This is a genomic window from Plantactinospora sp. WMMC1484, assembly GCF_049315195.1.
Classification (GTDB): Bacteria; Actinomycetota; Actinomycetes; order Mycobacteriales; family Micromonosporaceae; genus Plantactinospora.
In genome coordinates, this window is the sequence record NZ_CP186055.1 from 2,752,632 (window position 1) to 2,867,253 (window position 114,622).

At 70.5% G+C, this 114,622-nt stretch carries 100 protein-coding genes, 2 tRNA genes, 3 rRNA genes, 3 pseudogenes and 1 riboswitch (2 of these 109 only partly in view); of the genes and pseudogenes, 46 read left to right on the top strand and 62 right to left on the bottom strand.

What is annotated here, in order from left to right:
- Positions 1–136, bottom strand: the 5' portion of a protein-coding gene (gene pepN, locus ACN28C_RS12210) for an aminopeptidase N (RefSeq protein WP_422774638.1). It extends 2,459 nt beyond the left edge of the window; the window shows 136 of its 2,595 coding nt (coding positions 1–136); its start codon is at positions 134–136; its stop codon lies off the left edge, out of view.
- A 220-nt stretch (positions 137–356) separates the two neighbouring features.
- On the opposite strand from pepN, the gene ACN28C_RS12215 reads away from it, so the two are divergent.
- The 3 genes from ACN28C_RS12215 (at position 357) to ACN28C_RS12225 (ending at position 3,022) form a co-directional block, all read left to right on the top strand.
- A complete protein-coding gene (locus tag ACN28C_RS12215) occupies positions 357–986 on the top strand; it encodes a disulfide bond formation protein DsbA (protein WP_422773594.1) in 630 nt (209 codons plus the stop codon).
- Positions 987–1,159: 173 nt separating this feature from the next.
- Entirely contained in the window at positions 1,160–2,482 is a 1,323-nt protein-coding gene (locus ACN28C_RS12220; RefSeq protein WP_422773595.1) for a DUF1015 family protein, read from the top strand.
- 63 nt (positions 2,483–2,545) lie between these two features.
- A complete protein-coding gene (locus ACN28C_RS12225; RefSeq protein ID WP_422773596.1) occupies positions 2,546–3,022 on the top strand; it encodes a ribose-5-phosphate isomerase in 477 nt (158 codons plus the stop codon).
- Between the two features lie 58 nt (positions 3,023–3,080).
- Here the strand turns inward: ACN28C_RS12225 and ACN28C_RS12230 are convergent, their stop codons facing one another.
- Both ACN28C_RS12230 and ACN28C_RS12235 read right to left on the bottom strand, forming a co-directional pair.
- Positions 3,081–3,383 (bottom strand): hypothetical protein, encoded by a 303-nt coding sequence (locus ACN28C_RS12230; RefSeq protein ID WP_422773597.1) that lies wholly within the window; start codon positions 3,381–3,383, stop codon positions 3,081–3,083.
- Positions 3,384–3,601: 218 nt separating this feature from the next.
- The gene (locus ACN28C_RS12235; RefSeq protein WP_422773598.1) at positions 3,602–4,891 is read right to left on the bottom strand and encodes a GNAT family N-acetyltransferase; all 1,290 of its coding nucleotides are present in this window, start codon (positions 4,889–4,891) and stop codon (positions 3,602–3,604) included.
- 108 nt (positions 4,892–4,999) lie between these two features.
- On the opposite strand from ACN28C_RS12235, the gene ACN28C_RS12240 reads away from it, so the two are divergent.
- The gene (locus ACN28C_RS12240; protein WP_422773599.1) at positions 5,000–5,548 is read left to right on the top strand and encodes a hypothetical protein; all 549 of its coding nucleotides are present in this window, start codon (positions 5,000–5,002) and stop codon (positions 5,546–5,548) included.
- Positions 5,549–5,653: 105 nt separating this feature from the next.
- Complete coding sequence (locus ACN28C_RS12245) at positions 5,654–6,775, top strand: glycosyltransferase family 2 protein (RefSeq protein ID WP_422773600.1); 1,122 nt, start codon at positions 5,654–5,656, stop codon at positions 6,773–6,775.
- A gap of 24 nt (positions 6,776–6,799) precedes the next feature.
- Here the strand turns inward: ACN28C_RS12245 and ACN28C_RS12250 are convergent, their stop codons facing one another.
- Positions 6,800–7,600, bottom strand: coding sequence for a polysaccharide deacetylase family protein (locus tag ACN28C_RS12250; RefSeq protein WP_422773601.1), 801 nt, complete (start codon positions 7,598–7,600; stop codon positions 6,800–6,802).
- Between the two features lie 239 nt (positions 7,601–7,839).
- On the opposite strand from ACN28C_RS12250, the gene ACN28C_RS12255 reads away from it, so the two are divergent.
- The 7 genes and pseudogenes from ACN28C_RS12255 (at position 7,840) to ACN28C_RS12285 (ending at position 15,646) form a co-directional block, all read left to right on the top strand.
- Complete coding sequence (locus tag ACN28C_RS12255; RefSeq protein ID WP_422773602.1) at positions 7,840–8,868, top strand: SDR family oxidoreductase; 1,029 nt, start codon at positions 7,840–7,842, stop codon at positions 8,866–8,868.
- 249 nt (positions 8,869–9,117) lie between these two features.
- Positions 9,118–9,251: riboswitch (cyclic di-AMP (ydaO/yuaA leader) on the top strand.
- 3 nt (positions 9,252–9,254) lie between these two features.
- Entirely contained in the window at positions 9,255–10,268 is a 1,014-nt protein-coding gene (locus ACN28C_RS12260; RefSeq protein WP_422773603.1) for a coiled-coil domain-containing protein, read from the top strand.
- 126 nt (positions 10,269–10,394) lie between these two features.
- Positions 10,395–10,922 carry an O-acetyl-ADP-ribose deacetylase gene (locus tag ACN28C_RS12265; RefSeq protein WP_422773604.1) on the top strand — a complete coding sequence of 176 codons (528 nt, stop codon included), beginning with the start codon at positions 10,395–10,397 and terminating at the stop codon, positions 10,920–10,922.
- Positions 10,923–11,238: 316 nt separating this feature from the next.
- The gene (locus ACN28C_RS12270; RefSeq protein WP_422773605.1) at positions 11,239–12,690 is read left to right on the top strand and encodes an RICIN domain-containing protein; all 1,452 of its coding nucleotides are present in this window, start codon (positions 11,239–11,241) and stop codon (positions 12,688–12,690) included.
- Between the two features lie 139 nt (positions 12,691–12,829).
- Positions 12,830–13,129, top strand: a pseudogene (locus ACN28C_RS12275) (response regulator transcription factor); the annotation flags it as partial.
- Positions 13,130–13,200: 71 nt separating this feature from the next.
- On the top strand, positions 13,201–14,127 hold the full coding sequence (locus tag ACN28C_RS12280) for an SMP-30/gluconolactonase/LRE family protein (RefSeq protein WP_422773606.1): 927 nt from the start codon (positions 13,201–13,203) through the stop codon (positions 14,125–14,127).
- 178 nt (positions 14,128–14,305) lie between these two features.
- Positions 14,306–15,646 carry an ABC transporter substrate-binding protein gene (locus ACN28C_RS12285; protein ID WP_422773607.1) on the top strand — a complete coding sequence of 447 codons (1,341 nt, stop codon included), beginning with the start codon at positions 14,306–14,308 and terminating at the stop codon, positions 15,644–15,646.
- A gap of 114 nt (positions 15,647–15,760) precedes the next feature.
- On the opposite strand, the gene ACN28C_RS12290 is transcribed toward ACN28C_RS12285, so the two are convergent.
- The 5 genes from ACN28C_RS12290 to ACN28C_RS12310 all read right to left on the bottom strand — a co-directional run bounded on the left by ACN28C_RS12290 (position 15,761) and on the right by ACN28C_RS12310 (position 21,173).
- Positions 15,761–16,231, bottom strand: coding sequence for an ATP-binding protein (locus tag ACN28C_RS12290; RefSeq protein ID WP_422773608.1), 471 nt, complete (start codon positions 16,229–16,231; stop codon positions 15,761–15,763).
- Positions 16,232–16,370: 139 nt separating this feature from the next.
- The gene (locus ACN28C_RS12295; RefSeq protein ID WP_422773609.1) at positions 16,371–17,711 is read right to left on the bottom strand and encodes a hypothetical protein; all 1,341 of its coding nucleotides are present in this window, start codon (positions 17,709–17,711) and stop codon (positions 16,371–16,373) included.
- A 39-nt stretch (positions 17,712–17,750) separates the two neighbouring features.
- Positions 17,751–19,388, bottom strand: a complete 1,638-nt coding sequence (locus ACN28C_RS12300; protein WP_422773610.1) for a S8 family peptidase — start codon at positions 19,386–19,388, stop codon at positions 17,751–17,753.
- 80 nt (positions 19,389–19,468) lie between these two features.
- Positions 19,469–20,200, bottom strand: a complete 732-nt coding sequence (locus ACN28C_RS12305) for a hypothetical protein (protein WP_422773611.1) — start codon at positions 20,198–20,200, stop codon at positions 19,469–19,471.
- Positions 20,193–21,173 (bottom strand): acetylxylan esterase, encoded by a 981-nt coding sequence (locus tag ACN28C_RS12310; protein ID WP_422773612.1) that lies wholly within the window; start codon positions 21,171–21,173, stop codon positions 20,193–20,195. The genes ACN28C_RS12305 and ACN28C_RS12310 overlap by 8 nt, the downstream gene beginning before the upstream one ends.
- A 261-nt stretch (positions 21,174–21,434) precedes the next feature.
- Between ACN28C_RS12310 and ACN28C_RS12315 the strand changes: the two genes are divergently transcribed.
- The 5 genes from ACN28C_RS12315 to ACN28C_RS12335 are packed head-to-tail and all read left to right on the top strand — an operon-like array spanning position 21,435 to position 23,702.
- Positions 21,435–21,854: a hypothetical protein gene (locus ACN28C_RS12315; RefSeq protein WP_422773613.1), complete on the top strand. Its 420-nt coding sequence runs from the start codon at positions 21,435–21,437 to the stop codon at positions 21,852–21,854.
- Positions 21,851–22,189: a hypothetical protein gene (locus tag ACN28C_RS12320; protein ID WP_422773614.1), complete on the top strand. Its 339-nt coding sequence runs from the start codon at positions 21,851–21,853 to the stop codon at positions 22,187–22,189. Before ACN28C_RS12315 ends, ACN28C_RS12320 begins: the two co-directional genes overlap by 4 nt.
- Positions 22,190–22,198: 9 nt before the next feature.
- Positions 22,199–22,681, top strand: coding sequence for a hypothetical protein (locus ACN28C_RS12325; RefSeq protein WP_422773615.1), 483 nt, complete (start codon positions 22,199–22,201; stop codon positions 22,679–22,681).
- Positions 22,674–23,117, top strand: coding sequence for an HNH/ENDO VII family nuclease (locus tag ACN28C_RS12330; RefSeq protein ID WP_422773616.1), 444 nt, complete (start codon positions 22,674–22,676; stop codon positions 23,115–23,117). The genes ACN28C_RS12325 and ACN28C_RS12330 overlap by 8 nt, the downstream gene beginning before the upstream one ends.
- Positions 23,118–23,120: 3 nt before the next feature.
- Positions 23,121–23,702, top strand: coding sequence for a suppressor of fused domain protein (locus ACN28C_RS12335; RefSeq protein ID WP_422773617.1), 582 nt, complete (start codon positions 23,121–23,123; stop codon positions 23,700–23,702).
- Positions 23,703–23,740: 38 nt separating this feature from the next.
- On the opposite strand, the gene ACN28C_RS12340 is transcribed toward ACN28C_RS12335, so the two are convergent.
- Positions 23,741–24,202, bottom strand: a complete 462-nt coding sequence (locus tag ACN28C_RS12340) for a GNAT family N-acetyltransferase (protein WP_421494800.1) — start codon at positions 24,200–24,202, stop codon at positions 23,741–23,743.
- Between the two features lie 138 nt (positions 24,203–24,340).
- Entirely contained in the window at positions 24,341–25,048 is a 708-nt protein-coding gene (locus ACN28C_RS12345; RefSeq protein WP_421494799.1) for a GTP cyclohydrolase II, read from the bottom strand.
- Positions 25,049–25,273: 225 nt separating this feature from the next.
- Here ACN28C_RS12345 and ACN28C_RS12350 point away from each other — a divergent pair, with 225 nt between their 5' ends.
- On the top strand, positions 25,274–25,966 hold the full coding sequence (locus ACN28C_RS12350) for a RibD family protein (RefSeq protein ID WP_422773618.1): 693 nt from the start codon (positions 25,274–25,276) through the stop codon (positions 25,964–25,966).
- A 68-nt stretch (positions 25,967–26,034) separates the two neighbouring features.
- On the opposite strand, the gene ACN28C_RS12355 is transcribed toward ACN28C_RS12350, so the two are convergent.
- The 5 genes from ACN28C_RS12355 to ACN28C_RS12375 all read right to left on the bottom strand — a co-directional run bounded on the left by ACN28C_RS12355 (position 26,035) and on the right by ACN28C_RS12375 (position 30,851).
- Positions 26,035–27,066 (bottom strand): lysylphosphatidylglycerol synthase transmembrane domain-containing protein, encoded by a 1,032-nt coding sequence (locus tag ACN28C_RS12355; protein WP_422773619.1) that lies wholly within the window; start codon positions 27,064–27,066, stop codon positions 26,035–26,037.
- 112 nt (positions 27,067–27,178) lie between these two features.
- On the bottom strand, positions 27,179–28,198 hold the full coding sequence (locus ACN28C_RS12360) for a class I SAM-dependent methyltransferase (protein ID WP_422773620.1): 1,020 nt from the start codon (positions 28,196–28,198) through the stop codon (positions 27,179–27,181).
- Positions 28,195–29,382: a glycosyltransferase family 4 protein gene (locus ACN28C_RS12365; RefSeq protein WP_422773621.1), complete on the bottom strand. Its 1,188-nt coding sequence runs from the start codon at positions 29,380–29,382 to the stop codon at positions 28,195–28,197. The genes ACN28C_RS12360 and ACN28C_RS12365 overlap by 4 nt, the downstream gene beginning before the upstream one ends.
- A gap of 41 nt (positions 29,383–29,423) precedes the next feature.
- Positions 29,424–29,822 carry a 6-pyruvoyl trahydropterin synthase family protein gene (locus ACN28C_RS12370; protein ID WP_421494794.1) on the bottom strand — a complete coding sequence of 133 codons (399 nt, stop codon included), beginning with the start codon at positions 29,820–29,822 and terminating at the stop codon, positions 29,424–29,426.
- Positions 29,823–29,864: 42 nt separating this feature from the next.
- Positions 29,865–30,851, bottom strand: coding sequence for a zinc-dependent alcohol dehydrogenase (locus ACN28C_RS12375; RefSeq protein ID WP_422773622.1), 987 nt, complete (start codon positions 30,849–30,851; stop codon positions 29,865–29,867).
- A 191-nt stretch (positions 30,852–31,042) separates the two neighbouring features.
- Between ACN28C_RS12375 and ACN28C_RS12380 the strand changes: the two genes are divergently transcribed.
- Positions 31,043–31,798, top strand: coding sequence for a CDP-alcohol phosphatidyltransferase family protein (locus tag ACN28C_RS12380; RefSeq protein WP_422773623.1), 756 nt, complete (start codon positions 31,043–31,045; stop codon positions 31,796–31,798).
- A gap of 37 nt (positions 31,799–31,835) precedes the next feature.
- On the opposite strand, the gene ACN28C_RS12385 is transcribed toward ACN28C_RS12380, so the two are convergent.
- The 8 genes from ACN28C_RS12385 to ACN28C_RS12420 form a co-directional block, all read right to left on the bottom strand.
- Positions 31,836–32,618: a hypothetical protein gene (locus tag ACN28C_RS12385; RefSeq protein WP_422773624.1), complete on the bottom strand. Its 783-nt coding sequence runs from the start codon at positions 32,616–32,618 to the stop codon at positions 31,836–31,838.
- Positions 32,619–32,726: 108 nt separating this feature from the next.
- Entirely contained in the window at positions 32,727–34,880 is a 2,154-nt protein-coding gene (locus ACN28C_RS12390; protein WP_422773625.1) for an Hsp70 family protein, read from the bottom strand.
- Positions 34,881–35,005: 125 nt separating this feature from the next.
- Positions 35,006–36,559 (bottom strand): SpoIIE family protein phosphatase, encoded by a 1,554-nt coding sequence (locus tag ACN28C_RS12395; protein WP_422773626.1) that lies wholly within the window; start codon positions 36,557–36,559, stop codon positions 35,006–35,008.
- Positions 36,556–37,986, bottom strand: coding sequence for a sensor histidine kinase (locus ACN28C_RS12400; RefSeq protein WP_422773627.1), 1,431 nt, complete (start codon positions 37,984–37,986; stop codon positions 36,556–36,558). Before ACN28C_RS12400 ends, ACN28C_RS12395 begins: the two co-directional genes overlap by 4 nt.
- 13 nt (positions 37,987–37,999) lie before the next feature.
- Entirely contained in the window at positions 38,000–39,028 is a 1,029-nt protein-coding gene (locus ACN28C_RS12405; protein WP_422773628.1) for a SpoIIE family protein phosphatase, read from the bottom strand.
- Complete coding sequence (locus tag ACN28C_RS12410) at positions 39,010–39,435, bottom strand: ATP-binding protein (RefSeq protein ID WP_422773629.1); 426 nt, start codon at positions 39,433–39,435, stop codon at positions 39,010–39,012. The genes ACN28C_RS12405 and ACN28C_RS12410 overlap by 19 nt, the downstream gene beginning before the upstream one ends.
- Positions 39,432–39,899, bottom strand: coding sequence for an STAS domain-containing protein (locus ACN28C_RS12415; protein ID WP_422773630.1), 468 nt, complete (start codon positions 39,897–39,899; stop codon positions 39,432–39,434). The genes ACN28C_RS12410 and ACN28C_RS12415 overlap by 4 nt, the downstream gene beginning before the upstream one ends.
- Positions 39,899–40,780: an STAS domain-containing protein gene (locus tag ACN28C_RS12420; RefSeq protein ID WP_422773631.1), complete on the bottom strand. Its 882-nt coding sequence runs from the start codon at positions 40,778–40,780 to the stop codon at positions 39,899–39,901. Before ACN28C_RS12420 ends, ACN28C_RS12415 begins: the two co-directional genes overlap by 1 nt.
- Before the next feature lie 305 nt (positions 40,781–41,085).
- Between ACN28C_RS12420 and ACN28C_RS12425 the strand changes: the two genes are divergently transcribed.
- Complete coding sequence (locus tag ACN28C_RS12425) at positions 41,086–41,988, top strand: hypothetical protein (RefSeq protein WP_422773632.1); 903 nt, start codon at positions 41,086–41,088, stop codon at positions 41,986–41,988.
- A gap of 44 nt (positions 41,989–42,032) precedes the next feature.
- On the opposite strand, the gene ACN28C_RS12430 is transcribed toward ACN28C_RS12425, so the two are convergent.
- On the bottom strand, positions 42,033–44,972 hold the full coding sequence (locus tag ACN28C_RS12430) for an AfsR/SARP family transcriptional regulator (RefSeq protein WP_422773633.1): 2,940 nt from the start codon (positions 44,970–44,972) through the stop codon (positions 42,033–42,035).
- 168 nt (positions 44,973–45,140) lie between these two features.
- Positions 45,141–45,614 carry an Lrp/AsnC family transcriptional regulator gene (locus tag ACN28C_RS12435; RefSeq protein WP_421494769.1) on the bottom strand — a complete coding sequence of 158 codons (474 nt, stop codon included), beginning with the start codon at positions 45,612–45,614 and terminating at the stop codon, positions 45,141–45,143.
- Positions 45,615–45,726: 112 nt separating this feature from the next.
- On the opposite strand from ACN28C_RS12435, the gene ACN28C_RS12440 reads away from it, so the two are divergent.
- Both ACN28C_RS12440 and ACN28C_RS12445 read left to right on the top strand, forming a co-directional pair.
- Complete coding sequence (locus ACN28C_RS12440) at positions 45,727–46,974, top strand: APC family permease (RefSeq protein WP_422773634.1); 1,248 nt, start codon at positions 45,727–45,729, stop codon at positions 46,972–46,974.
- A 53-nt stretch (positions 46,975–47,027) separates the two neighbouring features.
- Complete coding sequence (locus ACN28C_RS12445) at positions 47,028–47,594, top strand: nitroreductase family deazaflavin-dependent oxidoreductase (RefSeq protein ID WP_422773635.1); 567 nt, start codon at positions 47,028–47,030, stop codon at positions 47,592–47,594.
- A 40-nt stretch (positions 47,595–47,634) separates the two neighbouring features.
- Here ACN28C_RS12445 and ACN28C_RS12450 read toward each other — a convergent pair whose 3' ends face one another.
- The 9 genes from ACN28C_RS12450 to ACN28C_RS12490 all read right to left on the bottom strand — a co-directional run bounded on the left by ACN28C_RS12450 (position 47,635) and on the right by ACN28C_RS12490 (position 57,635).
- Positions 47,635–49,059 carry an NADH-quinone oxidoreductase subunit N gene (locus ACN28C_RS12450; RefSeq protein WP_422773636.1) on the bottom strand — a complete coding sequence of 475 codons (1,425 nt, stop codon included), beginning with the start codon at positions 49,057–49,059 and terminating at the stop codon, positions 47,635–47,637.
- Positions 49,056–50,600, bottom strand: a complete 1,545-nt coding sequence (locus ACN28C_RS12455) for a complex I subunit 4 family protein (protein WP_422773637.1) — start codon at positions 50,598–50,600, stop codon at positions 49,056–49,058. Before ACN28C_RS12455 ends, ACN28C_RS12450 begins: the two co-directional genes overlap by 4 nt.
- Before the next feature lie 3 nt (positions 50,601–50,603).
- On the bottom strand, positions 50,604–52,691 hold the full coding sequence (locus tag ACN28C_RS12460; protein WP_422773638.1) for an NADH-quinone oxidoreductase subunit L: 2,088 nt from the start codon (positions 52,689–52,691) through the stop codon (positions 50,604–50,606).
- Positions 52,692–52,713: 22 nt separating this feature from the next.
- Positions 52,714–53,016: an NADH-quinone oxidoreductase subunit NuoK gene (nuoK, locus tag ACN28C_RS12465; protein ID WP_421497422.1), complete on the bottom strand. Its 303-nt coding sequence runs from the start codon at positions 53,014–53,016 to the stop codon at positions 52,714–52,716.
- The gene (locus ACN28C_RS12470; RefSeq protein ID WP_422773639.1) at positions 53,013–53,591 is read right to left on the bottom strand and encodes an NADH-quinone oxidoreductase subunit J; all 579 of its coding nucleotides are present in this window, start codon (positions 53,589–53,591) and stop codon (positions 53,013–53,015) included. The genes nuoK and ACN28C_RS12470 overlap by 4 nt, the downstream gene beginning before the upstream one ends.
- Positions 53,588–54,529, bottom strand: coding sequence for an NADH-quinone oxidoreductase subunit H (locus ACN28C_RS12475; RefSeq protein WP_422773640.1), 942 nt, complete (start codon positions 54,527–54,529; stop codon positions 53,588–53,590). The genes ACN28C_RS12470 and ACN28C_RS12475 overlap by 4 nt, the downstream gene beginning before the upstream one ends.
- Positions 54,522–55,652: a hypothetical protein gene (locus ACN28C_RS12480; RefSeq protein ID WP_422773641.1), complete on the bottom strand. Its 1,131-nt coding sequence runs from the start codon at positions 55,650–55,652 to the stop codon at positions 54,522–54,524. Before ACN28C_RS12480 ends, ACN28C_RS12475 begins: the two co-directional genes overlap by 8 nt.
- A complete protein-coding gene (locus ACN28C_RS12485; RefSeq protein ID WP_422773642.1) occupies positions 55,643–55,993 on the bottom strand; it encodes an NADH-quinone oxidoreductase subunit A in 351 nt (116 codons plus the stop codon). Before ACN28C_RS12485 ends, ACN28C_RS12480 begins: the two co-directional genes overlap by 10 nt.
- A 109-nt stretch (positions 55,994–56,102) precedes the next feature.
- Positions 56,103–57,635 (bottom strand): MFS transporter, encoded by a 1,533-nt coding sequence (locus tag ACN28C_RS12490; RefSeq protein WP_422773643.1) that lies wholly within the window; start codon positions 57,633–57,635, stop codon positions 56,103–56,105.
- A 251-nt stretch (positions 57,636–57,886) separates the two neighbouring features.
- Here ACN28C_RS12490 and ACN28C_RS12495 point away from each other — a divergent pair, with 251 nt between their 5' ends.
- The gene (locus ACN28C_RS12495; RefSeq protein WP_422774639.1) at positions 57,887–59,977 is read left to right on the top strand and encodes a catalase; all 2,091 of its coding nucleotides are present in this window, start codon (positions 57,887–57,889) and stop codon (positions 59,975–59,977) included.
- 299 nt (positions 59,978–60,276) lie between these two features.
- On the opposite strand, the pseudogene ACN28C_RS12500 reads toward ACN28C_RS12495, so the two are convergent.
- From ACN28C_RS12500 to ACN28C_RS12510, 3 genes and pseudogenes are all read right to left on the bottom strand, one after another.
- Positions 60,277–61,191: pseudogene (locus tag ACN28C_RS12500) on the bottom strand (DNA topoisomerase IB); the annotation flags it as partial.
- Positions 61,192–61,218: 27 nt separating this feature from the next.
- A complete protein-coding gene (locus ACN28C_RS12505; protein ID WP_422773644.1) occupies positions 61,219–61,827 on the bottom strand; it encodes a flavodoxin family protein in 609 nt (202 codons plus the stop codon).
- 238 nt (positions 61,828–62,065) lie between these two features.
- Positions 62,066–62,482, bottom strand: coding sequence for a CBS domain-containing protein (locus ACN28C_RS12510; protein ID WP_422773645.1), 417 nt, complete (start codon positions 62,480–62,482; stop codon positions 62,066–62,068).
- 172 nt (positions 62,483–62,654) lie between these two features.
- On the opposite strand from ACN28C_RS12510, the gene ACN28C_RS12515 reads away from it, so the two are divergent.
- Positions 62,655–63,839, top strand: a complete 1,185-nt coding sequence (locus ACN28C_RS12515) for a zinc-dependent alcohol dehydrogenase (protein WP_422773646.1) — start codon at positions 62,655–62,657, stop codon at positions 63,837–63,839.
- A gap of 100 nt (positions 63,840–63,939) precedes the next feature.
- Entirely contained in the window at positions 63,940–64,740 is an 801-nt protein-coding gene (locus ACN28C_RS12520; RefSeq protein WP_422773647.1) for an SDR family NAD(P)-dependent oxidoreductase, read from the top strand.
- 25 nt (positions 64,741–64,765) lie between these two features.
- Here ACN28C_RS12520 and ACN28C_RS12525 read toward each other — a convergent pair whose 3' ends face one another.
- From ACN28C_RS12525 to ACN28C_RS12540, 4 genes and pseudogenes are all read right to left on the bottom strand, one after another.
- Positions 64,766–65,320 carry a hypothetical protein gene (locus ACN28C_RS12525; RefSeq protein ID WP_422773648.1) on the bottom strand — a complete coding sequence of 185 codons (555 nt, stop codon included), beginning with the start codon at positions 65,318–65,320 and terminating at the stop codon, positions 64,766–64,768.
- Positions 65,321–65,398: 78 nt separating this feature from the next.
- Positions 65,399–66,118, bottom strand: coding sequence for a YqjF family protein (locus ACN28C_RS12530; RefSeq protein ID WP_422773649.1), 720 nt, complete (start codon positions 66,116–66,118; stop codon positions 65,399–65,401).
- A 110-nt stretch (positions 66,119–66,228) separates the two neighbouring features.
- Positions 66,229–67,365, bottom strand: a pseudogene (locus tag ACN28C_RS12535) (RNA polymerase sigma factor); the annotation flags it as partial.
- A gap of 53 nt (positions 67,366–67,418) precedes the next feature.
- Positions 67,419–67,826 carry a YciI family protein gene (locus ACN28C_RS12540; RefSeq protein ID WP_421494754.1) on the bottom strand — a complete coding sequence of 136 codons (408 nt, stop codon included), beginning with the start codon at positions 67,824–67,826 and terminating at the stop codon, positions 67,419–67,421.
- Positions 67,827–68,065: 239 nt separating this feature from the next.
- Between ACN28C_RS12540 and ACN28C_RS12545 the strand changes: the two genes are divergently transcribed.
- Positions 68,066–68,139: transfer RNA gene (locus ACN28C_RS12545), tRNA-Gly, on the top strand.
- Between the two features lie 90 nt (positions 68,140–68,229).
- Here ACN28C_RS12545 and ACN28C_RS12550 read toward each other — a convergent pair.
- The 10 genes from ACN28C_RS12550 to ACN28C_RS12595 all read right to left on the bottom strand — a co-directional run bounded on the left by ACN28C_RS12550 (position 68,230) and on the right by ACN28C_RS12595 (position 76,258).
- Positions 68,230–69,432: a tyrosine-type recombinase/integrase gene (locus tag ACN28C_RS12550; RefSeq protein WP_422773650.1), complete on the bottom strand. Its 1,203-nt coding sequence runs from the start codon at positions 69,430–69,432 to the stop codon at positions 68,230–68,232.
- Positions 69,432–69,650, bottom strand: a complete 219-nt coding sequence (locus ACN28C_RS12555; RefSeq protein WP_422773651.1) for a helix-turn-helix domain-containing protein — start codon at positions 69,648–69,650, stop codon at positions 69,432–69,434. Before ACN28C_RS12555 ends, ACN28C_RS12550 begins: the two co-directional genes overlap by 1 nt.
- Positions 69,651–69,669: 19 nt before the next feature.
- Positions 69,670–71,412, bottom strand: coding sequence for a replication initiator (locus ACN28C_RS12560; RefSeq protein WP_422773652.1), 1,743 nt, complete (start codon positions 71,410–71,412; stop codon positions 69,670–69,672).
- 89 nt (positions 71,413–71,501) lie between these two features.
- Complete coding sequence (locus ACN28C_RS12565) at positions 71,502–72,320, bottom strand: DUF2637 domain-containing protein (RefSeq protein WP_422773653.1); 819 nt, start codon at positions 72,318–72,320, stop codon at positions 71,502–71,504.
- A complete protein-coding gene (locus tag ACN28C_RS12570; protein WP_422773654.1) occupies positions 72,317–73,747 on the bottom strand; it encodes an FtsK/SpoIIIE domain-containing protein in 1,431 nt (476 codons plus the stop codon). The genes ACN28C_RS12565 and ACN28C_RS12570 overlap by 4 nt, the downstream gene beginning before the upstream one ends.
- Positions 73,738–74,010: a hypothetical protein gene (locus ACN28C_RS12575; RefSeq protein ID WP_422773655.1), complete on the bottom strand. Its 273-nt coding sequence runs from the start codon at positions 74,008–74,010 to the stop codon at positions 73,738–73,740. Before ACN28C_RS12575 ends, ACN28C_RS12570 begins: the two co-directional genes overlap by 10 nt.
- Positions 74,010–74,291: a hypothetical protein gene (locus ACN28C_RS12580; RefSeq protein ID WP_422773656.1), complete on the bottom strand. Its 282-nt coding sequence runs from the start codon at positions 74,289–74,291 to the stop codon at positions 74,010–74,012. Before ACN28C_RS12580 ends, ACN28C_RS12575 begins: the two co-directional genes overlap by 1 nt.
- Before the next feature lie 95 nt (positions 74,292–74,386).
- Positions 74,387–74,800 (bottom strand): hypothetical protein, encoded by a 414-nt coding sequence (locus ACN28C_RS12585; protein ID WP_422773657.1) that lies wholly within the window; start codon positions 74,798–74,800, stop codon positions 74,387–74,389.
- 128 nt (positions 74,801–74,928) lie between these two features.
- Positions 74,929–75,654, bottom strand: a complete 726-nt coding sequence (locus ACN28C_RS12590; RefSeq protein WP_422773658.1) for a GntR family transcriptional regulator — start codon at positions 75,652–75,654, stop codon at positions 74,929–74,931.
- A 349-nt stretch (positions 75,655–76,003) separates the two neighbouring features.
- Positions 76,004–76,258, bottom strand: a complete 255-nt coding sequence (locus ACN28C_RS12595) for a hypothetical protein (RefSeq protein ID WP_422773659.1) — start codon at positions 76,256–76,258, stop codon at positions 76,004–76,006.
- Positions 76,259–76,911: 653 nt separating this feature from the next.
- Here ACN28C_RS12595 and ACN28C_RS12600 point away from each other — a divergent pair.
- The 3 genes from ACN28C_RS12600 to ACN28C_RS12610 all read left to right on the top strand — a co-directional run bounded on the left by ACN28C_RS12600 (position 76,912) and on the right by ACN28C_RS12610 (position 81,579).
- Positions 76,912–78,132 (top strand): helix-turn-helix domain-containing protein, encoded by a 1,221-nt coding sequence (locus tag ACN28C_RS12600; RefSeq protein ID WP_422773660.1) that lies wholly within the window; start codon positions 76,912–76,914, stop codon positions 78,130–78,132.
- 24 nt (positions 78,133–78,156) lie between these two features.
- On the top strand, positions 78,157–78,630 hold the full coding sequence (locus ACN28C_RS12605) for an NUDIX domain-containing protein (protein ID WP_422773661.1): 474 nt from the start codon (positions 78,157–78,159) through the stop codon (positions 78,628–78,630).
- Between the two features lie 912 nt (positions 78,631–79,542).
- The gene (locus ACN28C_RS12610) at positions 79,543–81,579 is read left to right on the top strand and encodes a hypothetical protein (RefSeq protein WP_422773662.1); all 2,037 of its coding nucleotides are present in this window, start codon (positions 79,543–79,545) and stop codon (positions 81,577–81,579) included.
- A gap of 1,013 nt (positions 81,580–82,592) precedes the next feature.
- Here ACN28C_RS12610 and ACN28C_RS12615 read toward each other — a convergent pair.
- From ACN28C_RS12615 to ACN28C_RS12630, 4 genes are all read right to left on the bottom strand, one after another.
- On the bottom strand, positions 82,593–83,936 hold the full coding sequence (locus ACN28C_RS12615; RefSeq protein ID WP_422773663.1) for a DNA methyltransferase: 1,344 nt from the start codon (positions 83,934–83,936) through the stop codon (positions 82,593–82,595).
- A 120-nt stretch (positions 83,937–84,056) separates the two neighbouring features.
- A complete protein-coding gene (locus tag ACN28C_RS12620) occupies positions 84,057–85,367 on the bottom strand; it encodes a protein kinase domain-containing protein (RefSeq protein ID WP_422773664.1) in 1,311 nt (436 codons plus the stop codon).
- A gap of 719 nt (positions 85,368–86,086) precedes the next feature.
- Positions 86,087–86,449: a hypothetical protein gene (locus tag ACN28C_RS12625; protein WP_422773665.1), complete on the bottom strand. Its 363-nt coding sequence runs from the start codon at positions 86,447–86,449 to the stop codon at positions 86,087–86,089.
- A gap of 924 nt (positions 86,450–87,373) precedes the next feature.
- Positions 87,374–87,943 (bottom strand): TetR/AcrR family transcriptional regulator, encoded by a 570-nt coding sequence (locus ACN28C_RS12630; protein WP_422773666.1) that lies wholly within the window; start codon positions 87,941–87,943, stop codon positions 87,374–87,376.
- Between the two features lie 125 nt (positions 87,944–88,068).
- On the opposite strand from ACN28C_RS12630, the gene ACN28C_RS12635 reads away from it, so the two are divergent.
- From ACN28C_RS12635 to ACN28C_RS12650, 4 genes are all read left to right on the top strand, one after another.
- A complete protein-coding gene (locus ACN28C_RS12635) occupies positions 88,069–88,485 on the top strand; it encodes a nuclear transport factor 2 family protein (RefSeq protein ID WP_422773667.1) in 417 nt (138 codons plus the stop codon).
- Between the two features lie 46 nt (positions 88,486–88,531).
- Entirely contained in the window at positions 88,532–89,281 is a 750-nt protein-coding gene (locus tag ACN28C_RS12640; protein ID WP_422773668.1) for a siderophore-interacting protein, read from the top strand.
- Between the two features lie 795 nt (positions 89,282–90,076).
- On the top strand, positions 90,077–90,778 hold the full coding sequence (locus tag ACN28C_RS12645; protein WP_422773669.1) for a SanA/YdcF family protein: 702 nt from the start codon (positions 90,077–90,079) through the stop codon (positions 90,776–90,778).
- 370 nt (positions 90,779–91,148) lie between these two features.
- Positions 91,149–92,222 carry a GIY-YIG nuclease family protein gene (locus tag ACN28C_RS12650; RefSeq protein WP_422773670.1) on the top strand — a complete coding sequence of 358 codons (1,074 nt, stop codon included), beginning with the start codon at positions 91,149–91,151 and terminating at the stop codon, positions 92,220–92,222.
- Positions 92,223–92,529: 307 nt separating this feature from the next.
- On the opposite strand, the gene ACN28C_RS12655 is transcribed toward ACN28C_RS12650, so the two are convergent.
- Positions 92,530–93,129 carry a TetR/AcrR family transcriptional regulator gene (locus ACN28C_RS12655; protein WP_422773671.1) on the bottom strand — a complete coding sequence of 200 codons (600 nt, stop codon included), beginning with the start codon at positions 93,127–93,129 and terminating at the stop codon, positions 92,530–92,532.
- Positions 93,130–93,278: 149 nt separating this feature from the next.
- Between ACN28C_RS12655 and ACN28C_RS12660 the strand changes: the two genes are divergently transcribed.
- Positions 93,279–93,950 (top strand): NADPH-dependent F420 reductase, encoded by a 672-nt coding sequence (locus ACN28C_RS12660; protein ID WP_422773672.1) that lies wholly within the window; start codon positions 93,279–93,281, stop codon positions 93,948–93,950.
- A 253-nt stretch (positions 93,951–94,203) separates the two neighbouring features.
- Here ACN28C_RS12660 and ACN28C_RS12665 read toward each other — a convergent pair whose 3' ends face one another.
- On the bottom strand, positions 94,204–95,496 hold the full coding sequence (locus ACN28C_RS12665; RefSeq protein ID WP_422773673.1) for a serpin family protein: 1,293 nt from the start codon (positions 95,494–95,496) through the stop codon (positions 94,204–94,206).
- A gap of 251 nt (positions 95,497–95,747) precedes the next feature.
- Here ACN28C_RS12665 and ACN28C_RS12670 point away from each other — a divergent pair.
- The 6 genes from ACN28C_RS12670 (at position 95,748) to ACN28C_RS12695 (ending at position 101,176) form a co-directional block, all read left to right on the top strand.
- Positions 95,748–95,821 (top strand) — tRNA-Pro (locus ACN28C_RS12670).
- 144 nt (positions 95,822–95,965) lie between these two features.
- A complete protein-coding gene (gene tig, locus ACN28C_RS12675) occupies positions 95,966–97,318 on the top strand; it encodes a trigger factor (RefSeq protein WP_422773674.1) in 1,353 nt (450 codons plus the stop codon).
- A 134-nt stretch (positions 97,319–97,452) separates the two neighbouring features.
- Complete coding sequence (locus tag ACN28C_RS12680; RefSeq protein ID WP_421494731.1) at positions 97,453–98,097, top strand: ATP-dependent Clp protease proteolytic subunit; 645 nt, start codon at positions 97,453–97,455, stop codon at positions 98,095–98,097.
- 16 nt (positions 98,098–98,113) lie between these two features.
- A complete protein-coding gene (locus ACN28C_RS12685) occupies positions 98,114–98,806 on the top strand; it encodes an ATP-dependent Clp protease proteolytic subunit (protein ID WP_421494730.1) in 693 nt (230 codons plus the stop codon).
- A 218-nt stretch (positions 98,807–99,024) separates the two neighbouring features.
- Complete coding sequence (clpX, locus tag ACN28C_RS12690; protein ID WP_421494729.1) at positions 99,025–100,317, top strand: ATP-dependent Clp protease ATP-binding subunit ClpX; 1,293 nt, start codon at positions 99,025–99,027, stop codon at positions 100,315–100,317.
- Positions 100,318–100,378: 61 nt separating this feature from the next.
- On the top strand, positions 100,379–101,176 hold the full coding sequence (locus tag ACN28C_RS12695) for a carbon-nitrogen hydrolase family protein (protein ID WP_422773675.1): 798 nt from the start codon (positions 100,379–100,381) through the stop codon (positions 101,174–101,176).
- 134 nt (positions 101,177–101,310) lie between these two features.
- Here the strand turns inward: ACN28C_RS12695 and ACN28C_RS12700 are convergent, their stop codons facing one another.
- Positions 101,311–101,535, bottom strand: coding sequence for a hypothetical protein (locus tag ACN28C_RS12700; protein WP_422773676.1), 225 nt, complete (start codon positions 101,533–101,535; stop codon positions 101,311–101,313).
- Between the two features lie 600 nt (positions 101,536–102,135).
- Here ACN28C_RS12700 and ACN28C_RS12705 point away from each other — a divergent pair.
- From ACN28C_RS12705 to rrf, 3 genes are all read left to right on the top strand, one after another.
- Positions 102,136–103,652, top strand: a 16S ribosomal RNA gene (locus ACN28C_RS12705).
- 362 nt (positions 103,653–104,014) lie between these two features.
- Positions 104,015–107,137, top strand: a 23S ribosomal RNA gene (locus ACN28C_RS12710).
- A 92-nt stretch (positions 107,138–107,229) separates the two neighbouring features.
- A 5S ribosomal RNA gene (gene rrf / locus ACN28C_RS12715) occupies positions 107,230–107,346 on the top strand.
- Together the 16S, 23S and 5S rRNA genes form the textbook arrangement of a ribosomal RNA operon.
- 109 nt (positions 107,347–107,455) lie before the next feature.
- Here the strand turns inward: rrf and ACN28C_RS12720 are convergent.
- Positions 107,456–108,244 (bottom strand): hypothetical protein, encoded by a 789-nt coding sequence (locus tag ACN28C_RS12720; protein ID WP_422773677.1) that lies wholly within the window; start codon positions 108,242–108,244, stop codon positions 107,456–107,458.
- A gap of 67 nt (positions 108,245–108,311) precedes the next feature.
- Here ACN28C_RS12720 and ACN28C_RS12725 point away from each other — a divergent pair, with 67 nt between their 5' ends.
- From ACN28C_RS12725 to ACN28C_RS12735, 3 genes are all read left to right on the top strand, one after another.
- Positions 108,312–110,969 carry a valine--tRNA ligase gene (locus ACN28C_RS12725; protein ID WP_422773678.1) on the top strand — a complete coding sequence of 886 codons (2,658 nt, stop codon included), beginning with the start codon at positions 108,312–108,314 and terminating at the stop codon, positions 110,967–110,969.
- 146 nt (positions 110,970–111,115) lie between these two features.
- Positions 111,116–112,387 (top strand): bifunctional folylpolyglutamate synthase/dihydrofolate synthase, encoded by a 1,272-nt coding sequence (locus tag ACN28C_RS12730; RefSeq protein ID WP_422774640.1) that lies wholly within the window; start codon positions 111,116–111,118, stop codon positions 112,385–112,387.
- Positions 112,384–112,899 (top strand): DUF4233 domain-containing protein, encoded by a 516-nt coding sequence (locus tag ACN28C_RS12735; RefSeq protein ID WP_422773679.1) that lies wholly within the window; start codon positions 112,384–112,386, stop codon positions 112,897–112,899. Before ACN28C_RS12730 ends, ACN28C_RS12735 begins: the two co-directional genes overlap by 4 nt.
- Before the next feature lie 31 nt (positions 112,900–112,930).
- Here the strand turns inward: ACN28C_RS12735 and ACN28C_RS12740 are convergent, their stop codons facing one another.
- Together ACN28C_RS12740 and ACN28C_RS12745 are read right to left on the bottom strand one after the other, a co-directional pair.
- On the bottom strand, positions 112,931–114,541 hold the full coding sequence (locus ACN28C_RS12740; protein ID WP_422773680.1) for a VOC family protein: 1,611 nt from the start codon (positions 114,539–114,541) through the stop codon (positions 112,931–112,933).
- 64 nt (positions 114,542–114,605) lie between these two features.
- Positions 114,606–114,622: the 3' end of a hypothetical protein gene (locus tag ACN28C_RS12745; protein ID WP_422773681.1), read on the bottom strand. It continues 745 nt past the right edge of the window; the window shows 17 of its 762 coding nt (coding positions 746–762); its start codon lies off the right edge, out of view — the gene reads right to left on this strand; the stop codon is at positions 114,606–114,608.

Below are 114,622 nucleotides of genomic sequence, written 5' to 3' on the forward strand. Positions count from 1 at the left end.
GGACCTCGGTTGTCGAACGGAAGGTGCGGCTCTGCGCGCCCTGCCCCGCAGACGACAGGTCCAGGCGGATGTCGTAGCCGGTGACGTCGAGCAGGCGGCCCCGCTCGGTGGCCTCGACCTGGGTCAGGTTACGCACTCCTGGCACGTGAATCTCCATCCATCTTCCCGCTGGCTGTCCCCGTTGACAGCGTCAAGCCATCCCCACGGCTCGACGTCGAGTGTTTCATGCCGGCGGTCCGGGCACCGGTGCTCCACATCACGGTCTCACCCCCACTGTCAACAAGCGGCCGCCGGGGTGAAGATCTGTAGTGGTGCCGCAAATTTCGACCTCATCCGACGGTGAAGGGAGCCGCGCCTTGTCCGAGCGCGCGTCCGTTGACATGTTCTTCGACCCGGTCTGCCCGTGGGCCTGGATCACCTCGCGGTGGCTGCTGGAGGTGGAACGGGTCCGTCCGGTCGACATCCGGTTCCGGGTGATGAGCCTCGCCGTGCTCAACGCGGGCCGGGACGGGCTCCCCGAGGATTACCGGGAGGGCCTGAAAAGCACCTGGGCCCCGGTCCGGATCTGCATCGCGGTCGAGCAGCTGTACGGCTCCGAGGCCGTCGGCAGGCTCTACACCGCGCTCGGCAACCGGATCCACATCGACAGGGAGGAGCGGGGACCGGAGCTGTACCGGGCGGCGCTGGTCGACGCCGGCCTGGACCCGGCACTGGCCGATGTCGCCGGCTCCACCGAGTACGACGAGGCGCTGCGCGCCAGTCACGACGCCGGCATGAAGCCGGTGGGTCAGGACGTGGGCACGCCGGTGATCCACGCCCCCGGCCCGGTGTCCGGAGAGACGGTCGCGTTCTTCGGCCCGGTGATCACCCCGGCCCCGAAGGGGGAGGCGGCCGGCCGGCTCTGGGACGGCGTACTGCTGGTCGCCGGCACTCCCGGCTTCTACGAGTTGAAGCGGACCCGCAACGAGCGGCCGAGCTTCGGCTGAGGTCGGGCTTCGGCTGAGGCCGGGCTTCGGCTGAGCGGCCGAATGCAGGACGCAGGGGCGTCCCGGGCGGCGACGGCGGCACGGCGGCGTGTCGCCGGCCGGGACGCCCACGGGGTGGACAGGGTCGGGGTGTCCGTACGCCGGTTCCGCCGCCGCCGGTAGCGTTCCGACGCATGACGGTCGTGCATCCGATCACCCGAGCCTGGGTCACCACTGGCGGCACCGGCGCACAGAACTACGACGAGTTCGCCGACGACGCCGAGATCACGGCGATCATCCGGGACAATCCATCCAGCGCACTCGCGATCGAGATGCCGCACCGGGCGCCGGAGAGCCTCGGGAGGTCGTTCACGGACGCCCTGCCCGACGCCGTGGCCCGGCTGGCGCGGGCGCGGGCCGACGGCAGCTACACCCCGGCCGAGCAGGTCGTGGTGCTCTACCGGATCACCGCGCCGGGTGAGGAGCCCGGCTACGGGATGTTCGCGATGGTCGACACCGACCAGATCTCCACCAGCGCCGACGAGCCCGGACTGGTGATCCGCAACGAGGACGTCTTCATCGCCAAGGTGCGGGAGCGGGTGGCGCTGGCCGAGGCGACCGGCCACCTCCTCTCGCCGGTGCTGCTGCTTCAGACCGGCAACCGGTCCGGCGGCTTGGCCGGAGCTGACGGTGCCGGCGGGAGCGGCGCACCGGGTGAGGGTGCCGGTGGAAGCGGTGCCGAACCGGGGCGCAACGCCGGCGAGGCGCTGCACCGGGCGCTCGCCGAGGCCACCGACGTGGCCGGCGCGCCCGCCGCGACCGACACCGACCAGGCGGGACGCACCCACGCGATCTGGCTGCTCGGGCCGGGAGCGCGCCAGAGCGAGCTGCTGGCGCTCGCCGGTGCCGGCGAGCTGGTCGTCGCCGACGGCAACCACCGCAGCCTGGCCGCACAGACCGGCGGGCTGCCCCGGTTTCTCGCCGTGGTCACCACCCCCGCCTCAGTGGCGATCCAGCCCTACAACCGGCTGGTCAGCGAGCTGACCAGTACCCCGGAGGAGCTGGTCGACCGGCTCCGCGCGGCCGGGGCCCGGGTCGAGCCGGTGCCGGGCCCGGCGGCGGTGCCGGCCGCAGGCGGCACGATCCAGCTCTACGCGGCCGGCACGACCTACGCGGTCACCCTCCCCGCCGGCTCCGGCGGCGCGGTGGAGAACCTCGACCACGCGCTCGTCGAGCGGGTGCTGCTGCGGGACGCGCTGGGGTTCGACCCCGGCGACAAGCGGATCACGTACGTCGGCGGCGACTACCCGGCGAGCTGGCTGGTCGGCGAGGTCGACGAGGGCCGGGCGGAGTTGGCGATCCTGATCGCTCCGGTGACGGTGCAGGACTTCGTCGCCGTCAACCTGGCCCGGCAGAAGATGCCCCGCAAGAGCACCTGGTTCACCCCGAAGGCCCGGGCCGGGCTGGTCCTGGCCGAGCTGGACCCGGGTACCCCGGAGCGAGGGCTCCCGCTGTGACCCGTACGGCGCCCGCCCGTGCCTGCGCGCGGGCCGCCGTGGCGGGCTGAGAGACTGCCCGGTATGCGCGTCTATCTGGGATCCGACCACGCCGGCTACGAACTCAAGGTGCACCTGGCCAACCACCTTGCCAAGCAGGGCTACGAACTGGTCGACGTCGGGCCGTTCCTCTTCGATCCGGACGACGACTACCCGGTCTTCTGCCTGCACAGCGGCGCGCGGGTGGTGGCCGACCCGGGCAGCCTCGGCGTGGTGATCGGCGGCTCGGGCAACGGCGAGCAGATCGCCGCCAACAAGGTCGTCGGGGTGCGCGCCGCGCTCGCCTGGAACGTCGAGACCGCCCAGCTCGCCCGGGAGCACAACGATGCGAACGTGGTCGCGGTCGGCGCCCGTCAGCACACCCTGGACGAGGCGACGGGGATCGTGGAGGCATTCCTCACCACGCCGTTCTCCGGCAACGAGCGGCACGCCCGGCGGATCGGGCAGGTCGCCGAGTACGAACGCTCGGGCGCGCTGCCGGCACTGCCTGCCGCGTCGTAGCGGCGCTCTGCCGCAGTGTCTTGACGGCGCTCTGCCGGCGTCGCGGTCGAGCGGGCGCTCAGCGCCCGCCGCGCGGCAGTTCGTCGCGGGGCACCCAGTTACGCCGGATCAGCACCAGCCGTTCGGCCGCCTCGGCGAGATCGGCGTCGGTCGGCCGGGCCGCGTCCCGGGCGCGCATCGCCGCGGCGACGCTCACCTGGGAGGCACCCGAGCCGATCAACCCACGGAGGCCGCGTTCGGCATCCCGGTCCTCCCCGGACGTGCCCGGGTCGGCGCCGCGCCGCGCCTCGCCGGCCTGGCCGCCGGGACCGCCCGACGGGTCGTGTCGCAGTCGCCGCCGTCGGCGCTCCGGGTCGGTCACGGCGCCTCCTCACTGCGCTCGGCCATGCGCCCGACCCTACTCCGCACCGCTCGCCGGGTTCCGGCCGTGGCGCGAGCCTGCCGCCGGTCGCCGTCCGGCGCGCGGCTTCCGGCTCAAGGCGCGCGGCTTCCGGCTCAAGGCGCGCGGCTTCCGGCTCAAGGCGCGCGGCTTCCGGCTCAAGGCGCGCGGCTTCCGGCTCAAGGCGCGCGGCTTCCGGCTCAGAAGATCGCAAGACCGACGGGCGCGCGGTGCCAGCCGAACGCGGCGGACGTCCGGGCCAGGGCGTCGGGGTGGAGTTCCCGGACGCGGCCCGCCATGCCCAGTGCCGCCAGGGACGGGCCGCCGAGGTAGGCAGCACCGAGATCGCGTATGTCACAGGCCAACTCGACGGGGTCGTCGGTACGCCGGCACCGGGCCGTCCCGCCGGCAACCGTCAACCGCCACCGTCCCGCGTTCTCCGGCAGCAGCGGGTCGCTGACCTCCAGCACGACGTCGACATCGGCGGCGTACTTACGGGCGGCGAGCGCCGCCGGCAGGTCGACGACCCGGATCCAGAGCCCGGGCGCGAGCACGGCGCCGAGCTGGCGCGGTTCGTCGACCAGGTGCTGCAACGGCTCGTCGACGGCGGCGAGGGGATAGGAGAGGTGCCGGGTCAGGTCGATGTTGAGCAGGAACCGCCACAGCGTCGCGTACGCCGCCGGGTCGGCGGCCACCAGCTCGTCGAGGGTCACCGCCGCCCTCGGTCCGCGCTCGTCCCAGTCGGCGCGGCTGTGCCAGAGGGCGTAGCCGACCGGTCCGTCAGCCGTCTCGGCGAGTACGGCGAGCCGGGGCGTGGCACCGCCGGATCGTGCGGTGCCGCCCTCGGCCAGAACGAACCGCCACCACGGATCGGGCCGGCTGGACCAGCCCGGCCGCTCGGGGCGGAGCCGGTCCCAGAGGGCGGCCAGGACGGGCTGCAGGGCGACCGGGTCGCCGGTGCGGAGCGTGATCGGCGGCGCGCCGGCGGGTCCGGTGCCGGGAGGGGCCTGCCCGGTGCCGTCGGGCTCGACCAGGCGCAGCTCGGCGGTGCGGACGTCGAGCTGCAACCGCTGCGACGCCTGCCCGTAGCCGAACCGGGGATAGATCGGCCCCTCGCTGGCCCAGAGCACTGCGACCGGCTCGTCCCCGGCGGCCAGGATGTCGCGCAACTGTCGCCGCATCAGCCGGCTGAGCAGTCCCTGCCGCCGATGGGTGGCCGCCACCGCGACCCGGGTGACGTGCGCCGCCGGCACCACCGCGCCCGGCACGGTCAGCTCCCGGGTGAACGCCGCCGCGTGCGCCACCACGGCCTCCCCGGAGCGGACCAGCAGGGAGCGGTGGGGCTCGCTGACGGCCCGGGTCGCCTCCGCCACCGCCGGATCGTCGGGGAAACTGTGGAAGGCGGTGTTCAGCAGCGCGGCGATGCCGTCCCAGTCGGCTGCGGTGCCGACCTCTACCGGCGGCGATGACGGGGATCCGGTGTCGGTCACCGCCCCTGTCTAGTCGATCGCCGGTGCCTCGGCGAGCGGTTTAACCGGCTGGCTACCCTCGGAACCGGAACGGGTTCCGGGCCCGCGCGATGGGGAGGACGAGGACAGATGGCAGACCAGACGCAACCGTGGGCCGAGCGGACCGTCGAGATGCCGCCCGACGCGCAACACCCCGGTACGCCGCCGCCGGTGCCCGAGGGCTTCCGGCGGGGCGTGGCGCAGGTCGGGGTGCCCCGGTCGCGTACCGGGCCGGAGGCACCGCACGAGCCGACCGGCACCGGATGGCCGGCGGTCGAGCCGGAGCGGGAGCAGCTCCCGCCGGGCTACCACTGGCGGCAGCTCCGCATCGGGCGCCGCTGGAGCGTGATGGGTGGCCTCTTCGCCTTCGTCTGCTGGGGCATCTGGGCAATCTCGGCGCGGGGCGACCTGACGAGCCCGGTGGTCACCTTCGTGCTGACCCTCTTCGTCGCGGTCGGCCTCTTCGCGTTGGCCCGGCTGGTCGGGCGGGTGATCTGGGAGCGGCAGTTCGGCCGGATCCGCCGCAGCGCCCGAGGGGCGCACCTGGTGACCGGGCTGTTCCTGACCGGGGTCGGGGTGGCGTACCTGCGCCAGACGGAATGGGTGGTCGACCTCTGGAACTGGCTGGCGGGGCTCTGAGCGAGCGACAAGTCACAATTTGGTCACTCGGTAGTTACCGTATGCGTGTCATTGATTACTGGGCGCTATATTCGGGCTCCGTCCTCCCCCCGGAGGTTGCCCGCGGTGACTCTGCTCAGCGTGATCGTTCCGGTGTACCAGGTACGGGAATACCTGGCCGACTGCCTGGACTCCGTTCTCGGCCAGTCCTTCCGTGATCTGGAGCTGGTGGCGGTGGACGACGCCTCCACCGACGGCTGCGCCGCGGTCCTGGCCCGGTACGCCGCCCGCGACCCTCGCCTGGTGGTGGTCACCCTCGGCCGGAACCAGGGGCTCGGTGCGGCCCGCAACACCGGCCTGGCCCGGGCCACCGGCGAGTACGTGTGGTTCGTCGACGGCGACGACTGGCTGCCGGAGGGGAGCCTCGCCGCCGTCGCCGAGCGGCTCACCCGGGCCCGGCCGGACCTGCTGGTCACCGCCTACACCCGGCACTACCCGGGCGGCCGGGCCCGGCACCTGTCGCTCGCCCAGGTCGGGGCCGGCCGCCCGGCACCGGAGACGTTCACCCTGCGGGAGCGGCCCGCCCTGCTCTCGGTGCTGCACATCACCTGCAACAAGGTGATCCGGCGCCGGTTCCTCGTCGACCTGGACCTGCCCTTCCGTCCGGGCTGGTACGAGGACGTCTCGTTCAGTTTCCCGCTGATGCTCGCCGCCGAGCGGATCACGCTGCTGGACCGTTGCTGCTACGCGTACCGGCAGCGTTCGGAGGGGGCGATCACCGCCACGGTCAGTGGCCGGCACTTCGAGGTCTTCGCGCACTGGGACCGGGTCCTGGCCGGCCTGGACGCCGATCCGGAGGTGCCGGCCGACCTGCGTCACCTGATCTTCCAGCGGATGATCTGGCACCTGTTGCAGGTCCTCGGGCATCCCCGCCGGGTGCCGCCGGAGCGGCGTCGGGAGTTCTTCGCCGAGATCGTCACCCGGTACCGGGCGCACCTGCCGCCGGCCGGCTACCAGCCGCCGGGTGGCACGCTCGGGGTCAAGCACCGGCTGCTCGGTCGCGGCGCCTACGGGCTGTTCGCCGCGCTCCAGGTCGCCCGTCGGGCACATCTCGGTGTGGTCGCCCGGGTCCGGCATCCGCTGGCCGGGGCACACCCCGCCGCCGGCTCGCCCGGCCCGGCGCCGACCGTGCCCGGAAGCCGGGCCGCCGGTACGGTCTCCGGCGAGCTGACCGACCGGCCGGGCTGACCGCGAGCCTGGCGGGCCGGTTCGTCAGCGGGCAGTTGTCCGGACCGGATGGACCGGTCGCCGTCGCGCCGCAGCCGGCCCGGGTAGGCCGGGTCCGGGTCGGCGGTATCCGGGCCGGCCGTGTTCGCCGAGCGGGCCGACCTGCCAACCCTGGTGCAGGCACTCGTCGAGCAGGTACGGCAGCGCGGCGAGACTGGCCCGCCAGGCACCGGGCGCCGAGGTGCAGTCGGAGTCGTGCAGCAACACCGTGCCGCCTCCGCCCAGCCCGTCCAGCAGGGTGTCGAGCACCGAGGCGCAGGTCGCCGACCGGGTCCAGTCCCTTCCCCAGCAGGTCCAGAGCACCGGGGTCAGATCCAGCCGGCGGGCGGCGATCAGCGCGGCGGCGCTGAGCACCCCGTACGGCGGGCGGAAGAACCGGGGAACCCGGCCGGTCACCGCGCCGATCAGCTCGTGGGTCCGCGCCAGGTCGCGGTAGGTGGCGCGCGGGCCGCGCAGCAGGAGGTTCCGGTGCCCCCAGCCGTGCACCGCCACCTCGTGCCCGGCGGCGGCGAGATCCAGGCCGAGTTCCGGCGCGCGGGCCAACATGGAGCCGAGCAGGAAGAACGTCGCGCGGATCCGGTGCGCGGCCAGGGCCTCGACGAAGAGTGGGGTGGAGACCGGGTCGGGGCCGTCGTCGAAGGTGAGCGCGACGTGGCCGGGGGAGCCGCGCCCGCTCAGCCGGGGAAAGAACCGCAACCGTACGCCGGGCAGCACCGTCACCGCCGGCACGACCTGGGCGGCCAGCGCGGCACCGACGGTCGTCGCCGGTACCGTGCTGGCACGCACTCGTTCCTCCACCCGCCACACCATCGCGGCTGCGGTTACCCGGGCGCCCGGCGTTCATCCTCACCCGGACGGGTGGCCCCGCTCGTCCGCCGATCCGCTGTCCGAGTTCCGCCGATCCGCTGTCCGAGTCTGGTGCCGCAGGTCGTCGGCCGAGGTTTGTCGGAGCCCGGGCCTGGGTAGCCGGCGCCGTCGACACCGGCGAGATCCGGCCGCCGAGGGCCGGAGGACGGAGGAGACGGATGCGCGGGCGACCTGCGGCACGGGTGGCGGTGGTCACCGGAGCGAGTGCCGGGGTGGGCCGGGCGACGGCCCGGTTGCTGGCCCGCCGGGGGATGCGGCTGGCCCTGCTGGCCCGTGGCGAGACCGGCCTGCACGGTGTGGCCGAGGACGTGCGCGCCAACGGCGGCGTCGCGCTGCCGATCGAGACGGACGTGGCGGACCACTCCCAGGTGGAGGCGGCGGCGGACCGGGCGACCAGCGAACTCGGTCCGATCGACCTCTGGGTCAATGACGCCTTCACCTCGGTCTTCGCGCCGTTCGAGAAGATCGGCCCGGAGGAGTTCCGCCGGGTGACCGAGGTCTGCTATCTCGGCTACGTCTACGGCACCCGGGTGGCACTCGACCGGATGCTCCCCCGCGGCACGGGCACCATCGTCCAGGTCGGTTCGGCGCTGGCCTACCGGTCGATCCCGCTCCAGTCGGCGTACTGCGGGGCGAAGCACGCCATCGTCGGCTTCACCGAGTCGTTGCGCTGCGAGTTGCTGCACGACCGGAGCCCGGTGCGGGTCACCATGGTGCACCTGCCGGCGGTGAACACCCCGCAGTTCGACTGGGTGCTGTCCCGGCTGCGCAACCGCGCCCAGCCGGTGCCACCGATCTACCAGCCCGAGGTCGCGGCCAGGGCGATCGTGTACGCCGCCGACCATCCGGCGCGGCGGGAGTACTGGGTCGGCGCCTCGACCGTCGGCACCATCCTCGGCAACCGGTTCGTACCCGGGCTGCTCGACCGCTACCTGGCCCGGACCGGCTACTCGAGCCAGCAGACGGACCAGCCGACCGACCGGAACCGCCCGGTCAACCTCTGGCACCCGGTCGACGACGGCGGCGGGGCGGACCAGGGTGCGCACGGCTCGTTCGACACGCGGTCGCGGGGGCGTAGCCCGCAACTGTGGCTGTCCCGGCACCGGAGGGCGCTGACCGCCGGGGTGCTGTCGGCGGGTGCGGCCGCCGGTGTGCTCTTCGGCACAGCGCCCTGGCGCCGGCGGTAGCCGGGCAATCACCACCGGCCAACCTGGACGGCTATCCGTACCCCCGCAGGTTACGCGGTTGGTAAATAGCCGACAGCGGATTGTCGATAACTGCGGTCGAAGCACGCCCTTCGATGCCCTCGAGGCGCCACGATTACTGATAGTTGTTGTCTGGCAACGCTATTACCGGAAATCCGGTCTTGCCATTCCGGAAGTGAAACCGGGTATGCTGTCTGCCGTTCAGAGCCGCCGGATACCGCGTGGTGCCGGCGCTGATCGCCGCCTAATCGCCACACGGCGAGCCGGGGACCCACGCACCCCTGGGGTGAATCCGCGAGAGCGGTAGGGACCACTTCCATCCCGAACCCGTCAGCTAACCCGGTCGGCGGCCGACGGAAGGGATACATGTGAGGGCACCCCTACGCCGAAGGCTGGCGACTGCCCTGGCACTGCTCACCGCCGCAGCACTGGTCGTGGTCCCGTCGGAGGCGTCTGCGGCGCCGAAGCCGGCCCCGCAGGAGGAGGCGGACTCGCCGCTCCTCGGTGACGTGCTCGCCAGCGCCGGCAAGCGACTCGCGGAGGCGAAGGCCGAGCTCACCAAGTCCAAGAAGCGGCAGGCCCAGCTCGGCACGCAGTTGCGGCAGGCAGAGGCCAGGCTGGCGGCACTCGCACCGGAGGCGAGCGAGATCGCGGCCGCGTCCTACCGCAGCGGGAAGCTCAGCGCGATCTCGATGCTGTTGGGCAACGGCAGCGCCGGCGAGACCGACTCGTTCATCGAGCGGATGTCGGCGCTCAACGAGCTGAACCTGTTCAACAACAGCAAGCTCCGGTCGCTCAACGAGGCGCGTGAGCAGGTCGGCGCGGCCAAGAAGGCCATCGACGACGAGGTCGCCAAGCAGGCCGCCCAGGAAAAGGTCATCAAGAAGCAGCAGACGGACGCGCAGAAGGCACTCTCCCTGGTGGGCGGCAGGTCGCGTCCGGACAAGGGGCTGGTGTCGGCCACCTCCCCGGTCGCCCGACCCGGGCCGGGGATGGATGACGGCTTCCCGTCGCTGCCGTGCAACAAGGACGATCCCACCACCGGCGGCTGCATCACCGCCCGGACCCTGCACATGTACAACGAGGTACGTCGCGCCGGCTTCAAGAGATTCGTCGGCTGCTTCCGTCCGGGTGGGCCCTTCGAGCACCCCAAGGGACGGGCGTGCGACTGGTCGTTGCGCAACTCCGGGTTCAGTCGGGCCGCCAACGACGACCAGATGAGGTACGGCAACGACCTCGCCGCGTTCCTGATCCGCAACTCGGACCGGCTCGGGATCCTCTACGTGATCTGGTACAGGGAGATCTGGTTCCCGGGCGAGGGCTGGAGATCGTACAGCGGCCCGAGCGACCACACCGACCACGTGCACGTGTCGATGCTGTAGCCGAGCGCCACACCCGACCTTTGATCGATCGCCCCGCCACCCGGTACTCGGGTGGCGGGGCGATCGGCTTTGCGGGCCGGCCTGGTGTCGGGGACGGGGACGCGGCTCGGCTGGCATGATCGGCGGATGGCCGTCATCGACGTCGTCCGGGGTGACATCACCCGGGAGCAGGTGGACGCGGTCGTCACCGCAGCCAACGAGTCGCTGCTGGGCGGCGGTGGTGTGGACGGTGCGATCCACCGTGCCGCCGGGCCCCGGCTGGCCGAGGCGGGCGGGGCGATCGCCCCCTGCCCGCCGGGCGAGGCGATGGCTACGCCGGCCTTCGACCTCGACCCACCCGTCCGGCACGTCATCCACACCGTCGGCCCGATCTGGCAGGGTGGCGGGTACGGTGAGGCCGACGTGCTCGCCTCCTGCTACCGCCGCTGCCTCGCGGTCGCCGACGAGTTGGGCGTCCGCAGCATCGCCTTTCCGGCCATCGCCACCGGGGTCTACGGCTTTCCCGCCGACCAGGCGGCGCGGATCGCGGTCGGGACGCTGTGCTCCACGCGGTCGCAGGTGGAGCGGATCAGGTTGATCGCCTTCGACGAGACGACCCTGACCCTGCTGCGGGCGGCGCTCGACTCGCCGGAGACGAGCACCTCGACCACCTGAAACCCAGAAGCAGTCCGAGGGCCGGGCTGAGCGTCGGGAACCCGAGGGCCGGGAGCGGGATCGCTTGCGGCCAAGGCATTGACAGGCACATATGAGAGCGCTAACTTGACGGAAGGAAAGCGCTTTCCCCGCGAATCTCTTCCGTCCCGATCCCTTCCCGAGCGGACCGTCCGCGCGTCGGCGACCAGCCGTACGACGGGATCTTCCACGCCGCGTGCCCCGACCGGATGTCTCCCGCCGGCGCTGCCGAAGCCGGCGACCGGCCCTCTCGTATGCCGGTCGGTCGCCCGCGACCTACCACCGGAGGCACAGCAGCATGCAACGCATCGACGCACAGCTCGCGGCCGGCCCCCGCCGGCAGTTCTGGCGCCGGCTCCTCGCCGTCCTGGCCGTCGCGGCGGTCGCCGTCACGACCGCCGCCTTCGAGTTCGGCGCGGCACGCCCGGCGGCCGCCGCCACCATCGACGCCGGCGACTGGTACGTCATCGTCAACCGGCACAGCGGCAAGGTCATCGACGTCGCCGACACCTCGACGGCCGACGGCACGATGATCCAGCAGTGGAGTCGCAACGATGGTCAGTGGCAGCAGTTCCGCTTCGAGTCCGCGGGCAGCGGCTGGTGGCGGATCATCGCCCGGCACAGTGGCAAGGCGATCGACCTGTGGGAGTGGTCCACCGCCGACGGCGCCGAGTACCGGCAGTGGCCGGTGACCAGCGGTTACAACCAGCAGTTCTCGGCGGTGACCACCAGCGACGGATACGTCCGGTTCGTCAACCGGCACAGCGGAAAGGCGCTGGAGGTCTGGGAGTGGTCCACCGCCGACGGCGCCCGCATCTCCCAGTACGAAGACCTCAACGGCGCCAACCAGCAGTGGCAGCTCGTGAAGGTGGCCACCGGCGGTGGTGACCCCGGTCCCGGCCCGAGTCCCACCGGGCTGGTCGGCTGGGCCACCCAGGGCGGCGGCACCACCGGTGGCGGCAGCGCTTCCGCGACCACCGTCACCAGCTCCTCCGCGCTCTCCAGCGCGGTATCCGGATCGACCGCCCGTGTCGTCCGGATCTCCGGCAGCATCTCCTGCTCCGGCATGATCGCGGTCGGCTCGAACAAGACGATCGTCGGCAACTCCGGCGCCCAGATCGTCGGCTGCGGCCTGAACGTCAGCAACGCGTCCAACGTCATCATCCAGAACATCACGTTCCGGGACTGGGACGACGACGCGATCAACGTCCAGTACTCCACCCGGGTCTGGGTGGACCACAACAGCTTCACCAACGGGTACGACGGTGCCGTCGACGTCAAGCGAGCCTCGGACTACGTCACCATCTCCTGGAACCGGGTCTTCAACCACGACAAGTCGATGCTGCTCGGGCACAGCGACAACAACGCCGGTGAGGACGTGGGCCGGCTGCGGGTGACGTACCACCACAACTGGTTCGACGGTTCCGGCACCCGGCACCCCCGGGTCCGGTTCGGCAACCCGGTGCACGTGTTCAACAACTACTACTACGACAACGAGTACGGCGTCGCGTCGACGATGAACGCCGGGGTGCTGGTCGAGGGGAACTACTTCGAGAACGTCGAGGACCCGACCCTGGTCGGGTACGCCAGCTCCGACCCCGGCGCGGTGGTGCAGCGCAACAACTACTTCGTCGGCTCCGGCTCACCGCAGAGCGGTGGCGGCAGCGTGGCGGGCATCCCGTACCCGTACACCCTGGACTCGGCGAGCACGGTGAAGTCCCGGGTCACCGGTGGCGCCGGCGCCCGGTAGCCGGCACGCCGCCCAGCACCGGAAGTGCCGGCCGGGCCCGGACAGGGTCAGCCCCTCGTCCGGGCCCGGTCCGGTGCGCCGGATCTCCACCGACCGCCCGCGCGGCCGGCAACATTGAGCGGCCTCTCAGGATTCAACCCTGATCGACCACGTGGCGGGCGTCGCCCCGCACCGCCGTCCCGACCACCGACGCCAGCGGGCCCGGGAACGGTTCGGGCTGCTCTCCGACCGGGAACGGGCGGTCGCCGCCGCGGTGGCGGAGGGGCTGTCGAACGGCGAGATCGCCGACCGGCTGTTCCTCTCCGTCGGCACGGTCAAGGCGTACGTCTCCAGCGCGCTGGCAAAGCTCGACCTGGACAACCGGATCCAGCTCGCGCTGCTCGCCCACGACGCGGGCGACGACGACGCCGGCACCGGGCGGCGGCCGGACGCAGGCTGAGTGAACCCGTCGATGTCCGCGTGCGTGTTCCGGCACGAAGAGTGTCCCAGGAGTACGGATGGAGATCTTTCATGATCCGACGTAATGTCCTGACCGGCTTCGCCGCGCTGGGGATCGCCGCCGCGGTCGGCACCCCGGGGAGGGCGGCCGCGCATCCCGCCCGGAAGCCTTTTCCCGACACGTTCGACCTGCCGGACGGCTGGATGCCGGAGGGGATCACCATCGGTGCGCTGCCGTTCGCGTACTTCGGCTCCCGGGCCGACGGGTCGATCTACCGGGTCGACCTGGCGACCGGCGAGGGACGGGTGATCAGTCGGGGACCGGGGGAGGGCTTTCCCTCGATCGGGCTCAAACTGGACGATCGCGGCCGGCTCTTCGTCGCGGGCGGCACCGCCGGCACCGGCCGGATCGTGGACGCCTGGAGCGGCCGGCTCCTCGCCGACCTCAGCTTCACCGCCGAGCCGAGCTTCGTCAACGACGTGGTGTTGACGCCGCACGCGGCGTACTTCACCGACTCGACGAATCCGGTGCTCTACGTCGTGCCGACCGGGTGGCGCGGTGAGGTGCGGCGGTTGCCGCTCACCGGGGAGATCGCCTACACCACCGGGATCAACGCCAACGGCATCTGCCGGACCCCGGACGGCCGGGCGCTGCTGATCGTGCAGTCCAGCACCGGCCTGCTCTTCCACGTCGATCCCCGCTCCGGGGCGACCCGGCAGGTCGACCTGGGCGGGGAGCTGCTGACCAACGGCGACGGGCTGCTGCTCGAGGGGCGGACCCTCTACGCCGTGCTCAACCGGCTCAACACGGTGGCGGTGCTGCGGCTGTCCCGGGACGGCCGCTCGGGGCGGGTCGTCGAGCGGCTGACCGACCCCCGGTTCGACATCCCGACCACCGTCGCCTCGTACGGCAACCGGCTCTACCTGCCGAACGCGCGCTTCAGCACCCCGCCGACACCGGAGACCCCGTACACGGCGGTGGCCATCCGCAAGCCGTAGCGCGACCGTCCGTCCCGGACCCCGCCCACCTCTCGGGCGGGGTCCGGCCGCTTTCCGCCGCGGCCCGAGGGCGTCCTCTGGAAGAGTTTGACATGCGTCGATCTATCGACTCTCATTGATCGATGGTGACCGGGTGGCTCGCCGGGTCGCCTCGACGAGGGTGTTCCTGGGGGTTGACATGCGTTCACGAGAGGTCGGCCGGCTGCGGGCGGTCGGTGCGACCACGCTGGCCGCGCTGTTGCTGATACCGCTGGCCGGCTGCGGCGACGACGGTGACGGCGGTGACGGCGGCAGCGGTGACGGGAAGACCCTCACCTACTGGGCCAGCAACCAGGGCGCCAGCCTGGAGGAGGACCGGAAGGTCCTGCGGCCGGAGCTCGACAAGTTCGAAAAGCAGACCGGGATCACGGTCGAGCTCGAGGTGATCGGCTGGCCGGACCTGCTCGACCGGATCCTCGCCGCCACCACCTCCGGGCAGGGTCCCGACGTCCTCAACATCGGCAACGCCTGGTCCGCCTCGTTGCAGGCGACCGGGGCCTTCCTGCCGTTCGAGGCGACCGAACTGCAGACGCTCGGCGGTCCCGAGCGGTTCCTCGGGCCGAGCTTCTCGGCGACCGGCGCGGCCGGGCAACCGCCGACCTCGATGCCGCTCTACGGACTGGCGTACGGGCTCTTCTACCACAAGCGGCTCTTCGCCGAGGCGGGCATCGACAGCCCGCCGAAGAACTGGACCGAGTTCGTCGAGGTCGGCAAGAAGCTGACCAGGGACGGCCGGTGGGGGCTGGCGATCGAGGGCGCGAGCCCTCTGGCGAACGCGCAGCACGCCTTCATCCTCGGCCAGCAGCACGGGGTGGACGTCTTCGACACCACCGGCAAGCCGCAGTTCACCACCCACCATCTGCTGATGGCGGTGCAGCAGTACGTCGACCTCATGGCCACGCACAAGATCGTCAATCCGAGCAACGCCGCGTACGGCACCGCCGAGCAGCCGATAGGCGACTTCGCCAAGGGCAGGGCGGCGATGCTGCTCGGGCAGAACGACGCGGTAGGCGTGCTCGCCGCCGCCGGGATGAAGCCCGAGGAGTACGGCGTCGCGCCGATCCCGATCATCGACCCGCTGCCACCGGGCGGCCGGCGGGTGACCAGCCACGTGGCCGGGATCAACGTCTCGGTCCTCAAGGCCACCGACAACCGGGCCGGCGCCCTCGAACTGGTGAAGTTCCTGACCAGCAGCGAGGAGCAGCGGATTCTCAACAAGGCGTTCGGATCGCTGCCGGTGGTCAAGGACGCCTACTCCGACCCGGCCTTCCAGACCCCGCTGAGCAAGGTCTTCCGGGACGTACTGGCGAACACCGCCGCGCCGCTGCCGCAGGTGCCCGAGGAGAGCCGGTACGAGACCACCGTGGGCGGCGCCATGCGGGACCTCTTCGCCAAGGTCGCCAGCGGGCAGCCGGTCGGCGAGCCGGAGATCATGGCGGCGCTCAGCAGGGCCCAACAGGAGATGGACACCGGTGGCTGAACGCTGCGACGCTTCCTGGTGCAGGGGCTGACGGCGGGGCGCGGCGACGTGAGCCGCAGCGGGCCCCGTCCGTACCAGGGACGGGGCGGCAGTGTCATCGGGGGCGGGGAGCGACTAGATGGTGCCGCCCGTCAGATCGCCGTGCGGAACGGCCGGTGGCACGGCCATGCTCAGCCGCACCCGGACGCCGTCCGCACTGCTGTGCAGCTCGACCGTGTCGGCGAGTTCCCGGGCCAGCCAGAGTCCCATCCCGCCGTTGGCGGAGGGCCGGGGGCGGCTGCTGGGCAGATGCGGCAGCGGATCGGCAAAGCCCGCCCCCCGGTCGCGGATTTCGCAGACGAGATGCCCTCTCCGCCAGAGCCGCACTTCGCCCCGCCCGCCGCCGTGCCGGATCGCGTTGGTCATCGCCTCGTTGACCGCGGTCACGAAGTCGTCCAGCCGCTCGCCGGTGAGTCCGGCCGCGCGGAGGCAGTCGGTCAGCCTCCCGCGTATCTCGGTAACTCCTTCGCCGTCGAAGTCGGCGTGGAGAAGCAGAGGACCATGCTGCGTCTCCGTCCGTTGATCCGGCAACGGACCGTCAGTCATGGCGCCTCCAAGATCACCGTGGATTCGTCACGGTACAGCGGACGGTACCCACCGGTGCCGGGGTCAATCAAAGGTGATCGGATATCCGGCCGTCGGGACCCCATCCGCTGGCCGATTGGTGGAACGTCGTCCGATCATGCTACTGAGAGCAAATGGCGCAACACAGAGCGTAGGCAACTTCCCCGCCACTGACGTCACCGTGCGAGCTGACGAACCGGTCCGCCTTCAGATTGTGCACCCGGCCCGGCTGGAAGCGGTAGCCGGCGCCGACCTCCAGCAGATCGACGCCGGGCTGGGCCACCTCCGGCGTCTTCAGCGCCCCGTTGCGCCCGATGCCCCCGTACGGATCGTTCGCGTCGCCCAGGCCGGCGCCGACCTGCCGGGCCAGCCGGGAGGCGGCGGCGTACGCCAGCCCGACCGCCCGGTCGTTGACGGTGTGCGTGATCAGCATCGGCCCGCTGAGGTGTCGGTCGGCCAGCACCGGCCGGAACAGCCCGTCGTCGCCCCGGTCGTTGAAGTTCGCCGCGAAGGCGTGGTGGCTGAACGCCCCCTGCAGCAGGGTGCAGGAGTGCAGCCCACGGTGCCGCGCGGCAGCGGCGGCCAGCACGCGGGCACCGAAGGAGTGACCGGCGAGATGCAGTCGGACCGCCGGTGCCGCCCTGGCCAGCCCGGCCAGCAGCGTGGCGACGCCGCCCGCACCGACCTTTCCTGCCCGGTCCTTCATCGTGTAGTAGGTGGTGACGTTCAACAGACCGCGCGCCTGGCGCAGCACGCCGCCGAAGTCCAGCCCGAGCCAGGCCGCACCGCCGTCCGGCCCCAGCCCGGCCGCGCCGCCCGGCCCCAGCCCGGCCGCGCCGCCCGGCCCCAGCCCGGCCGCGCCGCCCGGCCACACCGGCAGGCCGGCGTCGAACTCCGGACCGCCCGCCGCCGGGAAGACCTCCTCCGGGTCGCCGTCGAGCAGCGCTCTCGGCGGCGGGTCCTCGTCCACCGCCGTGCCGGCCGGAGCCGGCTCGACCGGTACGGCCGGAATCTGCTTCCGCAGGGTGTCGAGGAACTCCCGCCGGGCCTCGGCGGACTCCGCCAGCCTCGGCACCAGCGCGGTCAGCAGGGTGGCCCGGACCGGATCCTCGATCCGGGTCGTGATCGCCTCGGCCAGCGTGGTGGCCTCGTCGGCGACGCCGGCGCCACCGCCGGCCACCTCGTCCTCGTCCGACCAGCGGATCGACGGCCAGAGCGCGCCCACCACGGCCAGGGTCCGGGACGCGGCCCCGGGAACCGCCGGGCGGACCGCCGTCAGGCTGTCGGTCAGCCGTTCGTAGAGGCGGCGGGCCTGCGGGATGTCGTTGTTCCAGCCGTGGCAGAGCACGAGTACGTCGGTCGCGCGGGACGCGGCGACCAGCTCCACCGCGGCCCGTTGCTGGGACTCGTCGTGGACCGCACCGGTGGACTCGATCTCCACCTCGGCGTACGGAAACTGCATCTTCGCACCTCATCCGGACGGGAACGGCAACGGGAACGATCAGACCGACTGGAGGGCCCGCATCGCGTCGATGAGCCCGTGGCCCTGGAACGAGCGATCCCGGCCGAGGTCGGTGGCGGAGTTGAGCAGCGCCCGCTTGACCCGGTGCGGGTGGCCGATGAACTCCTGGTGCACGGACATGAACGCCGCCGCCACGCCGGAGACGTGCGGCGCCGCCATCGAGGTGCCGGAGTTTTCCACGTAGGTGGCGCCGGGAACGCTGGCGAGCGCCTGCTCCAGCAGCCGGCCGGTACCGGCGCTGATCACCCGCTCGCCGGGCGCCACCAGGTCCGGCTTGGCCCGGCCGTCCCCGGTCGGCCCCTTCGAGGAGAAGTAGGAGACGCCGGAGGCATGCGGCCGGCACGAGGTGGCGCCCACGGTGATGGCCAGTTCGGCGTTGCCCGGGTCGTTGATGGTCAGGTCGAAGGCCGTCCGCATCCGCCGACCGCCGGCGTCGATGACGTAGCCGTACCCGGTGTTGCCGGCCGCCGCCACCACGACCACGCCGGACTGGACCAACCGGTTGACCTCCCGGCAGACCGGGCTGAGCCCGGTGGCGAACCAGGTCGGGTCGAAGGGGTAGCCGACCGAGAGGTTGACGCCGTGCACGAGCAACTCCCGGCCGTAGTCGTTGAGTTCCTGGATGTACTCCAGCGCGGCGAGCACCGCCGCCATGTCGCCGGAGCCGTCGTCTCGGAGGATCTTGCAGGAGAGCAGCCGGCAGCGCGGTGCCATCCCGCTGATCGACCGCAGGTGCAGCCGCTCGGCACGCATGCCGCTGCCGTCCGGCTGATAGAAGGTGGCCGCGCTCAGGGGCGCATCGCTCTCCGCGACGATCTGCTCGCCGGCCAGAATCCCGGCCACGTGCGTGCCGTGCCCGGCACGGTCCTTCGTCGCCTCGGCGTCGCTGCCGTCCACGAAGGAGCGGTGCGCCAGCGGCGGGGTCAACGCCAGGTTGCCGTGCCGCTGGAAGTGCGCGTGCCCCTCGTCGATGCCGGAGTCCAGCACCGCCCAGACGATCTCCTGTCCGTACGCGTTGAAGGCGCGGTGTGCCGCCTGGCACTTGGTGGTCACCACCGAGCGGTGGATGAGCGGCTGGACCTCGAAGTTCGGCCAGATCCGGTGGACCGCCGAGCGTGGGGCGGGGCCGGCGCCGACCGTCGAAGCCGGTGACTCCTCGGTTGCCACGCCCTGTCGTGTCGCCTGCTCCGCCAGCTCGGCCTCTGCCTCCGCCCGCTCCTGGGCGACCTCCCCGGCCTCCTCGGCGTCGGCGGCCACCAGGGCGCGGATCTGTGTGGCGGTCAGGGCTGTGCTGACGTAGGAACCGATCGGCTGCACCGGTGTCTCGGCGCCGGCGACCTGCTCGACCAGTTCCTGGACCCGAATCTGCGCCCCGCGCACGCCGCCGAGATAGCGGGTACGAAGCTCGATCACCACCCCGATCGGCGTGTCGCCGGAGGAGCGCATCTGCTCCTGGAGCGGCCGGGCGATGACCGAGTCGGTGACCAGGCTGGGCGAGGTGGGCACCGGCGAGAGACGGCTGGTCCGCTCGCCGCTGCCGGCGCCCGGCTCCGCCGACCCGAACTCGGTGTGCCGTGGCTCCGCCGGACGGCCCGGATCGGCGCTGTCCTGGTCCATCGATTCCTCCCGTCAACTTCCGACTATCCATCGTTTCCCGGTGGAAGGCCGGAGAAAAGTGGCGGACGTGGATCCGACAGTCACCGTCGCGCTGCGGCCCCGGCGCCGAAGGCCGCGCTGGCCAGCGGCACCCGTACCGGCTGGCGGCCGTTGAACCGGAACCGCAGCAGGTCGGCCGTTGCGGAGACCGACACACCGAGGTCGGTGGCGCGGCGGGCCGCCGCCCAGTCCACCAGCGCGGCGGGATCACGCAGCGGCCCGGTGAAGTGGAGCAGGGTGGCGTACCAGATGTCCCGGGAGAAGTCAGCCTCGAACCGGGCGTCGGTGCCGAGTTCGGTGCCGAGCCGAGCAGCGAAGCGGTCCGCCGCCGAGTCGACCGGGTACGCGCAGGCCATCACGCCGGACGGGGTCAGGGTCACACCCCGTAGCTCCAGCCGGACCGGCCGGCTGGCCGCGGCGGCCCGCCGAACCGCCGAGGCGCACCGGCGGACCAGCGGGTCGCCGTCCGGCACGGTGCTCCGGTGCGCCTCGATCGCCCGTACCGTGAAGTGCACCGCCTCCGGCGCACCCGTCGGCCAGTGGTCCGGGCCGGCGATGGCGAGCGCCTCGGCGGTCAGCGCCGACAGCCGGGCGGTGCCGGCCCGGTCCGGCGGCAGGACCACCGACAGCCCCCATCGGCCGCCCTCCACCGGGGGTGAGTCGCGGTAGTGCGTACCCGCCAGGATCGCGTCGCGTCCCCGCTCGAAGAGTCGGTCGAACGCGGTGCCGTAGCCGGTGCCCACCCCGGCGACCTCCCGCCCCGGGCTACTCACCGTCGTCGAAGAGCCGGCGGAGCAGTCCGGCCTGCCGGGGGAACTGGAAACCGGCACCCCCCTCGTGCCCGTTGTACGGCCACACGGTGATCTCCTTCTCCGCCCCGGCGTAGTGGTTGTAGGCGGCGTAGACGGTCGAGGGCGGGCAGACCGCGTCCATCAGCGCGACCGAGAAGAGCGCCGGTGCGCCGGCCCGGCTGGCGAAGTTGAGCCCGTCGAAGTAGCTGAGGGTGCGGAACGCCTGCTCGACGTCGCCCCGGTGCGTCCGGAGATACGTCACCAACTCCTGGTACGGCATGGCATCGGTGATCTCGGTCGCTCGCCGGTAGTGGCAGAGGAAGGGCACGTTCGGCAGCACCGCCGCGAGCCCGTCCACCAGGCCGGAGACCGCGATGCTGATCCCGCCGCCCTGGCTGGCACCGGCCACCACCACCCGGTCCGGGTCGACCCGCGGATGTGCCCGGGCGGCGTCCACGGCCCGGACCGCGTCGGTGAAGACCCGGCGGTAGTAGTAGGCGGCGGGGTCGGGGAGACCACGGGTCATGAAGCCGGGGGTCTGGGGCAGGCCGACCGGGTCCGGATCGGGGGTGTCGCCGACGAGATAGCCGTTGCTGCCCTGGCCCCGGGTGTCCATCACCAGGTGCGCGTAACCGGCGGCGCTCCACGCCAGCCATTCGTGCGGCAGGCCGCGCCCTCCGCCGTACCCGATGTATTCGACCACGCAGGGGAGCCGGCCGTTGCGGTGCCGGGGGAGCAGGAACCAGCCCCGTACCGGCTGGCCGGCGAAGCCGGAGAAGGTGACGTCGAAGACGTCGACGGTGGCCAGCCCGGCGTCGTACGGCTCGAACCGGGCCGGCGTGCCGGCGTCCCGTGCCTGGCGCAGGGTCTCCGCCCAGAATTCGTCGAAATCGGCCGGCTCATCGCGTTTCGGCAGATAGTCGCGCAGCCGGTCCAGTGGCCAGTCGACAAGCATCACCGTCTCCTCTCGTCGTCGCGGGCCGGGGGTGCGGCGCCGCGAGCGGCCCCGGCCGCGAGCCGGGGTTGTCTCGAAGCCGGAGGGTAACGGCCGGGCGGGCGGCTCCGATCTCCCGGGCTGCCGCCGGAAACGCTCCCGTCGGCCCGGTGGAAGCACCGGGATTGACGATTGCCCCGGTATCGATGGGCCGTTAGGTTCGAGATTCCGGCGGAGACGGCGCGCGGCTCTACCGCCGCCGGGACGGTGGGGAGGCGTCGGTTGTCTGATCTGTGGCACGTCCTGGGTGACCTCGACCGGTTGATGGAGTCCGTCCAGCGCGAGGCGGACGCGGCCCGCGACCGGCAGCAGACGACACAGGGCTCGGCCTCCGGCAGCGCTCTGGACGGCCGGGTGAGCGTGCGGCTCGCCGCCGACGGGCGGGTCGCCGAGCTCCGGCTCGCCGACGAGGTGATGGGCATGCGCGCCGGCGAGCTCGCCGAGGGGATCACCACGGCGTTCCACGAGGCATGGCTCGCCGCGCGCTCCGACGACCCGGCGGCCGCCGCCGCGACCGCGGTGGATCCGGCGGCCCTGGCGGAACAGATCCGCGAGGTACGGGAGCAGGGCATGCGGAGCATGCGGGCGATCACCGAGTCGCTGACGGACGCCATGGCCCGGATCGAACGGCGGGCCCGGTGACCGCGTCGACGGAGGTCTCCCCGGAAGGGCTCTGGCGTTCCTCCGACGAGCTTGCCGAGGTCGGCGCGCGGACCGACGCGCTGCTCGACACGTTCCAGCAACGGCTGGACTCGTGCGGCGAGCCGTGGGGCACCGACGAGCTGGGCGCGGCCATCGGCGGCGTCTACGGCGCTGCGCACGCCATGGCGATGAACTGCTACAACTCCAATCTCGACACGATGGACGGCTACGCCGAACGGTTGGGCGTGGTGGCATTCCTCTTCGCCGAGGCGGACCAGGACAGCAGGGCGCAGGCCCGGGCCCTGCTCGACAGCCAGTGGTTCAGCCAACCGTAGGAGGCCGTGGTGGGGATCGAGCTGCCGTCCGCCCTGGTGGAACTCCTCTCCACCATCGGTTTCCAGTGGCCGGAGAGTGACGAGACGAGGCTGCAGGAGCTGGCGCAGGCGTGGAGTGAGTTCTCCGGTCAGCTCGACGCCCAGGTCGCCGCCGCCGACACCGTCGCGGCCGGCGTATGGACGGCGAACCAGGCCGAGATGGCGGACGTGTTCCGGACCAGCTGGACCAGGGACGCCGCCCCGGCCCAGCGGCTGGCCGGCGGCGCCACCGGCGCGGAGATCATCGGTGCCGGCCTGCTGACGTGCGCCGGCATCGTCCTGGCGCTCAAGCTCGCCATCATCGCCCAGGCCACCCTGACGGCGATCGCGATAGGCGTGGCGATCGCCACCGGCGGCCTGGCGGCAGCCGGTGTCGCCGTGCTGCGTGAGGGCCTCCGGCGCATCCTCGACTGGCTCCTGCACGACGCGATCATGAAGGTGGTCAATGGCTAGACGCCGGGTGCGGGGGCGGCTCGCCGGCGCCGCGGCAAAGGGCGTCATGCGGGCGCTGCGGACGGTCGTCAGGGACGGCGAGAAGCTGCCGGACGTCCCGAAACGCCTGGTCGACCGGATGAAGCGGGATCCCTACCGGCGCCCCAAGAACTACCGCAGGGGCGTCCGCGACAAGGTGTGGGCGGCGGCGAAGGGCGCGGACGGCAGGGTCAGGGACCCGCTCACCGGCAGGGTGCTGAACAAGTCCCGGTGGGACATGGGGCACAAGCCCGGCTACGAGTTCCGCAAGCACCAGGCCAGCGCCCGCCTCCGGCGGATCAGCCGGAAGCAGTTCCTCGACGAGTACAACAACCCGGCGCACTACCGGCCGGAGCTACCATCATCGAACCGCGGCCGCGCGGGCGAGGACCTCACCGACGACTACCTGGGACCCTAGAACATGCCGGATGTCAGCAACGCGAACAAGGCGATCGCCAGGACCGTCGCGGCCGTCTTCGGCGGAAGCCCACGGGTGGTCGAATACCTCGACGCCGACGGAGCCAGCCGGGTCGCCGTCCTGCACTCGACCGACCACCCCTGGCCGGGCGTCACCGCGTACTGCACCATCGGCCTCTCCGATCTGGCGCTTCCTCGGGAGGTCAGCCCGCCGCTCGGCGTCGAACTGCTCGCCGCCTGCGACTCGGCCCTGCATCCGCGGTTCGCCGAGGCACTGAGCACCGCCGCGTTCTTCTGGATCAACGACGGCTGGGAGCCGGAACCCGGTGCCTGCTTCCGCGAGGTGCTGCGCATGCACCTGCCCGACACCCGGTTCCCGCACTTCTTCCTCACCGACCCCTACCTCTGGGAGGGGGAGTTCCGCTCGACGGCGGTCGGCGACAAGACCGTGGCGTGGCTGCTCGCCGTGCCGGTGAGCGAGGCCGAGGCGGACCACGCCGAGCAGCACGGCCCGGACGCCCTGGAGGAGCTCTTCGAGCGTCACGAGATCGACATCACCGACCCCGAGCGGGCATCGGTCGTCTAGTGGCTCGCCGTCCGGGGCCGGCCGCCGTACCCGCCCGGTCAGGTCAGGTCCAGTGCGCCGACGACCTCGCCGTCGAGCTGTTCGCCCGTCAGGCGGAAGCCGAGCCGCCGGTAGAACCGTTCGGGCCCGTGCTCGCCGGGTATCCAGGCCACGAAGGCCCGCTTCTCCCCGCGACGGCGCAACTCCGCGCAGACCGCCTCGACGGCGAACCGGCCGTACCCCCGGCCCTGTTCGCCGGCCGCGACGGTGAGCCGCCAGAGTCCGGAGCGGGGCTGGTCGGCCGGGTCGAGCCGCACCAGCAGGAAGGCCATCACGAAGCCGACGAGCCGGTCGCCGTCGTAGATCAGCCGGGGCCAGGCGACATCCGGCTGGGCGTACGCCTCGGCCAGGGACTGGGCCACCGGGGCGACAATTCCCTCCTGGTCGGGGCGGACCCGGAGCTGGCACGCGGCGACGACGTTCTCCGGAGTGATCCTTTCGAGCCGGGGTGACGGCGACATGCCGGCAGCCTAGTCCAGTCGTGCCGGCGTCCCCGTTCTGCCGGCGTCCCCGTTCTGCCGGCGTCCCCGTTCTGCCGGCGTCGGCGGTGCGGCCGGAGCAGCGGGGCGGACCGTTCCTCCAAGGCGGGCGGGTGGGGCTCAGTCGGCGAGCGGCAGCTCGATGGTGTGCGCGGTGTGGTTCGCCTTCGCCTTCAGGTAGCGGGCGTTGGCGGCGGAGAGGTGCACCCCGGTGGGAATCCGTTCGGCGACCGTCACGCCGAGCCGGTCGAGCTGTTCGGCCTTGTCCGGGTTGTTGCTCAGCAACGCGATCCGGTCCACGCCGAGCGTACGCAGCATCTGTGCCGCCACCGTGTAGTCGCGCTCGTCCTCGTCGTGGCCGAGCGCGACGTTGGCCTCGTAGGTGTCCAGCCCCACGTCCTGCAGCGCGTACGCGTCGAGCTTGGCGTACAGGCCGATGCCCCGGCCCTCCTGACGCAGGTAGAGCAGGAACCCGCCCCGGTCGCTGATCCGCTCGGCCGCCTCCCGCAGCTGCGGTCCGCAGTCGCACCGCTGGCTGCCGAAGACGTCTCCCGTCAGGCACTCGCTGTGCGGCCGTACCAGTGGCGCGGCCGGGCCGTCGGGGGACCGGCGCACCGCCGTCCGCCAGTCACCGAGTCCGAGGGCGAGGTGCTCCCGGCCGTCCACCAGGCCGTCGAAGGTGAAGACGCTCGCGGTCGCGGCGTAGCCGTCGGGGAAGCGGAGCGGTACGGTCACCTGCTGGCGGACGGTGGCGGGCGGAAGCGGCCCGAACCCGGCGAGCGTGTCGGGCGCCTCGGCGGTGGGTACCTGGCGCGGTGTGTGCGGCATCGGTTCTCCCTCTTGGGCTGGGTTGCGTACGCCCTGAAGATCTAGGGTGCCTGGATCCGGATCTGCCCGCAGGCTCGGGTGAGCAGGCAGGCTCCGACCGGACAGCTGGGTCATCCGGCCGGAACCACCGGACCGGCACCCGGGCGAGGTCGGCGTGAGCGGGCGCCGACGATGCGGAAGACTGGCCTCCCGCGCGGGCTGTTCATCGACGGAGAGGTGCAATCTGTGAGCGACCGACCGTACGTTCTGCTCAGCTGCGGCATGTCAATCGACGGTTACCTCGACAACGCGACCGGCACCCGGCTCCTGCTCTCCAACGACGCCGATTTCGACCGGGTCGATGCGGTCCGAGCGGAATGCGACGCGATCCTGGTCGGCGCGGGTACGGTCCGCCAGGACAACCCGCGACTGCTGGTCCGGTCGCCGGCCCGCCGCGCCGAGCGGGTGGCCCGAGGGCTGCGGCCGACGCCGCTGAAGGTGACGGTGACCGGACGCGCCGACCTGGACCCGGCGGCGCGGTTCTTCGTCACGGGCGACATCGACAAGCTCGTCTACTGCGCGACGCCGAGCCTGGACGAGGCACGCAAGCGCCTCGGCGAGGTGGCGACCGTGGTCGACAGCGGCGACCCCGTCGACCTCGAACTGATCCTCGCCGACCTGCGGGCCCGGGGTGTGACCCGGCTGATGGTCGAGGGTGGCGGGACGATACACACCCAGTTCCTCACCGCCGGTCTCGCCGACGAGTTGCAGTTGGTGATCGCGCCGTTCTTCGTCGGCGACTCCCGGGCGCCGCGTTTCGTCGGCGACGGCCGGTTCCCGTGGGGGCCCGACCGGCGGGCGGAGCTGGCCCAGGTCTGCCAGATCGGCGACGTGGTGCTGCTGCGCTACGCCCTCTCGGAGCGCTTCGCCCCGGCGTGATCGGGCTCGGCCCGGACGTGACCGGGACTCGCCGGGACGTGGTTGGGCGCCGCAGGCCGGAGCGCCGGTCACGTGACCGCTCTGGGTAGTGGGACTCGGGCGGTGCGCAGCCGGTCGGTCCGGAGCTCGTCGGTCCCGAGCCGGTCGGCCCGGAGCCGGTCGGCCCGGAGCCCGCCGAGCCAGCGGGCGACCAGCACGGCGACGCCGGGCAGGCTGGCGACGAAGGCGAGCACCCCGTACACCACCGCGACGGTGAGGCCGAGCGAGGCGCCCAGTCCGGCGGCGCCGAAGGCCCAGGCGGTGACGCCCTCCCGGGGTCCCCAGCCGCCGACGTTCAGCGGCAACGCCATCGCGATCAGGGCCAGCAGCATCAGCGGGACGAGCCGGGCGAGCGGCGCCGACGACCCGGCGGCTCGGGCCGCCACCACGAAGGTGGCGAGGTGTCCGGCCAGCACCACGGCGGAGCAGAGCGCGATCCCCGGCCAGGTGTGCCGGGCGAGCAGCCCGAGGCGTACGTCGGAGACGGCCGTCCGGCACGCGCGATGCCACCGCGAGGACCTCGGTCGGGACCGGAGGAGGAACCAGCCGGCGAGGCCGAGAAGTACTGCGGCGGCGAGGACGAGCGCGACCGACCACCCGGCCGGGCCGGATCCCGCCCCGGCCGGCAGGGGTACGGGACCGGCGAGCAGCAAGACCACCGCCCCGACGCCGATCAGCACGACCTGCCCGGCGGACCGCTCCAGGACCACCGCGCGGACACCCCGACCCACGTCGTCCACGTCCTGACCGTGCCGCACCGCCCGGTGCACGTCGCCGAGTACGCCGCCGGGCAGCGCCGCGTTGAGGAAGAGCCCCCGGTAGTAGTCGGCGACCGCCCTGCCCAGCGGCAGCCGGATGCCGAGGCCGCGGGCCACCAGACACCAGCGCCAGGCGCTGAAGACCGTGGTCAGCAGCCCGATCCCGAGCGCGGCGAGCAGGGTGCCGGCGTCGATGACCCGTAGCCCGTCCAGGAACGCCCCGGTGCCGAGTCGCCACACCAGCAGTCCCAGGATGGCGGCTCCGCCGAGCAGCCGGACCCAGGCCCAGAACGTACGCCTCATGACGCTGTCCGGTCCGTCGCCGCCACCACCGGCCCTGACGCCCTCGCCCCGCACATCCGCGACCCTCCTTCGATCGGTTCTGGCAGGTATACGGGGCAACCGGGGTTGCGGTTCATCCGTCCACGGCGACCGGGCCGGCGTGCCCGTCCGTGAGGGACCGGTCGGTGTGCCCGTCCATGGCCAGCAGGTCGGCGTGCCCGACGATCGCGCGCAGTGCGCCGGCCGCGTTGGCGGCGAGCCGGCGGTCCAGGTAGGCGGCGGCCGGGGCGGCCAACTCCGGTCGCTGCTCGACGGCGGCGCCCACCCAGCCGCGCAGCCACTGCGCGGTCAGCTCCGGCCGCTCCGGGCCGAGCTGCCACGGGCTGGGCCTGACCAGCACGGTCGCACCGAGCCGGCGGAACGCCTCCGCCGCCGCATCCACCGCGTCCGGGCCGAGCAGCCGCTGGCCGCCGGTCTCCCGCCGCTGGTGTGCGTCGAACGCGGCGGCGATCTCGGCGTCGAGCGGGTCGGCCGGGGAGAGTTCCACCTCACCCCGCACGGAGAGGGTCAGCAGGGCCGGGCAGCCGGCCTCGACGCAGGCTGTGGCGAGCCGTTCCACCTCGGCCGGGCTGAGCAGGTCGAGCAGGGCGGAGGCGGTGACCAGCGACGCCCCGGCGAGGTCGCCGGCGGTCAGCCGGGTGAGGTCGCATTCCCGGGTCTCCACGGTGATCGGTGAGCCGTCGGCGGCGGTGGCCGGCAGGTGCTCCCGGGCGTGGTCGAGCAGACCGGCTTCGCGGTCGTAGAGGACCCAGTGCTGCGGGCCGGGTAGCTGGCCGGCGAGCCATCGCCCCATGGAGCCACTGCCACAGCCGAGGTCCCGGATCAGCAGCGGGCCGGTGCCGGGCAGCCGGTCGCGTACCGGTCGGAGCAGCTCGGTGGCGCGGGCGCGGGCGTCGGCCGGCTCCCGCAGCCCCAACCAGGCCAGACTGTACGGCGAGTCGTCGCCTCCGCCGACGGCTCCGTCCCCGGCGGTCGCCCCGTCCCTGCCGCTCGTTTCGGTCCTGCCGCTCGCCCCGTCCCTGCCGCTCGTTTCGGTCCTGCCGCTCGTTTCGGTCCTGCCGGGTCGGCCGGTTCGCCCGCTGCCCTCGGTCATGCCGTCTCCTCGTCGTGCTCACTGTCCCGGTCGTACCCCGTGTCGCGCTGGGCGTCGCCGTCACCGGCCGTGTCACCGGCTGCGTCGGCGGGCGCCGGATGCCCGGCGCGCTTGGCAGGATGCCCGGCGAGCCTGGTCAGCACCTCGGCGAGGCCGGCGGCGGTGACGTCCCAGCCGGGCAGGCCGGTGCGGCGCCGCGCGGCGGCGGTGCGCAGCCGCTGCCGCAGGTCGGGCTCGTCGAACCAGCGGCGCAGCGCGCCGGCCAGCATCGCCGGGTCGCCGGGCGGCACCAGCAGCCCCGGCGGGCCCCCGTCCGGCGCCCGCCCGACCGCCTCCGGGATCCCGTCCACCGCGCTGGCCAGCACCGGGATGCCCCGGGCAAGCGCCTCGGTGACGACCATGCCGTAGGGCTCGGACCGGGAGGCGAGCACCAGCAGGTCCGCGGCGGCGTACTCGGCCGCCAGGTCGGCGCCGCCACGCGGGCCGAGGAACCGGACCCGCCCGGCCAGCCCGGCCGCCTCGACCGAGCGGCGCAGCCCGTCGACCCACGCCGAGTCGCGGGCGGCCGGGCCGACGCAGCGGCAGCTCCACGGTCGGTCCGCCAGCGTCGTCAGCGCCTGGACCAGCACGTCGTGCCCCTTGCGCGGGGTGACCGAGGCGACGCAGAGCAGCCCGGTGGCGCCGTCCGTGCCCGGTGCCGGCGGTGCGGGCGCGACACCGGGCGGCACGACGTGCACCCGTCCGGGCGGCAGACCGTGCCGCTGCGCCAACCGGCGTCCGGTCCCGGCGCTGGTCGCCACGACCGCCCCGGCGGCCCGCAGGGTGCGCCGTTCGAGGTTGTCGAGCCGGTCGGCCAGCTCCGCCGGCAGCCCGGTCTCGTCCCGCAGCGGCAGGTGCACCAGCACCGCCACCCGGAGCCGCCCGGCTGCCGGGGCCACGACCTCGGGTACGCCGCAGCCCACCAGCCCGTCGAGCAGCACCACCGCACCGTCCGGTACGCCCGCGAGTGCGTCGGCCAGCGCCATCCGCCCGGCCTCCTCCGGCCGGGGCCACCGCCCCGGTACGGCGAGCTCGCGCACCTGCCAGCCCAGCGCGGTGAGCCCGGTGCAGACCCGGCGGTCGTAGGCGTTTCCTCCGCTCGGCGCGTCCGGGTCGTCGATGTCGCCGGGCAGCACCACGTACACCTGACCCGGGCTGCCCGCGTCACCCGTTGGCGGAGGGGAGGTCAAAGCGTCCGCTCGTAGCTGGCCCAGGCGATGTGTGACTCGTGCAGGGTGACGGTGATCCCGGTCAGCCCGTGCGCCCCCTCGCCGAGCGCTCCCGCCCGCACCCGGTCGGCCAGCCGGTCCGCGATGATCTGTGCCAGCGCCTCGGTCGAGGTGTTGATCCCGGCGAGCGTCGGCTCGTCGTCGAGGTTGCGGTAGTTCAACTCGCCCAGCACCTCGGCAAGCTGCCCGCTGGCCAGCCCGATGTCCACCACGATGTTGTCGGCGTCCAGCTCCGGCCGGCGAAAGGTGGCGTCCACGACGAAGGTCGCCCCGTGCAGCTTCTGGGCGGGGCCGAAGACCTCGCCCCGGAAGCTGTGCGCGATCATGATGTGATCACGGACGGTGATGCTGAACAAGGATTCTCCTCCTGGTCCGTCCCGGTGGGTGGTCCGCCGAGGTTACTGGTCGGTGGCCGCCTCGGCGTAGTCGACCACCTGGCACAGCGCGGGAAGCTCCCCGCTGACCAGCCGGGGCAGCACCTCGGGCAGTTCCTCGAAGCGGCACGCACCGGTGAGCAGGGCGTCGAACACGGGATCGGCGAGCAGCTCCAGGGCCAGCTCCAGCCGGTCGGCGAAGGTACGCCGCCCGCGTACGTTCGGTGACACCGTGCCCACCTGGCTGCTGCGCACCACCAGCCGGCGGGAGTGGAAGTTCTCGCCGAGCGGCACACTGACCTGGCGGTCGCCGTACCAGCTCAGTTCGACGACGGTGCCCTCCGGGCCGAGGAGTTCCAGCGACCTGGTGAGTCCGGCCGAGGTGGCGCTGGCGTGCACCACCAGGTCGCGGTCGCCGGTGGCGTCGCCGGGGAGCGCGAAGTCGACGCCGAGCGCGGCGGCGATGCCCGCCCGGGCCGGATCCGCATCGACGAGCTGCACCCGGACACCGGGAAACCGGGCGAGCAGGCCGGCCACGGAACAGCCGACCATCCCGGCCCCGACGACCGCGATCCGGTCGCCGACCAGCGGCGCGGCGTCCCAGAGCGCGTTCACCGCGGTCTCCACCGTGCCGGCTAGGACCGCCCGGGCCGCCGGCACCCCGTCCGGTACGACGGTGACCGCCGACGCCGGCACCACATAGCGGGTCTGGTGCGGGTAGAGGCAGAAGACGGTACGCCCGACCAGGTGCGCCGGCCCCGCCTCGACGATGCCGACGTTGAGGTAGCCGTACTTCACCGGGGCGGGGAAGTCGCCCTCCTGATGGGGGGCGCGCATCGTCGCGTATTGCGTCGGGGGGACGTGGCCGGCGAAGACCAGGGTCTCGGTGCCCCGGCTCAGCCCGGAGTGGAGGGTGCGGACCAGCACCTCGTCGGCACCGGGCGCCGGGAGTGGAACCGGCCGGATCTCGCCCCTGCCGGGTGCGGCGAGCCAGAAGGCGCGAGCACGCACGGTCGCCAACTCCTTTCCCAGCGCACTGAACCGAACGCGGGTGTTTTCCGTTTCCTCGGGGGTGGGCAGCGGCAACGATACGCGGCGCGTTGATCGCGCCAAACCGCTACGGAGGAACGTTGACTGTCAGTGATCACCTCGTCCCAACATCCCTGGTCCGTCTGCGGCCCGCGCCGCACCGGGTGCGTCCGGTGCCGGTCGGCGCCGGCGATTCCGCGCGGGCCGGGCACCCGCCGGCCGAGGTGGACGGGCCGGCGGTAGGGCTCGCCGTCCAGTTCGTGGTGCTGGCGGCGCTGGGCGCGACGATCGGGCTCGGTCCCGCCGGCTGGCTGGCCGGCTCGGCGTACGCGGTGGTCACCTGGCTGCTCCTCAGCCGTGGACTACGCCGGTCCGGCGCGTCGATGCTCGGCGCCGCCAACCGGGTCACGCTGGCCCGGTCCATCCTGGTCGGGGCGGTGACCGCACTGGTGGCCGCCTCCTTCTGGTCGCCGGCTCCGGTCGCCCTGCTGGTCAGCGTGGCGGCGGTGGCGCTGGCGCTGGACTGGGTCGACGGTCAGGTGGCCCGGCGTACCGGCACGAGCACCGCGCTGGGCGCGCGGTTCGACATGGAGGTCGACGCCTTCCTCATCCTGGCGTTGAGCGTCTATCTCGCGCAGTCCCTCGGCGCCTGGGTGCTGGCGATCGGTGCCCTCCGGTACGCCTTCGTCGCGGCCGCCCGGGCGCTGCCGTGGCTCAACGCGGCGCTGCCGCACCGCTTCTCCCGGAAGACCGTCGCCGCGCTCCAGGGCATCGTGCTGGCGGCGGCGGGTTCCGGGCTGCTGCCCGGGCTGCTGGCCCAGTCGACCGTGGTGCTGGCGCTGGTGTTGCTCTGCTGGTCGTTCGGCCGGGACGTCGGCTGGCTGTGGCGCGCCCGGCACCGGTACGCGACGCCCGCCCCGTCCCGCTGACCCGGTCGGCCGCTGACCCGGTCGGCCGCTGACCCGGTCAGCGGAGGCGCTCGATCGTCACCGGGATCAGCCCCGCCAGCCGGGCCGCCGTGGTCAGCTCGCGCAGCAGCGGGCCGATGGCGTCGTCCCGGCTTCCGGCCAGGTCGGCGGTGAGGTCGACGGACCAGGCCGCGCCGGCGCCGATGCGGCGCAGCTCCCACGTGAACGCGTCGCGGCCGATCCCGCGACGAGCGGTGCCGACGATTCCGGTCGGTGTGGCGGTGCCGTGGTGCCGGGGCGCCATCCGCCAGGTGCCGAGCAGTTTGGTCAGGCCGTCCGGGTCGAGCCCGGCGGTGAAGAGGATCCGATAGCCCCGGGTCTCGAAGAAGCCGGCGGTGACCCGGGCGGGGCTCAGCCGCAGCGGTGCGGATCCGGGCAGCCGGGTGCCTTCCTCGAAGTATCCGCGCAGCGTCTCCTCGCCCGGCAGTTCGCCGCCGCCGAGATGGCGGTAGACGAATTCGACCTCCTGCCGGGAGACTCCGACCACCCGGTCCCGGAGACCGGCGTCGGTACGCATGCCCCGGCTGAAGGCCGAGGCGTCCTGCCAGCGGCGACCGCCGGCCGTCCACCCGGTGCTGTCGAGCCGGACCGCCGAATACTCCTCGCCGAGCGCGAACTCCTCGACGAGAATCCCCGCCGGTCCGGCGACGGCCGCGTTGTCGGGCCGGATCAGGTAGTAGTCCAGGGTCGACCCGGCGGCGAGCGACGCCGGCCCCGGCCAGGGTCCGGCGCGGGACGGTTGCCGGGCCGACCTGCCCGATCGCGCGGATGATGTCGACACAGCGCCTATTCTCGACCAGAGGTCCCGCCCTACCGGTGCGGCTCGCCCGGCGTGCCGACCTGCCCCGTGGAACCTGGCGGACCTCCACACCGAATTCGAGCTGCGGGTTCAGCGGACCTCGGGCACGGTGGGTTCGTGCTGGTCGTACCGGCCGACGGTGCGCTGCCAGGCGGCCTGCCAGCGGCCGTCCGTGACGACCCGCCGCAACACCGCGTCGAGCCAGATCCGGAACGCCTCGTCCTCCCGGCGCAGGCCGATGCCGTACGGCTGGGGCGCGAAGGGTCTGCCGACCAGCCGGAACCGGCCGGCGCCGGCGGCGACGAGCCCCACCAGGGTCGGCCCGTCCGAGGTGATCGCGTCGACCGCGCCGACGGAGAGCTGCTCCGCGCACTTCTGGTAGCTGTCCGTCGACACCAGGACAAACGACCGCTCGCCGAGGTGCTCTTCGAGCCGGTCACCGTGTGGGGTGCCGGTCACCGTGCAGATCCGCGTCCCCGTGGTCAGCGACTCCGGGCCGTCGATCACGGTCTCGTTGTCGCGCACCACCAACTGCTGCCCCGGCAGGTGGTACGGGCCGGCGAACGCGACTCGTTGGGCGCGGGCCTCGGTGATGGTGTAGGTGGCGACGACGATGTCGGCCCGGCCCTCCTCGATGATCTGCTCCCGGGCCGACAGCGACGTCTCCGTCCACTGCACGTCGGCCGGATCGATGCCGAGTTCGGTGGCGATCAGCCGGCCGATCTCCACATCGAAGCCTGTCATCGTACCGTCGGGTTCCCGATAGCCGGTGCCGGGCAGGTCGAACCGGCTGCCGATGACGATCCGCTGCGCCGCCTGTAGCCGTTGCATGGTGGTGCCGTCGGCGAAGACCGGCGGTGCCGAGGCGCTCGGGGTGGGGTCGGCGGTGCCGCCGGACTCGCGCCGGTCCCACGGACGCAGCGCCACCACGGCGAGCGCCACGCAGACGGCTACCACAACGGCCGTGGCGACAGCGGCGTGGCGGCGCGTCCGGCGTGCCGTACCGACCGGCGGAGTCGACGGGACCAGTCGGTCCGGAGACGACGATGCCGGCGGCGGTGAGACCGGTGCCGGCGGCGGTGAGATCGATGCCGGCGGCGGCGGTGAGACCGATGCCGGCGGCGGTGAGACCGGTGCCGGCGGAGCAGTGCCGGCCGGGAGCATGTCGTCCGGCACCACCGCGAGAGCACCCTCGGCCACCACGAGCTCCGGCTGCTCCGTGACGACCGGCGCCACCCCGAAAGCCCGGTGCAGCAGGGTGGCGGCCAGTGGGATCCGGCTGGCACCCCCGACGAGGACGATCGTCGCCGGTGCCGCCCTGGGGCCGGCCGAGCGGATGGCGGCCACCGTCAGTTCGACCGTGCGCTCCAGCACCACCCCGGCCAGCCGTTCGAACTCCTCCCGGCCGATCGGCACCGCCTCCTCGAAGAGCGGCACGTGTACATAGCCGACCGAGGCGCGGCTGAGGGTCTCCTTCGCCCGGCGCGCCTCGTCCCAGAGGGTCAGGGCGGCCCGCCGGTCGGCGTCGTCGTCGGGTGCGGTCAGCCGCCGCCAGCGGACCGGATCGCGGGCCGCCAGCATCCGGCCGGCGTACGCGACGAGCGCCGCGTCGACGTCCAGCCCGCCGGTCTGGGCCAGCCCGTCGGTGGCCAGCACGGTGAAGCCGCCCGCGGCGGTGCGCCGGACCACGGTGGCGTCGAAGGTGCCGGCACCGAGGTCGTAGACGACGACGTGACCACCGGTCGGCACGGCCCGCCCGCCGGACCGGACCAGGTAGCTCGCGGCGGCGACCGGCTCGGCGGCGAGCCGGGGCTCGGGCAGGCCGGCACGCACGGCGGCGGCCACCAGCAGCGCCCGTCGGGTCGGGCCCCAGGTCGCGGGAGCGGTGAGCAGCACGGATTCGAGCACCTCCGGTCCGGCCACCCGCCCGGCCTCCTCGGCGACCCGGGCGAGTGTGGCGGCGACCAGCGAGGTGACGGCGATTTCGCGGTCGCCGAGCCAGACCGAGCCTTCGTCGATCCGCCGCTTCGGGTACGGCTCGAAGCCCTGCGGACACCGCCGGGCGGCACCTGTCGCATCCTGACCGGAGAGGATGGTGCCCTCGTCATCGACACAGGTGGCCGAGGCGAGGAGCGGCGAACCGTCGAAGAGCAGCGGGCGGGTACGCCCGTCCGGCCAGCCCAGCACGGCAACCGTGTGCGACGTGCCGTAGTCGACCCCCAGCCGGAATCCGCCGTCCGTCACCCCGGCAGCGTACCGGCGGCCGGTTGTCAGTGACGCCCCGTAGGTCCCCCTCCCGGCAGCCGGGCCTACCGCACGTCCGGCCCACCGGCACGTCCGACCCACCGGCACGTCCGAATCGGACAGGTTCAGTGTCGACGCAACGCCAGCACGGCGATGTCGTCGGTGATCTCCCCCGGGGTGAGCTCGGCCAGCAGCCGTTGACAGAACGCGTCGAGGTCCGGCTCGACCGTGGCCGCCGCGACCGCCAACTCGGCGAGCCGCCGGTCGAGGTCGACCTCGCGGCGTTCGACCAGGCCGTCGGTGTAGAGGACCAGGGTCGCGCCGGGCGGAAGGACGAACTCCAGGTCGGCCGGGCGCCGCGCGCGGACACCGAGCAGCGGTGCGCGTTGCTCGACGAACTCGGTCGAGTCGGTGACGAGCAGCGGCGGCAGGTGACCGGCGCTGGCCATCCGGACCCGGCCGGTCTCGGGTTCGAGGGTCAGCAGGCAGAGCGTGGCGAACTCGCCCGGCAGCAGGCTCCGGAGGAGTTCGTTGACCCGTTCCAGGACCGCGCCGGGCGGATGCCGCTCCACCGCGTACGCCCGGATTGCGTGCCGGAGTTCGGCCATCACCGTCGCGGCGTGCAGCGAGTGGCCCGCGACATCGCCGATCGCCGCGACCAGCCGGTCGTCGATCACGGCGAGTTCGTAGAAGTCGCCGCCGACCTCGGTCTGCGCGCTCGCCGGCTCGTAGCAGACGGCGAGGTCGAGCCCGGCCACGTCGGGCAGCCGCTGCGGCAGCAGGCTGCGCTGGAGCATCACCGCGATCCGGTGTTCCTCGTCATAGGAGCGCTGCGCCTCGACCGCCGTCGCCACCGCCTGGACGAGTTGGCTGAGCGTGTCGGACTCGGTGGTCAGGGCGGACTCGGGCACGGCAACCTGCACCGCCGGGCGGTCCGCCCGGAGCCGGGCGGTGGCGACGCAGACCCGTTCCGCCGAGCCGACCGGCAGCGGCCACTCCGCCGCCGGCACGAGGTGCATACCCACGCCGACCGGTACCGCGTGCAGGTCGGCCGCCCACTCCCGGATCGTCACCCGCCCGCCGGGCCCGCCGACCACCGCCGCCCACCGGCGGCCGTCGGCGTCCTGCCCGGCCACCGTCGAGCCGGTGCCGAAGATCCGGGCCGCCCCGCTCGCCGCCGCGTCCAGCAGCGGTGCGAAAGAGGTCGCGCTGTTCACCGCCAGGGTGGTCTCGACGAGGGCGGCGAGCCGGGCAGCGAGCAACTCGGCCCGGCTCCGGGCACGGTAGTAGCGCAGCGCCGCCTGGGTGGTGGCGATCAGCTCGTCCGGCTCGATCGGCTCGACGAGGTAGGCGTCGGCGCCCCGGGTCAGGCCCTGCGCCCGGTCGGCGACACTGACCGCGTGCGCCGAGACGTGGATGACCGGCCGGGAGGCGTTCCGGGGATCGGCCTTGATCCGTTCGCTCACCTCGAAGCCGCTCATGTCGCCCAGCCGTACGTCGAGCACGACCAGGTCGATCTCCTCCCGCGCCATCCGGTCCAGCGCCGCGTGGCCGCTGTCGGCCTGCACCACCCTGAAGCCGGCCCGGGTGAGCCAGCTCACCAGCAGGTAACGCTTTGCGGCGCTGTCGTCGACCACCAGGATGGTGGCGCCGGTGCCGACCCGTTCCGCGCCGGTCACGGCGACGGCCGCAGCGGTAGGTGGACGGTGAAGGTGCTGCCGGCACCCGGCTCGCTGGCCACCCGCAGATCGCCGCCGAGCAGCCGGGCCAGCCGGCGGGCGTACGGGAGGCCGAGCCCCGTGCCCCGGGCACCGGTCGGTGATCGCCGCCCCGGTACCTGGTAGAACTCCTCGAAAATCCGCTCCTGGAGTTCGGCCGGTACGCCGATCCCGGTGTCGCTGACCCGGATCGTCCACCCGTCCTCGCCGGTCTGCGCGGTCATCCGCACCTCGCCGCGCTCGGTGAACTTGAGCCCGTTGTGCAGCAGGTTGCGCAGCACCTGGGTGAGCAGCACCTCGTCGGTGTGGATCAGCCCCGGCGGTGCGGGGTCGACCACGACCAGCGCCACCTCCGGCCGGGTGGCCATCGCGCGTACGGTGCCCCGGAGCTGGCCGAAGACGGTGCGCAGCTCGACGTCGCTCCAGTTCGGCTCGATCGTGCCGGACTCCGCCTTGCCCAGGTCGAGCAGGTCGTTGACCAGCGACAGCAGGTCGGCGGCGGAGCCGCGGATGAGTTCGGCCTGCTCCCGCTGCTCGGCGGTGAGCGGGTCGGAGGCCGGGTCCAGCAGCAGCCGGGTCAGTCCGATCACCGCGGTCACCGGCGCGCGGAGCTCGTGGCTGACGTTGGCCAGGAAGCGGCTCTTCGCCTCGCTGGCCGCACGGAGCTGCACGGACCGCTCCTCCAGCTCGGCGTGCAGCGCGACGACGCCCCGGTTGGTCTGGTCGAGTTCCTCGGAGAGCTGGGTGTAGAGCGCCAGCACGCCCCGGTTGGTCTCGGCGAGTTCCTCGTTGAGCCGGGCGAGTTCGTCGCGTTGCGCCCGGGTCTGTTCCAGGGCCGCCAGCAGCTGCTCGTTCTGCTCGGCCATCTCCTCCAGCGGCGTACGGGGCGCCGCCGCGTTCAGGTTGTCGCGGATCACGTCCAGCCGCTCCCGGGTGAGGGGGCCAATCGGGGCGGGTATCCGGCGGGTCATCCGGATGACGGTCCGGCCGCCCTCCCCGGTCACGGTGAAACTGTCGACCAACCGGCCCACCACCAGGGCGTCGGAGAGCATCCGTTCCGAGCCGCCGGCCGGCAGGCTGGTCGTGACCTCGGTGACCAGCGTCGCCGGTGCCTCCTCGACCATCAGCGGGAGGGCGCTGTCGCCCGCCGCCGGAGTCCCGTCGGCCGTCACCGAGAAGGCGACGTCGGCACGTACCGGAGTGGGTAGCGTGACGACCAGGTAGCGGCCGATCTCGCTGAGCGCGGTGGCGAGCCGGATCTGGTCCTGGTGTTCCAGGCCGACGGCGGCGGCGACCTCGCGACCGCGCTGGCGGACCAGGAAGACGTCCGACTCGGCGCGCAGCGGCATCCGCAGCAGCGCGGGCCCGGTGGCCGTCCGATCGCTCATGGTCGGTCCCCGGTCACGCCGTGGCCAGGGCGACGAGGACGCAGGCGTCGTCACGGCGTACGGCGGCGTCCCGCAGGATCGTGCCGGCGATCACCTGCGGTGAACGCCGGCGCAGCCCGGGGTAGTCGGCCAGTCGCCAGCGGTCGGTCACCCCGTCGGTGTGCATCACGAGGCAGGCGCCGTCCGGGAACGGGTAGTCGAATTCGCGTATCGTCCGCCGCTGGTGACCGACGATGCCCGGCATGGACACCAGGCCGCGCCGCTCGTCCTGGTGCAGCACGCAGCCGGAGATGTTGCCGAGTCCGGCGTACCGGACCAGGCCGGCGGCCGGGTCGAGTTCCGCGACGGCGGCGGCGGCCCCCCGGGTGTGCGCGGTCGCCCGGTGCAGGTGCTCCAGCACCGTTGCCGGTGGCACCGCCGGAGCGAGCTGAAACGCGTGTACGGTGGCCCGGGCCGCCACGGCGGCGAGTGGCCCGTGCCCGAGCCCGTCACAGACCAACACCTGCCGGCGGCCCTCGACGGTGCGCACCGCGAACCCGTCCCCGCAGGACTGCTCGCCACTCATCGGCCGGCTGACCCCGGCGGCCCAGGCGGGCTCGGGCGGCTCCGCCGGCCAGACCTGGACGGCGCTGACCGTCCCCCGTCCGGGCAGGGAGTAGAGGTCGGTCCAGCTCGACTGCCGGCTGATCGCCCCGAGCCCGATGCCGAGTGAGCCGGCTGTCGAGTGGCCGTCCCGGGTCGAGGAGACGACGTCGCCCATCCCGGGGCCGGAGTCGACGGCGAGCAGCTCCACCCCGCCGACCGGGCCGCTGCGGGCCGGCCGGAGCAGCAGCAGCCCGTCGTCGGCGTGCTTGACGAGGTTGCTGGCGAGTTCGGCCGCCACGATCGCCAGGGCACCGCTGCGGGCCTCGTCCAGCCCCATCCGGCGGGCCAGCAGCTCGGCGGCCCGCCGTACGGTGCCGACCGCACCGGCCTCCTCGACCTGGAACCACACACCGTCGTCGACGAGCCGGTCGTCGCCGCTCACATCGACCGCGCCCACTTCGTGATGGTGACCCGGGTGCCCTGCCCGGCACCGGTCTCCACCTCGAATTCGTCGACCAGCCGCCGCGCCCCGCCGAGCCCCAGCCCCAGGCCGCTGCCGGAGGTGTAGCCGTCGGTGAGTGCCAGGTCCAGGTTGGCGATGCCGGGGCCGTCGTCGGAGAAGACGATCCGGATTCCCCTGCGCCGGCCGCTGTCGACGACGCCGACCTCGGCACCGCCGCCTCCGCCGTAGACCAGGGTGTTCCGGGCCAGCTCGCTCGCGGCGGTGACCAGCTTGGTCTGGTCGACCAGGGAGAGCGCGACCGCGACCGCGGTGGTGCGGACGAGTTGTCGGACCCGGACCACGTCGGCGTCCGAACTGATCGTCACGAGCTGGCTGGTGGTCAGCTCGGGGCCGCTGGTCAAGGCGCGGCCGTTGCCGGCTGGCCGGAGCCTGATCCCGGGCCGGAACCGGGGGCGAGAGCGAGCATCCAGGCCAGGTCCTCGGCCGAGTCCTGCGCGTCGACCGCATCGTCCCGGCGGGCCCGGGCCAGCAGCTCCATGCCGCGTTCGACGTTGAGCGCGGTCCGGATGCCGTTCAGCGACAGGCCCAGCTCGACGAGGGTGATCGCCACGGCCGGCCGCATCCCGACCACCACCGTCTCGGCGTCCAGCACCCGGGCGATCGAGGCGATCGTGGAGAGCATCCGACCGACGAACGAGTCGACGATGTCCATCGCCGTGATATCGATGATCACGCCGTGGCAGCCGCTCTCCACGATCCGGTCGGAGAGGTCCTGTTGCAGCGCCAGGGCGGTCTGGTCCTCCATGTCCACCTGGATCGAGACCAGCAGCAGGTCACCGATCTTGAGGACCGGCACCCGGTCCATCAGGCCCCCCGCCCGTTGGGAGCACCGGAGACCGTGCCGCTCGCCCGGCGGGACTTGTCGATCATCCGGAGGGCGTGCCGGAGCGCGTCGGCCAGGGTCGCCTTGGTCGCGATGTCACCGAACTCGATGCCCAGCGCCACGATCGTCTGGGCGATCTGGGGGCGGATGCCCGAGACGATGCACTCGGCGCCCATCAGCCGGGCCGCCACCACCGTCTTCAGGATGTGCTGCGCGACCTGGGTGTCCACCGCCGGCACCCCGGTGATGTCGATGATCGCGTACGGCGAGCCGGTGTCGACGAGGGTCTGCAACAGCCGCTCCATCACGACCTGGGCCCGTGCCGAGTCCAGCGTGCCGACCAGCGGGATGGCGACCACGCCCTCCCAGAGCTTCACCACCGGGGTGGAGAGCTCCAGCAACTGTTCGGCCTGCTCGGCGAGGAGCTCCTCGCGTGACCGGGCGTACCGCTCGAAGGTGAACAACCCCAGTTGGTCGACGACGCCGGAGGCGGCCACGAAGTCCGCCAGCGTCTCCTTGTCTCCGGAGCGCAGGTCGAGGACGTCGACCAGGGCGTCCTTCAGGGCGAAGACGCTCACCGCCGTCTCGGTGGCGGTGAAACCCTGCTGGGCTCGGCTGCGGGACATCTCCGCGAGCGCGCCGCGCAGCGTGGCGGACTCCTCGGCGGCCAGGTCGAACGCCCCGTGGCCGAGGGCGGCGTGCAGCCCCCGGCGGAGCTCCTGCACCTGCTGGCGCAGCTCCGCCTCGGTCATCCGCCCCCGCAACGAGGCGGCGACGACCTTGGTCCAGCGATCGATCAGCCGCTCCGACTGGCTGTCCAGCAGCGCCGCGAAGCGGCTGCTCTCCTCGGCCGTGATAGTCATCGTTCCCCTCCCCGGATGCAGGTCGCGGCCATGACGACGGCCGGACCGGCCGCTGGACTGTATCACCGGCCCCCGCCACAACCACCTGGTGACCGCCCTGGCCAGCTGATATTGGCACCGCCGGATGTGTGCGGTGCGTGGTTGCGACCCGGCGCCTGCGAAGTGGGCGGCGTCACCGGCTATGCCCCGCAGACAGTCCGCCACCTGCGATTTCATCTTCGCCGAAGAATTGCCGAAACCTCGCCCGCCACCGTGGTGCTCAGTTCCGGGCCGACCGACGCCCGGCACGAGAGAGGAACACGGCAATGACAAGCAGGAACCGCTGGTTCGCCCTGGCCGGAGCCGCCGTGGTGGCGGTCGCCCAGGTCGGAGTCCAGCTCGCCGGGGCGGGCCCGGCGGCCGCGGTGACCGGGATCGAGAAGGTGACCTCGCCGGTGTCGTCGATCGACTCGCAGCAGACCCACACCGCCCGGGCCGAGTGCCCCGCCGGCAAGTGGGTGATCGGCGGTGGCGGATGGGCCTTCGCCGTGGCCGCCGCGGACAGCGCCAAGGTGGCGCTGGTGCAGCTCGTCCCCGAGCACCGCACCGACGGCACCCCGGACAGCTTCGTGGTCACCGGCACCGAGACCACGGCCACGATGACCGGAGACTGGTGGGTGCAGGCGTACGCTATCTGTGCCAGCCCGTCCGGGCTCTCCGGCTACCAGCTGGAGCGTAGCCAGAACTCGGCGACCTCGTCCCCGCCCGAGCTGGAGGCGGTCGCGGTCTGCGGCAGCAGGCGGGCCATCGGCGGCGGTGCCCGGATCGTCAACCCGGGGCGCGACGTCGCGCTGCACATGTCCCGGGCCTCGGGCAGCGGTGACATCTTCCGGGCCAGCGCGCACGAGGACGCCGACGGCTACGCCGGCAACTGGACCGTGGACGCGTACGCGATCTGCGTGAACCGTCCCGCCGGCTACCAGGTGGTCACCACCCCGTCGGCGGAGAGCGGCTCCGAGTCCGAGAAGATCGCGTTCGCGGAGTGCCCCTCCGGCACCCGGGTGCACGGTGCGGGCGCGGCGATCTCCCACACCGCGCCCGGCGGCGTCTCGCTCCAGGTGGTGTACCCGGCCAACGCGCTCGACTACGTCCAGGCCTTCGCGGTGGAGAACACCCCGGTCAGCCAGGACTGGGACTTCATCGTCAGCCAGGCGATCTGCGCCTCCTGACACCCGGACGGCCGGTCGGCAGCCACGGCGCCGACCGGCCGTCGTCAGCTTCGCCCCGGCCGGCCGGGTACGGCCGCCGGGGTGAGCAGGCTCGCGGCGGGCGGGCCCGCCTCCCGCACCGCGCGCAGGTGCCGGCGGACCCGCTCGGCGTCCGGATGCCCCATCTCGTCGTGCAGCACGAGGGCGCGTTGCCACGCCTCGACGGCGGCGCCGCGCTCACCGCCGCCGGCCAGGGCCTCGCCGAGGCAGGTCAGCGTCTCCGCCGCGCCGGCCCGGTCACCGACCTCGTCGAAGAGGTCGAGCGCCCGCCGGCAGCCGGCGACCGCCGCCCGGTACGCCCCGGCGGCACACTCGAGATAGCCGAGGGTCTGCCAGTTCGTCGCCGCGCCGTGCCGGTTGCCGATCTCCTCGTTGAGCCGCAGCGCCTGCCGGCACAGCTCCCGGCCCCGGTCGTAGTCACCGAGCCGGGTCAGCATGCAGGCGATGTTGTTCAGTGCGCGGGCCTGGCCGGTCAGGTGTCCGACCTCGCGATAGAGGTCCAGCGAGCGTTCGTCGTGGTGCAGTGCCTCCAGGTCGCGACCCTGCTGCTCCAGCAGCCGGGCCAGGTTGACCCGCACCTGCGCCTGGTTGGCGCGGTCGCCGACGGCGACGAACAACCGCGACGCCTCGGTGAGGTGGGTGTGGGCCTGGTCGAGCAGGCCGAGCTGCGTCTGGGCCCGGCCGAGATTCCGGTGTACGTGCGCCTGTGCCCCCTCGTCGCCGAGCCGGCACGCCGCCTCCAGCGCGACACCCTGCACGGCGACCTGGTCGTGCCAGCACCCGCCCAGGTTGAAGTAGCTGGTGAGGCTCCACGCCAGCTCGAAGGTGTGTCGGTCGAACCCGGTCCGCCCGGCCCGGTCGACCAGCGCGTGCAGGGTCCGGTGCTCGGCGCGGAACCACCTGCCCGCCCCGGCCCGGTCGGCGAGCGGCTCCGGCTCGGCCCCGGCGACCGGCTCGGCCAGCACGATCGGGTCCCGGTGCGGATAGAGCAGCCGGTCGGCCGCGTACGCGGTGTGCAGGTAGTGGTCGAGCAGCCGGCACACCGCCGTACGCCGCTCGGTGCCGGTCTCCTCCTCCTCGGCCCGCTCCGTGGCGTACGCCCGCAGCAGGTCGTGCAGGACGTACCGCCCCGGCGACCGCTCGTCGAGCAGGTGCGCCCGGACGAGCTCGGTCAACAGCCGCCGCGTCGCCGCACCGGGCAGTCCGGCCAGCGCGGCCACGGCCGGTGCGCTCAGTTCGGGGCCCGGGTGCAGCCCGACGAGCCGGAAGAGTCGCGCGGCGGCGGGGCCGAGTGCCCGGTACGACCAGGAGAAGACCGCCCGGACGTCGGCGGCCGGCTCGCCACCGTCGAACGGGTCGAGGCTGCCGCCCGCCCCCCGTAGCTCGGCGACCAGGTCGGCGAGGCGGAAGTGCCGGTGCGCGGCGGCACGGGCCGCCACCACGGCCAGCGCCAGGGGCAGCCGCGCGCAGCGGGCCGCGATCTCGTCGACGGCGGCGGGCTCGCCGGCCGTCCGGTCGGTGCCGAGCCGCCGGGCCAGGAAGTGCCGGGCCTCGGAGGTGGTGAACAGGTCCAGGGTGACCGGCCGGGCACCGTCGATTGCCACCAGGCCGGCAAGCTGGTTGCGGCTGGTCACCACGGTGGTGCAGCCGGACGCGCCGGGCAGCAGCGGGCGGACCTGTGCGGCGTCCCGGGCGTTGTCGAGGACGACCAGCACCCGCCGGCCGGCGACCAGGCTGCGGTAGAGGGCCGTCTGCGCGGCGAGCTCGACCGGTATCCGCCGGGCGGCGACCCCGAACGCGTCGAGGAATCCGCGTACGGCCTCCGCCGGGTCGACCACCGCACCGTCGGGGTCGAAGCCGCGCAGGTTGACGTAGAGCTGCCCGTCGGGGAACCGGTCGGTGCGGCGGTGCGCCCAGTGGAGCGCGAGCGCGCTCTTGCCGACTCCGGCGGATCCGGAGAGCACCGCGGCGTTGACGGGTTGCGGATGCGCGGCGACCAGCGCGTCCAGCTCGGCCAGTTCGGGGCGCCGACCGGTGAACGCGACCGGCGGCGGAGGCAGTTGACGCGGCACCGACGGTGGCGGCGCGGGCGCGGCGGTCTCCCGCGACGGCGCGGGCGCGGTGGTCTCCACCGGTGGCCGGGGCGGTGCCGGAGCCGGTGCCGGTGCCGGTGCCGGTGGACTCTCCAACGCCGGATCGGTGGTCAGGATCCGCTGGTGGAGCCGTTGCAGCCCTGGCGCCGGGTCCATGCCCAGCTCGTCGGCGAGCCGGGAGCGTATCTCCTGGTAGTGCCGGAGGGCGTCGGCCTGCCGGCCGCAGCGGTACAGCGCCGTCATCAGCTGCCCGGCGACCCGCTCGTCGAACGGGTACGCGGCGGCGCGCCCGCCCAGCTCGCCGAGGAGCTCGGCGTGCCGTCCGGCGGCCAGGGCGAGATCGGCCAGGTCGAGTTCGGCGGCCAGCCGCTCGGCGGCGAGCGCGGTGCGGACCCCGGTCAGCCAGGGCGTGTCGAGAGTGCCGAAGGGTTCGCCCGAGCAGAGCGAGAGCGCCTCCCTCAGCAGGGCCGCCGGGCTCTCGCCGCCGGTGTGCGCCCCCGTTGACCGGGCAGCGGTGCGGGCCCGGGCGAGCAGTCGGTGGAACCGGTGCAGGTCGACCGCGTCCGAATCGACCGTCACCAGGTATCCGGCGGAACGGCGGACGATACCCACCTCGCCGGTAGTGCCGAGCAGTGCGCGCAGCCGCGAGACGTACCCGGAGAGGGCGTTGCGGGCGTGCCGCGGCCGCTCCTCGCCCCAGACCCGGTCCAGCAGGCGGTCGGCCGGGACGACCCGGTTGGCGTCGACCAGCAGCGCCGCCAGCACACAGCGCTGCCGCGCGTGGCCGAGCTCGACCGGCCGGCCGTCGACCCGTGCGCGGACGTCGCCGAAGAGCAGCAGCTCCACCGCCATCGCCGGGCGCACCTCCTGACCCGGGTCACCGACCGTGACACCGTGCAAGCAGGATGCCCCAGCCCGGCGCTCCCGAGCAGCCAATTTCACGACTGCCGCACGCCTGACCTGCCGCAACCAGGGCGGCCGGGAGCAGACGGGCGGGTACGGGACGCTCCGCCCTCGGGATCAGCGCAACTGGGCGAGGGGCAGCGGTCCACGGGTCTTGACGGTGCGGATCGCGAAGGTGCTGCGGGCGTCGACGATCGCCGGGATGGTCAGGATCTGGTCGATCAACAGCCGCTCGTACGCGGCGAGGTTGGCCACCGCCGCCTCGACCAGGAAGTCGGCGGAGCCGGAGATGACGTGACAGGCGACGATCTCGGGGATGGCGGTCAGCACCGACTCGATCCGGGCGGCGGTCTCCCGCGAGTGCTCGCCGACCTTCAGCTCGATGAAGACCGTCAGGTCCAGCCCGAGCCGGGCGCGGTCCAACTCGGCCCGGTAACCGGCGATCAGGCCGTCCTGTTCGAGGGCGCGGACCCGGCGCAGGCAGGCCGACGGCGACAGCGCGACCGCCTCGGCCAGGTCGACGTTGGCGATCCGCCCGTCGGCCTGGAGGCGGGCCAGGATCGCCCGGTCGGTGGAGTCGTACGTCGCCATCGGCATATGCTGCCGCAGAACCGCTGGTCAGCGCAATGAAATTGCATGGGACGCCAAGCAGGCGCTCATATTTGCCATCGCGTGCGGCGGGAACGCTGCGAAACTTCATCGCATGGCCAGACCGCGTCACGCCGCCGTACCGGACATCGGCGTCCTCCGGGGCGCCGCGCTCTACATCGGAGCCCTGCTCGGGCCGGGGCTGTTGCTCCTGCCCGGCCTGGCCGTGACCCAGGCCGGGCCGGCGTCGATCGTGGCCTGGGCCGCCCTGCTGGTCGCGTCCGGCCTCTTCGCGGTCGTCTTCGCCGCCCTCGGCGTGCGCCACCCGTCGGCCGGCGGGGTCCGGGGCTACGCCGAGGCGGGGCTCGGGCCGCGGGCCGGGCGCGCGGTTGCCTGGTGCTTCCTGGCCGGGGTGATCACCGGTGCCCCGATCGTCGCCGTCACCTGCGGAAACTACGTCGCCGAGCTGCTCGGCGGAGGTGTCGGGCTCGCCTGCGGCACCGCCGCCGTGCTGCTGCTCGGCACCATCGCGGTGACAGTCGGCGGGGTGCGCACCTCCGCCTCGGTGCAGTTCGGGCTGGTCGCGCTGCTCGTCGGGATCGTGGTCACCGCCGTCGCCGGAGCCGCGCCGGCCAGCCGCGCCGGCAACTGGACGCCGTTCGCGCCGCACGGCTGGACCGCGATCGGCCCGGCGGCCTCGACCCTGATGCTGGCCTTCGTCGGCTGGGAGGCGATCGCGCCGCTGACGAGCCGGTTCGCCCGACCCCGCCGGCAGCTTCCGGTCGTCATCGGCATCGCGTTCGGCACCACCACCGTGATCTACCTGGCGCTGGGCGCGGTGACCGTCGCCGCGCTCGGTCCGGCGGCCAGCACCTCGGTGCCGCTGACCGCCCTGCTCAGCCTCGCGGTCGGCCAGGTCGGGCCGGGGGTCGCGGCGGTCGGCGCGGTGGTGCTGACCGTCGGCGCCGTGATCGCGTACCTCTCCGGCGCCGGCGCCCTGGCCCGCTCGCTGGCGCCGGCTCCCGCCGCCCGGGACACCCTGCCGCCGTGGCTGCTCGTCGCCCTGCTCGGCTCGGGCGCCGTGCTGATCGGACTGCTCGGCACCGGGGTGCTCAGCCTGGCCGCCCTGGTCAGCGTACCGACCACCTTCTTCCTGGTGGTCTACCTCGGCTGCACCGTCGCGGCCTGCCGGCTGCTACCCGGGCCGCTGCTGCGGGGCGTCGCCGCCGTCGCCGTCGTCGCGGTCGTCGCCGTGCTGGCCTTCAGCGGGTACGCCCTGATCCCCGCCGCCTGCGTCACCGGCCTTGCCCTGCTGGCCCGGCCCCGCCGGCTCCGCAGCGCCCCGCCCCTGGTGCCGGCGTAGGGTGCTTGGCGACAGCGGACGGGCGGTCGAGCGGCGCAGAGGAGTGACGGCGGATGAAACTCACGGGTCCGCCACGGAAACGCCTGCACCGTCTCCTGGCGCGGGCACCCATCTGGATCTACCGGCTGGGCCTCGGCGGCCTGCTCGGGCGGCGCCTCGTCCTGCTCACCCACACCGGCCGCAGCACCGGGCGGGAGCGACAGGTGGTCCTGGAGGTCATCGGCCGGTACGACGACCAGGGCTACCTGGTCGCCTCGGGCTACGGCTCGCGGGCGCAGTGGTACCGCAACATCGTGGCCGAGCCACGGGTCTCCTTCCAGGTCGGCTGGCGCCGGCACAGCGGCACCGCCCGCCCGCTCCCGCCGGACGAGTCCGGCCGGCGGCTGCGCGACTACGCCCGCCGCCACCCCCGCGCCGCCGCCTGGCTGATGCGCACGATCGGCCAGCAGGTCGACGGCACCGGCCATGACTCCGACGACTCCGGCGGCGGTGGCGCCCGTGGCTCCGGCGGCGGTGGCGCCCGTGGCTCCGGCGGTGTCCCGGACGCCGACGCGGCGTACGAGCGGATCGGTTCGGATCCGCGCGGCGGCGTACCGATCGTCGCGCTGGTCCCGCGCTGACGCCGTTCGGCATCGGTGCCGCCGTAGCGACCTCGGGCGGCTACGGCAGGAGTGCCCCGGTCGTCGCCGGCAGGGTGACGGCGGCGGCGATGCCGAGCGCCAACGAGGCGGCCCCGGCCCCGTACGCGGCCAGCCCCGACCACCGCCCGGCCGGGGTCAGCGCCTCCCCGGCACCCCGCTCCGGCGCCGGCCGGAAGACCGGCACCAGCCAGCGCAGGTAGTAGAAGAGCGACGCCACGGTGTTCAGCACGGCGAGCGCGGCGAGCCAGGTGTAGCGGCCGTCGACGGCCGCCGTGAAGATCTCCAGCTTGCCCAGGAAGACGGCGGTGGGCGGGGTGCCGACCAGTCCCAGCAGGCAGACCAGCAGGACTCCGGCGAGCGCGGGACGGCGGGCGGCCAGGCCACGGTAGTCCCCGAGCGTGCGCGCCCGGGGCAGGTGGGTCACCACCGCGAAGGCGCCGAGGTTGGTGACCGCGTAGGCGGCGAGGTAGAAGAGCAGGGCCTGCTGGGCGCGGTCGCTGCGCTCGGCCACCGCGACCGCGACGAGCAGGTAGCCGACCTGGCTGATCGTGGAGTAGCCGAGCAGCCGCCGCACCGAGTCCTGGAAGAACGCGGCGAGGTTGCCGAGCGTCATGGAGGCCGCCGCGACGACGGCGAGCAGCAGGGCCCAGTCGACGCCGCTGGTCGGCAGCGCCTGGTGCACCAGCCGGTACGCGGCGACCAGCGCGCCGACCTTGGGCAGCGTGGTGAGGTAGGCGGCGACCGGCGCGGGCGTGCCGTCGGTGACGTCCGGCACCCAGAAGTGCGCCGGTACCGCGCCGGCCTTGAAGAGCAGGCCGACCAGGACACCCACGGTGCCGAGCGCGGTGAGCCAGTGCGGTGCGGCCGGCAGCGCGGCGCGGAGCTCGGCGTAGCCGGTCGCGCCGGCCGCCGCGTAGAGCAGGGCGGTGCCGGCCAGCATGACGACCCCGCAGAGGGCCCCGAGCAGGTAGTACTTCAGCGCCGCCTCCAGGGGCAGCCGGTCGCGGGCCCAGCCGGTCAGTCCGTACGCCGGGATGCTGGTGAGCAGGAAACCGGCGAAGAGCATGAGCAGGTCGGCGGCGCCGATCATGGCCAGGCTGCCGGTGGCGGAGAGCGCCAGCAGCACGACGTACTCGCTCTCCCGCTTCTGCCCGGCGACGCTCTCGACGGAGAGGCAGACCACCAGCAGCAGCGCGGCCAGCACCACGAGCCGACCGACCCCGGTGGCCGCGTCCACCGCGAAGACCCGCGAGAAGACCAGCTCGGTGCGGCCCGAGACCAGCGGGGCCGCGGCGGCGCCGAGCCCGACCAGGCAGGCGACGGCGACCAGGGCCGCGACCGGCCACTGCCGGCGGCGGGGCAGCCACGACCCGGCCAGCAGGCCGAGCACGGCGGCGGCGGCCAGCGCGGTCTCGGGAAGGAGCGCGGCGACGTTCTCGTTCACCTCGACACCAGGCCGACCAGGGTACGGCTGGCAGGCTCGACGACGTCGAGCAGGAACCGGGGCGCGACACCGATGACGATCGCCAGCACCAGCAGCGGCGCGACGGAGATCAGCTCGTGTGGCCGCAGGTCCCGGAACCCCTCCCCGCCCGCCGGGTCGGTCCCGGCAGCCGGCCCGCCCCCGCCCGGTCCCGCTCCGGGCAGCCGCAGTGGGCCGAGGAAGATCTGTTGCAGGGCGCGCAGCAGCAGGGCGGCGGTGATCAGGATGCCGAGGATCGCCAGGGCGGTGGCGACCGGCCGCACGGAGAGGCTGCCGGTGAAGATCTGGAACTCGGCGATGAACCCGCTCAGCCCCGGCAGGCCGAGGCTGCCGAAGACGGCCACCGCGGTGACCCCGGCGAAGACCGGCGCCGGGCCGGCCAGCCCGGAGTAGCCGGCGATGGTGTAGTCGCGCCGCCGGTCGTGGAAGACGCCGGTGAGCAGGAAGAGCGCGCCGGTGAGCAGGCCGTGGCTGACCATCTGGGTGACGGCCCCGGTGACCGCCAGCTCGCGGGCGGCCAGATCGTCGCCGGCCACGGTCCCGGCCGCGCCGAGCGCCAGCAGGACGTAGCCCATGTGGTTGACCGAGGTGTAGGCGATCATGCGCTTGACGTTGGTCTGTGCCAGGGCGACGAGGGCCCCGTACAGCACCGAGACGACACCGACCACGACGAAGACCAGCGCGTAGCGGCGCCACGCCTCCGGCAGCAGCGGCATGGCGATCCGGACGAAACCGTAGGTTCCCATCTTCAGCAGTACGCCGGCCAGGATCGCCGAGCCGGTCGCCGGGGCGTCGGTGTGTGCCGGCGGCAGCCAGGTGTGCAGCGGCACGGTCGGGGTCTTGATGGCCAGCCCGAGCCCGATCGCCAGCAGCACCAGCCCGGCGTAGCCGCCCCGGCCGGCGAGCGGGTCGGCGGCGGCGAGCGCGACCATGTCGAAGGTGTGCGGGCGGGCGGCCAGGTAGAGGCCGATGAAGCCGAGCAGCAGCGCGAGCGAGCCGGTGAAGGTGTAGAGGAAGAACTTCAGCGCCGCCGCCCGGGCCCCCGGCCCGTGACCCCAGCCGGCGATGAGGAAGTACATCCCGACGATGGAGAGGTCGAAGAAGAGGAAGAAGAGGATCAGGTCCTGGGCGACGAAGAGGCCCAGGCAGACGGATTGCAGGAAGAGGAAGATACCGACGTGTGCCCGTACCCGCCGGGTCTCGTGCAGCGAGCGGATCGCGACGGCGAGGAAGAGCACGGCGGTCATGGCCAGCAGCGGCAGCGACAACCCGTCCACGGCGACGTGGTAGCTCACCCCCGCCTGCGGGATCCAGGACGCCCGCTCGGTGAACTGCCGGCCCCCGTCCGGGTCGAAGCGCAGCCAGGTCGCCACGACGAGCGCCAGGTCGGCGGCGGCGGTGACGATCCAGGTCCAGACGAGGAACCGCGCGGGCAGCCTCGCCGGCAGCAGCGCCAGGAGGACCGCGACGGCCAGCGGCAGGAACACGATTGCGGTGAGCACGGGTCACCCCACGAAGAGCAGGAACAGGATCAGGACGGCGAGCGCCACGGTGAACTGGGCGTAGTGCTGGTGCGCCAGACCGGTCTGCGGGCGGCGGGCGAGTGCACCGAGCCGGCGGGCGGCGGCGACGAGACCGCGTACGAGCCCGTCCAGCAGTCCGTCGTCGGTGCGGCCGGCGCTCCGGGCCACCCGCAGCCCGGCCCGCGCCATGCCCCGTACCGCCAGGTCGAGCCGGGCCTCGGCGTGCCGGGCGACCGTCCGGGCCAGCCGGGGCCCGGTGCGGCCCAGGCCGGAGACCGCAGGATCGAGGAGCCGGTCGTCGAAGCGGGACAGGGCGCGGGCGAGCAGCAGCGCCCGACCCGCCAGCCACCGGTACGCGACCGCCTCCAGCCCGAGCCACCGCTGCGGCCAGCGGGCCGCCCCGAGCGACCGAAGCCGGGCGGCGGGCATGCGCCACCAGGCCAGGGCGGCTCCGACCAGGGCCACGGTGATCGAGGCGGCGACCTGCCAACCGGGCGCGGAGGGCGCGGCGGTGACACCGAGCATCTCCCGCAGCGCCCGCCAGGGACCGGGCAGCGCAAGCGCGCCGAGCCCCACCGCCGCGACGCCGAGCACACCCAGCGGCACGAGAATGCCGCTGCGCGCCCCGGCCCCGTCCGGGACGCCCCTGTCCGCCCCGCCCCCGGCCGGGTCGGGACGGAACAGATACCAGGCCAGTTTGACGCCGTAGCCGGTGGCGACGAGGCCGGCGGCGAGCCCGACGGCGTACAGGGCCGGTTGTTCGGCGAAGGCGGTGGCCAGTATCCGGTCCTTGGTCACCCAGAGGGCCAGCGGGGGCAGCCCGGCCAGGGTCGCCGCGCCGGCCGCGAACGCCGCACCGACCAGCGGCAGCCGGCGGGCTGCGCCGCGCAGCTCGGCGAGGCGCTCGGTGCCGAGGACCGCGAGCCACACTCCGGCGGTGAGGAAGAGCAGGCTCTTGGTGGCCGCGTGCGCCACCCAGTGCGCGACGCCGCCGACGAGGCCGCCAGTGCCGGCGGCGAGCACCATGAACCCGACCTGCGCGCTGGTGGAGGCGGCAAGGAGCTGCTTGACGTCGGTCTGTGCGACCGCCACCAGGCCCATCAGCAGCGCGGTGGTGGCCCCGATCCAGGCCGCCGTCGGGGCGCCCCAGCCGGATGCGGCGAGCAGCGGGTGCAGCCGCAGCAACAGGTAGGCGCCGGCCGCCACCATGGTTCCCGAGTGCAGCAGCGCGGAGACCGGGCTCGGCCCCGCCATCGCCCGGGAGAGCCAGAACGAGAAGGGCAGTTGCGCCGACTTGCCGAGTGCGGCCAGCAGCACCCCGGCGGTCAGCACCGACAGCCAGCCGCCGGTGGCCGCCGGCAGCGCGTCCAGGCGCAGCGACAGCACCCCGCCGGCCATGGCCGCGCCGGCCGCGAGGTAGAGGCCGAGGTCGGCGGCCCGGGTGGTGAGGAACGCCGTACGGGCCGCGCGGACCCTCGGCCGCTCGCGCCACCAGAATCCGATCAGCGCCCAGCTCGCCGCCCCCATCACCTCCCAGGCCATCAGCAGCAGCGGCAGGGTCGTGGCGGTGACAGTGGTCAGCATCGCCCCGGCGAAGAGCAGCATCAGCCCGAAGAACCGGCTGCGGCCCGCCTCCGGCCGGAAGGCGGCGGTGTCGCCCGACCGGCGTTCGTGGGCGTCGCTGCGTTCGTGGGCGTCGCTGCGTTCCTGGCCGTCGCTGGGTTCGTGGGCGTCGCTGCGGTCGTGAGCGTCCGCAGGCTCGGCCCGGTGGCCGCCGCTCAGTTCCGGGTCGGCGGTGGCGAAGAGCAGCACCGCGGCCGTCACCGCCGCGACCGTCAGCACCATGACCGCGGAGAGGCCGTCGACCCGTACGGCGGCCTCGATGCCGGCGAAGAGCGGTGCGGACGCGGCCGGTCGCAGCACGGCAACGGCACCGGCCAGCCCGAGGGTGACGATCGAGACCGTCACGGCGGCCGGGGCGGCGATCCGGTCGGTGCGCCGGCCGACCAGCGCCAGGGTGGCCCCGGCGGCCAGCGGCACGGCGATCAGGCTCCACGCCAGCCAGCTCATCGGCGTACTCCGGTCGGCCCGCTCATCCGCGCAGCTCCCCGGCCTCCTCGGTGGTGCCGACCTGTGCGCTGCGGAAGCCGGCGGTGACGATGGCGAAGCCCATCGCCATCTCCACCGCCATCGCGACCAGCACCACGACGACGATGACCTGGCCGGAGCCGGCGGGGGAGAGGTAGCGCCAGAAGGCGGCGGCGGCCACGATGACGCCGGCCAGCATCAGCTCCAGCCCCATCATGATCATGACGATCGGGCGCTGGGAGAGCACGCCGTAGAGGCCGGTGCAGAAGAGGGCGGCGGCCAGGATCAGGAAGAGTTCGAGCATCAGCGCCCCACCCCACCCCGGACCGGGTCCTCCGGCTCCCGGCGGTCCAGGTCGTCACCGAACCGGTCGTAGCGGCCGCGCCGGGCGGCCAGTACGGTCGCGGCGACCATGGTGGCGAAGAGCACGAAGCCGAGCGTGACCATGGTCAACATCTGCCCGCGCATCAGGGACTCGCCCACCTGGAAGGTCGGGTCGGCCGGCGGCGCGGCCCGGGGTGCCGGCCAGTCGACCACGACCACTCCGGTGGCGAGCAGCACGAAGGCGCCGACGCTGACCACCAGTGCGGTACGCCGGTTGTGCGCCATCGACATGCCCATCGGCATCAGCCCGGCGGGGTCCATCATGTAGGCGATCATGAATACTGCCATGATCACCATCTCGATGGTCATCATCAGCACGACCACCACACCCAGGTAGTGCAGGCCGAGGAGCACGAGTTCGGCGCCGACCAGGAGGAAGACGGCCAGCAGCGCGTACGTCACCCGGGCCATCGAGCCGAGCCGGAACACCAGCACCCCCGCGACGGCCGCGAGCACGGCCAGGACGACGGCCACTGCCCAGGTCAGCAGCGGAGTCACGGCAACCTCCCCGCGTCGAGCGCGACGAGCGCGGCAACCAGCGCCTGCGCGATCGTCGCCGGGATCAGCACCACCCAGGCCAGCTCGACGTACCGGTCGGCCCGGATGGTCGGCAACCTCCGCCGCAGGTTGACCAGGACCGCCAGGACCGCGACCGCCTTCACCAGCGACCAGACCCAGCCCGGCAGCAGTGGGCCGGCTCCGCCGCCGAGGAAGAGCGGGACCGCCATGGCAGCCCCGGCGCAGAGCAGCAGCCACCGCCCGACCCGCAGCAGCAGGCCGGCCAGCCCGGCGGTCTCGGCCAGCACCCCGCCGCCGATGTCCCGGCCGGCCGGATGGTCGAACGGGCCGAGGAAACTGAAGGCCAGCACACTGGCCAGGTAGACCACGAAGGCGACCGGCATCCAGACCACGAACCACAGGCCCTGCTGGGCGGCGACCACGTCACCGATCCGCAGCGACTCCGCGCCGCTTGCCACGGAGACCAGCGCGAACATCAGCGGCAGCTCGTACGCCAGCCCCTGCGCGACGAAACGGTAGCCGCCGACCAGGGTGAACGGCGCGTTCGGCGCCCAGCCGAGCAGCCAGAGCGCCGCCCAGGCCAGCACCTCCATCGCGTTGAACCAGAGCACCCCGACGTCGAGGTCGGCCACGACGTGGTCACCGAGCGGCACGACCGCAAGCGCAAGCACGGCGGCCACCGGCAGCACCAGCACACCGGCCCGGTACAGCAGCTGGTCGGCGTGTGGCGGCGTCCGGCGCTGGCCGACCAGCGCCCGGGGTATCCCGGCCAGCGGCAGCAGCGCCTCCCGGAGACCGGGCCGCCGGCCGGCGACGCGGGCGGCCAGCAGCCCGTCCCCGGCGACCGCCACCAGGGCGAGTCCGGCCAGGACCACCGGCACCAGCAGCACCGACCAGAGCGGCGCGGCGCTAACCATGCCCACTCCGATCGCCGGCCGGCACGACCTCGTCGAGATCCGGGTCGAGACTCGCCACGATCAGCCGGGCGGTGGCGATCTCGGCGCCGGTCAGCAGCTCGGGCAGCAGCCCGACGAGCGTGGCCGAGGGCGGCGGCGCGTCGGGGTCCCAGGGGCCGCGCGCCGGCTCGACCTCTCCGGGATCGAGCGGACCGGCCGCGTCGAGCCGGTCGAGGTCGTCGACGAGGCGGGAGAGCCATCGGCCATACCGGTCCACGACGTCCCCGGCAACGACGGGTGGAGACGCGTCGGCACCCGCCGCCGGTAGTCGGCCGAGACCCCGGGTGGACCAGCGCAGGGTCCGGGATCCGCCGACCCGGCGGACGAACCGGTGCACCGGCCCCCGCAGCCCGTCGGCGGAGGCCCCGGCGAGGGTCCGGTCCCGGAGCAGCCGGGCGGTGGTGGCGGCGTCCGGCCAGCCGGCCACTCCGAGCAGCCGGGCGAGGCTGTCCAGGTGGGCGGCGGCCCTCCGGCGGGCCGCCTCGGCGACGGTCACCGGCTCGCCGGCCGCGACCCGCCGCCACGGTTCGGTCCACCAGGAACCGTGGCGCGGACCGTCGCCGGTGGCGATTCCGACCTCGACCTGCTGGATCACGTCGCCCTGGAGCACGACGTGCAGGGTCAGCCCGGCCGGCCAGTCCGCGAGCAGCGGACCCAGCGCCAGGTGCAGCCGGTCCAGCTCCAGTCCGTCCCGGTCCGGCCCCCGCTCGGCCATCGACGCCCCGCCGTGCGCCATCTCCCGTCGCTCGGCCTGCTCCGCGAGCTGCCGGCGCTGCGCCGCAGGGGCGCCCAGGCTCCGGCGGGCCGCGTCGAGGATCTCGGCCAGCTGCGGGGTCGTCGCCCGGGCCAGGGCCCGGGGGACCGGCAGCGTCGCCCAGGTGTCCCGCACCGTGGCCTCGAGTTCGGCGGCGTCCCCGGCGACCAGCAGGATGTCCGCCTGTGCCGGGCCGTCGACCGACGGCCAGCCGCGCTCCCGCAACTCCCGCTCGGCTGCGATGCGGATCGGGGTCGCCCCGGGCAGCGGGGCCAGGAAGACCCGGGGGCGTGCCGCGGCGAGCCGCAGCAGCAGGGCGCTCAGCTCCACCGCAGCGCACCCTCCCGCCAGGCGTACGTCACGCCGGCCAGCAGGACGCCGAGGAAGACGAACATCTCGATGACCGAGCTGGCCCCGACGGCGGAGATGACCCGCGTCCACGGATACATGAAGACCATCTCCATGTCGAAGGCGAGGAAGAGCATGGTCACCGTGTACCAGCGCGCGTGGAACCGGCTCATCGCATGCTCGCGCGACGGTGTCCCGCCGGTGACCGGTGGGCTCGGGAGCGGCTCGGCGGTGAGGGCAACGGCGCGGGCCAGCGCCCATCCGGCGGCGAGCGTCGCGGCCATGACGGCCAGCAGCGCCGCGATCGGCTGGAATCCGTCCACGACCCTCCTCACCCGCGCCCACCGATACGGTTGCGGGTGCCCAGGTTTCCGCCGCCAAAACACGCCTTGGCGGTTTGTGCCGACTCGGGTGGGCCGGGGGCCGGTCGGGTCAGCGCCGGAGTGCGCGGTCCGAGGCGCTGGCCGTGGCGACGTCCACCGGATAGGTGCTCCGGGCCAGCAGCAGGATCAGCCCGTTCGCCAGGAGCGGGAGGAGCATGATGAGGAAGGCGTCGCGGAGCCCGCTGGCGCGCCCGCCCGCCCCGCCGCCCAGGGCGTCGGCGACCAGCCCGAAGGTCGCCGGGGCGACGGCCTCGGCGGCCAGGCGCAGCACGCTGCGCAGGCTTTCGGCGCGTCCCCACGTCCTGGCCGGCACGATGTCGAGCCGGGCCGCGTCCAGCGGCGGGTTGGCGGCGGCGAGCGCCGCCGTGCCGAGCGCGATGGCCGGCAGCGCCAGGCCCACCGAGCTGACGAGGAAGCCCGGCAGCAGCAGGAGCGCCGCGAGGCTGTAGCCGGCGGCGGGGACCAGAACGCGGGCGTCCGTGCGGCCCCGGTGCAGGAGACGGTCGGTGAACCGGCCGCCGAGGACCGCCCCGGCCAGCGCGGCGGCGCCGATGACGACCACCAGGAGTCCCAGCATGCCGCCACCGACGCCGAAGTGCTGGGTGGCGAAGACGACCGCGAAGGTGCGCAGCCCGGCGAAGAAGAAGTAGCCGATCGCGGAGGCGACGATCAGCCGCAGGTTGGTGGGGATCCGCAGCAGGTAGAGCATGGCGCGCGGCAGCGACAGCTCGGGCACACCCGCACGCAGGATCCGTTCCGGTGCCGGCTCGACCCCCCGGGTGGCCACGATCTCCCGCGCATCGTCGCCACCGGCTCCGCCGGTCCCGGTTCTGCTCTCGATCCCGTGCCGGTCGTCCGCGCCGCATGATCGGCTGCGGGCCTCCGGGTCGCCCGAGCGGCTCCGGTTGCTCGGGAGCCAGCCGGCGCCACCCCTGGCCGGCTCGGGCAGGTGGCGGGCCAGTGCCACGGCCAGCGCCAGGCTGACGGCGGCCAGCAGGAAGAAGGCATACCGCCAGGAGAAGCTTGCGGCGAGTTCGCCGCCGGCCAACAGCCCGAGCCCGGCACCCGCGATCTCACCGGTGAGGATCCAACCCAGCACGGCGGCCCGATCGGCGGGCGGGATGAAGTCGCCGGTCAGCGAGACGACCACCGGACCCGAGGCGGCGACGGCGGCGCCGAGCAGCAGGCGGGAGGCGAGCAGCCACCGGTAGTCGGGGGAGAGGCCGCTGGCGATCATGGCGACGCCCCAGGCGGCGACGGTGGCGGTGAGCAGGCGTACCCGGTGCACGCGGTCGGCCAGTACGCCCATCGGGATTGCCGCGATGGCACCCACCCCGGAGGATGCCGTGGCCAGCAGGCCCAGCTGGGCGTGGCTGATCCCCAGCTCGGCTTCGAGCTGGGTGGCCGCCGCGCCCACGGCCCCGGTGTCGGCGGTGTTGAGCGCGAGCACGGCGGCGAGCAGCAGCACGACCCGTGGCCGGCCCGGCCCGCCCAGGATCCGGCTGGCATGCCGGTCGAGCCATCCAGGGGCCGCGCGGCGCGGACCGGCACCGTCGGCACCACGCCGCCGCACACCCGCCATCGCCGTCCGCCCCCGTGGTCGTCCCCGGTTCGTTCACTCCGGGCACCGCCTCTTCCACCGCCGACTCTGCCGGTTCGGCCTTCGTCGCCGGAGCAGGTGGCGGATATTGGCCCGGGGAGCAGGGGCACGGCCGGTAGCGGCGGAACATGGCCGGGTCGGGGAGGCGTGAAGGCCGCTAATGCCGGAAAAGGGGAGACAATGTACCTATCGTGAAGAGCTACACGATCTCACCGGAACAGGAGCTATCCACGATGCCACCGGAACGCCGACGTGACCAGGGCGCACCCGACCCGGTCCGCAGCCGGCCGCCCTCCCCGGACCGGACCGCGCCCGACCCCCGGGCCCAGGGTGGCGAGTTCCTCACCACCGCCCAGGGGCTGCGGCTGTCGGACACCGACCACTCGCTCAAGGCCGGCGACCGGGGCCCGGCGCTGCTGGAGGACTTCCACCTCCGCGAGAAGATCACCCACTTCGACCACGAGCGGATCCCCGAGCGGGTGGTGCACGCGCGCGGTGCGGCGGCACACGGCGTCTTCCGGGCCTACGGCAACGCCGCCCCGGTGACGAAGGCCCGGTTCCTCGCCGAGAAGGACCTGGAGACCCCGGTCTTCGTACGCTTCTCCACCGTCCTCGGCTCCCGCGGCTCGGCCGACACCGTCCGGGACGTACGCGGGTTCGCGGTCAAGTTCTACACACCGGAAGGCAACTTCGACCTGGTCGGCAACAACGCGCCGATCTTCTTCATCCAGGACGGGGTCAAGTTCCCCGACCTGATCCACGCCGGCAAGCCCCACCCCGACCGGGAGATCCCGCAGGCCCAGACCGCGCACGACACGTTCTGGGACTTCGTCTCGCTGCACACCGAGGCGACGATGCAGGTCATCTGGGTGATGTCGGGCCGGGGCATCCCGCGCTCGTACCGCACCATGGAGGGCTTCGGCATCCACACCTTCCGGCTGGTCGACGCCGAGGGCAGGACCACGCTGGCGAAGTTCCACTGGAAGCCGCTCGCCGGCGTGCACTCGATGGTCTGGGAGGAGGCGCAACTCGCCCAGGGCGCCGACCCGGACTTCCACCGCCGTGACATGGCGGAGAGCATCGAGGCGGGAGCGTTCTTCGAGTACGAACTCGGCCTGCAACTGCTGCCGGACCGGCCCGACGAGACCTTCGAGGGCATCGACCTGCTCGACCCGACCAAGCTCGTGCCCGAGGAACTCGCCCCGGTGCAGCGCGTCGGCCGGCTGACCCTCGACCGCAACCCCACCAACTTCTTCGCCGAGACCGAGCAGGTCGCGTTCCACGTCGGCAACCTGGTGCCCGGCATCCAGGTCACCAACGACCCGCTGATCGCCGGCCGGCTCTTCTCCTACCTCGACACCCAGCTGACCCGGCTCGGCGGCCCGAACTTTCCGCAACTGCCGGTCAACAGCCCGCACGTGCCGGTGAACGACAACCTCCGCGACGGCATGCACCAGATGTTCGTGCACACCGGCATCGCGCCGTACCAACCGAACAGCCTCGACGGCGGCGGCCCGCGGACCGACCCCGACGGCAGCGGCTACGTCACGGTGCCGACCGAGGTCAACGGCCCGAAGGTACGCCAGAACCCGGCGTCGTTCGGCGACCACTACTCGCACGCCACCATGTTCTGGCGCAGCATGACGCCGGTCGAGCAGGATCACATCGTCGAGGCGTACACCTTCGAGCTCGGCAAGTGCCACGAGCCGGCCATCCGGGAGCGGCAGCTCGCGGTGCTGGCACGGATCGACGGCGACCTCTGCGCCAGGGTCGCCGCCGGCCTCGGCCTGCCGGCGCCCGACGCGGCACCGACCGCCGAGGTCACCCCGTCGCCGGCACTGAGCCAGGTGGTCAGCACGCCCGGTCCGATCGACGGGCGGGTGGTCGGCGTCGTCGCCACCGACCAGGCCGACCTCGCCGGGATCGACGCGCTGCGCACGGCTCTGGCCGCCGAGAAGGCGGTGCTCCGGGTCGTCGCGCCGGTCGGCGGCGAACTGCGCGGCACCCGAGGCGACCTGCCGGTCGACCGAACGCTGCTGACCACCCGGTCGATCGAGTACGACGCCGTCCTGGTCGCCGCCGGCACGGCCGGCCTGACCGACCCACGGCTGACCGTACTGCTCCAGGAGGCGCTGCGGCACTGCAAGCCGATCGGCGCATGGGGCGACGGTGCCCGGGTGCTCGCGGACGCCGGCATCGACGCCGCGCTACCCGGCATGCTGCTCGCCGAGGGCGTCACCGACGCCTTCACGGCCGACCTGATCGCCGCCCTCGGACTGCACCGCGCCTGGGACCGGGCCGCGATGCTGCGCGCCGGCCGGTAACCGCCCCGCCCCGGCGGGTGCGCGCGGCCCGGCCGGTGCGGTCCGAGGCGGCGTCGACGGCGCCGAGGTAGGAGCGGATCTCGTCGTCGCCCGGCGCATCCCACCGCACCGGTCCGTCAGCCGCCGAGCAGGTCGAGCACGGCACGCTCGGCGGCCTCGCCGGCCGGCACGACCTCGCCGCCACCGTCACCACCCGTGCTGCCCGTGCCGGTGGTGCCGGGGTCCGTGCTGCCCGTGCCGGTGGTGCCGGGGTCCGTGCTGCCTGGGCCGGTGGCGCCCGGGACCTCGGCGAAGCGGTCGGCGAGCTGGCCGTCCCGGTAGCGGTCGAGCAGGCGCGGGTCGACGTACGAGGCACGGGCGACCGCCGGGGTGTTGCCGAGCAACTCCGCCACCTCACGCATCACCCCGGCCACCACCCGCCGCCGCTTCGCCTCCGACTCCCGCGGTCCGGCGACGGCCAGCCTGGCGGCGGCGAAGACGGTCGCGTGCCAGGTACGGAAGTCCTTCGCCGTCATCTCCGTGCCGCTGGCCTCCCGCAGATAGTCGTTGACGTCCTCCGCCCGTACGTCGTGCCAGCGCCTGCCCTGCCAGTAGCCGAAGAGGCGGTCCCGACCGCGCCGCCGCCGTCGCAGGTCCCGCAGCACCCGGCAGGCGTCCGGATCGGTGATCCGCCGCCGCTGCCGCACCCCGCCCTTGGCCGGGAACTCCAGCACCACGCAGCCGGCGGCGCCCCGAGCGTGCTCGGGACGCAGCGTGGTGGCGCCGAACGTCGGCTCGTCGCCGGCCGCGTACTGGTCGCCACCGACCCGAAACATGCCGAGGTCGAGCAGGCGGACGACGACGGCCAGTACCCGCTGCCGGGTCAGTCCCCGCTCACCCAGGTCGCCGGCGACGCGCTTGCGCAGGGCACCGAGGTGCCCGGCGACGTCCAGCACGTGCGCGAACTTCTCCCGGTCCCGCCGGACCCGCCACACGGGGTGATAGAGGTACTGCTTGCGCCCGGCCCCGTCGATGCCGGTCGCCTGGATGTGGCCGCGCGGATCGGGCGAGATCCACACGTCACGCCAGGCCGGCGGGATCACCAGGTCGCGCAGCCGGCGCTTCTCCTCCGGATCGGCGATCGGGCGGCCGTCGCGATCGACGAAGCTCACCCCGCGTCCCCGGCGGCGCCGGCCGTAGCCGGGAGCACCGAGGTCAGAACGCCGTAGCCGCATCTGCACCGCCCACAGACCCCGCCCGGCTCAGCTCGCGGGATAGGGCTGGGCCGCCAGCAGGTGCGCCAGGTGTGCGGCGTTCGTGGCCAGGTTCTTCGTCGCCTTGCCGGTGGTCTCCGGCTGGGGCCCGGCATCCCGGTAGTCGACACCCCCCATGGCCTCGCCGACCCAGTAGGTGGAGGCGGAGGCGGCGACCGAGAACCCGACGTCGTTGAGGGCCTGCAACACCTCGGCGGTGACGTGGTGCGCACCGTCCTCGTTGCCGACCACGGCGACCGCCCCCACCTTGCCGTACGTGCGCAGCCGCCCCTGCTCGTCGGTCTCGGAGAGTTCGGCGTCGAGGCGTTCCAGCACCATCTTGCAGACGCTCGACGGCTGACCGAGCCAGATCGGCGTCGCCACGACCAGGATCTGCGCCTCCATCAGCTTGGCCCGGATCGCCGGCCACTCGTCGCCGTCGCCCTCGTCGGTGGAGACGCCGAACTTCACGTCGTGGTCCGCCACCCGGACCACATCGCCCTGCACGTCGTGGTCGGCGAGGGCGGCGAGGACCTCCCGGCCGAGCAGTTCCGCGCTGGAGGGCGCGGGGGAGGGCTTGAGGGTGCAGCAGAGGACGAGGGCGCGGAGGGTAGGCACAGTTCAGCTCCTGGACTCGATCTTTCACGTGGTCTCGGAGGGCTCCTACCCCGCCGCCCACGAACCGAACCGCGTCGTGCCGAGTAGCGACAGCGCTCCGCGACGCGAGCCGGTATGCCGCCCGCCGTCGAGGCGCCCGCCGTCGGGTCGGGATGGTGGGCGCCTCGACTCGTCGTACGCCGCAGTCGCGGCCGGCCGACGGGCTTCCCCGGCAGCACGCCGCCACCGAGGGCGGGGATCAGCTCTGCGAGATGGCGTCGACCAGGTCGCCCACCGGACGGTCGGGCAGGGCCCGGGCGACATCGGCGACGGCGACGATCCCGATCAGCTGATGGCCGTCGATGACCGGTAGCCGCCGCACCTGGTGGCTGCCCATCGTACGCAGGATCTCCTCGGCGTCGTCGTCGGCGCCGATGGTCACCGGCTTGCCCTGGGCGAGTTCGCCCGCGGTGACGCCGGACGGGTCGCGCCCGTCGGCGAGGACCTTGACGACGATGTCGCGGTCCGTGAGCATGCCCTTGAGTCGGTTGTCGTTGCCGCAGATGGGCATCGAGCCGACACCCAGCTCCGCCATCCGGCGGGCGGCCGTCAGCATGTCGTCGTCTTCCCCGATGCAGGCGGTATCGGGCGTCATGATTTCTCGGGCGGTCGTCATGGGATCACGCCTTTCTGGGGATCGGAGAGGATGTCGACCCCATACCCCCGAGTTCGGCATTCACTCCTGCCCATGTTCATCGTCGTCGACGGATTCAGCCCATCGACAGGTTTAGCCGGAACCGGCTGGGTAGCAGTCCCGGCGGGGGGACGGCCATGGGAGGAAGCGACCGATGAAGGCACTGACGTGGCAGGGCAGGCGGGACGTGCGGGTGACGGAGGTGCCCGACCCGCGGATCGAGGAACCGACGGACGCCGTCGTCCGGATCACCTCCACCGCCATCTGCGGCTCGGACCTGCACCTCTACGAGGTACTGGGGCCGTACCTGAAGCCCGGCGACATCCTCGGGCACGAGCCGATGGGGGTCGTCGAGGAGGTCGGTCCGGAGGTGACCCGACTGCGACCCGGTGACCGGGTGGTGGTCCCGTTCAACATCTCCTGCGGATCCTGCTGGATGTGTGACCGGCAGCTCTACGCCCAGTGCGAGACGACCCAGACACGCGCCGAGGGCAAGGGCGCGGCCCTCTTCGGCTACACGTCGCTCTACGGGTCGGTCCCCGGTGGACAGGCCGAGTACCTCCGGGTCCCGCACGCGCAGTTCGGGCCGATCACGGTGCCGGAGAGCGGCCCGGACGAGCGGTACCTGTACCTCTCCGACATCCTGCCGACCGCGTGGCAGGCGGTCCGCTGGGCCGACACTCCGCCCGGCGGCACCCTCGCCGTCTTCGGGCTCGGCCCGGTCGGCCAGCTCTGTGCCCGGATCGGGCGGCATCTCGGTGCGGGCCGGGTGATCGGCCTGGACCTGGTACCGGAGCGGCTGGAGATGGCCCGGCGGCACGGGGTCGAGGTGGTCGACGTGACCGACCTGGACGACGTACCGGGTGCGCTGCTCGACCTGGTCGACGGGCGGGGGCCGGACGCGGTCATCGACGCCGTCGGGATGGAGGCGCACGGCTCCGGCCCCGGCAAGCTGGCACAGACCTCGGTCGGGCTCCTGCCGGACGCGGTCGCGCGGACGATGACGGACCGGTTCGGCGTGGACCGGCTCAGTGTGCTGCACGCCGCCGTGAAGTCGGTACGCCGGGGCGGCACCGTCTCGATCTCCGGCGTCTACGGCGGCGAGGTCGACCCGATGCCGATGATGGAGATGTTCGACCGGGGCATCCAGCTGCGGATGGGGCAGTGCCACGTACGGCGTTGGATCGACGAGATCATGCCACTGCTCTCCGGTGACGACGACCCACTCGGCGTACTGGATCTGCGTACCCACCGGGTGCCGCTGGCGGAGGCCGCCGAGGCGTACGAGATGTTCCAGCAGAAGCAGGACGGCTGCATAAAGGTCGTCCTCGCACCCTGAGACCGCCCGCGCCACCGTGGCGTCGGTTTGCGGGCGGATGCCGCGGGCATCGTAGACATCGCGGCATCGCGACATCCACCTGAAAAAGGGGGCAACAGTCATGGCCGATCCCACCGGAAGACCGCTCGCCGTCGTCACCGGGGCGTCCAGCGGCATCGGATACGAACTCGCCAGACAATTCGCCGAGCACGGCTTCGACCTGGTGGTGGTGGCCGAGAACGACCGTATCTCCCGGGCCGCCCGGGACTTCGAGGAGCTGGGCGCGACCGTCGAGCCGGTCCAGGCCGACCTGGCCGAGTACGAGGGTGTGGAACGGCTGTGGCAACAGGCCACCACCGGTGGCCGGAGCGTCGACGCGCTGGCGATCAACGCGGGGGTCGGCGTCGGCGGCGAGTTCGCCCGCACGAGCCTGGCGGACGAGCTGAAACTCGTCGACCTCAACGTGCGGTCCTCCGTACACCTGGCCAAGCGCGGCGTGCAGCACATGGTCGCGCGCGGGGACGGGCGGATCCTCTTCACCTCGTCGATCGCCGCCACTCAGCCGGGTCCGTTCGATGCCGCCTACGCCGCCTCCAAGGCGTTCCTGCTCTCCTTCTCCGAGGCGTTGCAGAACGAACTCAAGGATTCCGGTGTCACCGTGACGGCGCTGCTGCCCGGGGCGACCGACACCGAGTTTTTCGAACGGGCCGGGATGCAGGACACCAAACTCGGGACCAGCGAGAAGGACGACCCGGCCGACGTCGCCCGGCACGGATTCGAGGCCATGATGAAGGGCAGGGACCACGTCGTCGCCGGCTCGGTGAAGAACCGGGTGATGGCCGGGGCCTCAAAGCTCGCGCCCGAGGCCGCCAAGGCCGAGATGCACGCCCGGATGGCCAGGCCGGGATCAGGCAACGACTGAGTGGGTGTCGGACAACTGAGGAGGCTCAGGCTCCGCCCCGATCCACGCTACCGGCCGACGGCCTGTGCCGGAGTTCCCGTACCAGGCCGTGGCGCCTGAGCGCCCACGCCAGGCGGCGGGCGTGCCGGTGCCGTACGAACAGGATCGTCACCTGTCCGACCAGCGCCCAACGACGGTCGCGGAGCTGGTTCTCGGCGACCTTCCAGACCACCGCGCGGAGCGTGCCGGACTCGAGTGCGGCGCTGAATTCGGCCCGGACCGCCGGGTCCTCCAGCGCGGAACGGATGGCACCGGCCAGCCCGGGACGGTCAGGAACGCTCTCCGCGATGCTGGCCGCCAGGCTGCGCCGGATGTCGTCGTCCTCGATCAGCAGCAGCACGGCGTGCCGGATCTCGGCCGTGTCGAGGGCGGAGCGTACGAGCTGCATCGCCCGCAACTCGACCTCTTCGTCATGGTCGTCGACGGCCAGCGCGGCCAGCAGGGTGGTGACCTCGTCGAGGTCGATCAGGTGCTGTAGGCCGGCCCTGAATGCCGGCTGATCCCAGGCGTAGAGCAGCGCTCTCAGAAGGTTGCGAGCCATGCCCACTGCTACCCGGGCGCCGGTCAGGTCCAAACGGGACCCGGGCGGTCGTAGCGCGCTATGCCCCGCTTCCCGTTGTCACGGGTGCCACATTCCGATCCGTACCCGGACGCCGGGCGAGGCGTGGCCGAGCGGCTCGCCTCGGGGCGCCGGCAGGCCGGCGGCCGTGAGCAGGTTCTCCTCCAGCCGGAGCAGGTCGAGCCGGTGCAGGGGCCACGGTGGGTGTTCGGCCTCGGCGGCGACGAGCCGTCCCGCGATCACCGAGAAGAGCCGGTACCGGGCGGTCAGGAAATGCGCCAACGGGTCCGCCTCGCTTTCGGTCAGCAGTGGACCGAGCCGGACCTCGACATCGGCGCGCGCACCCCGCGGCCCCGGCCAGCGACGCCGGCTGCGGTAGCTGATCCGGTCGCCGTCGACCTCCACCCGCATCCGGGACCAGAAGTACGGCAGCGCGTAGCTGGACCGGGCGGTCAGCACGGCCGGCAGGCGCGCGGCGTCCAACGAGAAGAACCAGATCCCGCTGCGACCGCGCCGGTCGCGGACGTACGTCCGGACGTTCGTCTCCGGAAAGGCGGAGAGCCACGGCGCGGCGGGCAGCACCGGCGGCCGTACGCCCTGCATGAGGAAGGGAACCAGCCCGATCCAGGCGGATCCGTCGTACGTCTCCACCTCCAGCCCGTCCGGAAGCAGCGCCTGGACGGTCTCCGCCGGGTAGCGCCAGTGGACGAAGCTGAGCTGGTTCCACTCCTGGTGCATCACCGGCCGGTGCACCCGGGGCGGCGGTGGCGCCTCGATCATCCGCTCCTCCCACCGCCTGACCCGGGCCGGGCCCGGCTGCTTCCGCTGACAGCGTCGCCCTCATCGATCGACGCCGCTGTTCGTCGCCCATTATCACTCCCCTGCGAAGGGCGGCGGGTGTTGAGCCGGGCGGCCTGGCGGGTCAGGTGGTCGCGTTCGGCGAGGTTGGGCGCCTTCCGGGCCGCCTCGGCGTAGAGCCGTGCCGCCGTCGCCAGGTCGCCGTCGCGCTCGTGCAGGTATGCCGCCACCGCCGCGTGGCGGGGGAGCGACTCGTCCAGCGCCGCGAGTGCCGCCAGCCCGGCGCGCGCCCCGTCGGCCTCGCCGACGGCGACGGCACGGTTGAGCCGGACGACCGGGTTGTCGGTCAGCCGGGTGAGTTCGTCGTACCACTCGACGATCTGCACCCAGTCGGTCTCCTCGGCTCTGGGCGCGTCGGCGTGCAGCGCCGCGACGGCGGCCTGGGCCTGGAACTCGCCGAGCCGGTCGCGGGCGAGAGCCGCCTGCAGGATCTCGATGCCCTCGGCGATCAACCGGGTGTCCCACCGGCCGCGCTCCTGCTCGGCGAGCGGCACCAGGCTGCCGTCCGGCGCGGTCCGGGTGGCGCGCCGGGCGTGGTGCAGCAGCATGAGGGCGAGCAGCCCCGCCACCTCCGGGTGGTCGATCACCGCCGCGAGCTGCCGGGTCAGCCGGATCGCCTCGGCGGCGAGGTCGACGTCGCCGGAATAGCCCTCGTTGAAGACCAGGTAGAGGACGCGCAGCACGGTGGCGACATCGCCGGGCCGGTCGAACCGTACGCCGGAGACGGCCCGCTTGGCCCGGCTGATCCGCTGCGCCATCGTCGCCTCCGGCACCAGGTACGCCTGGGCGATCTGCCGGGTGGTCAGCCCGCCGACGGCGCGCAGGGTGAGCGCGACCGCCGACGACGGCGTCAACGACGGATGGGCGCAGAGGAAATAGAGCTGGAGCGTGTCGTCCACCCCGGGGGCGGGGCCGGGCGCCGGCTCCTCGTCGACGAGTTCCTCACGCCGGCGCCGAGCGGCGTCGGCCCGGGTCGCGTCGAGGAACCGGCGCCACGCCACCGTGATCAGCCAGCCCTTCGGGTCGTGCGGCGGGTCCGCCGGCCAGACCCGGACCGCCTCGACCAGGGCGTCCTGCACGGCATCCTCGGCCGCCGCGAAGTCGGCTCCGCGGCGGACGAGGATCCCGAGCACACTCGGCGTGAGGCTCCGGAGCAGGGCCTCATCCATCGTCAGAGGTCCCTCCCTTCAGGGGTCTCTCCCTTCGTCCCTCCCTTCAGAGGTCACTCCGTGATCGTGGGCGGCTCGGTCAGGAACGGGCGCAGCTCGAGCCACTCGTGGATCGGCTTCCCGCCCGCCCCGGGAGCCGCCGACAGCTCCCCGGCCAGTTCGACGGCGCGCTCGTAGCTGTCGACGTCGATCACCATCCAGCCGGCGATGAGATCCTTCGTCTCGGCGAACGGGCCGTCGGTGACCGGCGGGCGCCCCTCACCGTCGTACCGGACGAAGGTCCCCTCCGGGGCGAGCGCCTGACCGTCGACGAACTCCCCGGTCTTCTCGAGCCGGGCCGCGAAGTCGTTCATGTACTGCATGTGCGCCGAGATCTCCTCCGGCGTCCACCGGTCCATCGGCACGTCGTTCACGGCGGCCGGAGCGCCACGGTAGTGCTTGAGCAGCAGGTACTTGGCCATGGTGTTTCTCCTCGGTGCTGGTGCGACCATTCTCGTCGCGTTCGCGGCAGGGACGGAGCCGGCCCCGGGTTCTCGACATCGCCGCCGGAGATTTTTTGGAAGCGCCGTGATGGCGTACCGGGGTGCTGCGCTTGGAGCCTGAGGGTGTCGGACACGCAGCGTCCCGGGGGATACCGGTATCCGACCGGCGGGACGACCCGCTAGGCTAGCCGTCGGTGTCCCGGACGGTCGGGACGAGCGCGGGCGTAGCTCAATGGCAGAGCTTCAGTCTTCCAAACTGACGGTGCGGGTTCGATTCCCGTCGCCCGCTCCAGTCCTTCCGGCCCAGGTCAGCGGCAATCCCGCCGAGCCTGGGCCGTTCTGTTTCCGGCTCTAATCGATCTTGCGGGCCATTCACGGGCCATTAGCCGGTCCGGGCCGGTACGCCGGCTGGCCCGTCGTCCGGGTCGGTGCCCTTGCGGCGCGTGCGGGCCGTCTTCTTCGGCTTGGGTTGAGCCTTGGCGATCCGGCGATCCATGCCGGCCGCGATCTCGCGGTCCCGTTCGCTGTTCGCGTGTTGGTAGATGAGCGCGGCTCGCATGCTGGCGTGGCCCATCCGGTGCATCAGGTCGCGGGTGCTGGCGCCGGTCGCCGCTGCCAGGTTGTTCCCGGTGTGCCGGAGATCGTGGAAGTGGAAGCCTGCCGGCATGCCTGCCGCCCGCAGGGCCGCCGTCCAGTCGACCGCACGACGGAAGTTCCCGGTCCGCAGGACGGCTCCCTTCTCGCCGGTGAAGACGATCGCGTCCGGCCCCTCCCCGACGTAGTCGCGCAGGTGCGCGGCGAGCGCGGAGCGGGCCGCCGCCGGGAGCGTGACGGTCCGGTTGCTGGCCTCCGACTTGGGAGCGCCGAACTCCATCCGGTTGCGCAGCGCCGCCAGTTTGCGTGGGACGCGGACCGTGCCGGCGGTGAGGTCGACATCGGAGCGCCGCAGCGCCGCCAGTTCGCCCCAGCGGAGCCCGGAGAACGCGGCGACGACGATTAGCGCGGAGAACCGGGCCGGCATCTGCTCCGCGAGCGCGAGCACCTGGGCGACGGTCGCCACCGGACGCTCCGGAGTGTGATAGCGGTCATAGCCCGTGATCCGGCACGGGTTCTGCCGGATGATCTCGTCCTCCTTGACGGCGGTGTTGAGAATCGCCCGCAGCAGCGAGTACGCCTTGACCGCCTGCGGCTCGGACGTGCCACCGTCGAGCAGGTGTTTGCGCCAGGTCCGGATCGTCTGCGGCTTGATCGCGCCCAGGGCGAGGCTGCCGAGATGTGGCCGGATGTGCAGCCGGAACAGGTCTTCGTAGTTCTCCCGGGTACGGGGCTGGAGCTTGCGTTCGGCGATCCACTTCTGTCCGTACGGGCCGAGCTGGACCTCACCCGCCTCGGGGGCCGCCCAGTCGCCCTTGATGATTTCCGACTCGATCAGCGTCAGCCACCGGCTGGCCTCCCGCTCGGTGGCGAACGTGTGCGGCGCGGTCCGCTCGATCCCGTCGGGACCGATGTACCGCGCCTGGAACCGGCCCGAGGCCCGCTTCCGGACGTTGCCGAAACGCCGCCGGCCGTTCTTGCTGCCTGCCATCAGGCGACCTCCCCCAGGTAGCGCCGTAGTTGCGTCCGGGTCATCGGGACGACCCGGTTGCTCTCGATGTACGCGGTGACGGCCGACGGCTCGAAGCGCACCAGCCGACCGACCTTGACGAACGCGATCCGCCGCTCGGCGACCAGCCGGCGTACGAAGCGCGGTGTTGCTCGGAGGCGAGCGGCGACCTCATCGGCGGTCAACAGCTCGTCATCCATCCGGTTCCTCCTTCTCGGGTCAGGCAGCAGGGGCGAGAGTCTGTGCAGTTGCCGAAAGACCGTGGGCCGCGCGTTGCCGGGCCGCGTCGAGATCTGTTCGCCAGCGAATCCGGGCCGAGACGGCGCGCAGGATGCGGTGTTCGAGCGGCAGGACGTCGGGGTCTTCGGGTCGGGCGAGTTCAAACCGGTACCGCTGCGGGTTGTCGCCGGCCGCCTGGTCCTCGCCGTGCCCGTCGCCCTGGCCGTGCTCCTGGTCGGTGGGGTCGGTGTCGGCCATGCCGCCAGCGAGGATGGCTCGGATCCAGGCCCGGTTGTCCGCGCGGTGGTCGGCCAGCGTCTTGCCGGACCATTGCCGCGAGACGAGGACGCGGCGGCCGGTGAAGCCGAGGGTTGAGCGTTGGTGGACTTTTCCGGTGCAGCGGCCGGGGGTCAAGCCTGGCTTGACCCCGTCGGGTTGAACGCCGTACACGAGCCAGTTGGCGCAGGTGGGCGAGCAGGGCAGGACGGAGAGTTCGGCGTGGAGCCGGTCGAAGTGCGCCTTCTGCGCCTCGGAGCGTGGTCGGGCCTGGTCGGTCAGGTCTTTGGTGACGTACTTCGTCACGTACCGGATCGACCGCTCGGCGTCGCGGGTGCCCTGCTCGATGCCTCGGGCGTCGATGTGGCCGAGCCGGGCGACGTACGCGGGTCGGGCGTCAGGTTCCTCCAGCTCGTCCAGGGCGTGCGACCACGGGGTCAGCCGCTCACGCGTCTTCGGGTCGACGTACGCCTGTTGTTCAACGTCCCAGACGGGCGGCTTGTCGACGGTGTAGCGCGGTTCGTCGAACGCTGGCCACCACACTTGGTGGTAGGTGGCAGCGGCGATCTGCTTCAGCAGGCGTCGAGGCAGAGTGCCCCGGATGGCGAAGTGCGCGTGTGGGGCGAGTCGGCGTTGGAGTTCGACGGCTCCGGCGTACTGGACGTTCCAGCCGGCGGCGCGGCGGACGTTCTGCCACCAGCGATCGAGAACCCGGGCGAAGTGGATCGAGTCGAGGGCGGCCCGCCGGTAGTCGTAGCCGGCCGGGTCGACCGGGGTACCGAGCAGATCATCGTGTGGGCCGTGTCGCTGCCCGCACTCACACGGGGCGATGTAGGCGCCGCGCCTCAGGTGGGAGTGGACCGGCCCATGCGAACCCAAGGTGAGTGTGATGAGCATCGAGGGGCGGTAGGTCTTGCCGTCCCGGCCGGCATAGGCACGGCCGACCGTGCGCGGGTCGACGGGCAGCCGGGGCAGGTCGGGTGAGTCCTGCCGTCGCTTCGTGGACCGCTTCCGTCGGGGCCGGTCGGTCCGCTCCCGGGGCGTGAGGTGCCCGCGCAGGTCTGTCTGCGCCAGCGCCTCATCCAGTTCGGTGATGCCCTGGTCGAGGTCGGCCAGTTGGGCGGCCCGTTCGTCGGGGTGCATGGGCTGGTACTGGAGTGCTTCCCGTTCGAACTCCATGTGTGCCCGCACTCGGACCAGAGCGAGGACGTCCTCGCTCGGGTGTTCAGGGCGGATGGCGGGTTCGTCGGCGAGGTGCCAGCCCTCCCGGATCTGCTGGATCCGCAACCGCCGCCCGCGCTCGGCGCAGGGCTTGCACTTCGCGGCGAGGGTGGCGCCGCAGGGCACCTCGACGACCTCGGTGACGCCGGTTTCGGTGTCGGTGCGGCGTAGGGCGAGAGGGCGGACGCAGACGCTGTGCTGTTCGGCGAGTTGCCGCAGCGCGTCCTTTGCCAAGGGCTTGCGCATCCGGTCGGCCCGGGACCCCGGCCGAGGCTCCCCGGTCCTGTCGGCCGGGCCGGCGGTAACAGGTGGAACGAGTTGGAGTTGCGTCACGGTCAACGGTTCACCTCGGGGCTCACGGGTCGGTGGGTGCCGTTGCGGGCTACGAACGCGGTTGCGGGGACGGGGACGAGTGCGGGCCGGTCGGGTTCGCGGATCAGCCGGAGGAGGTCGGACGCCGTCCCGTTGGCGACCCGTAGAGCGGCCCGGAGTTCGTCACGGGTGATCGGTCGGCCGGTCGCGGCGCGATGCTCGGCGGCATGCTGCCGGGCGAGTTCAACCAGGTCGAGGCCCGACGCCTGGTCCTCGTCTTGCCGCTCGTCCCCGCCGTCCTGACGATCGGTGTTCTCGTCCTGTGCGTCGCCGGTCCCGTCCTGCTGGTCCTGGTCGTTGACCTGGGCGGGGACGGGCCGGGGACGTGGCTCGTCCTCAACCGTTAGTGAAGCCGAGTCCGGGACGCCGATCGGGGACGGGGTCGGGGTGGGTTTGGTGGTGAGGACGAGTTTGGACAGGCCGAGGAATGCCAGAGCGGGAACGGCGGACAGTAGCCACCCCGACAGTCCCGGTTTCGCCACGGCGAGTTGCGCTGAGAGGGACAGGGTGACGGCGGCGACGAGGAGGAACATCGGGTAGCCGATCGGTCCGCCCGTGCGCCGTCGGCGGCGGATGGTCAGCAGGGCGGCGAGGGGAATGAGTTCGGAGATTGCGGCATTGGCCCAGCCGAACCAGTCCCCGGTACCGGCCGGCGAGTTCGCCATGGTCCAGTCGTGGACGTGGGTGAACGACGCCGCACCGGCCAGGCCGCCGACTACGAGGAGGATGGCGACCAGGACCACACCCTCCACCCGTTCACTACGAGTCTTGTCGCTGGTCATGCCGACGCCTCCGGTTGCTGGTCGCCGTCGCAGAGCCGCCGGTAGGTGCGGCCGAGGTCGCGGATGTCGGTGTCGGTGAGGTAGGAGAACCGGACCCGGACCGGTTCCCGGACCCCGTCTAGGGCGACATAACCGACACCGGCTGCGGATTCGGGGATCTGGTCACACACCGCGCCCCGGTCACGGGCGCCGTCGCCGAGGACCAGGTCGCATTGCTCGGGTTCGGTCAGCCGTAGCCCGATCCGGGTCGGGAACAGGTCCCGGAACGGTAGGACTTCCTTGCGCGGGTCCTGCAACGCCGCGACGACGTGGACCCCGACGGCCCGGCCCTGGCTGAGTAGGAGGGAGAGTGCGTCCTTGATGCGTTCCTTGACTTTCCGGTCGGAGATGTACGCCGTCAGCGAGGCCAGCTCGTCGACGACGAGGACGATCAGCGGGTCGTCCGGGGTCGGGGTGTGCTGGCGTGCGACACCACGGAGCCGGGCCGCGCGTTGCCGCATGCGTTTCACGGCTTCTTCCAGGACGCCGGCCATGCTGTCCGGGTCGTCGTACGCGAACCGGGCGAACAGCGGCAGCCCGGCCGCCAGTTCCATGCCGCCCTTGGGGTCGAACACCCACAGCTCGACCAGCCCCGACCGGACCCCACCGGCCAGAGAGGCGACCAGCGACCACAGCACCGACCCCTTGCCGGAGTTCGTCGCCCCCGCCACCAACACATGCGAGCCGGCCAGTCGCAGCCGATAGGCGTTTCCGTCCTCGCGTACGCCTAGGGGCAGGGCCGTGAAGTCCGGCACGTCGGGCACAGGCAGCGGCGCCACGGTGGCGGCGAGGGGGTCACGGCGTAGGAACCGCAGGACGACCCGATCAGGCCGCTTCGCGGTTCGGGCTTGGCCGTCGCGGAGCCGGAAGGCGTACGCCAGGCGTTGCGCCGTCCGCGCCCAGTCGTCCGGTAGCTGACCGGGCAGCATCCGGACGGTGACCTCATCGACGTACCGGTCACACCGCACCTTGAGCAGTTGCGGCACGTACCGATCCCCGGCAAACGCAGTCGCGAGACCGCAGGTGGCCGTGGTCGAGGCCCAACCACGCCGGTAGACCCAGAGCCGCCGCCAGCGAGCCACCGCCGGGTACCAGCCGAACCGCAGCCACGATCGGGGGTGGCACCGCCACCAGGCGGCACAGGCGGCGGCGACGGCCAGGAGCACACCGGCCAGGACCAGCCGGCCGTACCGGGCATGCACCCACAGCGCAGCGATCGCCGGGCCGGTCAGCCACCAGTACCGGACCGCCACGACTGTCAGACGGACCAGGCCCCGGGCCAGCCACCAGAACACCAGCAGCCAGCCGGGTACGCGCCAGGCCGGTAAACGTACGTTCATCGGGGCAACGGGGATCTTCTCCCCCGGGATGACGTTGATCAGCGGCATGACCGGTCACCGCCCTGCGTGGTGATCCGGCGGGAGGTCACCACAGCACCCCGGACACGACGCGGCCGGGCCAGCGTGGACCGACACGTCCGGCAGCACATCCGCAGCAGGTCGAACCGGCGCGGCTTCACCCACCGACCGCAGCGCGGACAGCGGATCGCGTCGACCAGCAGGAGAGCCGGCGGCAACCCCAACGCCCGCCGTGCGACCGCCAGCAGGTCCCAGAGCAGATGCCGCAGGCCGGGAAGACGAAAGCCGGCCATCAGGAACACTCCCGCCTGAACTCGTTTGCCTTGACGCGAGCGGTCCGGGCCAGTTCGCGGACCTCGTCCGGGTTGCAGCCCGGATCCTCGGCGGCCACTCGCTCCAGCAGGCTGGCCTTACGGTCGAACCAATCCGCCCGCTCCGCTGGGGTGGTGGACAGGCCCGGCATGGCCCGCAGCAGCGCGGACAGGTCGGCGCAGAACGAGGACAGCCCTTCGTTCGCTGGTGCCTCGTCAACGGGTGTGGACAGGTTTTGGGCAGGGGGAACTACGGTGGGCACAAGGCCCTCCTTCGAGTTGAGGGATGGGTTGGGACGCGGGGCGGGCCGGGAATCTTGGCGGACGAACGGCCCGCCCCGCGTGCGGTGCTTCCGGCTCAGGCAGCGGCGGCGAGGCCGACGGCCGGGACCATCTCGGTAGCGCGCAGGGAGTACGCCATCCGGGCCTTGCACTGCCCGGATGCCTTGCACCGCTGAGAATCGACGTACGGGGTGAGGGTCAAGCCCTCGAACTGGATCGCCGGCGGGTAGCCCGGCACGGTCGACGCTGGCGGGACCGGCTGCTGCGCCGCTACGACCTTCACCTTGACCTCGGTCGATCGGCCGAACTTGCCCGCCTCGGGGTCCAGATCGAGAACCCGCACGACCCAGACCCGTTCCCCGGTCTCCTTGTCCCGGGCCTGGTCGTCGCCCTGGCCGCGCCGGTCAAAGTCGACCTGGGGCGCGACGCCGAGGCACAACGCTCCGGCCGGGAAGACGTAGTCGAACGGAACGGGGACCTTCAGGCTCATCGGAACCACTGCGTAGCCTCCTAGCTCACCAGACGACACCATGACATCCGGTTGAGCTACCAAGTTACGTCAGCCTGTAAATACAAGCAAGGAAAAATCGAGAAACCTTCGCCGAGTAATACGTCCTGTCAAGACAGCGGGTAGGTGTCCTCGATCTCGTGCCGGCTTCCCGGCATGACAAGCACCGAGGTCAGGATCGGATCCCCGGACGCCTGGTGCACGGTCAGCACGACGCTGAGAACCGGCTCATCCTCCGGCACGTCCAGGGCCTTCGCCTCGTCTGGGCTCACCCGACGGGCGGTCATCCGTTCCGTGGCGTAGTCCGCCCGCAGACCCTTGGCCTGGCTGACGTGCTCCAGCAGTCCACCGGGGATCGGCTCTGGCTTGATGACACCGGTACCCACCGCGATGTCGACCGGCACGAACGTGGCGACCAGGTCCACCGGCCCGGACGGCGATACGGTCCGCCGTCGCCGCTCGTAGACCGGGGTTCCCTCCGGAATGGCCAGCTCGGCGGCGATCCGGGCCGAGGCGAGCACCGGGCCGACATGCAGAATCTCTACCTCGCCGGTCTCATCCAGCTCGACCGCGTCCCGGGCGTACTCCGGCGACGTGCGACCCGACGGCGGACGGCCGCGCACGAAGCTGCCCTTGCCCTGTTGCGACTCGATCCACCCGTCCTGCTTCAAGATCCCGAGAGCCTTGAGCACTGTCGGTCGGGACACCTTGAACTCGGCACAGAGTTGGCTCTCTGACGGCAGCGCCGCCCCCGGCGGGTAGGTGTCGTTCTCGATCCGCTCCCGCAGCGTGTTCAACACCCGCAGGTACTTCGGCGTAGGAATCTCGTACGCCATCGTGGGCACCCCACCATCAATGATCACAGAATGTCAGGACAGGAGCGTAAAGCCTGCCAGCATGACGACACAAGCCAAGGTCAGCCGGCCGACGGCGAATCACCGGGAGGCGACAGCCATCCCGACCACGACGACGGAGCGTTGATCAGGTCTGGGCGGGACGCTCCGGGCCACCGCCGAGGCAGACAGCCGTACCGCCCGAAGGCCCGCAACGCCGCCCGCCGCACCGCACACCGCCCCGCCTCACCACAAGCAAGACAGGTCTCATCGACGCTGGACGGCGTGTGCTGGTCGAGCCGAGCCTGAGCCGCCCGCAGCTCGTCCCGAGCAGCGGCGGACAGGTAAACGCTCACTGCCCCTCCCCGGGCGGCAGACAGCGGACGGACAGCAGCGACGCACGAACCAGGATCCTTGCCCGGTCCGCGGAGCGGCCGTCATGCGCGATCTTCACGCCCTCCAGCCAGACCCACTCATGCTGCTCCGGCCGATTCGTCACCATGCGCACGCCGGTCACCCACAGCGTGATCGGGCCATCGGTCGACCGGAACCGGTCAACGGCATCGATCCGGATCACCTCGCCGAGCTGCACGTATACGTCAAACACCGCGCCCCCTCGCCGACGCGGCCCGGCCGGCGGAACGCCGTGGACTGAGCGGGACGGGACGGAGCCCGGCAAGCTGCACGAAGACCTCCCGGCGACCAACCGCCGCCCCGCCACGGTCGATCGCGTACCCGGTCAACCAGCACCACCCGTGATACGTCGCACGCTCCGACACCTGAATCACCCGCAACACCAACGCCCGATCACCGGCAAACTGCACCGACGCCCGCCCATCCAGCAACAACACGTCACCCGGCCTCGGCACCAGGACGCCGCTCGATGTCGGCATCAGCCCGCCACCCCTTCCGAGGGTTGGAGGGGCGCCGAGGCAGGCGGGCATTCAGACGGCCGCACGTCAACCGTGCGGCCAAGCGCCGGCACCCACCCCGACGCCCAGCTCACGAGACCGACACCCGGCCAGAACCCGAGCAGTCCAGACACGACCGCCGCGCCAACGACCGCGACGACCTACCCGAAGACGCCACTGATCTCAGCGCCACCCGCCGAGTGACGTACTTCCAGCCGTTGCCAGCGCAGGAACGACAAGCGGTCAACAGGTTGTGCTCGATCATTGACACAGGTTGTGGCACAACCGGGCCAACAACCCGGAAAATCATTCCGGGGTCGCCAAGCCCAGGGGAGGCATCGTGCGCGGCATGCCCAGCACACTCACGATCGGCGAACGCGTCGCCTGGTACCGCCGCAGACGCGGACTGTCTCAGGAAGTCCTCGCCGGACTGGTCGGCCGTACCGGCGACTGGCTCGGAAAGATCGAGAACAACCGCATCGAGCTGGACCGGCTCTCCGTCATCAAGAGCCTCGCCGACGTCCTCGACGTCTCGCTCGGCGACCTCCTCGCCGAACCGTCCCTGCTCGACTGGACTACCGACAGCGGCACCGACACCGTGCCAGCGCTACGGGCCGCCCTGATGAACTACCGCGCCATCTCCCCGTTCGGCCACGCCAGCGACGGCCAGGTGCCCAGCGTCGTCGACCTCAAGCAGGACGTGGGCGCCCTGTGGAGCGCCTACCAGGAGTCCCGATTCGGGTACGTCACTGGCCGCCTACCCGACCTGCTCCACCGCGCCCAGGCCGCCGCCGACGGCCTCGACGGGGACGACCAAGATCAGGCCCGCCGACTCCTCGGACTCACCTACCAACTCGCCGCGACCCAGCTCACCAAGCTCGGGGAGACCGACCTCGCCTGGATCGCAGCCGACCGCGGCCTTGCCGCTGTACGACCAACCGGCGACCCGGTCATCACCGGTTCCCTGTTCCGGTCGGTCGGCCACGCCCTGCACTCCACCGGCCGTTACCGCGAAGCCGTACGCCTCACCGAGGACGCCGCCGCATATCTCGAAGGGCACCTACGCCAACCGACAGCAGCGCCCGCGCTGCTGTCCGTCTACGGCACCCTGTTCCTGTCCGGCGCCATGGCCGCCGCGCGCGCCAACGACCCCGCCACCACCCGGACGTTCCTCACCACCGCCGACGAGACCGCCACCCGACTCGGCACCGATGCTAACCACCTCTGGACTGCGTTCGGCCCCACCAACGTCGCCATTCACAGGGTCGCCACCGCCGCCGAACTCGGGGACGTCCAAGTCGCTGTCGACCTCGGCCCCCGCGTCGACACCACCGGCCTACCGATGGAACGCCGCGTACGCCACGCCCTGGAGGTAGCCCGCGCCTACAACTCCTGGAACCACGCCGAGGAGGCCCAGGCCGCCCTACTCGACGCCGAACAGATGGCACCCGAACAGGTCCGCCACCATTTCCTCAGCCGACAACTCGCCCTCACCTGGATCCGCCGCCAACGCGGCAAGCCTTCCGTCGAGCTGGTCGGACTCGCCCGCCGCCTCAACGTGCTCGACTGATCAAGCCTGGCTACGCTGCCCCATGTGACGGGACCCGAGACGCCACCCATGGCAGCCCCACGCATCGCCGCAGGCGCCCTCTTCTTCGACGACGAAGGCCGAGTGCTCCTCGTCAAACCGCACTACAAGAACCACTGGGACATCCCCGGCGGGTACGTCGAGCCCGGAGAATCACCCCGCGCCGCCTGCATCCGCGAAATCCGCGAAGAACTCGGCCTAACCATCGCGGTCGGCCTGATGCTCGTCATCGACTGGGCCCCCGCCTCCGGCGAAGGCGACAAGATCCTTTTCATCTTCGATGCAGGTCCACTTAGTAACGGTGAGCGAGAGAGCATCACTCTCTCCGACGGAGAGCTCACCGAATGGCGCTTCATCAGCGTCAACGTGCTCCACGATTACATGCCCGCTCGGCTGAGCCGTCGCGTTTCCACCGCGGTAGTAGCCAGGAATGCGGGACGCTCGGTTTATGCAGAGCACGGGATAGACCCACTTCTGTAGCGAAGTGGTCGACTAACATAAGACTTGGCGGCTTAGCAAGCCACTACAGCCGACGATCGAAGAACAGGCGCTGGCAATAGGCCCGGCGATTCGACCCGCGGCAGCGGACTAGGCACGTAGCACGCACACGACAAGTCGACGTGCGCAGGTCTCTATCATCCGATCCCGAATCAACCATCAATGTTACATACGCGCCTAATACCGACCAGCTCGGAATAAGTCCGACACATCACGCAGACTCATGGGATCACGGGCAGCGTCAAGGACCGCGAAGTCATGGCCTTGCCGTCCAGGTCCTCTAGCCCGACAAAGATCCGCCGCATCCACACTCACCATGGGATAGCCACCGCCATCGGCGATCGCTAAGGTAAGCCGAAGCATCACTGCCTTAAGGAGCGTATATGCCGGCAACGGGCACGCAGGCAGCCCACAGAGCGCTTCGAGAAATAGCGAACCAAGCTGCCAGACCCTTCCCCCGCAGCACCGATGAGACAAACACTCTCGATCTATCTCTCCTAGAGGTCCTCTGCGCCGAGCCATTCGAAGAGGAAGCTGCCCTACAAAGGTTGGTGACCGATGCGCTTTCTGATTGACTCCACTTGTGAGCGTGGGCTAAAGATAATCGAGGAGATACCAGACATCGGACTCTGTCGAATCGAGGGCCATAACGGCGCGGGGAAGAGTACCGCAATTAGACTACTCGAGCTCTGCACGGGCTCCCAACCATATCTTCGGGAGCCCCTAGCTTGGCGCACATTCCGAACGCAATTGGTCCGCGCGCATGTAACGGTTACCGATCTCGAGGGAGCATCACGGATCGAATGGGAGCTCGACCCAAGCTCATGGCCAAGCAAGCCCGAGCCGCTAGGCGATCGCATTGGGCGAATTGCGATTGACGGGAAAAATGCAAGCATGGCTCACGTCCAGCAATTATTGCGCGTCCATCGAATGGTCGGGCACGAGACTTTGACGGAGATGCTCGCCGAGCGAGTTTCGGACGGAGCGACTCACGTAAGCGCCTGGATAACGAGCGGAGGACCAGGATGGAATCGACGCTTCGCACTCGACAATCACATCGCCGACGTCGTCGACCTGATCCCGGAGTTTGACACTCCAGCACTACACTCTGAGCAGCGACGCGTGGCAGAGGCTGCTAGCCAGGCAGAGAACATTGCAAGACAAACCTCGAACACAGAGGCCCGCATTCAAGCACTTACCACGGCGCTCCGTCTATCGGATCAACTCGAGGACGTTCGGGGGCAGGGGCCAGGCCTGGAGACGCAACTAGACGCCCTCGATCGAGAAATTGGGAAACTCCTTTCAACACGTGCAGGGCTCGACGACGAGCTATCCAGGGTCGCCAAACAAGAACACCGAAATGAACAAGCCCGTTCGGAGTTTGACAAGGCCCAGCGCCACCTTCAACGAAGGGAAATCGAGCTGCGGCAAGCTCTTGCACATTTTCAAGAGGCCGCACGAGCAGCGGGAATCCCAGCCAACCCTGACGCGGTCGTTACGGCGATGACTGAGGCGGTGAAGCGCGACGAGCAGCTAAAGGCCGACCTGCCCCGGGTCAACCAGGTCCCAATGTTGGTCGGGCTCCTACAATCCCTGTCGGAACTGGCCCTAGAGGCAGAAGCGTCGGGCATCGCAGATGCTGTGCTTCTGCATGAGACTGCATCTCGGCGCAGTTGGACCGTTGCCGCCTTTCGTCGAGCCTGTCAACATCAGGCTGAGACCCTAGCCAGGCAAAGCCCGACCGAAGAAGCCGAGCACTTGGCGGAACAGATTCGTCAGGCCGAGGAGCAGCTGACTCGGGTCAGCCTTGTCGCCGAGGCGGAGAGAACCGCGGAAGAGGCTAAACTACGTCTAGAGTCTGCGTTAGCGCGTGCAGAGAAGGCGGCCACAGCCCTGCCACAGCAGACGAGAGACGCGTTCAAGAGACTACTTACGCTTAAAAGTGAAAATGAAACACGCATAGGAGAGCTGAAGGCCCGAAGAGAGCAGATAAGCCAGGCAAGGACGCTGCTTGGCGGCGGATTGACGGAACAGATCCTTATCCAGCAGCTCACGACGGCCTGCCAAGAAGCGGGAGTCGAACAGTCCCGGATTCGACCGGAACTTACCTCCGCCGAGATGAGCCTGGACGAGCTCAAGAAGTCGGCAGGCCGTACCAGTGCCGACCTGGAAAGAGCTACATCCTCCCTCGATGGCAAGATCAAGGCAATCGTCGACGCGTCGTTGGCCCTCCAAGCCATTCCTTGGATACCTGAGGTGACGAAGGCAAGATTAGCAGCCACAGGAGCCGATGCCGACAAGCAGCTAAGCGAGTTGCGGCGAATCGCGAAATCCATCGACGCCGTTCGCGTAAGATTGGACCTCTTCACATTTCAGGCGCAAGCGATAGCTGATGCACTCACGGGAGTTTCGGCACACTTTCGAGGTGGCGTCCCAGCAAAAGGCAGTTGGGTTCCATCGGTGCACTCTTGGATTAGGAGTGAGGTACAACGATGGTTCGATCATCCCGAGGTGCGGGACTCATTATTTGACGGCGGCGAAAATGTCGAGCTGGACCTTGCCACGATGGAGGTGTCTTGGACCGCCGGCGGTCGTACCCAAACCAGACCATTACAAGCCTTCTCAAGTGGAGAACAAGCGTTAGCATACACACGAGCTAGACTTGCGCGACTAGAACGCGAAGACGGCGACCCAGCAAATCGCTTGATCGCGCTCGATGAGTTTGGCGCATTCATCTCTAGCAGGGGCATGGCTGGTCTGCGGAGATATCTACATGACCGCCGGAGGGCAATGCCGCAAGACCAGATAGTCGTGATCCTCCCGCTCCCGGAAGACTCCCGAATGCTACCAACAGTCCCCGATAGCGTCGCTGATGCACGTCGTGAACAACTCCGCAGTCGGGGATACCTTACAGAAAGCCTGCCGATATGAGTCCTGCCGATAGCACGTCTAGCGAACTCACCGTATTCGGGATTCCTCGGACATTAGGTAACACACAGAGAGTGGCGCTACTGTCCGCGCTTGAATACTTATGGGAGGCAGTGTACGGAAGGCCGATTGGCAACCTGACGGAGGACTTGGCTGGGTGCAAGGCGTTCTTCGATCCGGTCGCCCGGGGCCATAAGCTGCGCGACCGCCTAGCGGATCTTAGTCGACCCTCCGATGAGGTCTATCAGACGGTTGTAGCCTACGGAGAACCGCTAGTTACGGAAACCGGAGGCGGGAAACTGATTCTCGGTGTCGAGGCCCGGCTTATGATAGATGTGCTAAAAGACAGCCGCAACCAGGATAGCACCTACGTTTCATCAGGTTCTGTGCAACGTGCATATATTACCGCATTCGAAACCTATCGAGAATGGTCACGGCACCGACTCGACCAAGTTCTTGCTCTCCGTGAGGGTGCCGGGACAGAAGTCATGCAGGCTAAGAGCGTAGGCGTCGTTATTGCACTCCTCGTCAATCGCTCCGACAGCAGCGAGCGCGCAATAGGTCGATTAACCGACAAAGACGTCAGCGACCGAATCGACCATGCAATTCATGCTGCTGCCGGCGCTTTTGCTGACCATGTCGCAAAGAGTCGGGGACGCTCAGCCCAAGAGCAACGCCTAGTCGGCGGCCATTGGTTCACGGAGGCTCGTCGAAGACTCGCGCATCGCCTGGTAGTGCACGCTCCAGCTAAAGGCGGGACTAGCTACGTCTACATCCCTGCCGAGCATCGAGAGGAGGTTATAGATTTCCTTGGTCGAGATCTAGCACGTCGCGCAAACGTCCAACGCGAGACAATCGAGAAAGGGTTCGATGCCCTTGTCGAAAGCTTCCGCGCCTCAGCCCTCGCGCTCGCGGGGCAGGGCATGATCTTTGAACGCCCAGCTGACACGACTCGGCTCAGGCAACGGTTAGTCGACCACTTCGAATCTTATCGGAGGAAGAATCAATAGGCTGCCCTACACAGGCTGATCCTCGACGGGTTCTTCTAGCCGAAAACGCAGCAACCGCTCCCCCAAGCTGACGCTGTGTCTATTCTTGTTAGTGCCCCACCTTTGTCCACGGTGCCGCAAGACAACATCAGACTCCACTTTGAAACCTAGATGGCCAGCGATATCACCTATAATCGCAGGGGTATCTACATAAACACCGTAGGGCGCACTGTCACCGACGAGCCAGACGCAAGGGGCACCGGGCTTTAGGTTCAGGGCCAAGTTCTGGAGCACTTGCAGAATACCCGCGAAGTAGTCAGGAAGTACGCGATCATACTCCTTACCACGGTCCCGCGATTTTCGCTGCATCTCGAGCTTCTTTGTTAGCACGCCGATCTGCTCGCCGGTACCTGGTAGGTGCATGAGACGTTCGCTAGACCTGGACGCCGCCAACACGCTGCTCTGCTGCGTTGTCGCCGTAATCATCCCGCGCCTTACCCCGGAACAGAGTTGCGCCCAAGTCGTGACCTCGCCCCAAAAGTAGAGCTCTAGTCTCGTTGCATCAGCGTAGTCAAAGTTATTAAGGTAGGGAGGAGAGGCCACGCAGCCGTCAGAAAGTCCCACTCCGGACCGTCCCCAACTATTACTGTCACGCGCATCGCCACAGAGAACTATCGCCGTTTTCTGCAGAGGTTGATCTTGTTGTAGATCCTCCTCTATCAGAATCGCCCTCTCAACAAAACGCTGCATCGGGATGGTGAAGACCGGCTTACGCGAGACCGCGGGGCGCTGGTAGGGCCACCCCACCTTCACCGACGCTACATCCCGAAGTGCAGCCAGCAGCGCCCACTTCAAGTATGGCGCATACTCGTCATCGCGCAGCTTGATGAGATCCCGAAGGGCAACGAGTTGCTCAAGATGCTGGCCGTCAAAACTTCGACGGATAAGGTCCGGTTGATCCTCCGCTCGCGATTTCCCCGACCTGAGCCTCTGTGCCAAAATGGAACGAGCAGCCTCAACCGTTCTGGCCGCTTCCTGCGCAAGCCTGCTAGGCGTCTCGGGCGGACTCTGCAGTTTTAGCTGAGCCAGCTCGGCGATCAGAGGATGCGCCTCGATGCCGTAGAAGCCATACCCGGCCTGCCTCGCTGCTGTGCCCGTAACTCCCGACCCCGTAAAGCAGTCGATTATCACGCCCCCTGGCGAGATGTCAAGGTTAGCGAGCAGTGCTGTTACGTAGTCGGAGGCGAACCCAGCGGGATACCGGAACCATCGATCGAACGGGACGCTAGTACTCGTGCCATGTCGCCTGCCCCGGCCTGACGCCGGTCCAACCGCAGTGTCACTAGACGGTGGCACGGCAGCAGTCGCCATGCCTTCTTCCGAGCTGCCGGAGGTGACGGCCCCGGTCGGTGAGGCATCTTGGGTTGACACTTGACCATCTCATCATGATTCGTTGCCCGACGCCACGGTGTGAGGTGACCGATGAGACCGTTATGTCCGTTCCGGAACTAGGATGTTCCGTATCACTTGACTCCGAGCCGCCCAAGTCGACGCCTGTTGGTGATAATCCACGGCGTTCGCCCCTCGCAGCGCTCGCGCGATAGCTTCCCCTTCTGGCTCGGCAAGATCTGCCAACCAACTTTCCGTCCGGATCTTCTGTCGCCATGTATCCCAACGCAGCTCTGCCCTAAAGAAATCTTCGGCAACGTCTTCAGCCAAGCCGAGCTGCTGGCCAACAAGAACCCGTAGCACCGCGTGCACAAAGGCCAGAGGAGTGTTGACGTAGTCCGGATCCCGACCACTCCACGACATGGTTTCGAGGTGGTACAGCATCCGTCGGGCAACTTTGGCCGCGTCATGAGGGTGACGGCGAGTCCACGCTTCTACATGTACGCTAGGCAATCTCGCAATTTGATCAACAAACACCAAAGGATCGTTGCTGTACGTTAATGCAATCGACGCAGCCTCCTGTATATCGCTCCCATTCTGTAGGATAATGTCATCAACGGCAGCCTTCGCCTGTTGAGCTGGTTGCAACAATGGAGCATCGAACACCTTCGTCAGTCGCTCCTTAACCGCAGCCATATCTGACGGGCGACGGTCAACTTCTGGAGCAGTACAGGCCCTCACGAAGGCACGCCAATGTTGCATCTCACCTTCGGGCAGCAACTCCGTATGACCATAAGGCAGGCGCCGACGGAGAAACCAGGCGGCAACCCGACCGAGACTGTAAACGTCGGAAGCGGCGGTGGCATCATGACCATCCACGAAAGTCTCGGGCGCCATGAAACCGTAGGTCCCTACGATATGCTGAGATCGAGTGATCTGTCGAGACACCTGGCTGTCGGGCCGGCGCACCAGGCCCCAATCGGCAATAACCCATCGGCGCCCACCCCTTCCGCTAGTCCGCGGAAGGGCCAGAATGTTGTTGGGGGTCACATCTCGATGAATAAATCCTGCGGCGTGTGCTACGGCCAACGCGCCAGCTACATCATAAAGAATGTTATACAGATCTTCCTCAACTAGCTCCTCGCGCAGTTGCAGCATGTGCCCCTCAGCCAGCGGCATCGTGAACCACATTCGATCAGGATCCGCGTGGAGAATCGGCATTATATTCGGATGGGCAAGCTGTGTCTGAACGTCAATCTCACGACGGATTCGCTGTCGAGCGATTTCGTCGTTGAGCGGTTGTTTGAACGCGACAATTTCCCCGTCTGATTTTCTCTTCGCTTTCCGGACTACCGCGAAGCCACCCTGGCCAATTGGCTTCCCCACAAACCGGTAGAAGTTCGCTCGATTCACCAAATCCGACTCCCTCCCACATCGGTGCAGCCTACTCGGGCCCTGACGGCTCTTCAATATTGGTTCGCCTCAGACGATCCGTCCGGCGCCCGGCCCCAGTCGACCCGGCGGCCGAGAACACTCAGATACGCGACACGGGCGCCCACCCTTTGGCCGCCCCTCCTCAATGAGCTTCTACCGGACGCTGAGGACCAGCCGTTCCCTCGAAGGCCGTCAATTTGCCCGGTCTGTATGGTGTCTCACTGCCGAAACGTTCTCATCTGGATCAAGGCGCCGCGCAAGCGCGGCGCACGGCCCGCCCGCGCTCGGCCTGCTGGCGGCCTCCGGCCGGCATCGGCCGGCTCGGCGGGCCGCATCAGCGCTGGAATCTTGACGGCACGTCGACTCAGAACATGGGTCGAGTCTCGTCCTCAGCATCATCATCCTCGTCATCGCCCCGTAGGAGGCGGTCGAGGTCTGCCGGGTTCATGCGCTTGAGCTGTGCTTCTAGCTTACGGCTGTAGTGGCGATCGTTCGGATCACTGCCGTTGCCGGCAGCAACCCGACCGTACGCCTTCATGAACGGCCCGATCTCTCGCCGGAGTCGGTCACGTCGGTGCCCCATGGACCGACGGTAGGCGCCGTAGGATGCTGCGTGCCAACGGTTTGTCACTCATGGCCGCCCACCGTGGCGGGTGCATGACGCCTCCGGCCGGCATCGGGTCGAGGCGGGGCAGGGCCTATTCGGCTCTGTTGCGGACTTGGTGCTGTTGGTCCACTCCGATGCACGCCACCACGGACGAGGCATCAGCCGACAGGAAGAGCTGGAAGTAGTACGGCGGGTTATCCGCCCGCACTCCGCCGAGGCGTAACGCCTGGTCTCCCGCATCGCGCAGATGCTCGACAGCTTCCGCGAAGCCAAGCGTAGGTATCCCAGCATCCCGGGTGATCTCGTCCCGAACGCCGTATGTTGCTGCCAGTTGGCTCGCTGGGACGAGCCCGGCGGCGATGTCGAACCCGGCACCGGCGCCAAGTGCTGCCCGACATGCCTCGTACGCCTCGCCCGCCCTACTCAGCAGGGCCACCAGGGTTTCCCGCCTCACGGCGATAACGTACCGGACGAAGCGCCCGGAGAGCCGTGACGATTGCGTGGGTGGTTGGCCGCCGTCATGGGCCGGGCAATCGCTGCCGCACCGCTTCGCGGCTTGCCACCGAAGTACGTAGTCCAGGCGCGCGGTGACCCGGCGCCACGGCAAGCCGCCCCGGCCCGAAGGCCGGGGCGGGAAGCCCTACGACGCCGGCCGGCCGCGCGCAAAGAGCCGGGCCATCCACGGGCCATAAGCCGGTGCCGTAGACGGTCACCAGCGGGCAGGAACGGTCAACGCTACCCCGCCACTGACCAGGCACAACGGACAGAACCAGGCAGCCGGAAACGATCTTCCAAACTGACGGTGCGGGTTCGATTCCCGTCGCCCGCTCCACGTTTTCTCTGCTCAGATGCCTCTTGATCTTTACTTTCGTCCGAACAGGACGATCAGTTGGTAGGGATCTTGATAGGGACCGCCTCTGGAGTCTTCCAGCCGGACGCCAACCGGGGGATCAATGGAGGAGCGCGGAAATATGACATAACCGGACAGAGCAGACGTCATGGCGACGGGAATGGAACCGCCATCAGAGCGAAAAACTGACGGCCAAGCCATCGCACCCGAAGGACCCGGCAAGCGACGCTCCACCGCCAGAGCGCCCGACCCGGCACAACCGCCCACAGGCGCATCCGGTCACCAGCCCCGACGGAGGCTACCAAGACTGCGGCCGAACAAGAGTCAACCACTCTCGCAGCACGCCGCAGACGAACCACTCCACGGCCGAAGTCCCACACGGAGCATCCGCTCATGCCGAGAAGCGGATGTTCGATCATGGCCGAGTCGGCGCATCGCTGTCAGACGGGATGGCTCGATCCGTGCCCGTTGGCTTCGCGCCGAGCAACCGTCACGTTTGGTACAGGATTTCGGTGTGCCGGTTCGCATTCAGGGTGACGAGGGGTGAGAAGACTGTCTGGGTGAGTGTCTGCCGGTCCCGTTGCTCGTAGGCTCGGCCCCGAAGACGCTTGTCACCAGCGTCCGGATTCCGTGCTCCAGTCGTTCGGCCGGCCAGGTGGCGAGGTGGGCGATGAGGTCGCTGCGGATCGCCGCGAGCAGGGTGTGGGCGAGGAAATCGGCTGACTGCGGGCCGCGCGCCTGCGTGATCAGGTCGGTCAGCAGAGCGTGCCACTTGGTGTAGGGCGTTTGGTGGTACGGGTTGCCGTCCGATGCCTCGACCGCTGCCGCCACGACGCGGTTGTCACGCTTGAACTCGATCAGCAGCAGGAGAATTGCCACGGCCCGCTCGTGTGGTGCGAGCGTGTCGTCGTGGGCCGTGGTCGCGTGGAGCAGTTCCTCGGCCCTGCGCTCGAACAGGGCGAGCACCAGGCCGCTGCGGCTACCGAAGCCACGAAACAGGGTGCCCTTGCCCACGCCGGCGGCGAGTGCGATGTCGTCGGCCGACACCTGTGCGGGGTCGTCGGCGGCGTCGAACAGCTTGCCGGCGGCCTCCAGCACGGCCTCCCGGTTGCGGGCAGCGTCGCTGCGCACAAGCGTCCCCCCTTGATAAGCGGACCAGTGGTCCGTATGCTGTAGCGGACCGCTGGTCCGATTCAATCAGCCATACGAGCGAGGAGCAAACCATGCCGACCCGCGCCGCCCAGTTCTACCGCGACAGCATCGACCTGCTGACTCAGCGGAGGATGCACGAATTCGTCGACCTCTTCGCCGAGGACGCGGTCGTCGAGTACGCGTTCCCGCCGAAGGGCTGGCCCGCCTTCCTCCACGGGCGCGAAGCAGTCCGGGGCGCGCTGGGCAACTTCCCCGACTTCCTGCGCATCGAGTACGCCAAGAACGTCACCATCCACGAAACGACAGACCCGGAGGTGATCATCGGCGAGTTCATCCTCGGCGGAACAGTGACCGCGACCGGTCAGCCTTACGAGTCCCGCTACATCGAGGTGGTCCGGGTCCGTGACGACCAGTTCGTTGAGTTTCGCGACTACTGGAACCCGATGCTCGCTCTGGAACTCATGCCCAACGGCCACTTCGACAACTGACCTGACCATGGCCCGAGCCCGTAACCGGCGACCCATCACACTGCAGGTGCGACGCAGCGCCCAGATCAGCCCCGGGTTCGTGTCCGTCACCCTCGGCGGTGCGGACCTGGCGCACTTCACGCCGTCCGCGCCGGACGAGGCGGTCCGGCTGTTCTTTCCGCGCGACGGACAGGACCACCTGATCATGCCGACCGTGTCCAACCAGGCCTGGACCATCCAGATGCTCGCACAGCCGGTGACCAGACGCCCGTGGGTCCGCCTCTACACCGCCCGCGCGTTCCGCCCCGACCTGCTCGAACTCGATGTCGAGATTGCGCTGCACGGCAACAGCCCCGCGTCGCGCTGGGCCCGCGGCGCAGCACCCGGCAGCCCGGCCGGCATCCTCGATGAGGGCCATACCTACCGCTATCGCACAGACACTGACTGGGAACTTCTCGCCGGCGACGAGAGCGCACTGCCGGCCATCGTCGCAATCCTCGAGCAGGCGCCCCCCGACTACCGCGCACAGGTCTACTGCGAGATCGCAAACACTGCCGACATCCGCGCACTCCCCAACCTGCCCGTCGGCGTCGACCTACACTGGCTCCCGCGCGGCGACAACGACGAGATCCCCGGCAGGCTCGCCCTGCGAACGATCACCGACACCATCCTGCCCAACGGCCGGTTCACAGCCTGGATCGCCGGCGAGCAGAGGCTGCCGAGTCAGCTGCGGCGGCATCTGATCTCACGGGGCATCGCGAAACGCGACATCACCTTCACCGGCTACTGGCGACGCGGGCGCGCCAGCCTGGGATAATTCCAGGACCCGCGGCTAATCCATCAGCGAAACAGGACACCACTGCCCCTCACCGAACGGGCAGCTCGCGCGACGACTCGGCAACGAGCAGGGACACCGGCAAACAACGCCGTATCAAAAGAACGCCCGAGCCCACCCTCCCAGCCTGACAACGCTTCGGAAGCGCCGCACACCCGGCCAACAACCCGGCACCCGCGATCTCGGTATCCGGATCTGCCGCGACCCGCGCTCACGGAGCCACGGCCTGCGACAGGCCCACCGACTACGACAAGGGCGCAGGTCGGCCCTTCCGGTGAAGAGCCGAACCGCGCCCTTAGAACGTGCAACCGTGCGGCGCTTGAGCTGCTTGTACGTCATCGAGGTGCAGGGTGATCTCCAGGGCGGCTGCACCCCCGGCGTTCGCGGGCGTCGTGGCGGTCCAGAGAGGCGAGCGCTGAGTAATTCGTCGGGTCGACCTCGCGTCGAGCGCCAGATGACCCCATCGTGGGATCATCCGGAATCACCAGACATCGACCCACGCTAGGCGGGACCGGCGGTAGGGATTTTGGTAGGGAATCGTCCGGGATCACCCGCCCGGCCCCGCGACGCGTCGAGACGAAGCTGAGACGAAACAGCACGTCAACGGCACCGCGCGGGACCGGCAGGAGCCACTCGGGATGATCGACTGGTTGCTTCCAAACTGACGGTGCGGGTTCGATTCCCGTCGCCCGCTCCAGTCTTCTCGGCCCCAGGTCAGCGGCATGATCGTCGCGCCTGGGTCGCCTCACCGCTCCGCCTGGCAAGTACAGTGTCGCCGTGGCGGGCTTGCGGGGGGCGACGGTGCGCGGTTGGATCGCCCGGCGCCGCCGGCTCGTACGGCGTCTGGTCGTCGCGGCCGTGATCGCCCTGGTGCTCGTCAGTGGTCCATGGCTGTGGACGACGCTCACCGCACACGGTCACGTCCACGGCGAGGCCGACGCGCCGGCCGTCGATGTCGTGATCGTCCTGGGCACCGAGGTCCTGCCGGACGGTCAGCCGAGTGACCGGCTCGTCGGTCGTCTGGAGACCGCGGCGGCACTGTTGCGCGATGGGCGGGCCCGGGTCGTCCTGGTGTCGGGTGACGGCAACGGCGTCTCCGGCGACGAGCCGGCGGCGATGACCGCCTATCTGACCGGGCGGCTCGGCGTGGATTCGTGGCGGGTCGTGGGTGATCCGTTCGGACTCGACACCTACGACAGCTGCTCGCGGGCCCGGGCGGTGTACGGCGTCGACCGGGCCCTGGTGGTGACGCAGTCGTATCACGTGTCGCGGGCGGTGGCGCTGTGTCGGCACCTCGGCCTCGACGTCGACGGGGTGACCGCCCGCTGTCCCGGCTGTTCCACCGGGTTGATCGTCCGCAAGGGCGCCCGGGACTACCTCGCCAGCGCGAAAGCGGCCTGGGACGCGGTACGGCGCCGCCCGCCGGCGGTCCGCTCTCCGGTCAGCCCTGGCGTCCAGGATGCGCTGCGAAGGGGATGACCGTGGTCGGTGCGGATGGCCGACCCAAGACTCAGATCCGGCGGGGTTGGCCGAGTGGACGTGGCCGATCCAGGTGGTGAGGAGTTCGTCGTCTGCTGGCCGGCAGGTTGGGTTCGGCACGACATCCGGCCAGTCCGGTTGAGCCTCCTGCGCTGCACGGATGGCCGGCAGACCGAACCTCGACCGGCCCTCGTCAGGCTACTGTCGGTTTCCCTTTCGCTACCGATCACGACTGGCCGGAGCAGATCCTGTGGCACTCCGATTCAACCCCCCTCTCAACTGGCCGCCCCCGCCGCCCGGTTGGATGCCACCACCCGGCTGGCAGCCGGACGCTGCTTGGGGCCCTCCTCCCGAGGGGTGGCAGTTGTACGTGGACGACCGTGCGCCCGGACGGGTGCAGGTTCCGGTTGTGGCCGGAGCGGCGGCACCGGGCACCGTCGCGCCACCGCCGCCGGTTCCACCGACTGCCGTACCTGCCCCACGGCCGTCCAAGGATATCGACATCCCCCTGTTCGGCGCCCGCGGCAAGGCGCGGGAGCTGGCCGGCCAGGCAGCCCAGTTGCAGACGGAGTTGGAGCGCTGCCGAGCCGAGATGGACCGGCTCGGGGTGCTCTCCGTCGTCGAGCTGGAGCGTTACCGGGACGAACTGCGGCAGCAGATCGCCGAAGCGAACGCCCGAGCTGAGGCTCGAAAGGCGGATCTGCGGCAACAGGAAGCCGCAGTGTTGAGACACCTGCAGGAGTTGCGGCAGCAGGTCGTCGTGACCGAGGAGACCATCCTGCTGCAGGAGGCTGGCGTCTACCAGTATCGGCATCCGCTGCATGACGCGGTCGCGTACCAGACACAGCTGGCGGCACTTCAGGGCCGGATCAAGGCGATGGCGCGCAAGGACGGTGGCGCGGTGTTGGGAGCCACCAACTGGACGGTGAACGACTCTGCCGCCGAAGGGCGGAGGATGGTGCGCGACTTCTCCACGCTGATGTTGCGGGCGTACAACGCCGAGGCGGACAACCTGGTCGTGGTTGAAGCCCTACAAGCTCGACGCGGCGATCGAGCGGCTGACCAAGGTGGCGCACACGATTGCCCGGCTGGGCAAGACGGGGCCTTCGGCGACCAGGTTGTCAAGATCGGCATGACGAGGCGGCTCGACCCGCTTGACCGGGTCCGCGAACTCGGCGATGCGTCCGTGCCGTTCGGCTTCGACGTGCACGCCCTGTTCTTCTCCGAGGACGCCGTGGGGATCGAGTCCCAGATGCACCACCGGCTCGCCGCCCGCCGGGTCAACCGGGTCAACCAGCGCCGTGAGTTCTTCTACGCCACGCCCGCCGAGGTCAGGGGCCACTTGATGGAGCTGGCAGGCAACCTGCTGCACTTCGAGGAGGTTCCCGAGGCGTTGGAATACCGGCAGAGCCTCAGCGAGACGGAGCCTGCGGCGATCAGCTGATCATGAAACGTACGGTCGCGGTGAGTACTGCTTATCGGTGCTCCCCTTCCGCGTTCCAGACAGCAATTGGTGTCACCAACCCGGTGGGAATACCAAGGACTCGTGTGGTCCTGGGGCCACACCTCGGTCAGTCAGCCGACGAACGGGAGGCGCCGTTCCCGCCCTGCTTCAGGTCACGGATCCCGGCCGGGTCCGCCGGACGGCTTGCCTGCGCCTACGTCGTCGACCCGGACGGCTCACCGCGCGCCGCCGTCCGAGAGGCGTCATGCTCCGCCACAAGCCTCCGGTGCCGGTCGATGTCCGGTAGTCAGCTGCCGGAGGTGCGGTGCGGGGCTCTGATCCCGTCCAGTGCCATGGTGAGCACGCGTTCACGTTGCGCATCTGCCACGAAGTTGGTTCCACTGATGCCGTTGACCAGGAAGAGAACGTCGTCGAAGGTCACGTCGGTGCGGGCGAGGCCCGCCGACTGGGCACGTTCGAGCAGCGGCCGTCCTGCGGCGTGGATGACGTCGCGGCAGGTGACGAACATGGCCTCGTGGTGGGCGATGGCGTCGTAGACGGCCTTCTTCGTGGTGGCGTACCTGACGAACTGGGTCAGCCAGGTCGCCAGGGCGTCCCACGGGTCGCGGTCGCCGAGTTCGGAGGCCATCGTCGCCAGCGCCTCGACCTCGTCGAGGTAGACCGCCTCGAACAGGTGCCTGCGGGTGGGGAAGTTGCGGTAGAGCGTGGCGATGTTGACTCCGGCTTCCCGGGCGATGCCCTCCAGGGAGGCGTTGGCGCCGTGGTCGGCGAACGCCTGCCGGGCGGCGTCGAGCAGGGCGTCGAAGTTGCGCCGGGCGTCGGCGCGCTGCGGACGGCGTACCTGGTAGCGCGACTCGGCCTGTGCCACGGGTTCGTTCGCGTCCATCGTCTCCCTCTCCCGGACATCGGCCTTGACAAGCGCAGGCACCCCTGCACTAAAGTCAAGGGGTGCCTGCGATAAGGCGCAGGAGTGCCTTCACTTTACCGTGCCGGGTGCACGCAGCGCATCCGGCCACCGTGCAAAGGACCCGGGACATGACCACCATCGGTTTCATCGGCAGCGGAAAGATCGGAGGCACGCTGGCCCGCCTCGCGGTCGAGGCGGGCCACGACGTCGTGCTGAGCAACAGCCGCAGCCCGCAGAGTCTCCACGACCTGGTTACCGGGTTGGGGCCGCGCGCCCGCGCCGCGACCCCGGACCAGGCTGCGACGGACGGCGAGATCGTCGTGGTGGCCATCCCGATCCGGGCCTACCGGCAGGTGCCCACCGAGCCACTCCGCGACAAGATCGTCATCGACACGCTGAACTACGACCCCGCCCGCCAGGGCAGCGTGCCCGAGATCGAGGCCGGCGACGTCCCGCCCCACGAACTGCTGCAGACCCACCTACCTGAGTCGCACGTCGTCAAAGCGTTCAGCACCGTGTTCTTCGGGCACCTGGCCACCCTGGGCCGCCCCGTCGGCGCTGCTGACCGCAGCTGTCTGCCGATCGCAGGTGACGCCTCCGCCGCCAAGCGGAGGGTGGCCGCCCTGATCGACTCGCTCGGCTACGACACGTACGACGTGGGGGCGCTCGCCGAGAGTCGCCGATTCGCGCCGGGTACGCGCGCCCAACTGGCCCATCTCGACCCGGTCGGCATGTTCACCGCCCCGGGACGTCCGGTCACCGCGGCCGACCTGGTCAAGCTTCTCGACGAGGCCCAGTGAGGGTCGCGGTTGTCACCTCGTGTGCTGAACCGTCGCACTACCTGGACTTTCCCCGACCGCAGCCGGTCAGCGGGCACCACCTGGTCGTCGACGTGCTGGTTGTCGGCCTGCCGCCAGGGGTCCGAATGCAGGCGACCGGCTCGCACTACACCGGCAGCAACGGCGACCTACACCTGCTGCTGCCCGGCATCCACGCCGTCGGTCACGGCCGGCGGCACCGGCCGGACGCCGGTACCGGTGATCCGGCGTCCGGTCAGCCCGGTCCGGTGACGAGCGGGTCGTGGACCCGACCGAGGAACAGCGGTACGCCGGTGAGCCGGTCGTGGATGACGTACAGAAACGGCCGGTTAACGAAGAACTGCGGGCCCTGCGGGATCGACGGCGGCCGGATGATGACGGCCGACGCGGCCGCGGCCTCGGTGCCCTTCTCGTCCACCGCGATGAACGTCTCGTGCACCACGTCGTCGATGCAGAGCGCCGGTTCGGTGCTCATGGCGGTGAAGTCGGCCCGCGACGAGAACGCCGTGGGCATGCCGAGGCCGCTCAGCGCGGCCTTCAGCTCCGCCGGTAGCCGGGTCGTCCACCGGGGCAGCCGAAGCTGGATGTCGGTGAACCGGAAACCGGTCAACAACGCACCCAGCCACGCCGCGTCGAGATTCGCCTCGACCGTGGCGAGATCGCCCCGGGTCGGCATGACGATGGCCATGGCCAGGTCGCTGCCCGCGTACGGGACGTCGACCGCACGCCACCCGTCCCCCTCGTGGTAGCCCATCGGGTCGAACGGGCCCCGCATCATCGGGACGTCGACGACGCTGCCGTCGTCCCGGGTGAACGGCTCCGCCGCCGTGAGTCTCGCGGTGAACGGATATCTCCAGGCCGCCATGAGGTAGATCGTGTTGGTCAGGATCAGGCTGGTGTCGGGACTCACGGCGTCGGACCCCAACAGCTCCGGGATCTTCGCGTTGGTCCGGTCGGACACCCAGGTGTTGATCTCCTGCCGGGCCGCCTCCGGTGCGCCGCGGAAGTCGACCGGGTGCGGCGCGGCACCGTAGTAGCCGGCCAGGGTGTCCCGGAACCCGGCTCGCAGGCCCAGGCCGAGCCGGGGCCACAGCGCGTTGGCCGTGGTCAGCCGGGGCCGTTTGGTCCCGTCGCCGTCCTGGTAGCGGTCGGCGAGCATCTGGTCGACGGTGTTGAGCCCGCTGTCGAGCGCACCGGGTCGCGGATGCGGCGAATGCAGCACCGCGTCCATCTCGTCCGCCGTGGTCGAGCCGGCGCCCGCCCTGGTCATCGCGAGCGCGAGCCCGACAGAATACGGCGCGCACACCACGTTGCCGCCCGCACGGGTCGACGCCAGGGTGCGGTAGAGGTCGGCCGTGAAGCCGCGCACAGCGGTCGCGGCGGCCTGCACCGTGGCCGGGTCGGGGGGTACGCGTACCGGATCCGTCGACGTGGACGCCCTGCCGAGCCGACCGGGATGTCCTGGGGCGGCGGTGAGGGCAGCGGCCGCGAGCGGCACCGCCCGCAGCACCGATCGACGCGAGACCATGCCGCGACGGTAGAGCAGTCCTGCGGGAACGCGCCAGGTACAGAGCCCAAATTAATAGAAGAATGACAATGTTCTGCTGTGCTTGTCCGTCTCGGGTCCGCCGGGCCGCCCGCCACCAGACAAGATCGCTCTCGGCGTCGTCTGGATCACGGCGTACCGCCGGATCATGCTGGATCGGGACGACACGGCGGCCGGGTGCGGAGACCGGGCGGGCGCGACCCTGACCGGACCGCATACACTCGTCACCGCCACGGGGTGTGGCGCAGCTTGGTAGCGCACTCGCTTTGGGAGCGAGGGGCCGTGGGTTCAAATCCCGCCACCCCGACTGTCGCCCGCGGCTGCGGGGGAGGTTCGGCCACCGCGTGCGCCGTCCACCCCGCGCCGTCCGACGCGTCCGCCGGCTCGCCTACACTCGATGGGCTGTGTGCCGACCCAGAATGAAGATCGAGATCCGTCAAGGAGTACGCCTGTGAAGAGCACCGTCGAGACTCTGAGCCCGACGCGCGTGCGGCTCGCCATCGAGGTGCCGTTCGTCGAGCTCGAGCCGAGCCTCAAGAAGGCGTACCGGGAGATCGCCTCGCAGGTCAACGTCCCCGGCTTCCGGCGCGGCAAGGTGCCGGCGGCCGTCATCGACCAGCGGGTCGGCCGGGGCGCGGTGCTCAACGAGGCCGTGCAGGACGCCATCCCGGAGAACATCCTCGCGGCGGTCCGTGAGCACGACGTGAAGACGCTGGGTCGGCCCGAGGTCGAGATCACCGAGTTCAACGACGGTGACTCCCTCAAGTTCACCGCCGAGGTCGACGTCCGCCCCGAGATCACGCTCCCCGACCTCTCCACCATCGAGGTGACCGTCGACGAGCTCCAGATCGACGAGGACGAGATCGACACCCAGGTAGGCAGCCTGCGGGAGCGCTTCGCCACCCTCAAGACGGTCGAGCGGGCCGCCCGGGAGGGCGACTACGTGCAGCTCGACCTGGCGGCGACCGTCGACGGCGCGGAGGTGCCGGGCGGCTCGGCCACCAACATCTCGCACGAGGTCGGCAGCAAGCAGCTCCTCCCGGGGCTGGACGAGGTGCTGGTGGGCCTCTCGGCCGGGGACGCGACCACCTTCCAGACCCAGCTCGTCGGCGGCGACTTCGCCGGCCGGGACGCCGACGTCTCCGTGACGGTCCGCACCGTCAAGGAGAAGGAACTGCCCGCGCTCGACGACGATTTCGCCCAGCTCGCGAGCGAGTTCGACACCCTCGACGAGCTGCGCGGCGACATCCGCGAGCGGGTGAGCCGGTCGAAGAAGGTCGAGCAGATCTACGCCGCCCGGGACCGGGCACTGGAGCAGATCGTGGCGGCCGCCGACATCCCGGCCCCGGAGGGGGTCGTCCGGGAGGAGGTCGAGCACCGCAAGCAGGCCATGGTCGACCAGCTGGAGCGGATCGGCGCCTCCCTGGAGGAATACCTCAGCTCCGAGGAGAAGACCGAGGAGCAGATCGACACCGAGCTGACGGAGGCAGCCACCGAGGGGGTCAAGGTCCAGCTTCTCCTCGACACCCTGGCCGACGCCGAGCAGGTGCAGGTCAGCGACGACGAGTTCGGGCACGAGATCGTGCACCGGGCGCAGCGCGCCGGGATGGCCCCGCAGCAGTACTACGACCAGCTCGTCCGCTCCGGCGCGGCCGGCGCGGTCTACGGCGACGTCCGGCGCGGCAAGGCGCTGGCCATGGTGATGGAGCGGATCACGATCACCGACTCGGCCGGCAACCCGATCAACCTGGACGAGCTGCGCGCCGCCAGCGATGAGGAGCACGACCACCAGCACGAGCACTGAGCCGCCCGGACACCGCCCCACCCGGGACGTACGGGGCAACTGCGCTGTCAGCGAACAGTGTCCGGACCGGGACGATACGGCGCCGGTCAGCGGTTAGTGTCGGGCGTAAGACGCACGGAGAGCGAAGGGCTGCCATGACTGGTTCAGACTTCTCAGCTATGCCCCTGCGGGTGACCGAAGCCCGCGGCGGGGACGCACTTGGTGGCAACCTTGACGACTCGGTCTACAACCGGCTGCTCAAGGAGCGGATCATCTTCCTCGGCAGCGAGGTGACCGACCAGGTCGCCAACCGCATCTGCGCACAGCTGCTGCTGCTCGCGGCCGAGGACCCCGGCCGCGACATCAACCTGTGGATCAACTCGCCGGGTGGCTCGGTCTACTCCGGCATGGCGATCTACGACACCATGCAATTCATCGACAACGACGTCTCCACCGTCGCCATGGGCATGGCCGCGTCAATGGGCCAGCTCCTGCTCTGCGCCGGCACCAAGGGCAAGCGCTACGCCCTGCCGCACGCGCGGATCATGATGCACCAGCCCTCCGGCGGCATGGGCGGCACGGCCTCCGACATCGCCATCCAGGCCGAGCAGATGCTCTACACCAAGCGGATGTTCCAGGAGCGGGTGGCCTTCCACACCGGCCAGGACCAGGCGCAGATCGAGGCCGACTCCGACCGGGACCGGTGGTTCACCGCCACCGAGGCCAAGGACTACGGCTTCATCGACAAGGTGATCACCGGGGCCGCCCAGGTCCCGGAAGGCGCCGGGACCCTGAGCTGAGCTGAGGAGCGGATACATGACTGACCCGACCCTGCTTGCCGGTGGCGGCTTCGACCCGGTGCACAACCGGGGCTTCGAGCCCGTGCACAACCGGTACGTGCTTCCCTCCTTCGTCGAGCGCACCTCGTACGGCGTCAAGGAGTCGAACCCCTACAACAAGCTCTTCGAGGACCGGATCATCTTCCTCGGCGTGCAGGTGGACGACGCGTCGGCCAACGACGTGATGGCCCAGCTGCTGACGCTGGAGGGCACCGACCCGGACCGCGACATCATCATGTACATCAACTCGCCCGGCGGCTCGTTCACGGCCATGACGGCGATCTACGACACGATGCAGTACGTCCGGCCGGACATCCAGACCGTCTGCCTCGGGCAGGCGGCCAGCGCCGCCGCCGTGCTGCTCGCCGCCGGTACGCCGGGCAAGCGCATGGCGCTGCCGAACTCCCGGATCATCATCCACCAGCCGGCCACCGAGGGCGGCTACGGGCAGGGCTCCGACATCGAGATCCAGGCCCGGGAGATTCTCCGGATGCGTACGCAGCTCGAGGAGATGCTCTCCCGACACTCCGGGCAGTCGATTGAACGAGTCCGTCGTGATATCGACCGTGACAAGTTCATGACGGCCGAGGAATCACGCGAGTACGGCCTGGTCGACACGATCCTGACCAGCCGAAAGAAGGGCCTGCTCGCGGCGAACGCCTCGAGCTGATCATCTTGGGTCAGGGGCCGGCCGGGCGGCTTGACGGCGGCCGGCCCCTGACACACCCGTTTTGGGGGTCGGAGAAACCTCGTGCAGCGGGTAACGTCGGTTCTGCACCGCCCACCGCCGGTCGGGACCGGCCGGCGATGAAGACCGACGGGGCGTACCGTCCGCAGGCCAGAGCCGTTGCGAAGACAGGCTGGCCGATGAGCGCAGGGAGAACGTAGGTGGCACGGATCGGCGACGGCGGCGACCTACTGAAGTGCTCCTTCTGTGGTAAGTCGCAGAAGCAGGTCAAGAAGCTCATCGCGGGCCCCGGGGTCTACATCTGTGACGAGTGCATCGACCTCTGCAACGAGATCATCGAAGAGGAGCTGGCCGAGTCCGGCGAGGTGAAGTGGGAAGAGCTTCCCAAGCCGATGGAGATCTGCCAGTTCCTCGACCAGTACGTCGTCGGGCAGGACCAGGCCAAGAAGGCCCTCGCGGTCGCGGTCTACAACCACTACAAGCGGATCCAGGCCGAGGCGGCCGGCGGTCCGGGCTCGGGTGACGCGGTGGAGTTGGCCAAGTCCAACATCCTGCTGATCGGGCCCACCGGGTGTGGCAAGACACACCTGGCCCAGACCCTGGCCCGGATGCTGAACGTGCCCTTCGCGATCGCCGACGCGACCGCGCTGACCGAGGCCGGCTACGTCGGCGAGGACGTCGAGAACATCCTCCTCAAGCTGATCCAGGCCGCGGACTACGACATCAAACGCGCCGAGACCGGCATCATCTACATCGACGAGGTCGACAAGATCGCCCGTAAGTCGGAGAACCCGTCGATCACCCGGGACGTCTCCGGCGAGGGCGTGCAGCAGGCGCTGCTCAAGATCCTGGAAGGCACGGTGGCGAACGTGCCGCCGCAGGGCGGCCGTAAGCACCCGCACCAGGAGTTCATCCAGATCGACACCACCAACGTGCTCTTCATCTGCGGTGGTGCCTTCGCCGGCCTCGACCAGATCATCGAGGCCCGCACCGGTCAGGGCGGGCTCGGCTTCGGCGCCCACCTCCGCTCTATCTCCGAGCGCTCGACCGACGACATCTTCGGCCGGGTCATGCCGGAGGACATGCTCAAGTTCGGCCTGATCCCCGAGTTCATCGGCCGGCTCCCGGTGATCACAAACGTGCGGAGCCTCAACCGCGAGGCACTGGTCCGGATCCTCACCGAGCCCCGCAACGCGCTCGTGCGGCAATACCAGCGCCTCTTCGAGCTCGACGGCGTCGAGCTGGAGTTCGAGCCGGCCGCCCTGGAGGCGATCGCCGACCAGGCGATGCTCCGCGGCACCGGCGCCCGCGGCCTGCGCGCCATCCTCGAAGAGGTCCTGCTCTCCGTGATGTACGAGGTGCCCAGCAACCCGAACGCGGCCCGGGTCCTGATCACCCGTGGCGTCGTGCTCGAGAACGTCAACCCGACGATCGTGCCGCGCGAGTTCACCGGCCGCCGCGCCCGCCGCGAGCGCGAGGAGCGCTCGGCCTGACCCTCCGTCGGCCGCCCGGGTAAGGCTGGTCACCCGACGACCGCCGCCGTAGGCTCTCCGCATGCGCGTCGCCGTCTGTCAGGTCAACGCCCGCGACGACCGGAAGGCCAACCTGGCCGCCGCTGGCGAGCTGCTCGGCCGGGCCGCGGCCGCCGGGGCGGACCTGGCGATCCTTCCGGAGTACATCGACTACCTCGGCCCGTCGCGCGGCCTGCCCGCCCCGGAGCCCGTCGACGGCGAGTTCGCCGAGTTCTTCGCCGACGCGGCCCGGCAGCACGGCATGTGGGTGCACGCCGGCTCGTTCCACGAGACCGGTCCGGACCCCGACCACACCTACAACACCTCGCTCGTCTTCGACCGGGTTGGGGCGCTCGCCGCGACGTACCGGAAGATCCACCTCTACGACGTCGAGATTCCCGGCCGGGTCTCGTACCTCGAATCCAGGAACGTAGCCGCCGGCACCGCGCCGGTCGTCGTCGACGTCGAGGGCGTACGCGTCGGCCTCTCGATCTGCTACGACCTGCGTTTCCCCGAGCTGTACCGGCAGCTGGCCGTTGCCGGGGAGGCCCAGTTGCTGGTGGTGCCCGCCGCCTTCATGCTGCACACCGGTCGGGACCACTGGGAGGTGCTGCTCCGCGCCCGGGCGATCGAGAACCAGTGTTACGTGGCGGCCGCCGCGCAGATCGGGGACCACGATCCTGGGCGTACCTGCTTCGGGCGCAGCATGGTGATCGACCCGTGGGGGACCGTACTCGCCCAGGCACCCGACACGGTCGGGATCGTGGTCGCCGATCTCGACCTCGACCGGCTCCGCGAGATCCGGACCGAGCTACCCAGCCTGGCGAACCGCCGGCTCTGATCCGCCGGAGCCGTCCCGCCGGAGCCCTTTGCCGAAACCTCGCCGCCGGCGCTGCCGGGGACCGGCCACCTCGACCTGCCGGTGCTCGCCCGGCACCGCCGGACGTTGCCGCGTCACTGCGACAGGTTGCCGCGTCACTGCAGCAGCATGCCGACCACGGCCAGGCCGATGATCGCGGAGGCGGTCACCAACAGCCCGGTGGTCATCCGGGACCGGCCGCGCCGTGCCAACCGGCGAACCGAGGCGAGCAGAGCCAGCAGCACGAGGCCACCGATCACGATCTGCCAGAAGGGCAGCAGAAGCGCCGAGAGGCTGTCCTGCGCGAGGATGATCGCGGTGTCGCTCGGTAGCGCGGCCATGCCTGCCACTCTGACACGCCTGGCCGAAGCTGACACGGACAACTGCGGCACGGTCGGGTCACAGGGGCACGGCAAGGAGGAGTACGTCGATTTGCGCCCAGCCGGCCGGCGGCGTACCTTTCTCTCTGCGCGCGGCGCACCGGACGACAGGCCGGGCCGCAAGCACCTCGGATCGTCGGTCGGGCAGCTGCCCGCCGGAGGCCGGGGCCGGGTGGTGCGCTCGACCAGGTGACATTCAGGTTGAGATCGCGAGACCAACCGGGTAAAGTTGTCGAGGCCGGCAGGAGCCGGGCGGATGGGCCACGAGGCGCCATCGGCCGGTCTGTAGGCCTCTCCCTGACAGAAGCGACCACCCTTCCGGTGTGCGTGAGTACGGGAACCCATCGGGTGAAGCAACCAAGCCAGAAGTTGGGGCTTGACACTGCGAGGCCGGACGGGTAGCTTGGAGCAGTTGCCCCGGGGGCGGTTCTGTTGGTGGGATCGTGTTCGGTGTGTGTTTGTTCTTTGAGAACTCAACAGGGTGCTTGATATGCCAGTGCCAAATGGTTTTGTTTGTTTGGCAGCAAGTGTTTTTGTTGCTGGGTTTGATTTCTCTGGTTTTTGTTGGAGAGTTTGATCCTGGCTCAGGACGAACGCTGGCGGCGTGCTTAACACATGCAAGTCGAGCGGAAAGGCCCTTCGGGGTACTCGAGCGGCGAACGGGTGAGTAACACGTGAGTAACCTGCCTCAGGCTTTGGGATAACCCTCGGAAACGGGGGCTAATACCGGATATGACATGCTGCCGCATGGTGGTGTGTGGAAAGTTTTTCGGCTTGGGATGGGCTCGCGGCCTATCAGCTTGTTGGTGGGGTGATGGCCTACCAAGGCGACGACGGGTAGCCGGCCTGAGAGGGCGACCGGCCACACTGGGACTGAGACACGGCCCAGACTCCTACGGGAGGCAGCAGTGGGGAATATTGCACAATGGGCGGAAGCCTGATGCAGCGACGCCGTGTGAGGGATGACGGCCTTCGGGTTGTAAACCTCTTTCAGCAGGGACGAAGCGTGAGTGACGGTACCTGCAGAAGAAGCGCCGGCCAACTACGTGCCAGCAGCCGCGGTAAGACGTAGGGCGCGAGCGTTGTCCGGATTTATTGGGCGTAAAGAGCTCGTAGGCGGTTTGTCGCGTCGACTGTGAAAACCCACGGCTCAACTGTGGGCTTGCAGCCGATACGGGCAGGCTAGAGTTCGGTAGGGGAGACTGGAATTCCTGGTGTAGCGGTGAAATGCGCAGATATCAGGAGGAACACCGGTGGCGAAGGCGGGTCTCTGGGCCGATACTGACGCTGAGGAGCGAAAGCGTGGGGAGCGAACAGGATTAGATACCCTGGTAGTCCACGCTGTAAACGTTGGGCGCTAGGTGTGGGGGGCCTCTCCGGTTCTCTGTGCCGCAGCTAACGCATTAAGCGCCCCGCCTGGGGAGTACGGCCGCAAGGCTAAAACTCAAAGGAATTGACGGGGGCCCGCACAAGCGGCGGAGCATGCGGATTAATTCGATGCAACGCGAAGAACCTTACCTGGGTTTGACATGGCCGCAAAACTCGCAGAGATGTGGGGTCCTTCGGGGGCGGTCACAGGTGGTGCATGGCTGTCGTCAGCTCGTGTCGTGAGATGTTGGGTTAAGTCCCGCAACGAGCGCAACCCTTGTTCGATGTTGCCAGCGGTTCGGCCGGGGACTCATCGAAGACTGCCGGGGTCAACTCGGAGGAAGGTGGGGATGACGTCAAGTCATCATGCCCCTTATGTCCAGGGCTTCACGCATGCTACAATGGCCGGTACAATGGGCTGCGATACCGTGAGGTGGAGCGAATCCCAAAAAGCCGGTCTCAGTTCGGATCGGGGTCTGCAACTCGACCCCGTGAAGTCGGAGTCGCTAGTAATCGCAGATCAGCAACGCTGCGGTGAATACGTTCCCGGGCCTTGTACACACCGCCCGTCACGTCACGAAAGTCGGCAACACCCGAAGCCCATGGCCTAACCTCTTCGGGGGAGGGAGTGGTCGAAGGTGGGGCTGGCGATTGGGACGAAGTCGTAACAAGGTAGCCGTACCGGAAGGTGCGGCTGGATCACCTCCTTTCTAAGGAGCGCCTCCTGGCGAAGGTCGGGTAGGAGCCCTGTGGCCCGCGGATGTCGGGTTGGGGTGCTCGTTGGCGGAGACACTGGCTAGTTCACGGCTGGCAGCGGCTGGTCCGGGTGGTACGGCCATCTTTTGGGGTGGTGTGGAAGTCCGGGTTGGTGCGGCTGGTGGTGGGTGTGGAGCATCCTGTTGGGTCCTGAGGGAACAACCATGTTGGTGGTTGGTTCTTCTGCCAGGTGCGGCCTGGCCTCGCATACCGGGTTCTTGCTGGGGTTGTTCCTGGTGGGGGTTGCTGGTGTGGGGTGGTGGGTTGTGGGTTGGTCGTTTGTTGAGAATTGCACAGTGGACGCGAGCATCTTTGTGGTCAAGTTGTCAAGGGCGGACGGTGGATGCCTTGGCACCAGGAGCCGATGAAGGACGTGGGAGGCCGCGATAGGCCTGGGGGAGCTGTCAACCGAGCTGTGATCCCAGGGTGTCCGAATGGGGTAACCTGGCACCAGTCATGTGGTGTCACCTGCACCTGAATTCATAGGGTGTGTGGAGGGAACGCGGGGAAGTGAAACATCTCAGTACCCGTAGGAAGAGAAAACAATTGTGATTCCGTGAGTAGTGGCGAGCGAAAGCGGATGAGGCTAAACCGGTTGCGTGTGATACCTGTCAGGGGTTGCGTGGTCGGGGTTGTGGGACTCTGTGGGAGAGGCTGACACTTCTCCGGGAAGTTACAAAGCCAGGTGTTAGCTGAATGGTGTGGAAAAGCCAACCGTAGGCGGTGATAGTCCGGTAGGTGAAAGCGCCTGGTCTTCTTTGTGGATGTTCCCGAGTAGCGGCGGACTCCTGAAATCTGCCGTGAATCTGCCAGGACCACCTGGTAAGCCTAAATACTTCCTGGTGACCGATAGCGGACGAGTACCGTGAGGGAATGGTGAAAAGTACCCCGGGAGGGGAGTGAAATAGTACCTGAAACCGTTCGCCTACAATCCGTCGGAGCTTGCGCCAGTTTTCTGGTGGGGTGACGGCGTGCCTTTTGAAGAATGAGCCTGCGAGTTAGTGGCATGTGGCGAGGTTAACCTGTGTGGGGTAGCCGTAGCGAAAGCGAGTCTTAATAGGGCGTGTAGTCGCGTGTTCTAGACCCGAAGCGGGGTGATCTAGCCATGGGCAGGCTGAAGCGTGGGTAAGACCGCGTGGAGGGCCGAACCCACCAACGTTGAAAAGTTGGGGGATGACCTGTGGTTAGGGGTGAAAGGCCAATCAAACTCCGTGATAGCTGGTTCTCCCCGAAATGCATTTAGGTGCAGCGTCGTGTGTTTCTTGCCGGAGGTAGAGCACTGGATGGTCTAGGGGCCCTACAAGGTTACTGAAATCAGCCAAACTCCGAATGCCGGTAAGTGAGAGCGCGGCAGTGAGACTGCGGGGGATAAGCTTCGTAGTCGAGAGGGAAACAGCCCAGATCGCCAGCTAAGGCCCCTAAGCGTGTGCTAAGTGGAAAAGGATGTGGGGTCGCATAGACAACCAGGAGGTTGGCTTAGAAGCAGCCATCCTTTAAAGAGTGCGTAATAGCTCACTGGTCAAGTGGTTCCGCGCCGACAATGTAGCGGGGCTCAAGTACACCGCCGAAGCTGTGGCATTCACACGTTGGCTTGGTGATGTTTTTGGATGTCATCCAGGTGTGTGGGTGGGTAGGGGAGCGTCGTGCCGGGGGTGAAGCAGCCGAGTGATCGAGTTGTGGACGCGGCACGAGTGAGAATGCAGGCATGAGTAGCGAAAGAAGGGTGGGAAACCCTTCCGCCGGATGACCAAGGGTTCCAGGGCCAGGTTAATCCGCCCTGGGTGAGTCGGGGCCTAAGGCGAGGCCGAGAGGCGTAGTCGATGGATAACGGGTTGATATTCCCGTACCCGTGTAGGAGCGCCCGTGATGAACCTCGTTGTGCTAACCATCCGATCCTGTGGCGGTTTTCGGACCAAGACAGGGGAGCGTGGGGTCCTGGCGGGTAGTAGTCAAGCGATGGGGTGACGCAGGAAGGTAGCTGAGCCCGGCCGGTGGTTGTGCCGGGGTAAGCGTGTAGACCGCACCATAGGCAAATCCGTGGTGCATGTGGTTGAGACGTGATGCCGAGCCGATTCAGGTGAAGTCAGTGATCCTATGCTGTCGAGAAAAGCCTCTAGCGAGTTCCGAGCGGCCCGTACCCTAAACCGACACAGGTGGTCAGGTAGAGAATACCGAGGCGATCGGGTGAACTGTGGTTAAGGAACTCGGCAAATTGCCCCCGTAACTTTGGGAGAAGGGGGGCCGGAGACGTGAAGCCACTTGCTGGTGGAGCGTTGTATGGCCGCAGAGAGCAGGGGGAAGCGACTGTTTACTAAAAACACAGGTCCATGCGAAGAAGTAATTCGATGTATATGGACTGACGCCTGCCCGGTGCTGGAACGTTAAGGGGACCGGTTAGCTCTCTTCGGGGGGCGAGGCTGAGAACTTAAGCGCCAGTAAACGGCGGTGGTAACTATAACCATCCTAAGGTAGCGAAATTCCTTGTCGGGTAAGTTCCGACCTGCACGAATGGCGTAACGACTTCCCCACTGTCTCAACCACAGGCCCGGCGAAATTGCAGTACGAGTAAAGATGCTCGTTACGCGCGGCAGGACGGAAAGACCCCGGGACCTTTACTATAGCTTGACATTGGTGCTTGAATTAGCTTGTGTAGGATAGGTGGGAGCCGGTGAAGCTCGTACGCCAGTATGGGTGGAGGCAGTGTTGAAATACCACTCTGGTTGGTTCGGGTATCTAACTTGGGGCCCTTATCGGGTTCAGGGACAGTGTCTGGTGGGTAGTTTAACTGGGGCGGTTGCCTCCTAAATGGTAACGGAGGCGCCCAAAGGTTCCCTCAGCCTGGTTGGCAATCAGGTGTTGAGTGTAAGTGTATAAGGGAGCTTGACTGTGAGACTGACGGGTCGAGCAGGGACGAAAGTCGGGACTAGTGATCCGGCACTTGCGTGTGGAAGCGGTGTCGCTCAACGGATAAAAGGTACCCCGGGGATAACAGGCTGATCTTCCCCAAGAGTCCATATCGACGGGATGGTTTGGCACCTCGATGTCGGCTCGTCGCATCCTGGGGCTGTAGCAGGTCCCAAGGGTTGGGCTGTTCGCCCATTAAAGCGGTACGCGAGCTGGGTTTAGAACGTCGTGAGACAGTTCGGTCCCTATCCGCCGTGCGCGTAGGATACTTGAGAAGGGCTGTCCCTAGTACGAGAGGACCGGGACGGACGAACCTCTGGTGTGCCAGTTGTCCCGCCAGGGGCACGGCTGGTTGGCTACGTTCGGGAGGGATAACCGCTGAAAGCATCTAAGCGGGAAGCCTGCTTCGAGATGAGGTATCCCACCCCTGTTTGGGGGTAAGGCTCCCAGTGAGACGACTGGGTTGATAGGCCGGAGATGTAAGCCAGGTAACTGGTTCAGTTGACCGGTACTAATAGGCCGAGGACTTGTCTACAAGGCTGCTACGCGTCCACTGTGTGATTCACAGCAAACGAACAACGGTGTTCCCGGGTGTGGCCGGGGTGTTGTTTGTTGTGTTGATAGGGTTACGGCGGTTATGGCGGAAGGGAAACGCCCGGTTACATTCCGAACCCGGAAGCTAAGCCTTCCAGCGCTGATGGTACTGCACTCGGGAGGGTGTGGGAGAGTAGGACACCGCCGGACATCTTCAGCGGAGTGGCGCCACCCGACACGGGTGGCGCCACTCGCATTTCCGGCCCGATTCACTCCACCGGAGTGCGCCCGGCCCGATTCCGACCCGACTCCGGAACGGTCAGTCCCTGCTCAGGATCGCGCTACGGATGTCGCGCAGCAGCGTGGCCGACTCGTCGACGGAGCGGGCCGGGAACATCCCCATCATGATGCTGCCGTGATCGGCCCAGCCGCAGAAGACGAGGTGTTCGCCGCCCTGCACCGGCGCCGTGCCACACTTTACGACTCCGCCCAGGGCGCCCGCGTCCACCTCCCGGATGCCGTCGACCGGGCTGTCCTCCTCCGAGGCCAGCTCGAAGAGGCGGTCCAGGTCGCGCTCGGGCTGCCAGACGAGGGTCGTACCGCCGAAGAGCAGGACGCTGCGGTCGGGCCCGGCCGGATCGGCGTAGACGGCGCCGTAGCTCTCCGCAAAGTTGATCTCGGCGTTGACGGCCGTCCGGAGGTACTCGATAGTGCTTCGGGCACCCTCACTCTCGTCCCGGGTGAGCCCGGCCACCTCGGCCGGAGCGGCGAGAGCGGCGTCCTTCTGCTGCAGGACGCGCCAGCCGGCGCTGCCCATCACGGCGGCACCGGCGACCGCTACCGCGAGCACCGAGCCGAGCACGATCTTCCGGCGCCGTGACGACGGCCTCTCGGCCGGCTCACCGGCGTCGGCGTCGCGTCCGGGGACCGGAGTGATGTCGACCGCCCCGACAGGATGGGCCGAATCGGCCCCGGGGATGCGCTCGGCGCCCGGGTCCGGCTCCATGTCCGGGCCGGGGCGCTGGGCCAGCACGATCGGCTCCGACGTGATCTCGATGGCGCCGGAGTCGGCCGGAGAACGCCGGTCGGAGCGAGGTGCATCGGGCATAGCGCCACCGTAGCGAACGGGGAGGTGGCGTACGACGCGCCGGGCGGGAGGCTCGTAGACTTCCAGGGTGACCGAGACTCTGGATACCGAGCGCGCCCCCGCCCCGACCCTTTCCGCCCAGTACCAGCCGGGCGAGGTAGAAGGTCGGCGGTACGAGGAGTGGGTAGCAGCCGGGCGGTTCCGGGCCTCGGCCGACAGCGACAGGCCCCCGTTCACCATCGTCATCCCGCCGCCCAACGTCACCGGTTCGCTGCACATGGGTCACGCGTTCGAGCACACCCTGATGGATGCGCTGACCCGACGCCGCCGGATGCAGGGCTACGAGGCGCTCTGGTTGCCCGGCATGGACCATGCCGGCATTGCCACCCAGAACCTTGTCGAGCGCCAGCTCGCCGGTGAGGGGCTCTCCCGGCACGACCTCGGTCGGGAGAAGTTCGTCGAGCGGGTCTGGCAGTGGAAGGCCGACTCTGGCGGCAAGATCCTCGGCCAGATGCGCCGGCTCGGTGACTCCGTCGACTGGGACCGCGAGCGCTTCACGATGGACGAGGGGCTTTCCCGGGCCGTACAGACGATCTTCAAGCGGCTCTACGACGACGGCCTGATCTACCGGGCCGAGCGGATCATCAACTGGTGCCCCCGCTGCCTGACCGCGCTCTCCGACATCGAGGTGGAGCACACCGACGACGACGGCGAACTCGTCTCGATCCGATACAGCGACGAGGTGGTGGTCGCCACCACCCGGGCCGAGACCATGCTCGGGGACACTGCGGTGGCGGTACACCCGGACGACGAGCGTTACCGGCACCTGATCGGCACCGAGGTCGAGTTGCCGCTGACCGGCCGGCGGATCCCGATCGTCGGCGACGAGCACGTCGACCCGAGCTTCGGCACCGGCATGGTCAAGGTGACCCCGGCGCACGACCCGAACGACTTCGAGATCGGCCAGCGACACGATCTGCCGTCGCTGACGGTGATGGACGAACGGGGTGTGATCACCGCTCCCGGGCCCTTCGAGGGGCTGGACCGGTTCGAGGCCAGGCCGGCGATCGTCGCCGCCCTGCGCGAACAGGGCCGGATCGTCGCCGAGAAGCGGCCGTACATGCACGCGGTCGGGCACTGCTCGCGGTGCCGTACGACCGTGGAGCCGCGACTCTCGCTCCAGTGGTTCGTCAACACCGGGCCGCTGGCCCGGGCCGCCGGCGACGCGGTGCGGGACGGCCGGGTCAGGATCGAGCCCGCCGACATGGCGAAGCGGTACTTCGCCTGGGTCGACAACATGCACGACTGGTGCATCTCCCGGCAGCTCTGGTGGGGGCACCGCATCCCGGTCTGGTACGGCCCGGACGGCGAGGTCGTCTGCGTCGGCCCCGACGAGGAGCCGCCGGCCGGTGACGGTTGGACGCAGGACACAGACGTGCTCGACACCTGGTTCTCCAGCGCGCTCTGGCCGTTCTCCACACTCGGCTGGCCCGAGCAGACGCCCGACCTGGCCAAGTTCTATCCGACCAGCGTGCTGGTCACCGGCTACGACATCCTCTTCTTCTGGGTCGCCCGGATGATGATGTTCGGCCTGTACGCGATGGACGGCCGGCAGCCTTTCGACGTGATCGCCCTGCACGGCATGGTCCGCGACCAGTACGGCAAGAAGATGTCGAAGTCCTTCGGCAACGTGGTCGACCCGCTGGACTGGATCGACCGGTACGGCGCCGACGCGACCCGGTTCACCCTGGCCCGGGGCGCCAACCCCGGCCAGGACGTGCCGGTCAGTGACGAGTGGTGCCAGGGCTCCCGCAACTTCTGCAACAAGCTCTGGAACGCGACCCGGTTCGCCCTGATGAACGGCGCGCACGTCACCGGCGAACTGCCCGAGCCGGCCCGGCTCTCGACCGTGGACAGGTGGATTCTCTCCCGGTTGCAGCAGGTCACCGCCGAGGTCGACGAGCAGTTCGAGGCGTACGAGTTCGCCAAGGTCTGCGACACGCTCTACCACTTCGCCTGGGACGACGTCTGCGACTGGTACGTCGAGCTGGCCAAGCCGGTGCTGGCCGGTGGCGGCGAGCGGGCCGAGGTCACCCGCCGGGTGCTCGGGCACGTGCTCGACCAGTTGTTGCGGCTGCTGCACCCGGTGGTGCCCTTCGTCACCGACGAGCTCTGGACGGCACTGGTCGGCGCCGGGAACGCGAGTGCCGGAAACGCCGCCGCCGATCCGGCCGGGGTCTCGGTGATGACCGCTGCCTGGCCGGCCGCGGCGCCCGAGCTGCGGGACGAGGCAGCCGAGCGCGAGGTGGCCGAGCTGCAACGGGTGGTCACCGAGATTCGCCGGTTCCGCTCCGACCAGGGGCTGCGGCCGGCGCAGCGGGTCGCCGCCCGGCTGGAGGGGCTCGCCGGAGCGGGCATCGTCGCGCACGAGCCGCTGATCCGATCGCTTGCCCGGCTCGACGAGGCGACACCGGACTTCCGGGCCAGCGCCACCCTCGCCGTCTCCGGCGCGGTGACCGTGGCCCTGGACACCCGGGGCTCGATCGACGTCGCCGCCGAGCGGGCCCGGCTGGCCAAGGACCGGGCCGCGGCCGAGAAGGAGATCAGCCAGGCCCGGGCGAAGCTCGACAACCAGGCCTTCCTCGACAAGGCGCCGGCCCCGGTGATCGACAAGATCAGGACCCGGCTGGCGGCGGCCGAGGCGGACCTGGAGCGGATCGCCAGCGCCCTCGCCGTGCTGGGCTGACCAGCGGTGGTGCGGGTCGAGGGTGTGCGGGTTCCGGAACGAGCGCGTACGGTGCGGGGGCGGGGATCGCGGTGAGTGAACGTGCGGAGCGGGCGGCCGAGTTCGCCCGGGTCGAGGCGGAGTTGGCCGCCCGGGGCTACACCCGGATGGTCTTCGACCTCGGACGGATCGAGGAACTGCTGGACGTGCTCGGCAGCCCGCAGCGGGCGTACCCGGCGATCCACCTGACCGGCACCAACGGCAAGACCTCGACCGCCCGGATGATCGACTCCCTGCTCCGGGCGTTCGGGCTGCACACCGGCCGCTACACCAGCCCGCACCTGGAGACCGTCCGGGAGCGGATCAGCCTGGACGGCGAGCCGATCGACGAGGAGCGGTTCGTCTCGGTCTACCGGGAGGTGGCACCGCTGGCCCGGCTCGTCGACGAGCGGGCCGACGAGCCGCTGACGTACTTCGACATGACCACGGCGCTCGCCTTCGCGGCCTTTGCCGACGCCCCGGTCGACGTGGCGGTCGTCGAGGTCGGGCTCGGCGGGGCGGAGGACTCCACAAACGTGCTGCACGCCGGGATAGCCGTGATCACGCCGATCGGGCTTGACCACACCGAATGGCTCGGCGACACGATCGAGGACATCGCGTTGGCCAAGTCGGGAATCATCCACAAGGGCGCGACGGTGATCTCGGCCGTCCAGCCGGAGGAGGCGGCGGAGCCGATCCTGGAACGCTGCGCCGAGGTCGGTGCCACCATCGCCCGCGAGGGCGGCGAGTTCGGCGTACTGCGCCGGACGATGGCGGTCGGCGGGCAGGTGCTGTCGCTACAGGGGCTCGGTGGGGTCTACGACAACGTCTTCCTGCCGCTGCACGGAGCGCACCAGGCGCAGAACGCGGCGATCGCGCTCGCCGCCGTCGAGGCGTTCCTCGGCGCCGGCGCCGCCCGCCAGCTCGACGTGGAGACCGTGCGGCAGGGCTTCGCGACCGCCGACTCGCCCGGCCGGCTGGAGCGGGTCCGGACGGCACCGACGATCCTGCTGGACGGGGCGCACAATCCGCACGGCATGGCGGCCACCGTCACCGCCCTGCAGGAGGAGTTCGCGTTCAGCCGGCTGATCGCGCTGGTCGGCGTGCTGGAGGACAAGGACGCCGGAAGCCTGCTCGAACTGCTCGAACCGGTGGTCGACGCGGTCGTGGTCACCCGGAACAGCTCGCCCCGGGCGATGCCGGTCGCGGAACTCGCCGAACTCGCCGGGGAGGTATTCGGGCCGGAGCGGGTCGAGGTGGCAGCCGAGCTGCCCGACGCGATCGAGGCCGCCGTCGCCCTCGCCGAGTCGGACGTGCAGGGCGAGCTGAGCGGGGTCGGCGTGCTGATCACGGGCTCGGTGGCGACCGTGGCCGATGCGCGACGGCTGCTGAAGCGATGACCACGCCCGACGAGGCGTCCAGGTCGGCCGGCTCCGCCCGGCCGACGGAGCAGGCCGGGCCCGGCGGGCCGGCAGGTCCGGCTGGTCCAGCAGGTCCGCAGGGCGCGACCGGCTCCGTCCATCCCGGCGGACCGACGGGTGCACCCGGCGCCTCCACCGGTACGCCCGGCCGCCGGCCCTCCGGGTTGCGGGATCCGGACCGGACGGTACGCAGTCTCGGCGCCCTGACCCTGAGCGTGCAAACACTCGTGCTGCTGCTCGCGATCCAGCCGATCCGGCTGCTCGGCGGCGACCTGGGCGGCACCGCCATCGGCGCGGTCGTCGGGCTCGCGGTGCTGGCGGTCGTCGTCGCCGGATCCCTGCGCCGGCCCTGGGCCTGGTACGCCGCCACCGGCCTGCAGGGCCTGCTGCTGCTCGCCGGCCTCCTGCACTGGTCGCTCGGCGCGCTCGGCCTCATCTTCGCCGCCGTCTGGGGTTATGTGCTGCACGTCCGTCGGGTGATTCTCGGCTGAACGGGGTCGGCGGGGCGGCCCGGGAAGCAGATCAGCCGGTTGGCCGGCTGCGCCACTGGGTCAGCGCGATGCCGTGCCCGTCCGGGTCCCGGAACGAGGCGGCCCAGAGTTCGAGCTTGGCGCCCCGGTTGACCGCCCGGGGAGCGTAGGTGAACTTCACACCCTTGGCGACCAGCTCCTCGTGGACGGCCGTGACGTCGTTCACCTCGAGATTCAGGTGGACCAGGCGCCGGTTGACCGGTGCCACGTCGCGGATCGCCCGCAACACGAGGCGGGTCGCGCCGGAGGCGAGGATCGCGTTGCTCTCGCCGCCGTCGATCTCGAAGAAGCCGAGCAGGTCCCGGTAGAAGGCGACCGAGCGCTCCAGATCGGTGACGAGCAGGGTGATGCCGACCCCGGCGATCGGCGCGGAACCGCCGAGCCGGGCGGGCGGCTGGGTGGCGATCAGCTCGGCAAGAATCGCCTCGTCGTCCGCTCCGGTCGGGTCGTCCGCTCCGGTCGGGTCGGTCGGATCGGTCGGATCGGTCGGATCGGTCGGGCTTACCCGCTCGTCCGCGAAGGCGGGGTCGTCCAGGGGAATGTCGATGTCGTCCGGGCGGGTGCCGGCGGGATTCTCCTGCCGGATGTCGGGGCGGACCTTCGGGATCGGTGACGTGCCGGATCCGTTCCCGGCGTCGGGTGCCACGCCGTCAGGCACCACGTCGGCGCCCGTTCCCACCGGTGCCTCCGGCTCCGTCGTCGACGTTCCAGCCGTCGACGCTTCGGGCGTGGAGGATTCCGGCGGGGCGTGGGCGGCCGGAGCCGGACCGGGACGGGGCCGCCGGGTTCGGCCACCCGGGCCGGGGCCGGGGCGGGGGCGGCGGGGCAAGGGCGCAGCGGCCGGGGAGTCGACCACCGTCCCCTCCAGGACGATCGTGCCTCCGGGCGTCTGGCGCATCACGAGCGGCTCCTCGCGGGGTGCGACCCGGTCGTCCCGGAGCGGTTCCATGTCCTCGCGGAGCGGTTCCATGTCCTCGCGGAGCGGGGCGAGGTCGTCGGTCAGATCCTCCGTCGGGGCGCCGCCGCCAGGCGGTCGGGCGGCGTACGGGTCGTCGCCCCCGTTCCGTGCCCACGGCGGCGCCTCCTGCTCGATCAGGATGTCGTCGTCCAGCGGGTCGAAATCGTGGAACTCCGGCGGGAGGTCGCCACCGGCCGCCGCCGCCTCGGCGTGGGTCAGCACCTCGTCCCAGAGGATCCGGACGTGCCGCTGGTCGTCGATGGCCACCATGATCGGCAACGTCGCACCGGGATCCGGCCACTTCGACACCGGCACCCGGGGGTCCCGGATCCGCACCGAGCGGCCCGGAACGCCGGGCGCGTCGATCACGATCTGTAGTTCACACCGGCCAAAGGCAGACGAGGCAGGCGGTTCCGTGACGCTGTGCACATGCCCGATGCCGGTCACCCAGGCCCGGGGACCGCTGCGTACGGCGGTGAACGCCACCAGCGCGATGGCCAGGGCGAGCAGCGCCACACCGAGTACGGCGATCGCCCAGCTACCCATCCCGAAGCCGAACAGCACGACGAAGGTGGCGAAGGTGGCCAGCACGGCGGCGACGAGCTTGCGCACGGGCGCGACCGGGCGGCGACGAGCATCTGCCACAGTGGACCTCCCTGGTTAAGGCCCAGGCTAGGCCGGATCCGGCGGGAATGGAACGACCCAGGGGTCAGGAGGGGCTGGCGG

What these genes read in the sequence shown, in the direction of transcription:
- ACN28C_RS12360 (WP_422773620.1), bottom strand. Translation starts at nt 28,198, where the DNA reads ATGACCGAGGGCAGCGGGCGAACCGGCCGACCCGGCAGGACCGAAACG.
- ACN28C_RS12270 (WP_422773605.1), top strand. Translation starts at nt 11,239, where the DNA reads ATGCAACGCATCGACGCACAGCTCGCGGCCGGCCCCCGCCGGCAGTTC.
- ACN28C_RS12225 (WP_422773596.1), top strand. Translation starts at nt 2,546, where the DNA reads ATGCGCGTCTATCTGGGATCCGACCACGCCGGCTACGAACTCAAGGTG.
- ACN28C_RS12585 (WP_422773657.1), bottom strand. Translation starts at nt 74,800, where the DNA reads ATGAGCCTGAAGGTCCCCGTTCCGTTCGACTACGTCTTCCCGGCCGGA.
- ACN28C_RS12475 (WP_422773640.1), bottom strand. Translation starts at nt 54,529, where the DNA reads ATGGTTAGCGCCGCGCCGCTCTGGTCGGTGCTGCTGGTGCCGGTGGTC.
- ACN28C_RS12720 (WP_422773677.1), bottom strand. Translation starts at nt 108,244, where the DNA reads ATGCCCGATGCACCTCGCTCCGACCGGCGTTCTCCGGCCGACTCCGGC.
- ACN28C_RS12335 (WP_422773617.1), top strand. Translation starts at nt 23,121, where the DNA reads ATGCCGGATGTCAGCAACGCGAACAAGGCGATCGCCAGGACCGTCGCG.
- ACN28C_RS12440 (WP_422773634.1), top strand. Translation starts at nt 45,727, where the DNA reads ATGGCCAGACCGCGTCACGCCGCCGTACCGGACATCGGCGTCCTCCGG.
- ACN28C_RS12510 (WP_422773645.1), bottom strand. Translation starts at nt 62,482, where the DNA reads ATGACGACCGCCCGAGAAATCATGACGCCCGATACCGCCTGCATCGGG.
- ACN28C_RS12575 (WP_422773655.1), bottom strand. Translation starts at nt 74,010, where the DNA reads ATGGCCGGCTTTCGTCTTCCCGGCCTGCGGCATCTGCTCTGGGACCTG.
- ACN28C_RS12300 (WP_422773610.1), bottom strand. Translation starts at nt 19,388, where the DNA reads ATGGACCAGGACAGCGCCGATCCGGGCCGTCCGGCGGAGCCACGGCAC.
- ACN28C_RS12290 (WP_422773608.1), bottom strand. Translation starts at nt 16,231, where the DNA reads ATGACTGACGGTCCGTTGCCGGATCAACGGACGGAGACGCAGCATGGT.
- ACN28C_RS12560 (WP_422773652.1), bottom strand. Translation starts at nt 71,412, where the DNA reads ATGCGCAAGCCCTTGGCAAAGGACGCGCTGCGGCAACTCGCCGAACAG.
- ACN28C_RS12420 (WP_422773631.1), bottom strand. Translation starts at nt 40,780, where the DNA reads ATGACTATCACGGCCGAGGAGAGCAGCCGCTTCGCGGCGCTGCTGGAC.
- ACN28C_RS12430 (WP_422773633.1), bottom strand. Translation starts at nt 44,972, where the DNA reads ATGGCGGTGGAGCTGCTGCTCTTCGGCGACGTCCGCGCACGGGTCGAC.
- ACN28C_RS12655 (WP_422773671.1), bottom strand. Translation starts at nt 93,129, where the DNA reads ATGGACGCGAACGAACCCGTGGCACAGGCCGAGTCGCGCTACCAGGTA.
- ACN28C_RS12460 (WP_422773638.1), bottom strand. Translation starts at nt 52,691, where the DNA reads ATGAGCTGGCTGGCGTGGAGCCTGATCGCCGTGCCGCTGGCCGCCGGG.
- ACN28C_RS12310 (WP_422773612.1), bottom strand. Translation starts at nt 21,173, where the DNA reads ATGCTTGTCGACTGGCCACTGGACCGGCTGCGCGACTATCTGCCGAAA.
- ACN28C_RS12490 (WP_422773643.1), bottom strand. Translation starts at nt 57,635, where the DNA reads ATGGCGGGTGTGCGGCGGCGTGGTGCCGACGGTGCCGGTCCGCGCCGC.
- ACN28C_RS12265 (WP_422773604.1), top strand. Translation starts at nt 10,395, where the DNA reads ATGGCCGTCATCGACGTCGTCCGGGGTGACATCACCCGGGAGCAGGTG.
- ACN28C_RS12345 (WP_421494799.1), bottom strand. Translation starts at nt 25,048, where the DNA reads ATGCCGCACACACCGCGCCAGGTACCCACCGCCGAGGCGCCCGACACG.
- ACN28C_RS12280 (WP_422773606.1), top strand. Translation starts at nt 13,201, where the DNA reads ATGATCCGACGTAATGTCCTGACCGGCTTCGCCGCGCTGGGGATCGCC.
- ACN28C_RS12400 (WP_422773627.1), bottom strand. Translation starts at nt 37,986, where the DNA reads ATGAGCGATCGGACGGCCACCGGGCCCGCGCTGCTGCGGATGCCGCTG.
- ACN28C_RS12220 (WP_422773595.1), top strand. Translation starts at nt 1,160, where the DNA reads ATGACGGTCGTGCATCCGATCACCCGAGCCTGGGTCACCACTGGCGGC.
- ACN28C_RS12555 (WP_422773651.1), bottom strand. Translation starts at nt 69,650, where the DNA reads ATGGATGACGAGCTGTTGACCGCCGATGAGGTCGCCGCTCGCCTCCGA.
- ACN28C_RS12330 (WP_422773616.1), top strand. Translation starts at nt 22,674, where the DNA reads ATGGCTAGACGCCGGGTGCGGGGGCGGCTCGCCGGCGCCGCGGCAAAG.
- ACN28C_RS12295 (WP_422773609.1), bottom strand. Translation starts at nt 17,711, where the DNA reads ATGCAGTTTCCGTACGCCGAGGTGGAGATCGAGTCCACCGGTGCGGTC.
- ACN28C_RS12615 (WP_422773663.1), bottom strand. Translation starts at nt 83,936, where the DNA reads ATGGCGACTGCTGCCGTGCCACCGTCTAGTGACACTGCGGTTGGACCG.
- ACN28C_RS12415 (WP_422773630.1), bottom strand. Translation starts at nt 39,899, where the DNA reads ATGGACCGGGTGCCGGTCCTCAAGATCGGTGACCTGCTGCTGGTCTCG.
- ACN28C_RS12590 (WP_422773658.1), bottom strand. Translation starts at nt 75,654, where the DNA reads ATGGCGTACGAGATTCCTACGCCGAAGTACCTGCGGGTGTTGAACACG.
- ACN28C_RS12540 (WP_421494754.1), bottom strand. Translation starts at nt 67,826, where the DNA reads ATGGCCAAGTACCTGCTGCTCAAGCACTACCGTGGCGCTCCGGCCGCC.
- ACN28C_RS12530 (WP_422773649.1), bottom strand. Translation starts at nt 66,118, where the DNA reads ATGATCGAGGCGCCACCGCCGCCCCGGGTGCACCGGCCGGTGATGCAC.
- ACN28C_RS12680 (WP_421494731.1), top strand. Translation starts at nt 97,453, where the DNA reads ATGACTGGTTCAGACTTCTCAGCTATGCCCCTGCGGGTGACCGAAGCC.
- ACN28C_RS12665 (WP_422773673.1), bottom strand. Translation starts at nt 95,496, where the DNA reads ATGGTCTCGCGTCGATCGGTGCTGCGGGCGGTGCCGCTCGCGGCCGCT.
- ACN28C_RS12635 (WP_422773667.1), top strand. Translation starts at nt 88,069, where the DNA reads ATGCCGACCCGCGCCGCCCAGTTCTACCGCGACAGCATCGACCTGCTG.
- ACN28C_RS12600 (WP_422773660.1), top strand. Translation starts at nt 76,912, where the DNA reads ATGCCCAGCACACTCACGATCGGCGAACGCGTCGCCTGGTACCGCCGC.
- ACN28C_RS12610 (WP_422773662.1), top strand. Translation starts at nt 79,543, where the DNA reads ATGGCTCACGTCCAGCAATTATTGCGCGTCCATCGAATGGTCGGGCAC.
- ACN28C_RS12495 (WP_422774639.1), top strand. Translation starts at nt 57,887, where the DNA reads ATGCCACCGGAACGCCGACGTGACCAGGGCGCACCCGACCCGGTCCGC.
- ACN28C_RS12355 (WP_422773619.1), bottom strand. Translation starts at nt 27,066, where the DNA reads ATGAGGCGTACGTTCTGGGCCTGGGTCCGGCTGCTCGGCGGAGCCGCC.
- ACN28C_RS12565 (WP_422773653.1), bottom strand. Translation starts at nt 72,320, where the DNA reads ATGACCAGCGACAAGACTCGTAGTGAACGGGTGGAGGGTGTGGTCCTG.
- ACN28C_RS12255 (WP_422773602.1), top strand. Translation starts at nt 7,840, where the DNA reads ATGCGCGGGCGACCTGCGGCACGGGTGGCGGTGGTCACCGGAGCGAGT.
- ACN28C_RS12240 (WP_422773599.1), top strand. Translation starts at nt 5,000, where the DNA reads ATGGCAGACCAGACGCAACCGTGGGCCGAGCGGACCGTCGAGATGCCG.
- ACN28C_RS12735 (WP_422773679.1), top strand. Translation starts at nt 112,384, where the DNA reads ATGACCACGCCCGACGAGGCGTCCAGGTCGGCCGGCTCCGCCCGGCCG.
- ACN28C_RS12730 (WP_422774640.1), top strand. Translation starts at nt 111,116, where the DNA reads ATGGTCTTCGACCTCGGACGGATCGAGGAACTGCTGGACGTGCTCGGC.
- ACN28C_RS12685 (WP_421494730.1), top strand. Translation starts at nt 98,114, where the DNA reads ATGACTGACCCGACCCTGCTTGCCGGTGGCGGCTTCGACCCGGTGCAC.
- ACN28C_RS12525 (WP_422773648.1), bottom strand. Translation starts at nt 65,320, where the DNA reads ATGGCTCGCAACCTTCTGAGAGCGCTGCTCTACGCCTGGGATCAGCCG.
- ACN28C_RS12515 (WP_422773646.1), top strand. Translation starts at nt 62,655, where the DNA reads ATGAAGGCACTGACGTGGCAGGGCAGGCGGGACGTGCGGGTGACGGAG.
- ACN28C_RS12570 (WP_422773654.1), bottom strand. Translation starts at nt 73,747, where the DNA reads ATGCCGCTGATCAACGTCATCCCGGGGGAGAAGATCCCCGTTGCCCCG.
- ACN28C_RS12695 (WP_422773675.1), top strand. Translation starts at nt 100,379, where the DNA reads ATGCGCGTCGCCGTCTGTCAGGTCAACGCCCGCGACGACCGGAAGGCC.
- ACN28C_RS12520 (WP_422773647.1), top strand. Translation starts at nt 63,940, where the DNA reads ATGGCCGATCCCACCGGAAGACCGCTCGCCGTCGTCACCGGGGCGTCC.
- ACN28C_RS12445 (WP_422773635.1), top strand. Translation starts at nt 47,028, where the DNA reads ATGAAACTCACGGGTCCGCCACGGAAACGCCTGCACCGTCTCCTGGCG.
- ACN28C_RS12285 (WP_422773607.1), top strand. Translation starts at nt 14,306, where the DNA reads ATGCGTTCACGAGAGGTCGGCCGGCTGCGGGCGGTCGGTGCGACCACG.
- ACN28C_RS12435 (WP_421494769.1), bottom strand. Translation starts at nt 45,614, where the DNA reads ATGGCGACGTACGACTCCACCGACCGGGCGATCCTGGCCCGCCTCCAG.
- ACN28C_RS12700 (WP_422773676.1), bottom strand. Translation starts at nt 101,535, where the DNA reads ATGGCCGCGCTACCGAGCGACACCGCGATCATCCTCGCGCAGGACAGC.
- ACN28C_RS12550 (WP_422773650.1), bottom strand. Translation starts at nt 69,432, where the DNA reads ATGGCAGGCAGCAAGAACGGCCGGCGGCGTTTCGGCAACGTCCGGAAG.
- ACN28C_RS12340 (WP_421494800.1), bottom strand. Translation starts at nt 24,202, where the DNA reads ATGTCGCCGTCACCCCGGCTCGAAAGGATCACTCCGGAGAACGTCGTC.
- ACN28C_RS12425 (WP_422773632.1), top strand. Translation starts at nt 41,086, where the DNA reads ATGACAAGCAGGAACCGCTGGTTCGCCCTGGCCGGAGCCGCCGTGGTG.
- ACN28C_RS12660 (WP_422773672.1), top strand. Translation starts at nt 93,279, where the DNA reads ATGACCACCATCGGTTTCATCGGCAGCGGAAAGATCGGAGGCACGCTG.